Origin of the sequence: Micromonospora lutea, from assembly GCF_016863535.1 — a bacterium.
Taxonomy (GTDB): domain Bacteria; phylum Actinomycetota; class Actinomycetes; order Mycobacteriales; family Micromonosporaceae; genus Micromonospora; species Micromonospora lutea.
In genome coordinates this window covers 1-99,726 of the sequence record NZ_BOPB01000018.1, presented here as the reverse complement: position 1 = coordinate 99,726, position 99,726 = coordinate 1, and the positions used below count along the sequence as shown (strand labels likewise).

Genomic DNA, 99,726 nt, shown 5'->3' with positions numbered 1-99,726 from the left:
CACGCAACCGCCCCGCAAGCTGCATCGCCCGCACCGAGTCCCCGCCGAGCCCGAAGAAGGAGCTCTCCCGGCCCGTCACCGGGTGACCGAGCAGCGTCGCCACCTCTTCGGCGACGAGTTGCTCCGTCTCCCCCACCGGTGGCGCCGGCACTGCCGGTGCCGCGTCGGCCGGTATCAGCCCGGCCAGTCGGGATCGGACGAGCTTGCCCGAGCCGGCCCGGGGCAGGGCGTCGACCACGACGACGCGGTCCGGCACCAGGCCGGAGGCCGTCCGCTGCCCGAACCAGGCGGCGAGCGCGGCCGGGTCGATCCCGTCCCCGCCGGCCGGCACCACGCACGCGACCAGCGCGGCGTCCGGCCCGGTCCCGGTGACCAGCACACCGACGTCGGCCACCTGCGGATGGTCCCGCAGGGTAGCCTCCACCTCGGCCGGCTCGACCCGGATCCCCCGGATCTTGGCGGTCGTCGCCCGCCCGGCAAACTCCACCACCCCGTCCGGCCCGATCCGGCCCAGGTCTCCGGTGCGGAAGAGGCGGGTCCCGGACCCGTCGGGGTCGGGTCGGAAACGGTCGGCGGTGGCAGCCGGATCCCCGGCGTAGCCGAGGGAGAGGTGCCGGGTCCGCACCACGATCTCGCCCAGCTCACCGACGCCGCACGGCCGGCCGTGCCGGTCGTGCACCGACAGGCGCACACCGTCGACGCCGACCCCCACCGGCACCGGGTCACGCTGGTCCCGGCCGGTGTCGTGCCAGCTCATCACCTGGGGTGTCTCAGTGGCCCCGTAGACGTTCAGCAGGGCCGCGTCCGGGGCCACCCTCCGCAGTCGTGCCAGCACATCGCGGGTGAGCAGGTCGCCGCCGAGGAAAACCAGTCGTAGCGGCAGTCGCAGCCCGGCCGGTGCCGTGGCCGCCAGGATCGTGGCCAGCGCCGGGGTGATGTGCACGACGCTCACCGCGGACTCGTGCAGCCACCCGGCGAGGTCTGCGATCTCGGCAAGGTCGTCGCCAGGCGGCAGGCAGAGGGTGGCACCGACGGCCAGCGGGGCGAAGAGGTCCCGCAGCAGCGGGTCGTGGCCGAGCCCGGCGAGCAGCGCCGTCCGGTCCGCCACGGTGAGGGCGAAGCGCTCGCGTTGCCACCGGAGAAAGTGCCCCAGCGGCCCGTGTGTGCCCAGCACGGCCCGCGGCCGGGCGGTGGTGCCGGTGGTGAAGGCCAGGTACGCCGGGTCATCGGGGGCGACCACGACCTCCCGGTCTGCCGCCGGCTCGTCGGTCAGCAGCCATCGCGGACCGTCGGCGAGCCGGATCACCGGCAGACCGTCGCCCGGCAGGACCGTCGCGACCGTCCCGCAGCCGAGCGCGGCGACCGGTGCGGCGACGTCGACGCAGGCGGCCAGGGCCAGTTCCGGAGCACCAGCGTCGAGCACCACGCAGACGCCGCCGGCCCGCCAGGTGCCGAGCAGCGCCACCGGCAGTTCCGGGGTACGCCGCGCCAGCACGACCACCCGGTCGCCGGGCCGCAACCCGGCCCGGAGTAGCCGGTTGGCCACCTGGCCGGCCCGATGGTCGAGTTCACCGTAGGTCAGGTCGACGCCACGGCCGGAGACCGCGACGGCTTCGGGACGCGCGGTCACGGCGAGGGCCACCTGAGCCGGTACGGTGGGTGCGGGCGTCGCGGCCGGGACGGCCCGTTCGACCGACGGGCCGGCGGACACATCGCGCAGGTCGATCAGGTCGACCTGACGACGCGGATCGGCGACTCCCTGCCGCAGGACGGTCTGCCACTGTCGCATCAGCGCCGCGATCCGGTCAGCGTGAAACAGATCGGTGTTGTAGAGCACCGACAGCCGGTAGCCGGTGGGATGTTCCTGCACGTAGACCGTGAGGTCGAACTTCGCGCCGACGTTCTGCGGCTCGCCGAACTCCGCGACCACGCCCGGCATCTCGGCCACCGCCGCCGGCACGTTGACCATGTTCAGCAGTACCTCGAACAGGGGAGCGCGGTCCAGGTCGCCGGAGCGACCCAGTTCGGCCTGGACCCGCTCGAAGGGCACCTGCTGGTGTTCGAACGCGCGCAGCGTCTCCTGCCGAACCCGGTCGATGACGTCGCCGAAGCTGGGGTCATCGTGCAGATCACAGCGCAGCGCCACCAGGTTGAGGAAACAGCCGATCAGCGGCGCAGTGTCGGGGTGGTCACGGCCGGCCACCGGGGTGCCGATCAGCAGGTCACGTCGCCCGGTCTGGCGGCTCAGCAGTACGGCCAGTGCGGCGAGCAGCACCACGAACGGGCTGGCCCCGGCCCGTTGACCGAGCGCGCGGATGCCGGCTGCCGTCCCCTCGTCGAGGTGGAACTCCTGTTGTCCCCCGTTGAACGTCCGGGTGACCGGCCGGGCGGCGTCGTGTGGCAGGCCGAGCGGCGTGACGTCGGCCAGCCGCTCCCGCCAGTACGCCAGCGCGGGGTCGTGCGCGTTGCTGTCGAGTTGTCGGCGCTGCCAGAGTGCCCAGTCGGGATACTGCACCGGCAGGGGCACCAACCGGGGTTCCCGGTCCTCGACCACCGCGGTGTAGCACTCGGACAGTTCCCGTACCACGATCGCCACGGACCAGCCGTCGCCGACGATGTGGTGCATGGTGATCAGCAGGTCGTACCGGTCCTCGGCGAGCCGGACCAGACGGACCCGCAGCAGCGGACCGGTGCCGAGGTGGAAAGCGGCGGTCGCCTCCGCCGTGGCGATCTGTTCGGCCGCCCGGTCGCGTTCCGGCGGGTCGTGCCGGCCCAGGTCGTCGACGGTCAGCTCCACCGCGGGGTCGGCGACGACCCGCTGCCACGGAGTGCCATCGGCGGCGCCGAACACCGTCCGCAGCGCCTCGTGCCGCACGACCAGCATCCGCACCGCACGGTGCAGAGCCGCGACGTCGAGGTGTCCGCGCAGGCGGACCGGGACGGCCATGTGGTAGGCGGGGTTGCCCGGGTCGATCTGTTCGAGAAGCCAGAACCGCAGTTGCGCGTCGGTGAGCGGGAACCGCCGGCCGCGGTCCGGGTCGGCGGTCGGCCCGACCGACCGGACCGCAACTCCGGCGTCGCGCAGGCGGGCCTGGAAACGGGCACGCTGTTCGGGGGTCGGCGCGGCGCGTCGGCGCGTCGGCCCGGTCACGGCGCGCCCACCAGGTCCTCGTCGGTCAGCTCGTCCTGCACCTGCTGCCAGATCCGGGCAATTTGCTCGGTCTGACCCGGGCTGGCCTCCCTGGCGGTCAGTGCCGCCGCGAGGCCCTCGACGGTGGGCTGTTCGAAAAAGATCCGCAGCGGCACGTCCACCTGGAAGATCTCCCGTACTTCGGCGATGATCTGGGTGGCCAGCAGCGAGTGCCCGCCGAGGGCGAAGAAGTCGTCGTGCACCCCGAGGTCGTCGTCGTCGGCGAGCGCCGACTGCCAGACCTCGACCAGCACCTCCTCGACCGGGTCGCGGGGTGGCACGTACGGCACCTCCTCGCCGTCGGACCCGCCGTCGTCCACGGTGGAGCCGAGCCACTCCAGTCGTGCGTCGTCGCGGACCCGGGCGAGGACTCCGGTGGGTTCGCCGCCGTCGACCCGGTGCACCGTGCCCCTGCGGCGGGCACCGGCGGGCTGCCCGAACCGGTCCTGGACGATCAGGGAGCAGCCGGGCAGCGGATGTCCGAGCCACCGGCCGTCGGCGTCCCGGGTGAACGCGCTCGACGGCTCCCCGCTGCCGGGGTCCAGCGGGACGAAGAATGCCGTCGGCGTGGCCGGCGGCCGGTCTCCGGTGTGTACCACGCGGATGCCGGGAGCGGTCGGATCGGCGGCCCGGCCGAAAGCGACGGTCGGTTCGCCGGTGTCGCCGAGGAGCAGCGTCGCCCCCGCGCTCAGCGCGACGAGGGCGGTCCATACCGTCTCCGGTGCGTCCGTCGCGCCGTCGATCCGGAGCCGGTCGGCGGGGCCGACACCCAGTTCCGCGTGCAGGGCGGGAACGGCCCGCCGGAGCGCGGCGTACCGGAGAAGCTGGTGGCGGGTACCGGCGGTGGAGTAGCGCAGCCATGCCGCGCCGGGCTCCGGCTCCCCCACCGGTGCGGGCCCGGCGCGTACCCCGTCCGGGCCGCTCAGCGCGGTGGGTGCGGCGTCCCCGATGACCTGGTCGTGCCACCACCCCGGGCGCTCGGCGGGCATGGGTACCACGGTGGCGTCGAGGGCCAGCACCGCCAGCAGGGTCACCAGCCGCTCGAGGTCGGAGCCGTCGCACGAGCCGACTCTGCTGCCCGCGGTCACCCCTGTGCTGCGCAGCTCGGCGGCCCGCTTCCGCACCAGCCCTGCCAGGTCGGCGTAGCTGGTCCGGCCGGCGCCGGTAAGCACGGCGGTTGACCTCCCGCCGTGCCGGACGCCGTCGGCGAGCAACCCGTCGATCGTCCAGTCCGCGGTCCGTGCCGTCGCGCCGGCCACGGACGGTGCCGGATCCGCAGCACGGGTCAGCACGCTCGCCGGCAGAGTCGGGTCATCGGTGGCTCGGCGTAGCAGCGCGACCAGTTCCCCGCCGAGCCCGGCGACCGTGGACTCGTCAAAGAGATCCCGGTTGTACTCGACGGTGCCCCGGATCAGGTCGCCCTCCTCCCACAACGACACGGTCAGGTCGAACTTCGCCGTACCGGTGGTCACGTCGAGCAGCTCCAGGTCGAGGTCGCCCAGGCGCAGGTGCGGCCGGGGCGCGTTCTGCCAGGCGAACACCACCTGGAACAGCGGGTTGCGGCCCAGGTCCCGGTCCGGCTGCACCGACTCGACCAGCAGCTCGAACGGCACGTCCTGCCCCAGCGAGGCGTCCAGTACGGTCTCCCGGACCCGGCCGGTCAGCTCCGTGAAGGTGGGGTCGCCGGACAGGTCCAGCCGTAGCGGCAGCGTGTTGGCGAAGAACCCGATGAGCTGCTCGGTCTCGACCCGGTTGCGACCGGAGATCGGGGAGCCGACCACGACATCGTCGACGTCGCTGTGGCCGGCGAGGACCAGCCCGAAGGCGCTCAGCAGCACCATGAACACGGTGGCCCGGCCCTGCTGCGCGACCTCGCGCACCGCTGCGGTCGTCGCCGGGTCAAGCTGCCACGGCAGGACCGCCCCTGCGAAGCTCTGCACCGCCGGGCGGGGCCGGTCGGTGGGCAGCCGCTGCGGCGGCACGTCGGCCAGCACCCGGGTCCAGCGCTGCAGGTGTGGGCGCAGCGACTCCGGCGTCAGCGCGGCGCGCTGCCAGGCGGCGAAGTCGGGGTACTGCACCGGCGGAGTGGGCCCCGGGTCGGGTCGGCCGGCGCGCAGCTCCGGGTACGCGGTGGCCAGTTCGTCGGTCAGGACGGCCAACGACCAGCCGTCCGCGATGCTGTGATGCAGGACGATCGACAGCACGTGCTCGGTGCGGTCGAGCCGGAACAGCCGAGCCGTCCACAGGGGACCGGTCGCCAGGTCGAGGGGGGTACGCGCATGCGCCGCCAGTGCCTCGGCCAGTCGACCGGGCCGGTCGTCCGCCGGCACCTCGCTGACCGGCACCCGGATCGGCGCGGGCGGGTCGACCCACTGCACGGGTGTGGTTCCGACCAGCCGGAACGTGGTTCGCAGCGACTCGTGCCGGGCGGCGACACCGGTCAGCGCGGCGTTCAGGGCGGCGTGGTCGAGTTCGCCGCGGAGCCGGACCGCGACCGGGATGTGGTACGCCACGTTGCCGGGCAGCAGTTCGTTGAGGAACCACAGCCGCTGCTGGGTGTACGACAGGGGGGCCGGCTCCGAATCGACGCGGCGCACCGGTCCCGCGTCGGCCAGCACGTCGTCGGTCAGCCGTTGCCGCACCTCGGCGGCGAGGCCCGTGACGGTCGGGTCGGTGAAGACCGCACGGGGCTCGAGTTCCACCCCGAAGATCGCGCGCAGGCGGGCGGTGAGCCGGGTGACCAGCAACGAGTGCCCGCCGAGGGCGAAGAAATCGTCGTCGCGGCCCACCCGCTCCACCCCCAGGAGATCGGCGACGAGGGTGGCGACGAGGGTGGCGACCTGGTCGTCGGCCGGCGGGGGTGCCGAGGTGGGACGGGCCACGGTCACCGCCGGCAGGGCGGTGAGGTCGACCTTGCCGTGCCGGGTGAGCGGCAGTTCGTCGAGGTGCACGAAGACCGCCGGGACCATCGCCGGCAGAACACGGCCGCGCAGGAAGGACCGAAGTGTATGGTCGTCGGCCCGCTCGGCACCGTTGCGGTCGACCAGGTAGGCGACGAGGGCGTGGTTCCGGTCGAGGCCCTCGATCCCGCGTACCACGGCGGCGGCGACGGTCGGATGGTCGGTCAGCGCCGCCTCGATCTCGGCGGGCTCGATCCGGACCCCCCTGATCTTGAGTTGCATGTCGGCCCGGCCGACGAACTCGATGTTCCCGTCGGGCAGTCGCCGGCCCAGGTCCCCGGTGCGGTACATGCGGGCTCCGGGCACGTCGCCGAACGGGTCCGGGAGGAACCGCTCGGCGGTGGCGGCCGGCAGGTCGTGGTAGCCCCGGGCCACCCCCGCACCACCGATGTGGATCTCCCCGACGGTGCCGGCCGGCGCCGGGTGGCCGTACCCGTCCAGGAGGTAGATCCGGTAGTGCCCCACCGGTCGGCCGATCGGCAGTGTCGGCCGGGTCGAGGAGCCGTCCACCCGGTAGGCGGTGCACCACACGGTTGCCTCGGTCGGCCCGTACTCGTTGACCAGCCGGGCCTGCGGCAGCACCTCGCGGTGCCGGTCGGCGACGGTGGTCGGGCAGGATTCACCCGCGAGCACCACCGACCGCAGCTCGGACAGGTGACCGGCGGGAAGCAGGTCGAGCAGCTCGAGGTAGAGCGACGGCACGCTCTCGAAGTGCGACACCCGATGCCGGTGCAGCAGTTCCCGGTGGTGACTCGGGTCCTGGTCCCGCTCCGGGTCGGGAAGCACCAGCGTGCCGCCTTCGAGCAGGGTCCAGAAGAGACCGGCCACCGAACTGTCGAAGCCGAGCGAGGAGATGAGCAGGAAGCTGCGCACCCGGTCGGGGAAGTAGCCGACACGGGCGAACGTGGAGTGGAGCAGGTTGTCGTGGCTGACCTCGATGCCCTTCGGCCGGCCGGTGGAACCGGAGGTGTACATCACGTAGGCCAGGTCGTCGGGGCCCGGCCGGGGTCCGTCCCCGTCCGCGCCCCGCCCGTCCCCGTCCGGCCCGTCGGGCCGCAGCACGGTCGGGGCGGCCGGACCGCCGTCGGGCACCGGGAGGTCGGTGACCAGCACGGTGATGCCGGCGTCACCCAGAATGTGGCGTACGCGGGCCGTCGGGGCGGCCGGGTCGACGGCGACGTACGCGCCACCGGCGCGCAGCGTGGCCAGGATGGCGACGATCGCCTGCGGTGAGCGGGGCAGGTGGATGCCGACCCGGTGACCCGGCCCCACCCCGGCGGCCCGCAGCCGCCCGGCCAGCCCGGCGCTGCCCGCGTCCAGGGCGGCGTAGCTGAGGGCGGTGTCACCACAGCGGACCGCCACGGCCTGCGGGGTCCGGGTGGCGTGGGCGAGGATCAACTCGTGCAGTCGTACGTCGGTCGGGGGTGACAGCACCTCGGGCGCCGTCCACCTGGCGTTCTCCGGGCGGGTGGTCGCCGGCAGCGCGCCGATCGGCCGGTCGGGCCGTTCGGTCAGCGCGGTGAGCAGCAGTTCGTACCCGGCGGCTAGGTCGTCGACGGCGCTGGCCAGCACCGCCGTCGGCTCGTACTCCCAGGCGAGGAGCAGGCGGCCGGTGACCGGGGCGGCCCGGAGCACCAGGTCGGCGGTGGCGGCGTGGCGGGGCAGCGGCCGGGGGGTGAGGCGCAGCGCGCCGAGCGCCAGCGGGGTGGCCGGGTCCTCCATCGCCAGTGCGGCGACCGCCGCTCCGCCGGGCGCCTGCTCCAGCACGAACATCGCCTGGACCGGGAGGGCCGATCCGTTTCCACCGGCGGCCCGCAGATCGCGGACCACCTCCGCGTAAGGGTGGTCGCGGTGATCGAGGGCGGCGGCGACGCGGGCCGCGTTCGTCGCGAGCAGGTCGGTGAAGGTGGGGTTGCCGCTCAGGTCGGCCCGGTGCACCACGGTGTTGAGCAGGTGGCCGACGGTCGCCGCGGAGGCGGCGTCGCGGTGCAGCGCGGCCGGTGATCCCACCAGCAGGTCGGTCTGACCGGTGAATCGGTGCAGCAGCACCTGGAAGGCGGAGAGCAGCACCACGTAGGGGGTGGTGCGGGCGCTCACGGCCAGTGCGGTGACCCGGTCGACGACCGGCCCCGTCAGCACGCCCCGGATCGTCGTCGGCGTCGCCCGCTCGGTGCTGTCGCCGGTCGGGGCCGGCAGGGTGAGCGCGGCCGGGTCGCCGACGAGCGCGCCGGCCCAGTACCGCCGCGACTCGTCCCGGCGGGCCGGGGTGGCGACGATCCGGCGCACGGCCCGCCGGTGGTCACCCGGCTCTGGCAGGTCGACCGTCGCACCGGTCACCTCGGCCGGGTAGATCCGGCGTAGCTCGTCGAGGAGGACCGCCGCCGACCATAGGTCCATCGTGATGTGATGCGCGGCCAGCAACAGCACCTGAGGGCCGGCGGTCGGAGTGAACAGGCAGGCCCGCACCAGGGGGCCCCGGGCCAGGTCGAACGGTTCCCGGGCCCGGCTGGCGAGGACGGCGTCAAGGTCGGCGGGGGCGCAGGTCACCTCGTCGAGCAGCCGGGGCGGTAGTTCCGCCTCGGCAGCCACGGGAGCGCCGTCCCGCTCGGGGTAGCAGGTGCGTAGCGCCGGATGCCGGGTGAGCAACCGGCGCAGCGCCCGGTCGAGGGCGTCCGCGTCAGGTACTCCTCCGTCGATGGTGAACGCCCTCGACAGGTGGTAGGCGGTCGACGTGGGGTCGAGCCGGTGCAGATACCACAGCGCCTCCACGCCGGGGGAGATCGGAGTGACGCTGTCGTCGTCGGCCGGGCCGGCCTCCCGGTCGGTGAGCCGGCCGGCGAGCTGTTCCGCGAGGTCGGCGATCGACCGGGGCTGGAGCAGGCCGCGCAGGTCAAGGTGGACGCCGGTGAGACGTTCGAGGTCGTGCAGCAGTTGCGCCGAGGCGAGGGAGTCCAGTCCCAACGCGTCGAGCCGGTCCGCGGCGGTGATCTGCCCGGTGCCGCCGCCGGTGGCCCGGTCGATCAGCCCAATCAGGTGCTCGGCCAGTTCGGCGGCGGTGCGGGGCCGGAGGAGCGGCCCGGCGTCGCCCGCGGGCGGCTCGGTGACCGCCGGCCCGCCGGCGTCGCGGTGGACGACGTCGAGGGTGCCCGCACGGTACCGGGCGGCGGTCTCCCGGCGTTGCGTCTTCCCGCTCGAGGTCTTGGGAACGGTCCCCCGGGAGACGAAGACGATCTCGTGGACCGGAGCGTCGTGGACGGTGCCGACGAGTTGCCGGATCCGGTGGGCCGCCTCGGCGTCGGCCGGTACGGCATCCGCGTGCCGCTCGGCGACCACCACGACCCCTTCGGTCTCCTCGACGGTCACCGGGAAGGCGGCGACACAGCCCGGCCGGACCCCGACCGCCGCGGTGACGGCGGTCAGCTCGATGTCCTGCGGGTAGAGGTTGCGGCCCCGCACCACGATGACGTCGCTGGACCGACCGGTGACGAAGAGTTCCCCGTCGAGCAAAAAGCCGAGATCCCCGGTACGCAGGAAGCTGCGGCCGGCCCGCTCGACGAACCCCGCGTGTCCCGCAGGCGTACGCCAGTAGCCCGCACAGACGCTCGGCCCGTGGACCTGGATCTCGCCGACCTGCCCGTCGCCGCGTTCGGCGCCGGTGACCGGATCGACGATCGCGACGATCTGGTCGCCCAGCGGCCGGCCGGAACTGACCAGGGTGGTCGCCGGGTCGTCGTCGCGGGGTGACCGGGCCAGGCCCGCGGCGAGTGCCCGGGGGTCGACCTGGTGATGGACGGCGCCCTGCCCGGCGGGCGCGCCGGTCACGATGAGGGTGGCCTCCGCCAGCCCGTAGCAGGGCAGGAAGGCGGTCGGCCGGAAGCCGTAGGGCGCGAAGGTCGCCGCGAACCTTTCGAGCACTCCGGCGTGGATCGGCTCCGACCCGCTGAAGGCGACCTGCCAGCCGCTGAGGTCGAGATCCGCGCAGCGCTCCGGGTCGAAGCGGCGGACACAGAGGTCGTAGGCGAAGTTCGGGCCGCCGCTGGCGGTGATGCTCTGCGCGGTGATGGTGTCCAGCCAGCCCAACGGGTCGGTGAGGAATTCCAGCGGGGAGGCGAGGACCATGTCGAAGTCCACGTAGAGCGGTTGCAGGATGCCACCGATCAGTCCCATGTCGTGGTAGAGCGGCAGCCAGCTCATCCCTCGGGACCGGCGGTGGGTCCCGAACGACGAGCGGATCAACTCCAGGTTGTGGCAGAGGTTGGCGTGGCTGACGACAACGCCTCGGGGGGTGGTCGTCGACCCGGAGGTGTACTGGAGGAAGGCGGTCGTAGCGGGGGTGATCGGCGGTCGGCGCCAGTCGGCGGCGGCCGAGTCGGGCAGCGCATCGGTGGCGATCCAGGTCAGTGCCGGGACCTCGGCCAGGGTGGCCAGACCGGTGCCGAGGTCCACCAGGTCCTCGGTGGTCAGGGCGGCGGCGGGGGCAGCGTCGACGGCGACGGCGATCAGCCGGGGCAGGCTGCGTTCCAGCCTGGCCGGGTCCGGCGGAAAGACCGGAACCGCCACCACGCCCGCGTACAGGCAGCCGAAGAACGCCGAGACGTACTCCAGACCGGGCGGGTAGACCAACAGCACCCGCTCACCGCGCAGACCCCGGGCGAGCAGTTCCGCACCGATCGCCCGGGCCCGAAGGTCGAGGTCCGCGAAACCGAGCCGGTGGCGGTCGGCCCCGGACAGGTAGGTGTAGCCCCGGTCGCTGCCGGTACGGGACGTCAACAGGTCGACAAGCGTGTCGCCGACCTCGGTACCACCGTGGGGTGCCATGCCGCTCCTCGCGTCCGCGTGCTGTCCGGCCGACTACTCGCCGCCCTGCGCCGCGAGCCGGCGGCGCAGGCTCAACGGGCGCATGTCGGTCCACACCTCGGCGATGTACGCCAGGCAGTCCGCCTTCGGCCCGGTCCGTCCGGCGTCCCGCCACCCCGGGGGGAGATCCCGGTCGGCCGGCCAGATGGAGTACTGCTCCTCGTCGTTGACCACCGCGCGGTAAATCGTGCGGTCCTCATCGGGTTCCATGCGCTGCTGTCCTCTCGCTCGGCTTTCGCTGCGGGTCGGGTCTCGTCGTCAGCCGCGCGCCGCGGCGTCCGCCGCCGGATCGTCGCGGCCGGCTAGGTCTACGATCACGGTGCGGAACTCACTGGTGTACGGCTGCCCGTCGCCGTCGCGTAGCCAGTTCTGCGAGGCGGTGGGCAACATCTCGGTGAACGTCGCGGAGCCATCGGCCGGCCCGTGCTCGAGGGCGCGGCGCAGCCCCTTGACCATGACGTTGACCAGGATCGGGCTGGTGAAGTCGAGGTAGAGCGGCTTCTGCTCGGTGGGCAGCTTGACGAAGACCTGCTCCGGCAGGTCGTGGTCCCGGGCGAACCCGCGCGACGCGACGAACCGGTTCACCTCGCCGTCACCGGCGAGGTGACGTAGTTCAGCCAGCGGAAAGCGCCAGGATTCGCGCTGCGCCACCAACCGACCGATCTGTACGCGGGGGGTGTGTGACCGGCCGATGGTCAGGCCGAACACGTCGACGACGTTCGTGGAGAGCAGTTCGCCGACCAGTTCCACCGCCGGCAGGTCGATCCGCCGGTCGAAGGTACGGGCCCGCAACACGCCGTCGACTTCCTCGATGACCAGGTCACTGATCGCGACCTGGTTCTCCACCGGCACCGACGGATCGGCGAACTCGTGTGACATCAGTAGCTGGAGGTCGGTCGGGCGGCGCAGGGCGTCGCGCGTGCTCGAGGTGATGCCGGGCCACCCCCGGGGTGCCACGGTGGCCACCACCTGGGTGGGCAGGTCCCAGGCGGTGTACCCGGACAGCTCGCCCGGGTCGGGGTGGTTGTCGGCGAACCCGGCGGCGGCGAGGGTGTTGTTGACCGCGTGCATCTCGCCAAGCACGAGGGTGTACTCGCCGCGTTCAACGGCTGCGACGTCGGCTGCGGCGACAAGTACGTCCGGGCTGTGGTAGCGCGCGTAGCCCCAGCCTGGCCGTTCGGCGGGGAAGACCCGCGCCACGGCCTCCCGGACCGAGGCGGCGTCGCGATGGACGACCCGCTCCCCCGAGTCGAGGTCGAGCAGCTGTTCCCAGCGACGCTGGAACTCGTCCCGCAGGTTCGTGATGAAGGGGGCAGGTTGTTGCCGGTCGCTGCCGAGGCCGGGGAAGAGCCGTGGCAGCACCTGCCACAACCGGGCGGCGGGCACGTAGCTCTCCGGCCTGCCCGCCCGCAGCTCGTGGAAAAGGTCGAGCAGTCCGGTGTGCGCCAGTTGGGCGGCCCGCACGCTGAACCATCGCAGGCTCTGGAGCAGGGGCACGAGGGCAACGCCCAGTTCGGTGCGGATCTCCGGGCCGAGGTCGACGTCGAGGTCGCGTGTGCAGTCCTCGTAGACGATTGCCCGGGCGGCGTACATCTGCCCGTGTCCACGTACGGCGGGTTGGCCGGTGAGCCGGGTGAAGATTCGTTCCGCTGTCTCCAGGCTGCGGTAGAGCGGCTCGACCGTGCCGGCACTGGCGGCGACCGCGCCGATCGCGCTCTGGTAGACCTGGAGCATCCGCCGGGCGACCGGCTGGAGACGGTCGTCGTCGATCCCGTCCAGCAGGGCGGACAGTTCACGCTCGGGGGTGGCGACGAAGGGCACCTCCAGATGCCATTCCGTGATCCCCCGGTTGGTCAGATCGGCGAGGAGGGCGTACACCTCCTCCTCGTCCCGCAAAGCCTGGTCACCGGCGGCCAAGGCCAGAGCGGCCACGTCGCGGGCCGACCGCTGGCCGTCGCAGGCGGCGAGGACGGCGACCTGCCCCGGCGACAGGTGGATCGGGGGTGACCCGGAGGCCTGCACGACGTCCTCGGTGCGGTGCGCGAAGGGCAGCACACGGGGGCGGGCCCACCGCCGGGCGTTCGGGAGCGCCCCAATCGCCTCGGCCAGCGCGTCGATCCCCCACTGCTCGCAGTTGACCCGGCGGTCCCGGATCAGTCCCGGACCGGACACGGCGGTCAGCGCCGGCCCCGTGTCGAGAAAACGCGCCCAACTGATCGGGCCGAAGAAGCCGATGCTGTCGTTCTTGGCGCAGTAACGCTGCGCGTAGCGGGCGATGAGTTCCTCACGCCGCCGTCGGGTCTGGTTGTACGACCCGCCGGCTCCGTCGCGCCGCAGCGGGACGACGACGGTCTGGAACGCCTCCCGGTTCTGCCAGACGATCGCCTCGGCGATCCGGTCGTCGGCCACCAGATCGGCGGTGGCGGCGGAGGTCCGGGCCTGCGCCTCGCCCCAGGTGCGGTCGAGTTCGGCACTGGCCTGGCTGGTGGCCCGCCGGGCGGCATCGAGGACGTCGACCGCGGCGACGACCTCCGGCGGCAGACCTTCCGGCAGTGGCTTGCCGCGGTGCAGTGCCTTGATGGCGTTCAACAGCGGGCGGCGCAGCGGTGAATCCCAGTCGTCGGACTCACGCAGGTCGTCGAGGCAACCCCGGACGACAGCCAACGCCCGGCTGCGGGCCTGTCGTTCGTCGTCGCGTGCGCCGTTGAGCCGGTCGGCGGCGGCCGCCGCCGCAGCGTCGGAGAGGGGGGCCAGCCGGGTCAGCGGGAAGCCGGCCGAGCGGAGGCAGGACCAGCGCCAGATCGCCCACTCGTCCGAGGCCAGGTCGGCCAGGTGCGGAGGTAGCCCGGTGATCCTCACGATGCCTCCTGACGTGCCGACCGTGTGCGCCACAGCGGGGTGCCGAGACCGGCCAGCGCCACCAGGAGGTTGAGCAGCCCGACCACGACGAAGACCGTGGTCGTGGCGAACCGGTCGGCCGCGGCGCTGACCAGGACGATGCCCAGCGCCTCGGTGGCGAGGAAGACGGTCAGCACGGCGGCCGACACCCGTCCCAGCAGCGGGTCGGGGGTCACCTCCTGCCGCAGTGTGGTGCCAAGGATCGCGGCCACCACCTGCCCGTACGCGAAGACGACGGCGAGCGGGGCCACCATCCAGATCGAACCGCCGAGGCTGACGGTGGCCAGCGCGACCCCCTGCACGGCCACACTCAGCAGCCACGCCCGTCCGACGCCGAGGAGTCGCCGCAGCGCGCCGGTGCTGACCGCCGCCAGGATCGCACCGACGCTGGCCAGGCTCAGCAACAGGCCGATCTGACCACTGCCGACACCGAGATCGGTACGCAGGTAGTAGATGAACAGCATGGTGGTGCCGGCGATGAGCATGCCGTTGACCAGTTCGAGGGCGACCAGGTGCCGCAGGAAGGGGTGGGCCAGGATGAACCGGAGGCCGGCGAGGCGCCCGGCCAGGGGTACCGGGGTGGACTCGTCGACGGCGCCGGCAGTGATCCGGGCGGCGATACGCGGCCGGACGAAGGCCCAGGCGAGCGCCGACACCCCGAAGGTCAGGGCGTTGATGCCGATCGCGTCGGCCTCACTGGTCGCCGCGATGACGACTCCGGCGAGCGCGGGCCCGATACCGTACGCCACCTCACCGAGGGTGATCAGTTGCCCGTTGGCACGCACCAGGCGGTCCCGGCCGACGATCTGCGGCATGATCGCTCGCAGGCCGACCGTGGAGAGGCTCACCGCGATGCTGCTGGCCACCACCACGGCGTAGATGAGCCAGATGCCGTACCGGTCCCAGACGGACGCCGGGGCGAACCACCAGACCAGCGGAACCGAGCCGGCGAGGGCGAACTGCGCCCAGTCGCAGGCCATCAACAGCCGTCGCCGGTCGACCTGGTCGACGATCGGTCCGGCCAGGACACCACCGACCAACTGCGCCACCATGGAAAGCCCGGCGACCACACCCATCTGGGTGGCCGATCCGGTGCTGGCCAGAACGAGCAGCGGCATGGCCACGTTGGCGAACGCGTCACCGAGGGCCGAGACGGACTGCCCGGCGAGCAGGAAGCCGAAGCCCCGGCCGCGAGACGAGGGCGCGTCGGCGGACGGCCCGGTGCCCACCTTGTCCGCGGTGGCTCCTGCCGGGGCTATGACTTTCCTCCTCGGACCGGATGATTCGGGGCCTGCGCGCCGCGGGTGCCCAGGAATGGTTCCCGCCGGAATTCGGGTGTCCGTAGTCGCAGCCTGGACAAAAAGATCATTAGCTGCGCGACGGGCGGAGCGGAGAAGGCCACGTCGCGGTCGGCAGATTGCCCGCAACCGTTAACTGGATTCAAATTGGCACATTTATGCCAATCTTTGGGAGTCCGCTCCTCATGGCCCGCGGTCGCCACTTCAGGCACCGGCGCGACGACGACAGCGAGCCACCCCGAAGGGCGACGGGGTAGCCATGCTACCTGCACATAAGACGAAAAACGGCGCAGCGTCGAGCGGGGTCCCAGCAGCGACATTGGCGTAGAGTAGCCCCACCGGATGGGTCTGGCAACGCACCATCGGCGTTAAGTTTGCCCCCCTCCCAAATTTCTGCCCGGAGCGGCGAAATCACACCACGGGGTCGATTGCTCACGGTACGCTACGACGGCTCGCGGGGCCGCAGGAATATCTCACTCTTCAATGAAAGTCAATGCGGAACGCCGTTTCCGAGAAGCGTTCCGAGACCATTGCGCGGCCTAAATTGTTCTGCTAGACAATGTGACCACACGGCGATCCGGCAGGCTGGGTGTCGGCGCGCTCAGCGAGGAGGTGGTCGTGCTGAAGGTGTCGCGGGGCGCCCCCGTGGTGGGTGCCGGTCTGCTGCTGGCCGCCGCTTGGTCCGCGTTGGCGTCCGTGGCGACCCCGGGGCCGATGCCGCCCTCGGCGCCCAACGACCAGTTCTCCGCCGAGCGCGCGATGGCCCACATCCGAGCCGTCGCCACCGCCCCCCGTCCCACCGGCAGCCCCGGCGCCGAGGCGGCCCGCGATTACCTGGCCCATACTCTCACCGGCCTCGGCGTCAGCCCGACCAGACACGTCGCCGACGTCTGCCGTCCCGGTCCCGTCGAACCTGCTTGTGGACGGGTACAGAACCTGTCCGCCACGATTCCCGGCCGGGACGCGCGGGGAACCGTCGTGCTCGTCGCGCACTACGACTCGGTGCCCGGTGGCCCCGGCGCCTCGGACAACGGCCTGGGTCTCGCCACCGCCCTGGAGATCGCGCGAGCCCTCCTCGCCGGCCCGCCCCCGGCCAACGACGTCCGCCTGATATTCACCGACGGTGAGGAGGCGGGGCTGCTCGGCGCCGCAGCGGCACTCGACACGGGGCTGCTGCCGGACCCGGCCTCAACCGCGATCGTCAACCTGGAGTCACGCGGGCAGTCCGGCCCGGTCGTGATGTTCGAAAGTGGTGACGACAACCTCGCGATGGCCCGGGCGCTTGACGGCAACTCCGCCGTGGCCACCTCTCTCGCGGAGCTCGTCTACCGGCTCCTCCCCCACGAGACTGATTTCAGCGTGTTCCGGGCCGCCGGCTACACCGGCATGAACGTCGCTCCCGTAAGGGGTTCAGCCCGCTACGACACCGCTCGCGACGATCTGTCCGCCGTCGACCCGGCGACCCTGCAGGACATGGGAGACTCCGTGCTGCCGGCGGTACGCCGACTCGCGCGCACCGATCTGCCCGCCGTACTCGGTGCTGGTCCTTCAACCTACTTCCCGGTCTTCGACCGGCTCGTCGTGCTGCCCACCACGGCGGCGTACGGTCTGGGGCTGCTGGCAGCAGGTCTCGTGGCGTCGGCCGTCGTCGTCGCCGCCCGGCGCGGACAGCTCCGGGCCAGCCGGGTGGCGCTCGCCGCCGCCGGTTTGATCGGCGTGCCGCTGGCCGCCGGTCTGGCCGGGACCGCCGGCTGGTGGACGGCGATACGCCTGCGGCCCGACCTGGTCGGTTTCGTACTCGGTGACCCCTACACGCCCCTCCTGGCGTACACCGGCTTCGCGGTCGCCGCCGCCGCGATCGCCCTCGCCGTCACCAGCCTGGTGCGCCGCGCAGCGCGCGGACCCGAACTACTCGCCGCCGGGCTCGTCCTCGCCACCGTGGTCGGTGCCACCGCCCTCATCGTCGCCCCCGGCGCCGCTTACCTTTTCCTGCTACCCGCCGGCGCGGGGACCGTCGCCCTCGCGGTCGACCACCGGGGCGGCGTCCACCGGCGGTGGCTCGCCGGGGCGGCTGCGGCGGCCGTGACGCTCGCGACCTGGCTGCCGCCGACGCTGCTGCTCTTTCCGACGACCGGGCTCTCCCTGGTCGCCGTACCGATGGCCGTGCTCGGCCTCCTGGTGGCAGCGGTCACCGTCCTGCTCGATCCGCGCGCCGGTCCGGGGCAGGCACCGGTCGGGCGGGCCGACGGTGGTGAGGCACCGAAGCGGCGCGCCGTACGTCGGCTGCGCGTCGCGGCGGTCGCGCTGCTGGCGGGGTCGGGACTGGTCGTCGGCGTCGGTGACGCGGTCACCGACCCCGTCGACGACCGGCACCCCCGGCAGGTGTCGCTCATCTACTCCTGGGATGCCGATGCCGGCATCGCTACCTGGCTGAGCCCCTACCCCGCACCGAACACCTTCGTCGACCGCTACGTCGGCGGCCGACCGACCGCCCCCGACGGATCGCTGCCGCTGCTCTACTCGCCGGCCTACCGCAGTGGCCCAGCCCGGGTCGTTCCGGTGGTCGAGCCGTGGTCCACCGTCGTCGCGGACCGCACCGCCGGCACCACCCGGACGGTCACAGTCCGCGTGGGTAGCACCGACGCCGCCGCCAACCGCATCGGCGTGTACGTCGACGGCGAGGTCCGCGCCGCCCGGGTCGCCGGGCGACCGCTCGCCGGCGGCGTCAACCGCCCGTCTGACGTCGGCTGGCAGTGGGGGTTCACCGTCGTCGGCGCGCCCGTCGAGGGCACCGAGGTCCAGCTCGACGTCCCGACCGATTCCCCGCTGCGGGTACGGCTGCTGGCCCAGAGCGCGCAGTTGCCGTCGGCTGCCCTCGACGCACCGATGCCCGACGACGTCACCGGTGCCATCGGGCCGGCCGTCCAGACCCTGGCCGCGGTGACCCGGCAATGGTGACCCGGCATCCGTCCCCCGCCTGCCCCTCGCCGACACTCTGCCCGGTGCCCCACGACCCCTTGGCGGTGAATCGTGACCAGCTTGCTTCCCCAGCCCGTCCGGCCTGATCTGCGGACGACCATCACGCAGCTCGTCGCGCACTGGGTGCACGTCGCCCCCGACGCGCCCGCGATCCGCTACGGGGCGGACGAGATGCGCTACGGCGAACTGTCCGCCCGCGCCGACCAGCTCGCCGCGCTGCTGGCCGAGCACGGGGTACGCCCCGAGACGGCGGTGGCGGTCGTGCTGCCCCGGGGCCCGGAGCTGGTCGTGACGATGCTCGCGGTGCTGCGGGCCGGCGGGTACTACGTGCCGCTGGATCCGGCCTACCCCGTCGAGCGGCAACGGTTCATCCTCACCGACTCCCACGCCGCCCTGGTGGTCACCGACGCCGCCCACGCCGACAAGCTGCCCGCCGACTCGCCACCCGTGCTCCGCATCGATGACCAGGACTCGTACGACCCAGCCGACGGCGTGCGCACGCCTCCGGTCGACGCGACGCCGGACGGCACCGCGTACCTGATCTACACCTCCGGGTCCACCGGCCGCCCCAAGGGGGTGGTGGTCGACCACGCCAGCGTCACCGAGCTGGTCACCGCCGAACCACGGATCGCCGTCGCGCCGGGCGATGTGGTGGCCCAGCTCGCGCCGACCTCATTCGATGCCTCGACCTTTGAGATCTGGGGAGCGCTGTGCCGGGGCGGGACGCTGGTGCTGTTCGACACGACCGTCGTGGGTATCGCCGAGCTCGCCGCCCAGATACGCCGTTGGCGGCCCGACTGGCTCTTCCTGACCACCGGCCTGTTCCACCTGATCGTCCGCTACGACCCGGCCGCCCTGGACAGCGTCGGATGCCTGATCACCGGTGGTGACGTGCTGTCGCCGGAGTACGTGGCCGAGGCCACTGGCCGGACCCGGCTCTACGCCGCCTACGGACCGACCGAGACGACCGTCTTCGCCTCCCTGCACGCCGTCACCGCGCCCCCAGGCGACCGGGTGCCGATCGGGACCCCCCTGGCCGGCATGCACTGGCGGGTGCTCGACCCGCAGCTGCGGCCGGTCCCCGACGGCGAGATCGGCGAGATCTTCCTCGGCGGCGTCGGGGTCGCCCGCGGTTACCACGGTCGGCCGGAGCTGACCGCCGAGCATTTCCTGCCGGATCCGTTCAGCCCCGAGCCCGGCCGGCGCATGTACCGCACCGGTGACCGGGGCGCCCGCCGTCCCGACGGTGCCCTCGACTTCCACGGACGGCTCGACCGGCAGGTCAAGATCCGCGGCTTCCGGGTCGAGCTGGGCGAGATCGAGGCGGTGCTGCGGCGCCACCCGGACCTGGCCGATGCTCTCTCGGTGGCGGTCAGCACCAGTGCCGAGGAGAAGCGGATCGCCGCCTACGCGGTGCCCCACCCGGGCCGGCAGGTCAACACCTTCGCCCTGCGGGCCTGGCTCGGCGAGCGGCTGCCCGGCTACCTGATGCCGGCGACCCTGGTTCTCCTCGACGACCCGCCGCTGGACCCCAACGGCAAGCCGGACCGGTCCCGGCTGCCCGCGCCCTGGACCGCCCGTGCCGACCTGGCCAACCTGCCGGACTACTGCGCGCCCGCCACCGACCTGCAACGGCTGCTCTGCGAGGTCTGCGCCGAGGTTCTCGAACTCGATCAGGTCGGCGTCGACGACGACTTCTTCGAACTCGGGGGTGACTCGCTGCGCAGCGTCTGGCTCCTCGAGCGCCTCCGGAGCGTCGGCGTGGAGATCAGCGCGGGGGAGTTCTTCGGCGGCCCGACCCCACGCGACCTGGCCGACCTGGTCGGCACCCGGTCGGCACGGACACCGGAGGCGGCACGATGGAGCTGAGCGCCACCCCCCGGGCGCTTGTCGAGCTCGGTGACATCGAGCTGTACGACCCGGCCGCCTACCAGACGGCCGACCAGCACGCGACCTGGCGGACCCTGCGGCAGAACGCCCCGGTGTGGTTCCACGACCGCCCGGGGGCGACCGGCTTCTGGTGCGTCACCCGGCACGCGGACTGCGAGACCGTCATCAAGGACCATCAGACCTTCAGCTCGCAGGAGGGGACGATCCTCGCCTCGGTCGGCGTCGGCGACGCGGCGGGCGGGCAGACCATCACCCTGATGGACCCGCCGCGGCACGGGACGGTCCGTGGCCCGACGATGCGGGCGCTCGGCCACGCTGTCGTACGGGATCGCGCCCCTCGGATCCGGGAGCGGGTACGCGACCTCATCGCCCCCTGTCACGACGGTGAGCAGGACTTCGCGCGGTTGATGCGGCGACTGCCGATGATCATCGCCGGGGAGCTGATGGGCGTTCCCGAGCGTTACTGGGACGACATCGCCATCTGGGCGGCGGCCTGCATCGCGCCCGACGACCCGGAGTACGCGCTCGCGTCGACACCGGCCCGGACCCTGCGAATCGCCCACCACGAGTTGTTCGCGTGCTTCCGCGAGCTAATCCAGGACCGGCGACGGTCTCCGCGACAGGACCTGATCTCCGTACTGATCTCGCTCGACGCCCTCGACGACCGGGAGGCGCCGGTGCAGGACTGGCGGATCCTGCTCAACTGCTACAGCTTCATCCTGGGCGCCAACACCACCACGCCCCACGTGGCCAGCCACACCCTGCTCGCGCTCGTCGACCGGCCCGACGTGTGGGCGCAGCTCACCACCGACCCCGCCGCCGTCGCGGGACTGGTCGAGGAGGGCGTCCGGTGGACCTCGCCGACGCACCACCTGGTCCGTCGGGTCACCGCGGATACCAGCATCGGTGGCGTGTCGATCCCCAAGGGCGACTGGGTGGTCGCATGGATCGCGTCAGCCAACCGGGACTCGGCGGTCTTCACCGACCCGTTCACCTTCGACATCCACCGCTCGCCGAACCGTCACCTCGGCTTCGGTGGCGGCCCGCACTACTGCATCGGAGCACCGTCGTCGCGGTTGGCCCTGTCCATCCTCTTCGAGGAACTGGCCGCCGCATACACCCGGTTCGACCGGGTCGGACCGCTGGTCCACCTTCAGTCGAACTGGATAAACGGACTCGTCTCGATGCCCGTGCAGGGCATCCCACGGCACTGAGGAAGGCGCTGGCCATGCGGATGGCGGAACCGGCGAGCACCCCGCCGCCCACACTCGACACCATCGACCTGTACGACCCCCAACGCTACGTCGACTCCTCGCAGCACGGGGCCTGGCGGCTGTTGCGCGACCAGGCGCCGATGTGGGCGCAGCAGACCCCCGACGGCAGCACCTTCTGGTCGGTCACCCGATACGACGACGTCACGGCGGTGCTCCTCGACGACGAGAACTACGGCTCCGAGCACGGCACCATCCTCGCCGTCACCGGCGGCGACCCGGCCGGGGGCCGCACCATCAACCTGATGGACCGACCCCGCCACACCCGGGTCCGCCAACCCACCATCCCGCTGATGTCCATGCACGCGGCCCGTCGCCACGCGCCCCGGGTCCGCGACCGTATCCGCCGGATCGTCCGCGACCGGCTCGCGGGCGGCGGGGTGACCGACTGGACCGAGCTGACCTTGGCCCTGCCGATGGCAGCCGCCGGCGATATCATCGGCATTCCCGAGTCGGCCTGGTCCGACGTGTCCCGGTGGGCGATGGCCGGGGTCGCGCCGGACGACCCGGCGTACGCGACGGGTTCGGCGAGCGCGACCCTGCACCGCGCCCACCTGGAGCTCTTCACCGTCCTGAACGAGGTGATCCGCGACCGTCGACGCCGCCCGCAGGACGATGTCGTCTCCGAGCTGCTCCGCCTCGACGTGGGCGGGCGCCGGCTCGACCAGCAGGAGGTGCTGCTGAACTGCTACAGCTTTGTCATGGGGGCGGTCACCACGACCCCACAGGTCGCCGCCCACCTGGTGCTGGCGCTGGCCGAACGGCCCGAGGCATGGCACACGGTGCGCGCCCGGCCCGACCTGGTCCCGCGCGCCGTCGAGGAAGCCCTGCGGTGGGCCTCGCCGACCAACCACCTGCTCCGCCGGACTCTCGCCCCGGTCCGGCTCGGTGAGGTCGACCTGGGGCCGGGAGAACTCGTCGCCGCCTGGATCGGCGCGGCCAACCGCGACGAACGGATCTTCACCGATCCCTACCGGTTCGACCCGGCCCGCGCCGTCAACCCCCATCTCGCGTTCGGCGTGGGCGTGCACCGCTGCATCGGCGCACCGCCGGCCCAGTCCGTGCTGCGGATCCTCCTGGAGGAGATGATCGGGCAGCTCGACGGCTTCGAGGTGGCCGGGCCGGTGGTCCACCTCCGCTCCAACTTCATCAACGGCGTCACCCAGCTGCCGATCAGCTGTCGACCGGTGCCGGCCCGGCAGGCCGGAGTGCTGGTATGACCGGCCCGGTGGGTGCGGGCGTGACCCCTCCTGTCGTACGCCCACGTGACCCCGACCTGTCCAGCGAGTACCGCGCCCCCACGACCGAATTGGAGGGACAACTCGCCGAGTTGTGGCAGGTCCGCCTGGGCCTGGACCGGATTGGGGTCGACGACGACTTCTTCGAGCTGGGCGGGCACTCGCTGCTCGCGGCTGAGCTGCTCGTCGAGATCGAGCAGACGTTCGGGGTGACGGTACCCGCCACCGTCCTCTACCTTGATCCGACCGTGGCCGACCTGGCCGCCGCGATCGACGAAAGTCGTGCCGGGAGCGGCGCGTGCGACTGATCCCCGCCCCGCCCGGCCCCGACCGACCGGCTCCGCTCGATCTCGCCGACCCGGCCATCCACGCGACCGACGACCCGCACGCCGTCTGGCGCTGGGCCCGGGCCCACGCTCCGGTCTCCTGGCAGCCCACCGGGGAACTCGGATTCTGGTCGGTCACCCGGCACGCTGACGTCCGGATCGTGCTGCGTGACCACCAGACGTTCACCTCGGAGCGGGGGACTCTGCTGACCCTGCTGGGCAAGCCGGACCCGGCCAGCGGCCGGCAACTCGCCGCGACCGATCCACCCCGGCACACCCGGATGCGGGCACCGTTGCACGGGCAACTTGACACCGCCGCCGTCGCCCGGCACGCGCCGATGATCCGCGCGCGAGTCACCGCCCTGCTGTCGGACCTGCCCGAGGAGGGCGTCGTCGACCTCGCGGGGATCTTCAACCGGTTGCCGGTCGCGGTGCTGAGCACGCTCATGGGATTGCCGGACGCCGACTGGGACCGGCTGACCCGGCTGACGATGATGGCGATCGCACCCGACGACGAGACGTGGCAGTTGCCCCGTGGACCCGTCGCCACGTTGCAGCGGGCCCACCGGGAGCTGTTCGCCTACTTCCAAGACCAGGTCCGGCAACGACAGCGGCGGGGTGGGGACGACCTGATCGGTACCCTGCTGGCCTTACAGGTCGATGGTGCCGCCCTCGATCCCGGTGCCGTGCTGTCCAACTGCTACAGCCTGCTGCTCGGGGCGGCCGTGACCGTGCCGAACGTGCCGACGGCCGCCCTGCTCGAACTGGCCCGCTCGGGTGACTACGGCCGGTTGTCGGCCGCTGGTCCACGCCTCGACCTGCTGGTGGAGGAGGCGCTGCGCTGGGCATCACCGGCGAACCACTTCCTGCGCCACACCACTCGCGAGACCGTGCTCGGCGGGGTCCAGCTGCCGGCTGGCGCACCCGTCGTCGTCTGGCTCGGCTCCGCCAACCGCGACGAGAGCGTCTTCGCCGACCCGTACGTCTTCGTACCCGACCGGCAGCCGAACCGGCACGTCGCGCTGGGCGGCGGGGCGCACTACTGCATCGGGCACGCGCTGGCCCGGCTGATGCTCACCACCGTCTTCGACGAGTTCTTCGCCCGGGTGGCGGAGGTGCGACCGGTGGACGGGGTGCGGCACATCCGGTCGACCTTCGCGGCCGGTTTCACTCACGCGCCGGTTCGGGTGACCCGCCGGACTTCCGCCTGCGCCGGGGGGGCGCGGTGACGTCGCCCACCCGACGCCGCCGGGCGCCTCGCTGGCTGCTGCGAGATCCGTCTCCGGACTCGGCTGCCCGGCTGTTTTGCCTGCCGTACTCCGGCTGCGGAGCGAGCATGTTCCACCGGTGGCCCCGGTTTATCGGTGATCTGGAGATTTGCCCGGTGCAGCCGCCCGGGCGGGAGAATCGGATCCGGGAACCTGCGCCCGCCACGTACCAGGACCTCGCCGGGGCACTGATCCCCACACTGCGTCCACACCTGGACCGCCCGTTCGGCTTCTTCGGTCACTGTGGCTCGGCGCTCGCCGCATACGAGGTGGCCGCCCAACTGGTCGCCGCCGGCGGCCCGATACCGCGGTGCGTGGTCGTCTCGTCCGAGGTCGCTCCCCAGGACGGACCCTATGGTCGGTTCCTGAGCATGAATCGGGCCGAACTCACCGTCGAGATGGCTGCGATCGTGCGGCACCTCGGCGGTACGCCGGTCCCAGACCTACTCGATCTCGCCGTCACCACGCTGGCGACCGACGTCGCTGCCAACGCGGCGTACGTCGTACCGGATCCGACGCGGCTGCCTGGTCGCGTGCTCGCGCTCTCCTGGACCAACGACACGGACGTCCGGCCGGAGCAGATGGGGGGCTGGGACCGGTGCGGTGACACCCGGTTCGTCACGCTGCCCGGCGGGCATTTCACCTTCCTCGATCCACCCGACGACCTGCGCGATGTGCTCCTCACGGAACTGCTGACGCCGTCGTGATCGGGCGAGGTGGGACACCGAGGCCGCGTGGAACGGCGCGGCGGATCCGGCCGTCCCAGCCTCCAGGAGACTCCCAGTCGCGGGAGGAATCCGGCCCAGGTCCGGAGATCCCGTCGGTGAGTTTTTGAAGATCCAGTAGTGGCATGACAACCTGCCCGAGTCAAGGAGTCCGACAGCGGCGTGCTAGACCAGGCATCCATGCCGAGCAATGAAAAGAGGGCTCCCGCAAGTCTCTGACCTGCGGAAACCCTCTCGCTGTCGGGACGGCCGGATTCGAACCGACGACCCCTTGACCCCCAGTAGTCCGGTGGTCCAGCGGCGTGCTCAGGCACGTTCTCCCAGGTCGCGTGAAGTGTAAACCAGCCGAGTAAAGGAGTCATCGCACCACTCCCCCGCCGCCATCGACTTCCTTGCCGCCACGGCCCGACCGCCGCCGACCTGCCGACCCCGAGCCACCACGGAGACACCGCGCACCCGGCGCGAACACCCGGGCTATCGGGCATACCCACACACGACAAGCAACTACCCGCATCGCGGCCTTCCGCGCCCGGGCGAATCTGCCACCGTCGAGCACGGCAGCGGCTCGTTGGCGTGTCCCGACGGGTTGATCGCATCAGCTAAAATACTGTGTGGACTGCGAGTTCTCCGAGTTTTCTTACGGCTACGCTTCGATCCGCGAAGCCGAGTCGGTCCTGGCAGAGATCTACCGGTCCCTCAAGGCGCCGGTTTTGCCGTCTCTGCTGCAAGAGGAGAAGTTGGGTTGGGATGCCCACTTGTCGTTTGTTGAATACGCCCTATTTTTCCAGTTCAAGCGGGCGCAGTTCATCAGCCGCCGTCACCCGAAGTCACATACCTGGGTGCACGTCAACAAGCGCCACTACCGCTTCAGCATCGACACCGACGGACACCAGCACAGGGCGCTACTGCGGCTTCAAGAGCGTCTGCAAACCAATGGCGCCGGAGACGTCTACTACGCAGCACCAATTTTCCACCGGCAAGCGGAGTTCGACCGTCACTACGCCTTCGGCCAGGTCCTCCACCGCTCAGCGCTCGTGCCGCCAGGTGAATTCGGCGAAGGCGATGGACGCCACTCCTACGTCACCACCGAGGACGGCAACAGCCGAGTCTTGTCCGACCCTCGGCCCCCACGTTTCCGCGTCTCTTGGGATGGCATCGTGGGCCGCGCCGCCGATCGAGCGGGGAATGCCGGACAACAACAAGATCGTCAACGCGTCAGCTTGGGCGCGCTGGAGGAAGCGATGCTAGAGAGTGCGTGGCAGATGGGACGCGGTCGCGAACGGGACGTTGACGCCCCACCCCTGCGACGCATCCACCGGCTCGCCGCGCAGCTGGACTGCGGCCTTGTCCTGTTCACCCTCGCTGACGAGCGTTAGAGCCCTCGCCGGCGGTAGTGAGATGATGATCGACTATCGCTGTTAGCTGCCCGACCTTACCGAGATTGCTCGTTGCCATGTTCGGTCGCGAGCATCCCCGACAATCCGCACTCGGCGTGACGCAAGGCGCGTTCACTTGAACCATCGGTTGTGCTGGTAGGCGTAAGCCTCGGGCCCATCGATCTCCTGCGTCGTGTTGTTGAGCCGCACGAGGAAGACTGCACCTTTCGTCCCGGTCTTCGTTCGAAGTGTGTACACCGGCTCTGAGGCAGGCGCGACATCGACCCGGGCGACCGTCCGGTCCTCGATGGTGCCGAACCTGACGGTCACGTTGGCCGTCGGGGCCTTGCCGAAATCTTGGATGAGCAGATGAGTGAGCCACTGTTCCCAGGCGTCAGTATTCTTCTTCGTGAAAATTGTGAGGTCTTCCTCCAAGCCGATGACCTTCCCGTCGTCCTCAATGCCGACGAGCAGCGTCCCGCCGTGACCGTTCATGAAGCCAGCGATCGTCTTGGTGACCGCCCACTCGATCTCGCGGTCCTTCTGGCCGGTAGACAGGTTCTTCCGTCCGGTCGACTTGAACTCGACGATCTTGCTCTCTCCGGCCTTGATGAGCGCCTGGATGCTACGGGCGAGCGCTGCTCCGCCCTGGTGCGTGGCGAAGGGGCTGCCGTGGCTGTCTCCTCGGTTCACCGGCCGGCCCGTCGCGTCCTCGATCTGTCGGATTAACCGCTCGTAGCGGGCGTCGAAGACAGCGCGGAAGTCGTCCTGCCGAAGTGCGAGCGGGTCGATGTCGTGACTGGCGATGATCGCGTCCAGGTCCTGCGAGCTCACCGGTAGGTCAGCTTCGATCGCGGCCAGGTACTGGCTTGGCGCGTTGTTGCCGATGTACCCCCAGGTCTGTCCGTCGATGGCGGTCTTGTTGACGATGCAGTTGGCGTAGCTGCTGTCGATGCCGTGCGCCGCGCACCACTTCTGCGGGAAGACGTGACGGATGTCGATTGAGTCGGCCGCGTAGGCCTTGGCGTCGATCGTGTCGCCGGTTCGGAAATCGCGGCCGCCGCGCTTCATGGCGAGTGCGTAGAGGCCCTTGTAGGCGGCACTGTTCCGGGTCCGGAGACCCAGCAGTCGTTCGGCCTGGAACTGAGACTCGCGGACGGTGCGGGGCTCTTCGCCGTCGTCCTGGATCCAGCTGAGCACGTCTTGGATGTCGTTGGCAAACCGGGTGTCGGTGGTGCCGCCATACAGCTCTCCGAACACCCCGCACCAGTACCACTGCCGCAGCTTCGCGCGGGGCCCTGGCGTGAAGGCGTCCTCGCCGAGTAACGTGAGGATCGCGGTCAACGGGACCAGTTGGGTGCTGTACGGCAGATCACGGGCACGGAAGATGCGCTCGCCGTGCAGAAAACGCACCACCCGCTGCAGCGTGCCGGTGACGGCGTCAGCCCAGTCCCGGTATCCGTTCAGGGGCAGCGACAGCATTTCCCGCCGTTTGGCGGAAACTGCCGGCACCCGGTCACCACGAACACGTTCCCGCGTGCGCTGCTCCCAGCGACTCCGCGTCCAGAGCAGCGTCACGATCTGCAGGAAGGTCGTGGCGTCCAGGTCGGCAAGTAGCGGTTCGTCAGCCCAGGTCGCCTGTCGCCCTTCCCAGTCGTCGCGCAACCGGAAGTTCTCCGCCGCGAACGTCGCCGTCAGCAGCTCGAAGACTGTCAGCTCGACACCACCGGTGTTCACCTTCTCAAAGACCTGACAGACAGCCTCCTTGGACGTCTTCTGGTCGAGAGCGATCCGGGGGACGCTGTAATGCAGGAAAGGCGAGATCAGCGCCTCCTGGAACTGCTTCCAGATATGGAGCTGCTGATCCATCGACGGGCCCGCCTTCAGGTAGGCGTACTGCCAGTCGAGGGTGGCATTCGGATCGAGGACGATGTCGAGCGGGAAGAGACCCGCCTTGCCGGCTCGCACCTGCGCGTCGGTCGTGGACGCATCGAGCAGCACCTCGCCCCGGGAGGTCGTCCGTCGTTTGTCAGCCGGGAGCGACAGGATGGCCTCGGTCCGGTCGGCGTCCGGGTCGATGCAGGCGTCGATGTCGGCGAAGTACCACCGCTCCACCTCCTTCTTCCTGGTATCCCGGGTGCGGACCGGAGCCCCGGAGCGCAGTGCCAGGTAGAGCGAGGTGGTCCGTTGCTGGCCATCGAGCAGTAGGTACTTCGGGTTGGTGGTCGCCGTGGCGCTCGGGACTCCCTCGAGCGGCCGGGGTCGGAAACGAACCTCGGCGTTGCCGGTCTCCAGCGTCATCACGGCGCCGATGGGAAACGAGCGGGAGACCGAGGCGAGCAGGCTCAGGATGTGCTCATCGTCCCAGACCCATCCCCGTTGGAAGTCGGGAAGCTGGAGTACACCCTGGCGTGCTTGATTCAGCAGGTCTGCCAGCGGAACATCGCCACTCTCGAACGTCTTCGCCATTCCAGCCCTCCCCGAGGCACGCCCATGCGCCACAGTAGACGAGGGCGAGTCCGCCAGGGACTACCCCGAACGGGTGGGTCGGCGCCGTCGGCGGATCGGGGCAAGATCTCGAATGCGGTCCCGCATCCGGTCATGTCGTAGATCAGGCCAGCGCTGGCCGGCTCAAGCCACGCCCTAAAGACGTAGAGCCTGCTCAGGCGGCAGAGCCGGGTGCCCAAATTCGGACGGTGTCGGCGCATACGGGCGATTTACGGACGTCGACTGCGGAGCGGTGCGTGTCCGAATCCAGTGCCGTGCGCCTCAGCACATCCGCGAAGGGCCTACCGCGCGAGCGCGGCTGGACCGGCATGGTCCAGCGGCTCGCGGGCGACTCAGGCTGCGGACACGAAATCTCAGGACCGGTCGGGCGAGGAAGTGAGGAACGCCGCAATCGCCAGCAGGAGGAGCACGGTGCCGGTGAAGCCGGCGGCCCCGGTGAAGATCCCGGCGACCGGATCTCGCGAGCTCATCCCCGTCAGCAGTCCGGCGGCCGCGCCCACCATGAGGCTGAAGACGATGATCACCGCGAGCCAGAGGGGGCGCGTCGGAGGAGTCATTGCCGATCCGTCCTTTCGTGACCTCCGGCTGTTTCCGGATGCTTGTCGGGCACCGGTGCACGTCCGTGCCTGTTGAAGGTCAGTGGCGTGCGACGGAGGGGAAGCTGTGGGGGTAGAGTAGCAGTGTTCTAACACGTCTAGAAAATTCAGGAGGCGAGTCTCAACGTGTCGACCGCGGAGCTATCCACCCAACTGCGCCGGCTCGTGCGGCTTGTCCAAGAGGACCTACGCACCTCCCGGGCCGACGACGTCTCGGACGCGCAGGTCGCCCAAGCAGCGGTCGGGTGGGTGCTGGGCACCCTGTTCGTGCGGTTCGCGGAAGACAACCGCCTCATCGATCGACAGTCGGCTCCTGCGGCGCCGGACCAGCAGCTGCCCTGGCTCCTCTCCCGGTTCGAGTCCTTCGCGGCGGTCGATCCGGGGACCGGGCTGTTCGACCGCAGTCAGAACGCGATCTTCGACCTGCCGGTCTCGGACCAGATGGCCGGCAACCTGGTTGCCTTCTGGAACCGCCCCGACACGAACGGCGGAATGGCCCACGACCTCGCCACCGCGGACTTGGACACCCGCTTCCTAGGCGACCTTTACCAGGTCATCGACGAGAAGGCCAGCAAGCAGTACGCCCTACTGCAGACGCCTGCCTTCGTCACCGAGTTCATCTTGGATCTCACGCTTGAACCTGCACTTCAGGAGCGTGGGCATGAGGCCCTTCGCCTGATGGATCCGGTCTGCGGGTCGGGGCATTTTGTCCTGGAGGCATTCACGCGGCTGTTTTCCGTCTGGCAGCAGGCCGCTCCCACGGTTGCCGTCGAGGATCTGGTCGGTCGTGCGCTGCGCTCCGTGCACGGGGTAGATCTCAACCCTTTCGCCGTGGCTATCACCCGGTTCCGCCTGCTCATGGCTGCAGTGCGCGCGTCTGGTGCCACGAAGCTCAGCGAGGTTGCCCGGTTCGACTGGAGATTCTCGGTAGCCGTCGCCGATTCGCTGGTCGAGGACCCCTTCGGTGGCGGCTACGACGTGGTGGTAGGCAATCCGCCCTACACCACGGTGCGGGACAAGGTCCTCAACGAGGTCTACCGTGCCCGGTACGACGCATGCGTCGGCAGGTACGCCCTCACGATCCCCTTCTCACAGAGGCTTTTCCAGTTGGCGCGGCCCGGCGGCCATGTCGGTCAACTGACGTCCAACTCGTTCATGAAGCGCGAGTTCGGTCGAAGGCTCGTCGAGGAGTTCTTCGGGCACCGGGTCGCGCTCACTCACATCATCGACACTTCGGGCGCGTTCATCCCAGGCCACGGCACGCCCACAGTGATACTGATCGGCCGCAATGAGCCGCCTCGTGATGCGGTGCCGGTGCTCACCGTGGCCGGTCTGCGCGGCGAGCCGGCCGTCCCGTCCGATCCCGCTCGGGCGCCGGTCTGGCGATCGTTGCTGCGACAGACAGCGCGTCCTGGTCGCGCCGACACGTGGTCGGCGTCTCGCTACGTCAGCCGAGAGCAACTCCGTTCGTTTCCGCTGACGATTGCGACAAGCGAGGCGGACGAGGTCCTCGCGGAGATTGCCGCTGCGCCACGTCGGCTGAACGACTACGTGGTGCGAATTGGATACTTCGCTAACACGGGATCGGACGACATCTTCACCGCACCACGTCACACGTTCGCGACGCTCGGAATTCCTGCTGACGACGCCCTCGTGGGCGTTATCTCCGGCTCCAAAGTCCGGGACTGGAACGCCCAGGCCGACCGCTACGCTTTTTGCCCGTACGATTCATCGGGCGATATCATCTCGATCGACCAGCATCCCGCGCATCTACGACGGCTGTGGCCGTACGGTCTGGTGCTGCGGAACCGCCCATCCGGTTTCGACGGATCTGCCAACAAGAGCGGAAGACCTTGGTACGACTGGCATCAGTTCGTTGGTCGGAGGGGCACCCACGCCCGGCTGATCACGTACTCCTGGGTTGCCACCCACAACCACTTCGCCGCCCTGCACAGGGATGAGGTGCCACTGCACTCCGCACCGATCATCGAGCTCTCCCCCGACGCGGCACAGCGCCGCACCGACCTGACCGCATGGCTCAACAGTTCCTCGGTCTGCTTCTGGCTAAAGCAGGGCAGCAACAGCAAGGGCAGGCCTGGCGTCGACCAGACTGGTACCGGCGAACCCTGGGACGCCTTCTACGAGATCGCCGCCACCCGGCTGCGCGAGCTCCCATTGCCCGAGAAGCTGCGCACCACGTACGCCGATGAGTTGGATCGGCTCGCCCTGGAGCTGTCTGAGGCCACTCCCGCAGCGGTCCTCAGCCACCAGTCCCCGAGCCGCGAAGGGTTCTCCACGGCTCGTTCCCGGTGGGAAGCTATCCGCGCCCGCATGGTGGCCCTGCAGGAGGAACTGGACTGGGAGGTCTATCTCCGGTATGGCTTGACCGAGGAAGCGGGCCTAGTGGCCGCCGCCTCTGCCGTTCCATCATTGGCCTTCGGCCAGCGAGCATTCGAGATCGTCATGGCCCGACAGATGGTCGCCGGCGAGCTGGACACTGCTTGGTTTGTGCGGCACGGCGCGCTCCCGACCACCGACCTCCCCGCCCACTGGCCAGCGTCCTACCGTGAGGTGGTCGAGCGGCGCATCGACGCGATGCAGCGGGACAGTCGGCTGCGGACTCTCGAACGGCCGGAGTTCAAACGACGATGGGCCTCCCCTGGCTGGGACGCCATGGCGGCCGGAGCGCTGCGCACCTGGTTGCTCGACAGGTGTGAGACGGCCGAGCTCTGGTACGACATCGCAGACGGCGCAAGACGTGCACGACCGCGAACGATCGTGGAGCTAGCCGAGCTGCTGGGCGAGGACCCGGCGTTCATCCAGGCCGCTGAACTGTACGCACCAGGCCAACCGCTGGTCGACGTCGTAAGAGACCTGTTCGCGGACGAGGTCGTCCCCCACCTCGCCGCCCTACGTTATCGAGACTCGGGCATCGTAAAGCGCGCTGAGTGGGAGGAGACGTGGCGGCTACAACGGGAACAGGACTTGGGTCTTACTGGGCCGACCCCGATGCCACCGAAGTACAGCAGCGCCGACTTCCTAAAGGTGAGCTACTGGCGACACCGTGGCAAGTACGACGTGCCTGGCGAACGGTTCGTGTCCTATGCACGCTCGGGAGGCGCCATCAAGGACGCCATGGTGGGGTGGGCCGGCTGGCCCGTCGAGGACCGTGCGATGGTGCTATCCAACCTCGCGTCGGCCGCGCCGACTCGCGAGGACGGCGTACCGCTGCTCGCCGGCCTGCTCGAGTTGCTGCCGTGGGTAAAGCAATGGTGTAGCGACCAGCAGTACGAGAGCCACCGCACACTGCTAGACGACTTGATGGTCCGGTGGGATGTCACCGAGAAGGATCTACGCGCTTGGCGTCCACTGAAATCGAAGCGCGGGCGTCCCCGCAAGCACAGCTGATCGATGTAGCTCAGTCAGGCCATCTGACCACCAGAACCATCCACATGATGATCCTTCCGGCTCCACCAGATCGGTCAGTCACACGCACCTGAACGTCTTCCAACCCCCGTCGATCAAGCCCTTTCCTGCCGCCCGAGGCGCACCTAGCCTCGATGATTCGCGCCTGACGCCGGCTCTTTCCGCCCGGTAGATCTGTTCGCTGTTGATCGATGTGTTGTTGGTTCCGGGCGTGGTGGCGGGCCGTCTGTCGCGGCGGCGGGCGTGGTCTCCTGGGGGTCCTCCGGTTGTTGGGACAGCGGCTGAGCTGGTCAGCCGGGGGCGGGGATGGCCGCGATCCGGTTGAACGCGGCGGTGATGTGTTCGGCCCAGGGCCAGGTGGCGGGATGCGCAGCCAGCGGCGGCGTTGGCCGCGCACGAGTCGGGCGGCGGTGTGCAGGATCCGGTAGCGCAGCCGTTTCGGTTCAGCCTTGGCCAGGTCGCCGTCGAGGCCGATGAGCTGCAGCCACGCGATCAGGTCGACGGCCATCGCCGCTGCAGTGCACCAGGCGGCGTTGATGGCGAACTCGCGGGAGGGTAACCGGCGAAGGCCGGTGTCCTTGGCGCATCTGATCCGGTCCTCGACGCGGGCGTGGGCCCGGTGGCGGGCCTCCAGCCACTGCAAGGCGCCGGTGGTGGTGTTGGTGACGAAGGCGGTGTAGCGCCAGCCGTCGCGTTCCTCGAACAGCGTCAGCTGGGCGCCGGGGTGGGGGCGTTCCCGCCGGACGATGACCCGCATCCCGGCCGGCCAGCCGGGCAGGTGCAGCAGGCCGGTCAGTTCGGCCACGGCGGCGCCTTCGCGCACACCGCCGTCGGCGTCGATCGCCGGCGACCAGGCCGAGGCGGGCAGGCCGGTGATGGCGGCGCGTTCGGTCTCGCCGATCGACCAACCGAGGGAGTACTCCACCCGCCGGCCGCGCTTGCTGTCCTGTTCGGTGAGCCAGTCGAGCACGGCGTGGGTGGCTGCCGCGGAGTCGCCCCGGATGAGCAGGTGCGGGCGGTGCGGTGCGGGGACCTGCGCGACCGCTTGGGCGAGCACGTCGAGGTGATCGGCGGCCGTGTTCGCGCCGGCGTTGCCCGGCCACAGCGTGATGGCGAGCAGTTCCCCGGTGTTGTCGCAGGTCACCAGGATCGGATGGAACCCGAAGCTGTGCTTGTAGGTGGCCGCAGCGCCTTCCTTGTCGCTGTGCGCGATCACGATCGTCGAGTCCACGTCCAGCACCACCACACCGGCGCCGACGCCCCGGCCCGCCGCCCGCGCCGCTGGCGGACCGCCGAACAGCTGCCACATCCCGGCGCGCACCTTCGCCCTGGCCTCGGCGATGCGCCGCAACTGGACCACGCCGATCTCGTCCAGGGCCCGCCACACCGTGGTGTCCGAGGCCACCGGCCCGAACACCTCCCGCTGGTGACGCAGCACGTCGATGTCCGCGATCGCTTCCCCACCGTCAGCGATCATCACCGCTAGGTCGACCAGCACCCGACCCCGATCATGCACCGGCCACCGGCCGGCCCGGGCCAGCCCCGCCGACAACGCCACGGTCAACCCGGCCCGATCCGCCAGCAACCGCAACAACGCCGCACCGACATGCGACACCACACCCGACCCGCCCGCGGTGACCCGCAGATCCCTCGACCACGCCGTAAGCTGCACCTCGGAAGTGCCTCCCTCGAAGAGAAACCTGTAGATGTCGCAATCACAAGTTTCCCTTGCAGGGCAGGTACTTCCGCTTATCTACACGCCGACGAACGGCCATGATCGACGATCAACGTGAATCACCGAGGCTAGCGTCGTGTACCGACTCGTCGTGCCCTCCCCGCCACCATCGATTCCCCCAGCCTCGAGCCACCGACGCGGCCGCCCGCGATCGTCGGCCGTCGGCACCGACTCGCAAAGGGTGCCCTGCCCGGGCTTTCGTAGACGTCGCCGCATCAATCGGCAGGTAGTACCCGCATGGTTCGTTCCTCCATGTTGATCTCCAGCGTGCCGCCGTTCTGCGCCGTCAGGGTGCGCCAGCATCGGTATCCGGTCAGGATGGCCTGCTCCCAGTCGGCGGGCCTGCAGTTGCTGACCTCGAGATGGGCGGTCATGGTCGTGATGGTTTGAAGCAGTTCGTTGTCCACGTGCTGCAGGTGGTCGAAGAAGCCGTGTCGGGAGGCGTAGGAGAACACGAGCGCGGAGATGCCTTCCTCGATGGCGATGGCACGACCGCCGTCCTCTGCCTCGTCGATGGCCGGAGCACTCTTTCGCTTGACCCTTAGCAGCGATCGCATGACCGGTGACCACCCGAGTACCGCAACGTGGGCCAGGTGGAAGGCGTCGTGGTACCGGTAGTCGTCATCGACGGCGGAGGCATCGGTGAGAGGATCACCGACCGGTACTCCGTCGCGGCTAAGCATGACCACAGTACGCCCGTCGGACTCTCGGACGGTGGGGGTGAAGGTGAAGACGGCCCGGCGGGGCAGCTGCTCGCCCGGTGGGAAGTGCTCGTCCAGCAGCGGCTCTTCCAGATCGGACGGGCGCCACCGCTGCTTGGCCTTCTCCAAGCTGGCTGCGGCGACGTCGTCGAGGTCAAGGTCGAAGCTGTCGGCCAGCGTGGCGGCGTACCAGAGGACGTCGCCCAGCTCTTCGCGGATCTGTTGCTTGCCGAGCGGACGGCCGGGACCGTCGCGCAGGTGCTTCTTGTATGCGGTGGCGACCGAGCCTGCCTCGCCGAGCAGGCCGAGCAGGGGAACGACGACCGAGTCCTGCTCGTTCCCGGAGCCCTGCAATGTCTTGACCGCCGCTTTCTGATACCGACCGAACTCCACGAGCGCTCCTGCCTGATGAACCGACACGCCGTCTGGCTTCCCGACGGCATCTGTCGTATGATGCCACAAGGGGTCGGATTTGCCGACAGCAAGAGGGGTGAGGACAACGAGCACTGACAGGGTGACGGTGAGCGACGTGATGTCCGCGATCATTGACGCGCTTGCCGTTCACTTCAAGGAACCCGCCCGAGATCTTGAGGCGAGACTCGCTGCCGAAGGTCACGAGTTGCCCATCGACTCCATCTTCATCGCAGAAATCCTCACTGACATCGAGGCGAAGTATCAGATAAAGGTTTCGGCGAATGCCGAGGTCGCGAGGTCCGCCCGCTCGGTGCTGACCTTCGCCCACACTGTTCACTGCATCATCACAGAAAGCTCATAGCCATGGACCAGCACGACACCCGCACGACCGACCCTGAACTCCGCCGGTTGGGCGAACGCCTGAAGGCAACCAGAGAGTACCTCGGCATGTCCCAGCAGTATGTGTCCCAGAACACCGGCATCGCACGGAGCGCGGTAAGCGACATCGAGCGCGGAATGCGGCGGGTCGATAGCCTGGAACTCAAGAAGATCGCTCGGCTGTACAGCCTGCCGACCACCTACTTTCTCGACGAGAACGCCGACGCCGATGTCGGCGAGCACGCGCTGGCCGGTCTTCCGCGCGCACTCGCCGGGTTGACCGAAGGCGACGTCGCCGAGGTCATGGAGTACGCCAAGTACCTGCGTTTCAAACGCATCGCCGAGAAGAGCGCCGGTGACGACGGCGGCGAGTCGTAGGCAACCATGAATTGGCAGACCGCAAACGCGACCGCGATGCTACGCGCTCCCCAGGTGCATCGTGACCTGGGCATCGACCGAACCGGCTACGTCGATGTGTTCGCCGCGCTGCGCGCTGCGGGGGTCGACTGCCTGACGCGTCCTATGCCGAAGCTTTTCGGCTTCTACTTCGGACCCGACGACAGCGGCCCCGCCGTGCTGCTCAACGCATCACTCGACGAGATCGGTCTACGCCACACCGCAGCCCACGAGCTCGGTCATCACGCCTTCGACCACGGGAGCCGAGCCGATGCGGATCTAGACATCGCCGGCCTGCACCCACGGCGGATGTGGACGGCGGTCGAGATGCAGGCGGAGAGCTTCGCGGCCTGGTTCCTCATGCCCCCACCGGCGGTCGACGCCGCGCTGCGGCGCATCGGGATCGAGCAGGTGCAGCAACCGGAAGAGGCGTATGAGGTTGCCCGATGGCTCGGAACATCCTATGCCGGAACGGTGCGTCACCTAGGCCGGCTGAAAAAGATCCATGCGAGGGCCGCCGCCTCGTGGCCCCGCGTCCCACCGCAGCGCCTGCGGGCACGCCTGCACCGGCCCACGCTGGAAAAGCCGGCGTCGCACCTTTTCCTGGTCCGGCCGCCGGCCCGAGGAGCGGTGCTCCACGTCGCCGCTGGCGACCTGCTGCTGTTACCGCCCGGAGCCCGCATCACACACCTGCCGGACGGGCTGGTTGCTGCGGACTCGGATGCTCGCCCCGCAGAGAACGCCGTGAACGGCGTGCCTGAGTCAGACGGGCGCGCCGGTCTGACTGTGGAAGTCACCGAGCGCTTCCGCCGCTCGTCCGCGATCTCCTTCCTTGTGCCCGGCCATGACCTGATCTCCGTCACCGTGGTCGCACCGGTGCGCCGGCTTGGTGCTGCCGATGCCTGGGGCTGCGCCAATGAGCCAGATCGCCCTCGAACTGCCCACCAGGAGTAAGGAGCCGGCATGGAAACCTTCACCGTCCAAGCGCTAGACGTCTCCACTGCGTGGGTCCGGACCTGCCGAGCGCTGCTCGACGTCCCCACACACCGCGCCTTCCACACGGTCGTGCGCATCCTCGATCCGCAGCGTGACGATCCGGTGGTCCGGGCCGAGCTTGACCGGATCCTCGCGGTCAAGGGCATGCAGCCGGTGCGCACCGTCGCTAACACCATCTTCCCGGCTGCCCTCGCGGCCAACACGGCTACGCACGAGGATCTCGTCAGCCGGTACAGGAATCTCTATCCGGCGCTGAAGCGGATGCACAGCAGCAACCGGCTGGGGACCTACTTCCACCGGCTAATCGACTACCCCGGCAAGGACGGCGGCGTGGACCAGATCGGTGGCATCATCCGCCAGCTGCGCCTGCAGGGTAAGATCAACCCCAAGTCGGCCTGCTACGAAGCCAACCTTGCCGACCCGTCCAAGGACGGCAAGTCCTGGACCGCCTCCGCGCCCATTCGGGTACCTGGACGAGACAACGGCATCATGCAGTTTCCGTGCCTGAGCCACTGTTCCTTCCAGCTCGACAACCGTACCCGCCGGCTTCACCTCGCCGCCCTGTACCGCAGCCACTACATGGTGGAAAAGGCGTACGGCAACTACCTCGGCCTGGGAAACCTGCTCGCCTATGTGGCGCGGCAGAGTGACCTGGAACCGGGCACGCTGACTGTTACCGCCGGCTACGCCCAGCTCGATGGCGATGCCATCAGGCTGTTGCGACCGCTACTGACCGAGACCACGCCGATGTTGGCGGCATAGCGCCGCCCACTTTCACCGCCGGACCCGGCCACCATGGTCAGGGTTCAAGCCGGGCGGGGCCGTTGATGCCCCACTTAGGCGGAAACCAGGCCGGGATCGCGTCAGCGACGGCCTGGAAGCGCTGCTTGATCCGGGTTCGGCCGCTGACGCCGGCGACGTCCGGGTGCGCGACGCGCGCATATTTGTCGACTTCGCAGAACAGGTTTTGGCAGTCGATGAGCTGCAGCGGCCGCCCGTGCAGCCCGCGGAACCGCAGTCCCAGCCGCTGAAAGTGTTCGTCCTGGTGGTCCGCCATGTAGTGGATGATGTCGGCTTCGATACCGATCGCCGCGGACCCGAAGCATTTGCGGATGCCGTCGCGTGCTCCTGGTCCGGGCACGACGAACTCCATCTCGCCGTAGCCGTAGGACGCTGAGTAGTTCAGGTCGATCAGATACTGGTAGGCCAGGAAATCGCCGATAGCCGGGTAACCACGCAGGAGGTTGAAAGCGGCTCGCATGGAGCCGGCGTCCCGCACCCGATGGGGCGCTCCCGTGCTCATCAGCATCTCGATCAGACGCAGATGGTTGCCGTGTTTGCGCACTTCGCCCAGCGACGGCGGCGGCACCACGTAGGCGGCTGAGTACAAGCGCTGTTTGCGGGCGAACGCCTCGGTGAGCACAGTGTTGTACCCGTCGAAGGTGTAGGTCTTCCAGGTAGGCGTGCCGACCGCTGCAGTGAGCAGCTCCCATGTCGAGATCTTGTTGAAGGTCTTGAACAGCAGTGTCCGAAAGAACACCTCATCGATGTCCTGCTCGCCGGCGTAGGACACGCGGGAGATCAGGTACTGGCTTACCCGGTCAGCGGCCCGGTAACAGTTCGTGAAACGGTGCTGGCTCAAGATCGGATCGTTCGTCCACGGCCCTGGCCGGCCAGCGATGCGCGCCTCGTAGATCGCCTGCCTCGTGGCCGCAAATCTCCAGTAGGTGTCAAACACCACTGTTGGGGACAGCCGCCGGCCCGCGATGGTCACCTGCGGCGGCGGTTCGCCGTCGCCGACCTGCTCCCTTCCGGGAGTACAGCGGAGCGGTTCCTCGTGCCGAGGCCGGGCCGACGCCGTCGCGGTAGTCATCTTGCCGCCTCTCGTGACGCGATACGCGTTACGTGTTGCACCATACTCGTATGCAGATCGAGGCAGCGGATGACCGGCGGTCGCTTTCAGCTGCGATCTTCGGTAACCGTGCCGCTGCGGACGTCATCCGCGCGATCGTGGAGCTGACCCAGATGGACAACCAGGGGGTCACCACCCGTATGGTCGCCCGGCACGCCGGCCTGGGCGACAGCATCGTGCGCCCGGTGATGCTGCGTCTGCAGTCGGCCGGAACGCTCACAGCCCGGCCCCGCGACAGCGGGCCTCGATCCGCGCTGCACTACGACGTCAAGCCCGGCGTCCTTTGGGACGCCTTGCGGCGTGTTACTGAGGCTATGCCCGGATAGGAGCGACTCGCTGCCGACGCGCCCTTGCGCTTCAGAATCAGGATCAAGTAGTTGCCCGCAGCACTCACACGGCCTTTAGCGGCGCACGGCCAGTCCGCGCGCGACCAGCTCGTCGGTGATGAAGCTGTGCACCTGTTGCACACTGAGATCAGGGACAGCAACCGCGACGCCGGGGTGCTGACGCATCAAGGCCCGGTAGCCGGAAGCAACGGCATCGGAGTTGTTGTTGTCGTCCTCGTGGGGCTCTAGGAACACGAAGACGACGGCTGCGGTGATCGGGGCCCACACGGCTTGGATCAGTCGGCGAAAGTCCGCCTCCGGCAGGCCGGATTGCCGCACCGGTCCGCCGTACCAGCCGTACGCCATGGTCGACCACCACCAGCGATCCAACACCAGCGCTCTGGCCTCGGTGGCGGCGACGAGCGCACGGTGGTTCTCGGCGTGGCAGGCCAGGTGTGCCAACTGCCGAGCGAACCCTGATACGGGTCCGTCCTGCTCGAGCAGCGAGTAGACGCCCCGCGTGAACGGTGTCGTGCCAGATGGCATGTGAATCAGATCGACAGAGGACGGCTCGACAACCCGTGTCAGCATGGCCAACTGGGTGCTCTTGCCGGCACGGTCGAGTCCTTCGAAGACGACGACCGATCCTGGTGCCAACCGCAGCGCGAAATCTTCCACATCATTAACTGTGGATCGGCCGCAGTCTCCGACAGAAGGCCGCAATCTCCTATCCGACATCGCCTCTCGGCCGCACCGCAGCCGTGGTTACGCCGCAGCAGTTCAGCCTCAACACCATCCAGCGGTATCCGCCCCGGCCGTGCGACCACTCGTGGATCTTCGCCGGCCGGCTCTGCGGCAATGCAATCAGCTCGTCCGAGCACTCCCCTGACCTCGGCGCCTCCTTGCTGCTGCTGATCGCTCAGCCAGCTGCAGCATGTACGCCTTCCGCGCGTGTTGGGCCATGGTGTTGCGGACCTCAACGGGAAGAGTGCCGTCGGGATCGACCTGGCGTTCGAACCGGTCAAGGAAGGCTCTGGTGCCGGCTGCGGTCCGGGCGGCGCGGTCGGCGGTGTTGGCCCAGGAGACGTGCGCGGCGATGCGCGCTCGACGGCGACGTTGCTCTGGCGTCAGGCCAGCAGGCCGCTGCCCTCCCCCGGCTCCGGGCTGCCGGACGTCATCGCGGTCAGACACGTTCACCGATCCCCATCCGCGCCTGCACGTGCTGAGCCGGCGTAGCCTTCTGCCCATACTCGTCGGCGCCCCATTCGCGCATGTTGCGATCCTCGCCCGACGCGGTGGCCGGGCGCAGCCGCCATCTGGACCGTGTAGTCGGCCTCCGCGCCCTCGTTGCGATCCTCGCCCGGCGCGGTGGCCGGGCGCAGCTCGGGTGCAGGTTGCACCGACCGCGGACCGTTCTGCAGTTGCGATCCTCGCCCGGCACGGTGGCCGGGCGCAGCCGGCCGGAGCACGGTCACGTCGTCGGCCGCCTCCACGTTGCGATCCTCGCCCGGCGCGGTGGCCGGGCGCAGCTGCGACTCCCGCCGACGCCGGTCCGGGTTCAGCATGTTGCGATCCTCGCCCGGCGCGGTGGCCGGGCGCAGCGCCTGGTGTACGGGGTCCAGGGCGTGGGGGTCTTTGTAGTTGCGATCCTCGCCCGGCGCGGTGGCCGGGCGCAGCGGTTCGTGAACAGCAAAGATAGCGATTTGATGATGCTTGCTCCAGCCGCAGATGGTCCGATTTGCCAATCCAATCCGCATTTCATAGTTCGGAATCTCCCAGGGATTCCGCAGTCACTCCGGGTTCCTAGATCAACAAGTGCTCTCGTGTCCCTTACGGTTGAGCGGCTTCAGCGAGGCAGTGGAGCAAAGTTCGCGTAGGCAAACCGACCCGGGGACCGCAGCTCCGGCGGTCACCCCCACCCCTAGTACGAGTACCCACGCAGGGGACGGTAGTTCGTCCCCGGCCGCCTAATCGAGTAACCCGCGCAGGGAGCCCGTAAGGCTGGCGAGTCTTTCGTCGGCTCGGCGGCGGCGGTGTTTGATCCATTCTTTGCCTTCGGCGGCGACGCCTTCAAGCACGTGGAGGGTGTGATTGAGCCCGGCGGCGTCGAGCGACAGCTCTGCGATCTTGGTTGCATTTTCGTCGTGCTGGAGCGCTTCGTGATCGGGTTCGCTTACTCGGATGGAGATGGGGTCACCGTTGAAGAGCGTCAGCTCGAAGGTTGGCTGTCCGGTGGCGATGCCGTCGATCCGGACGGCGGCGACGGCGTCGAAGCGGTAGTTGAGTCGCTGGGCGGTGTGACTCGTGGCGGTCTCAAAGTCGAGGTCGATGTTGGCTTGCCGTACGCCGTCGTCGGTGAGCAGGAACAGCAGGAGCCGGTAGCGGGAGTATCGCCATGGCCCCTGCGGATATCGGGCCCGCTTGCATGATGGTGCTGGCGCCTCGATGAAGGCGTGGGCGATAACGTGGCTGGGTTGGAGTCGGTACTGTCGCATGGCCCGGTCGACCAGGACTTTACGGTCGCTCTCTAGCCAGGCGGCCATCTCGGTGTCTGACGGCTTGTCGGACAACTTGTGGCACCACCTGTGGTACGCCTCCCAGCGGGCCGCGTCCTTGTCGTCTCGCTCTGCCTGATCGTCGGTGACTCTGCGCCACTCGGCGATGATCCGGAACGAGGAGCGCACAGCTGGCACCGCGGATACGGCGGCGAGCAGCAGCCACCCGGTGCCGGGCAAGGGGGCGCTGGCCATGACGCCTGGTGCGGTCGAAAGGATCCCGGCGATGAGGAGGACCAGCCCTCCAACGTGGAGGATTCTGGTTCTGGTGGAGATTCGCAGTCGCTGGCGGAATGCGGTCAGTGTGTCTTCTTCCCACTGCCTCCGGACGTCGCCCACCAGGTAGCGGACGAGCCAGGCGACTCGGTCGGCGCCTATGCGCTGTTCGCGGTAGAGCTCGACCACCTCGTCGCGGAGGTGCCGCTGGATCCCTGCGGTCTGAGCCCGCCAGTAGACCCGGTCGGTGTCCTGCGGGACGTACCGGCTGAAGTAGCGGTCGAAAAGCCGGTCGACCTTACGAGCGAAGCCCCTCGGTGTCCCTTCTCTCCGCCGCTGCTGGGGTGGCCGAATCTGCGCCTCCTTCGCGCGCAGCCGCGCCCGGCGATAGTGGCGGTCCGCACCGCCGACGCAGAAGGCGCCGAGCCCGATCAGACCGACGAGCAAACCGAGCAGCGGGCCGAGCATGCCGCGTGCCGCTACCAGGATGAGCAGCTGCACCACGGCGAGGACGAACACGGCAGCGCCAGCGCCAGCGCGCAGCCAGTCGCGTAGCGCAACAGCAGCCGGTTGGACCGGCAGGGTCCGAGGCTGCGCGGGTTTGGGATGGAAGAACTTCCAAATCCGGTTGAACCGGTCGCCCTCCGTACGCCGCGAAGCAGCTAAGGCGACGGACTTCCGCCATAGCTCTTCTTGCATCGCTCCTTCGAGCAGCGCCTCAAGGTGGCCGTATATCGTGTCGCGTTGACGCCGGCTCAGCGCGTCGATTTCCTTGACCACGAGATCCGTCTCGGCGGCGCGGACCGGCTCCAGCAGGCGGCGGATCACCCTCACCCCCGCCGCCCACTGGTCATGGTCGTCGAGGTGGGGCAGGCTGGCGCAGATAGCGATGAGGCGGTCAACCTCCTCGGGGGCTAGCTGACGCAGGGTACGTCCGCTCAACAGGGCGATGAGCCGGTAGAACTGGACCTCGGTGGTGGCATACCCACCGGCGACCGCCTTCTCGATGAGCTTGCGTGCCTGATCACGAACTCGCGCGTCGAGATACTTCAACGCGAAGGCGAACTGCTCCTGTGGACTAGGGTCAGGCGGCAGCCGGTAGAAGTTGATGTCACCGTGTACGACGCCTGCCTGCACGTCAACGTGCGCATCTCCTAGAGCGACGTTCGTTGTCGTCGAGGTCGTCACGACATGCCCCGCACCACGGCGATGATCGCCGCGATCCGCGCCGCCAGCTCAGAAACGTCGGCAACCAGACCGCGTAGCCGCTTGAGCGCGACCATCAGGCCACTGTTCTTGCGGGATGCGTCCGCCGCAACACAGTCCGTTGCCTTCTCCAGTTCCGACTCCGCAGCGGCGTAGGTTTCTTCGTCCAATCTTCCGTCGAGATGGGCCTGCTTGAGATGAGTTCGTAGCTCCGCGATGCTCGCTGCCAGGTCGACCGGTTGCTGCACGTCATCGCGGACGGTGACGTTGCCGTAGATCTGCCCGGCCTGCACCCCAACACGGGCGTTCCCGCTGGCGACGTTGCGGTTGGTCATCGGCATCGTGTGGCTCCCGTCCCGGTCCGCGCCGCCTCGGCTGGCCGGCCCGTCGATGATGAGTTCTCGCGCCAAGGCGACGGCGAACGCCGCAGCGTGACGTACGGCCTTCGGTTGCCAGTTCTGTCCGTCGGTTGCTGCCTTGCTGCCATCGGCGTGGTCGCTGATGCCTCGTACGATCACGACAGGCAGGGCACGGTTGAGATGCCCCGCCTGGGCCACACCGGCAGCTTCCATCTCGATCGCCACGGCATCGTTGTAGTGCTGACGGATCCAGCCGGCCTGCTCGGAAATCCCCGAGTCCTGGACCACCTCACCCGCAGCAATCGGCCCGAAATGGACGCGAGGCGCCGCATCCGTGGGAAGACCGCGACGCCACGCAGTGGACCTGGCGACGTGCTGAGCGATCTGGTCAGCATCGTGCGGGATCTCCCACGCCTTCGGCCGGGCCTTCAGGCCGTCGTCCTCGCTGGTGCCACCGTGGTACGCGTAGATCTTGCTGGCGACGACGACATCGCCGAGGCGAATGTTGGGCCACAGGCCACCGGCGACTCCCACAAACAGCACTGCGGCCGGAGAGAACTCGGCCATGGCCCGCTCTGCGAGTACCGCAGCCGGATGGTTGCCTTTGCCGACCAGCCCCAGCGCGACCCGGCAGTGACTCTGCCCGAGCCGGCCGACCTCGAACCGGGTGCCGGCGGGGTGCCGGCGCACCCGAACGTCGATCAGGTGTTCGTGAACCGCCTCGTACTCGAGGTTCAGCGCCGTGAGGATCACGACGAGACCACCGTTCGTGCTCACGCTGTCTCCTTGTCTGCCTGGCCGCGGGGTCGGATCATCGGAGGGTGCAAAGTCGCGCGGGGGCCGGGGCGGAACAATCGGGCGGGACGCCCCCCTTCGGTCTTGCGAGTCGGGCCAGCAGGGACGATGAACCCCTCCACGCTCTGCACTTTCCGGTAGAAGTTCCGCGGATCCAGCCGCATGCCCCACACTGCTTCGTAGACGTCCTGAAGCTCCGCGATCGTGAAAGTCGGACCACAAAAGGCGGTAGCGAGCGCCGAGCGCTCCAACTTCTCCCGCGCCCGGTCGACACCATCGGACAGGATCTGCTCGTGATCGAAGGCGAGTTGCGCGTCACCGGCTAACGCCTGCGTCACCGGGATCCAACAAGCCCCGGAGGCGTCGGTGCCGGCAACCGGCTCGGGTAGCCGAGGGGCGATGGCCAGGTACGCCGCGGAGACAACCCGACCTCGGGGGTCACGATCGGGCGCTCCGTAGAAACCAAGTTGTTCGAGGTGCAATTGATCCGGCCCCAAACCAGCCTCCTCGGCAAGCTCTCGATGGGCGGCTGCCACCAGGTCCTCCTTCTCGTGGCTAAGGAAACCGCCGGGCAGAGCCAAAGCACCCTGAAAGGGCTCGATACCGCGCTCGATCAACAACACATACAGGCGGGAGCTCCGCAACGTGAGGATGACGAGATCCACCGCAACAAGAACGGTCGGCGGGACCCAGCGATCGTCAGACACGAATCGACCATAGGCTTACTGTCACAGTGACAGGAAGTTATCCGTGTGTCGGATTTCAGCAGCCTACGTGCGTAAGCTGAAGTCCTTCGACGCCTGATCATGCCGAATCTGCGATCCAGGCCCAGCGCACTGGCCGGGCGTAGCGACAGGCTGCGTCGCATGAGAATCAGTGGCGCGAGGGGGTTGCGATCCTCGCCCGGCGCGGTGGCCGGGCGCAGCCAGTGCAGGGCATCCGCATCTGCCTGCGCATGGACGAGGTTGCGTTCCTCGCCCGGCGCGGTGGTCGGGCGCAGCTCGCCGCGTGCCAGGCCAACAACAACACCGTCGCGCAGATGTTGCGATCCTCGCCCGGCGCGGTGGCCGGGCGCAGCGCCAGGTGCCGGGTGCGCCGTCCGGGTCGTACGGTACGTCGTTGCGATCCTCGCCCGGCGCGTTGGCCGGGCGCAGCTTCGGCTTGAGGGTGTACCGCGATCCGTTGTTGGGGTTGCGATCCTCGCCCGGCGCGGTGGCCGGGCGCAGCGACGGTGAGACGCTCGGGATAGCGGTAGGCGAGGGACTTGTTGCGATCCTCGCCCGGCGCGGTGGCCGGGCGCAGCCCCCGCCGACGATCCAGATGTAGGCCGTCTGCCCGCAGTTGCGATCCTCGCCCGGCGCGGTGGCCGGGCGCAGCGCCACGGCGAAGCTCCAAGCCGTCACCGGGTTGGGCTGGTTGCGATCCTCGCCCGGCGCGGTGGCCGGGCGCAGTTGGCGTGGCTCGACCGCGAGACGATCGAGCGGTGCCTCGTTGCGATCCTCGCCCGGCGCGGTGGCCGGGCGCAGCCGCAAGCCGAGACTCGGCCTTGCCCTGGACCACCGCGTTGCGATCCTCGCCCGGCGCGGTGGCCGGGCGCAGCGCCGTCACCTGCACCACCTCGCCGCCGACCTGCGCGTAGTTGCGATCCTCGCCCGGCGCGGTGGCCGGGCGCAGCCCGGAGGCGGCCCCGTCGTGACATGCCTGCCCCGCGTTGCGATCCTCGCCCGGCGCGGTGGCCGGGCGCAGCCTGACCCCGGGAAGTAGTTCGGGCCGGGCAGGTGGGCGTTGCGATCCTCGCCCGGCGCGGTGGCCGGGCGCAGCTCGGATCCTCCGACCGCAAATACGCGGTGGTGTGGTGGGAAGTTGCGATCCTCGCCCGGCGCGGTGGCCGGGCGCAGCACGATACCGCCCGAGCACGGCTGGTGCGGCATGGACCGTTGCGATCCTCGCCCGGCGCGGTGGCCGGGCGCAGCGCCGAGGTGGTGCCGACGTACGCCACGGTGTACTCGGGGTTGCGATCCTCGCCCGGCGCGGTGGCCGGGCGCAGCCCAGGAGGCCCATCGAGTTTGACCACTGCGCGACGTGGTTGCGATCCTCGCCCGGCGCGGTGGCCGGGCGCAGCTCGTTCCACTCGACGTCGCCGTCTTCCGGGTCAAGCGAGTTGCGATCCTCGCCCGGCGCGGTGGCCGGGCGCAGCGGTGGTCGCGTAGCAGCGGCGCGGGCAGGGTGTAGTTGCGATCCTCGCCCGGCGCGGTGGCCGGGCGCAGCGGTTCGTGAACAGCGAAAATAGCGATTCGATGACGCCTCGTACAACCATAGGCGGTCCGATTCACCCATCTCATCCATATTTTGCGGTTCGGAACCTCCCGGGGATTCCGAGGTCACTCCAGGTTCCTAGATCAACAGGTGCTCGCGCGGACTTCACGCCTCAGCGGCTGACGTAAGAGGCCCGACCAGAGTCACCAGGGGCGACCTGGCCTCGGGCTTACTGCTCCATTGGTAGCGCCCAACCGTACAGTTGCCTCGAACACTAATCCTCCGTGACCGGGCGACCCGAGTCGAGGCCCTCGTTGTCCTGCTCGAGCCTGTAACCGAGTCTGCGATCGAGCTCTTCCCGGGCATCACCTCCTCTCTCCCGTCGCTGGTGCGTCATCGTCGGCCTGACCAGTTCGGATCGGGGACGCCGAAGATGGCTTGCTGGGCCGCATGGGCGAGGGTGGCCTGGGTGGTGGCAGGTAGTCCGAGCCTGTTCCAGTGGAAGATCACGTGCAACGCGATCACCGCTCGTAGGCCACGGGTGAGGCTGCCCCTCTGCCGTTGGCGATGTAGGGCTGCGCCGGCGTCTCCGAATGCGGTGTGCCAGTCGCCGGTGGTGCGAGGCGTGCCGAGTAGCAGGCGCCGGACGTCTCCCGTAAAGATCCCCCATCTGGGGACCTCGGTTGCGAGGTTGAGGTGTACTGCGCGGTGCTCGACGACTTGTGCCCATACGTCGCCTTGTTCGTTGAGGTCCAGTGCTGCTGCCCGCATCAGGGCGGTGCACAAGATGAGGGAGTGTTCGCGTCGGGTGGTGGGGTGCTGGTGGAGGTAGGTGAGGAGGTGGCGGGTGTCGTGGTGGAACAGCGTGTGGGCGGTGGTCATGGCGTCGTGGCCGCCGAATGCGTGGGTTTCGGGTTCGTAGATGTCGCTGGTCCAGGTGACTCCTTCGGTGAGTAGCCGGCGGGCTTGGTCTCCGCTGTCTGGCCTGAGTGTGGGGAGGTAGCGGATTCGCCAGGCGCCTTTGCGGATGAACCACCAGGAGGTGATCAGGCCGGCGGTCTCGGCGGCGGGAAGCACTCGGCTGAGGTGGGCGACGGCCTGTTTCTCGCGCTCCCGGGCGGTCTGGCCGGGGTAGGTGATGTTGAGTTGGTGCCAGGTGGTGTGGTCCACGGATGGCTCTTTCAGGTGAGGAGGAGACAGGCGTCCCAGGCGGTAGCGGCGGCGGTGACGAGGTCGGCGCCTGTCTTCCCGTCGAGAAGCCCTTCGGGCTCGTGGGGGGTGGGGGTGGCCTGCCGGTGGAGATCGTCGACGATGTCGAGGGGTATGGGGGTGACGGCGTCGGAGGTGATGCGGCGGGCGGTGGCCAGCAGTCCTGCGGTGCCGTGGCACAGGCCTCGGTCGGTGAGTCTCCGGAGTTGTCCGGGGTCGGTGACGCAGGTGGTGAATGCGGTCTCGGCGAGGTGCTGGCGGGTGGTGTCGTGCAGGGCTTGTCCGGTGAGTTGCTGGGCGCGGGCGATGCCGGGGGTGCCGTAGCACCAGGACGGTCGCAGCGGGGTTTGTTGGGCTGGGGTTGCGCGGTGCAGGTCGGTGAGGGTGATGGTTTGCGGCCACCAGATCGTGCCGTCGGTGTGCTGTTGCCAGGTGTCCAGCCATCGGCTGATGCGGTTGATCGCCGTGGTGTGTCCGGCGACGGTGATGCCGTCGCGGAGGGTGAGGGCGAGCAGTGATAGTGGGCCGGTGATGCCGTGGGCCATGCCGAAGTTCGCGTGGCCGCCGGCGGGAGGTGGCTGGCGGTGTTCGGGTGCGTTCCAGCACCACCAGCCGGGTAGCTCGTCTCGCGGTTCGGTGAGTCGGACGAGGTAGTCCAGGACCTGGCGGAGCAGGTCGTGATTGCCGAGCCGGCGTAGAACGACGCCGAGTCCGGTCAGGCCGCGGATGAGGTCGTACTCGGCGTAGTGCGGTTGCTGGTGTTGGTCGAGGCGGTGGTGGGCGGCGTCGAGCCGTCGGAGGGTCACGGTGGCGGTGCCGTGGGCGGTGGCCGCTCGTGCCTGGGCGAGCCCCGGGTGGTCGGTGGTGGCGAGGACGAAGGCGAGCGCGGGAGCGCCGTAGAAGAGGCTGGCTCCCTCGGCGATGCTCAGGCCACCGGCGGTGGCGTGGCGCAGTGCCTCGTACGCTGCTGGCCTGTTGCCGGTTTCCAGGTGCAGCAGGGCGATGCCGGCCGCGCCTTCGGCGAGGGACTGTCCTGCGGTCACGGCTTACGTCCCGCGAGGATGGTGCGGGCGATGGTTCGGGCCAGCCGCAGGCAGTGTCGTTCGGAGGTGGGGTCGACGCCGATCATGCGGGCGTGGTGAAGGTGCAGCAGGTCGCCCAGCACCTCGTCGGGGTCGAGTCCGTCATCGACGACCGACGACCGGTAGGCGGCCAGCGCTGCCGCGAGTCGCTCGTCATGTACCGGCAGCCGGGCATGTTCGAGCTGGGCGGGGTCGAGGCGGGGACCGGTCCGGTGGGCGACGTGGGTGGCGAGCCAGTGCGGTCCGTCGCCTGTGAAGTCGTCGGCGATGGCGATCATCCCGGCGGCGGTGGCGGCTTGTCGGTCGCCGGTGAGCCTGTGCAGGGCGGCGCGGGAGTCGGCGGCGAACACCTGCTCGGCGGCGGCGAGGGTCGCTGCGGCACCGTGGCGGGTTTCGGGGCGGTACGGGTGCAGGCTGTAGTCGTGCACGACGGCGTCGTCGTGTAGGTGCTGTACCCAGCCGGCGAGATGGTGGGCGGTCTCGGCGAACCGGCTGGTGTTCGGAAGTGGGATGCGTAGCCGCAGGTGCGGCTCGGGGCGGGGATACCGCAGGAACCACCAGCCGGCTGGGAGGTGGTCGGCGGGGCGGCGGGCGAGGTCGGTCAGGATGTCGTCGAGCCGACCGTGGAGGTGTGCCTCCAGCCACCGTGACCGTCCAGGCCAGTGCTGAACAGTGGTGGCGGTTCGGGCTGTTCGGGCTTTCCGGGCGGCCGGTGTGGGGTGGGTGAGGGTGAGCAGGAGTTCGGCGGGACGGTCGTCGATCCAGCCCGCGGGCCCTGGAGCCTCGGTGATCACGGTGCGGGGATGCCGGTCGAAATGGTCGCGTAGGACCGTCAGGTGGGCCTGGTCGTCCAGGTCAAGGCGTAGGCGTACGTCGTCGTCGCCGACCAGGATCTGCTGCGGGATGTGCCGCTGGTGGCGGTGCCGCTGCCAGGCGTCACGCCACTGCGGCCACGTGGTGCCCTGAGCGGGAAGCGCGGTGTGGTCGATGGTCCAGCGGGCGGGGTGCACGACGGTGCGTCCACGCCGCAGTCGGGGTAGGAATGGCAGGCCGCTGGCGTGTCCCCAGTCGAACCGGCTGCACGGTGCCGTCCACGCGGTCCAGATCTCGGTCAGGAATCGCATCAGCGGCTGCTGCAGCGTGGGCAGCAGCACGCTGTTGAACAGCAGCGGTTCGACAGGCTGACCGGTGGCCAGTGACACCAGCCACAGGCGGCGTCCGTCGCCGGTCACCGCCAGGTCCTCGAGCGTGTACGGCGGTGTCGGGTGGAAGTCGCCGACAGGAAGGACGGGCAGCAGCTCGGGCGTCCGAGCCACTGCGGTGAGCCCGGCGTCCAGCGGAGGTCCGGAAAGTTGCAGCGGGGCCGCGCCGGACAGGGCGGTCGGCAAATGCCGGTAGACCTGTTGGAATCCAGCGATCTCGGCGGGGGTGAGCAGGTGCAGGAACCGGGCGGCGGCGACGCCGGCATGGCGGGATCCGCTGAGTACCGTCAGGGTGAACGCGCCGCGGTCCAGATCGTGCGGGGTGTCGGCAGCGAGGGTGAACCGCAGTTCGGTGTGCGGGATCGGCGGTCGGTCGTCATTCCCGCGCAGCCGGTCTATCAGTGCGTCGTCGAGCACCACTTCGGCGCAGCCGTCGAGTGCGGCCTGCTGCGCGAGCTGTCCGAGCAGCCGGTCGCGGCTAGTGAACAGCGCTGGGGCGCGGCGAGTGGATGCCCTGTAGCCGGCCGGAAACCCCAGCATGTTCAATACCTCACGGATGGGAACGGCCGCTCCTGGGCCCCATCGCTCGATGAACGCGTTGTGGTACTCGGTCCATCCAGCGGCGTGAGGCGGCGCTACCGCCATGAGCGTGGACGCGGCCTGCTCCGCTTCGTGCAGTACCGGCGGGGGGAGGGTCACGGCGATGTCGGCGCGTAGATCGACAGCGGTCCGGCTGCCCGGATCCGAAATGACGTAGTGGCGGGCGACGTGGGAGGCCGGTTCAGTGGCGGTCATGGGTGGGCGTAGGGCCGACAGCAGCACCCCGGTGTGTACCAGTTCGGCTAGCAGCCGCTCGGCGTCGGCGATGCTGGCGGGTCCGGCGACCGTCGCGGCGAGGTCGGCGAACCTGACCGGAGACCGAGCAACCTGGATCGCCGCCAGGATCGGGCCGGTCAGGCGGACCTCGATGTCCCACCGCCGATCGGCGCTGGCGTGGGCACAGGGCAGCACCCACCTGTCGCCGCGCCGGTATCCCAACGAGTTTGTCACGACGGGGACGGTGCGTAGGGTGGCCAGGTCGTGTTCGGCCCGCGCGGTCTGCTCGGCGATGAACTGGCCGTCGGGGCGGGAGACCGCGCGATGAGCCTCGCCCAGGACGACCATCGCCCGAGTGCCGAACTGGACCGGGGCGACGCCGGCGAATGTGCCGAACGGGGTCGCACGGGTGGTCCAGCGAAGCAGGTATCGGACCGTTGACTGCACCAGGCGCCGCAGTCGCTGCTGAGGCATCGGCTCCCCGCTCAGAGCGTTTTGGATCTGGTCGGCCAGCTGCGGCGCCGCGCAGGAGACGGCAGCCGCGAAGCCGGGCAGCGTCCACGTCTCGTCCAGCCACTCGCGCCACTGATCCGGATGACCGTGGACTATGTCGGGCCAGGCAGGCAGAACGAGGCCCTTGGGGTAGGCGGCGATTCTGATCAGCGCCGCACCAGCTGCGGGAACCATGAGCACCACCGAATCGACGGGCCCGGCGCGCTCGACGCCGGGCCCGATCGTAAGAGGAACGGATGGGTCAGTTGTCGCCGTCGGACTTCGTGGTGCAGGCGTTGGAGCCGGTGTTGCCGGAGCCGCACCCGTCGTTGGTGGAGGTGGCGTAACCGGTCGCGGTCGGGCCGACGTCCACCAGGCTGACGTCCAGGGCGAACTCCGAGTCGTCGGTTTCGTTCACGTGCGTTCCCTTCTATGCGGGGGTGAAGGTGAGGACGAGGCGGCTGTGCCGCTTGTCCAGCACCGTCCCGGCCGGCAGGTCGCCGTCGGGAGTGCCAGCGGGCAGGACGTTCAGCACCGGTGAAGGGCTGCCCGCATACAGCCACGCGCGCATGTGTCCGACCATCCGACCGGCCGCCGCCGTGGCATCGGGTCCGTGCGCACGGGCACCAAGGTCGAACATGTCGTCGTCGGTCCAGCGCAGCGTCGAGCGGTAGCAGAACGCATCGTTGTGGAGGGCGGCCGGTGTACCGAAACGCCATGCCGGAGCGACGACGCCCGCGTCGACGGCCTCCTGCTGAGCTGTGAGAACAACAAACTGCTGTCCCGCATCGATGATGCGGCTCGCCAGCCACATGTCGAGGTCAGCCAAGACGGTACGAGGGGGCAGGCTCACCCCAGCCCATGCCTGTACCGGTGGCTGCGCCAACAGCTCGCCGACCGCGTCTTGGTTGACCTGCTGGTCCTCGTCCAGCCGCAGATGGACACCGTCAGCGATGTCGACGTACCGCACCTCATGCGCGCCGGCACCCTGCATCGACACGAACCCGCACAACCGCTGACTGTGGCTGACCAGCCGATCCCCCGTCCGACGCATCGCCCACGAGCGGGTCATCCCGAACGTCCGCAGCGGTACGACCAGCGTGCCGTTCTCGGCGAGTTGCGCGGTCCAGGCGGGGGAAATGTCCCACGCCCCGACCGTGACGATGATCAGATCGTATGAGCGGCCCGGGTCGAGCGGCCGCTCGGCGTCCGCGCACACCACGGCCACATCGTCGTAACCCGCCGCGGCGAGGCAGGCGGTGGCGCGGTCGGTCACCTCGCGATCGATGTCCACGGTCGTGACCGAACCTGACGGGCCTACCAGCTCCCGCAGCAGCGCGGCGTTGTACCCGCCGGAGCCGATCTCCAGGACGTGCCGGCCCGCCAATCCTCCGTCGATGGCATCGGCTGCCTGCCCGAGCATCTCCGCGATGAGCCACGGCGCCGACACCGAACTGACCGCCTCATCGCCCACACGCTTGGTCACCACAGCCTGGTCGGCCCGATATGCCTCCCGCAGCGCGCTATCCGGTGTGAACAGATGGCGTGGCACGGACCGTAGCACCGCCTCCACCTCAGGCCGCATGATCAGCCCTTTGTCTGCCTGATCAGCGACGAGCTGATCGACCATCGCGGCATGGAGGTCCTCGCCGCTCGCCGTGTCGACACTCATTCGGGTGCTCTCCCTTCCTTGAGGGCCTCCCGATCGGAGGTCCGCCGTTGCACTCTTCTCGGCTCAACACGACGTCAAGCCGCTGGACTCGCCAGTCCCATGGAGGTCAGAAATCGATGTGGTGCCGGTCAGAGTCAGGGCGGATCTGACGAGTAGGCAGCGCCCTGCCTCCACACTGACCCGTTGAGGCGGTGGGGTGAATGCACAACATGCGGACGATGCGGTTGTCCGCATCGGCGACGCGGATGAGCTTGTGCCGCATCTACGCATCTCGCGTGTTCTTGGTTGCGCCGCGCTGAACAACGAGTGACCCTATGTGCGCGACATCCACACTGCTCATCACCGTGGTGGCGTGAGCAGCCTGAGGAGGCGGTGCATGGGTCAAACCCCGCGAATGCTGCAGCCGTCCCTGTCCGAGCGCCACTTCTTCGGCGCCGAGCTGCGTCGGCTGCGGGAGCGGGCCAACCTCTCTCAAGCGCGACTCGGCGCGATGATCCGGTTCAGCGCTGATCTGGTACGCCGAGTCGAGACAGCGGACCGCTTTCCGTCCCGGGAATTCGTGGAAGCCTGCGACAGGACGTTGGCGGCCGAAGGGGCCTTGACTCGTCTGCTACCGCTTCTCGAGGGCAGCCGTGACCGCGCGGGTATACGGACAGATTCCCCGAACGGTCCTACCAACACCGGCACCCTGCTGCCCGCCCAACCGGCACAGGTACCCGGGGTGGCGGACATGGTCGTTCGTGTTCCCTTCCAGCCCGGCGTTCTTGACCGCGCCGCATTGGACTGGCTGAACGCCCCAGCGGGACCCCGTCTGTCCGTGGCCGGCCGAGCCGATTCGCCTGATCAGGTACACGAAGAGGATCTCGACGCCGCTGAGACCGCCCTGGCAATGTTCCGGCAGTTGGATCACACACACGGCGCCGGACAACTCCACGCCCAGGTGCAACGGTACGTCGAACGCGAACTGAACCGGCTACTGACCAGCCCACCCGCCTCGCAAGCGATCGGTCGGCACCTCTACACCCTGGCGGCGGGATTCTTCGAGCTGTGCGGGTACCAGGCGGTCGACACGGGCGCACACGGTCTCGCGCAGCGTCGCTACCTACGCGCACTACGGCTGACACAAGCCGGCGATGACCGTGTCTTCGGCAGCTACCTGCTCGCCGTGAACATCGGCCACCTGGCCTTGCATTGTGGTCACCCCGAGCCAGCGCTACGGATGGCGCTCACGGCAGTGCGAGGAAGTGAGCCGCAGGCGACGCCACGCGTCACCGCCGCCCTGCACGCCGTGGTGGCGCGGGCCTACGCCCGCCTCGGACATGAGAGCGACTGCCTGACCCACCTCGACATCGCAGACAGGCATCTCGCCCGCAGCAAACCCGAGAACGAGCCGTCGTGGATCCGGTACTTCACCCCTGCTTATCTCGCCGACGAGATCGCCCACTGCTTCCACGACCTGGGCCGACCGCAGCAGACCCAGCGGCATCTACAAGAAGCCCTCACCGAGTTGAGCCCCACACACGTCCGGCGACTCGCCATCGACACCGCACTCCTGGCCTCGTCACTGGCTGCCGCCGGCAAGATCGACGAAGCGTGCGCCGCCGCCCGAACGGCGGTGGACCACGCCGCGCGGACCACCTCGCACCGCTGCTTGCAGCGCATTGTTGAGGTACAAGCCGACCTTGAGCCCTACCGATGCGAACCGGAGGTTCGCGAACTCGGCGACTACGTCCGCCAGCAGCTACCGCTGGCAGTCCTGTGAGTCCGGCTGCACAGACGCTGCCGCCGCCATCACCGATCGGTAGTGCGCCAGCTCTGCCTCCAACGCGGTACCCGCCTGGCTGGACGTCGCCACGTAATGGCCGACATCGGGAAGCAGCAGCAACTCATGCCCCACACCGAGAGCTAACAACTCGTCAGCGAGCTTCCGCACGTCCTCGACCACGGCTACCTCGTCAGCCGTGCCATGAATGATCAGAACAGGACGCTGAACAGTGGCGGCACGGACCCGGCCCGCGCCGCCGCGCAGCCGCAGAGCGTGCGCCCGCTGGAACCGAGGCACGGTCTGCGCCCACCGATCTGGATCGACGATCGCAGACACCGCGGTGGCCGCCGCAAACGGACCGTCCTTCGACACCGCGTGTAGTGCCGTGTATCCCCCCGCGCTGGCACCACGGATGAAGACCTGGCCGGGCACCGCCCGCCCCATCTTGAGCAGATGGTTCGCGACAGCCGCGCAGTCATCCACGTCGTAGAAGCCCCACCGGCCGTACAGCGACTCCCGGAAGCTGCGGCCGTACCCCGTGCTGCCCAGATAGTCGACATCGACCACGGCGAAGCCGCGGCTGGTGAAGAACTGCGCCTGCCAGTCCAGACGCAGGAGGCAGGAGGCGGTGGGCCCAGGATGCGCCCGAACGATCAGCGGTGCACGCCAGTCCGCCGCCGAACCCGTCGGGGGATAAACCAGGGCAACGACCTCACGGTCACCGTGGACACCGATCCGTAGTTCCGTCGGTACGGACACCCGCGCCGTGGACAGTTCGGCGTGCTCCGACCTGGCGAGCACTTCCAACCGGGGCTCGTCATCGAGGTGCACCAGCGCGACCTGCGGAGCGGCGGTCGGTGTTGATCCGATCAGCGCCGCTGTCGTACCGTGCGCCGCCAGGTAGGGCTTGATCGACGTGTAGGGAAGATCGACCGGGTGAATGGAGCCGTCAGGTTCGATGACGACGAGGCGGTGCCGCGGCCCTTCCTGCACCACCATGACGATCCGACCATCGGCAAGGAACTCGTACGACGCGTAGCCCAGCTCCCACGGCTCGGCAGCGCACTCGCCCGCGATCGGTGCCACCGCCTCGACCTTGCTGTCGTTCCACCGGTATAAGTTCCACCAACCACTGCGGTCGGATACGAAGTACAAGGCCCCGTCGGGTCCCCACTTCGGCTCCACCGCCGACTCATCCGGACCGCCGGCGAGCCGTACCGGGTTCTCTGGCCTACCGTGCGGTGAGTAGGAAGCGAGCCACACCTCACATGCGTCCCAGGGCATGTTTTGCTCGCCCCAAGCGGTCCAGGCCAACAAACCCTGACCGGGTCGCAGCGCGCCGAAAAACCCGCGGGATTCGGCGAGAGTCCGCATCTGCGGAGCACCGGTAAGCGACACCGCAATGAGCTCGTCACCATGTTCCGATTCCCGCATCGCCAGTAACTCACCGTCGCCGACCGTCAGATCGCCGAAGGCTCCCCGACTGACCAACTCGAGATCGCCACCATTACGGCGGCTCCGGTAAAGCCCGTCTCGGCCGACACACCACAACATGCCGTCGACAACAGCGAACGACCCGCCTCCGTACGCGTGAACGCCGCTGGAGACGTCGAAGTCTTGTGGGCTGACGTCACGCCTGCCGTCGGCGGGCCGCCAGCATGTCACCGTCGTAACCCCGCCAGCGTCGGGGCGAGTCTCCAACCAATAGAACGCACCATCCGCAGCACGCAGCTGGTCATAGCTCACCGAGGCCTTGACCGCGTCCTTCGTCGAGACCTCAGCGATTCTGTCTGCCAGCTTCACGACTCTCCTTGAGCAACTTCCGCGCGTGACAGGGTGACTACGGCTCGCCAACCAGTCTCCGCGACACCACCCCGGCACAGCGGACGCTGCCATGCCACTCTGCCGGCACGACGTCCTCTCAGACCCGGCCGACTCTACGCCTACGGATCTGTCGCTGGCGCTGGATGCGTTGGCCCTCCCCGTCGTGGAATTCACTCTTGGTGGCGATCACGTCGATGCGGACAACAGACGTGTCCGCATCTCTCATATCGACCGAGTCGTCCAAATCGAGCAACCTATTACCTCGGGACCGACAACCTCTACTTCCTATGGGGCCCGTCCCGTCAACACGAGAAGCGGGACGCGGCGCCCGCGCCCCCCAACCGTTCCAATGTGCGGCCGGTCTCCGGGGGACGCTCGAGCTGCGCGTATCTCGAATTGCTGAGAAAGGTGACGGTAGTGCGCGTCAAGTGGTTCCTCCCCGGCGATGAAGAGAGGCCGTTCACACCCTTCGGCATCGACTGCCAGGGGGCTGCAGTGCGCTTCTCCCACCGCGACGGATCCGCGGCCACCCGGTGCAGCGACGCCAACACCACATCGCACGCGGATCTCCCCAGGAACGACCACACGTTGGGAGCGAGACACGATCGGGGGTCCCCAGGCACCGTCCTGCGCCACCGTTCGGAGAGAGGAAGACCTCGGCCGTGAACCGAGTCCCTCCCCCACTCCCCGACGTCGCCCCGGGCACTTTGCTCCAACTTGAAGCCAACGACTGGTCCTACGGCCGTGACCTCACCCCCGGTACCCCCGTGGCCGTCGTCGTCACCGGAGTTCGGGACCTGCCGAACCGCAGCGACGAGTGGATCTGGATCCTCGGCCACCGTCCCGAGTGCGACTACCCGCACGTCGACCGGCACCCGCCATGCATGGAGGTGCGGGTCACCGTCACCGCGCTGCACCGCCAGATCCCCGGGCCATGACCAGCACCGACGACGGCGACCGCCCCGTCGATCGCTTCGAATCGGCGCGCAACACGGTGCTCCAGCACCGCGACGGCGGCACCTGCTTCCACTGCCAGACCGGCGGATGCGGGCAACACGCCTGGGCCATCGAGGAACTCGCCCACCACCCCGGCGGCCTAAAGCTCCTCCGGCAGCTCGGGCTTCCCATCCCCTCTGACGAATCGACCGAGGAAGGTCAGCCGCGGTGAACACCCCACCCTCCGGCGCATCCAACGACCACGCACCCCACCTGTACGAACACCCGGCACCAATAGAACCGGCCCGGCCGGTGCGCGCCGTTGGCAGCGCCGCCGCCCACACCACCACGCGTCTTGCCGACGAATTCTTCTACCTGGCCCACGACGACCAGACCGGACGTCCGCGTCTGTTCGAGTCGGCAACGGCGCACGGCCTGGCCGCCGCACTGCTGGCGGAGCTGTACCGGGAGGGTCGGGTCACCTTCGAAGGCAGCCATGTGCGGGTGATCAACACGGTCCCGCCGAAGGACTGGCTGCAACATCTCGTCCTGGATCGGCTGGTGGCCGAGCCACGTCACACCGCGACCCGAACGTGGTTGGCGTTCCTCGCCACCACCGCCTGCGAGCAGGTGATCACCCGCATGTGGCAGCTCGGGCTACTGCGGCCGGAGCAGGTCGGTCGGCTGTGGCGCCAGCGCACCGTCTACGTCCCCACCGACGTGAACACGGCCGCCTGGTCCTGGGCTCGCCTGTCCTTCCAACTGCGCAACTACCACCCGCTGACCGCCTTCGACCAAACCCTTGCGGGCCTGGCGCTGCATACGCAGCTTGATCCGATCCTGCTCGACGGCACACCCCTTGCTGTCCGTGCGTTCCTGCGTCACCAGGTCGACCAGGTGCACCCGCCGTTGCGCGATCTTCTCGCTGACCTCGGTGCCGTCGTCGGCGGTGCCGTGTTGAGCCACCGCACCTCCTGACTGCGGCCACGTCCCTATCGATCCCCGTCTTCCCTGAGAGAGAGCCGATGTTGCACTCGAAACCCGACACCGTGTCCGCCGTCCTCGCCAGGGGGCGGCTCGGTATCCCGTCGGTGGTGTTCTTCGTCATCGCCGCCGCCGCACCCCTCACCGTCATCGCCGGTGGCGCGACCACCGGGTACGCGGTCACCGGCGTCACCGGCATCCCCGTCGCCTACCTCCTAGTGGCGGCCGTGTTGGCGATGTTCGCGGTCGGATACGTGGCCATGTCCCGCCGCATCGTCAACGCGGGCGCCTTCTACACCTACGTCACCCGAGGACTCGGCCGCCCCGCCGGCGTCGGCGCCGCCATGGTCGCGCTGCTCGCGTACAACGCGATGCAGATCGGGTTGTACGGCGGGGCCGGCGCGGTCACCGCCGCATTCCTCAACGACCGGTACGGCTGGCAGCTCACCTGGTGGACCTGCGCCCTCGCCGTCTGGGCCATCGTCACGGTGCTCGGGGTCGCGCGGATCGACCTCAACGGCCGCGTCCTCGCCGTCGTCTTGGTCGCCGAATGCGTTGTCGCGTTGACCTTCGACGCCATCATGCTCACCCACCCCGCCGACGGGACCGTCAGCTTCGACACCCTCGCCCCGACGCACCTGGTCGCCGCCGGCATCGGCGCCGCCCTGGTCACCGCCATCACCGGGTTCGTCGGCTTCGAAGGCACCGTCGTGTTCTCCGAGGAGACCAAGGACCCGCACCGCACGATCGCACGCGCCACCTACATCGCCGTGGCCGTGACCGGTCTGCTGTACGGGCTGTCCGCGTGGGCGATGTCCGTGGCCACCGGCCCCGACCGCATCGTGGAGGCGGCCCGCACCGACGGCACTGACCTCATCTTCAACCTGGTGTCGCCGCACCTGAGCCAGAGTGTCATCACCGTCGCCCGGGTTCTGTTCATCACCAGCCTGTTCGCCGCCCTGCTGTCCTTTCACCACACCGTCGCCCGCTACCTGTTCGCCCTCGGCCGCGAACGGGTGCTGCCCGCCGTGTTCGGTCGCACCAGTCGGCGTACCGGCGCGCCCAAGGTCGGCTCCCTCGTCCAGAGCGGACTCGCCTTCGCCGTGCTGGTCGGCTACGCGCTCGCGGGGGCGGACCCGATCGTGCACCTGTTCTTCTGGATCACCGTCACCGGCGGACTCGGCGTCCTCATCCTCATGACCCTCACCTCCGCCGCCGTCATCGGCTTCTTCACCCGCACCACCCACACCGAAGGACCATGGCGGTCGGTGATCGCACCCGCAGCCGCCACGCTTGCCCTCGGCGGCATCCTCACCGTCACCCTGCGCGAGTTCGCCACCCTCCTCGGCGTAGCACCAGACTCGCCCCTGCGCTGGGCGTTTCCCACCGCCTACGCCGCCGCAGCAGTGCTTGGCATCGCCTGGGCGCTGATCCTGCGCACCACTAACCCCGATGTGTACGCGGCCATCGGCTTGGGCGCGGACAGCGACACCGGACCCCTACGCGCCTCCGCCCTCGCCCGCCAACCCGCCTGACCAGGGAGCTGCCGTGACGATCACCAACGAAAACCTGACTGTCCGCCCCGCCACCACGACGGATGCCGGCCCGTTGATCGCGGTCCTGGCTGAAGCGTTCCGGGAAGGACCCGTCGCCGACTGGCTCATCCCCGACCCCGACGATCGGGGTGCCGTCTACTACCGGTACTTCCGGGACGCGTTCCACCACGGCCTGGAGCACGGCGCGGTGTACACCACCGGCGACCAGTGCGCCGTCGCCATCTGGTATCCCCGCCTCGCACCCATCCCCGCTGACGCCCATCAGCGGCTGGAGACGCTGGAGCGCATCGCCGGGGCGTACGCACCGAAGTTCGTGCTGCTGGAAGAGATGTTCGACGCCTTCCACCCCGACGAGCCACACCACTACCTCGCCTACCTCGCCGTCGACCCCACCCGACAGAACCGCGGTCTCGGCACCGCGCTGCTCACCGACTACCACCGTCGCCTCGACGACCTTGGCCTGCCGGCGTACCTGGAAGCCACCACCATGCGTAACCGGCAGCTCTACCTACGACTCGGCTACACCGCCGGCCCCACCATGGTGCTTCCCGCACAGGGGCCGACGATCTGGCGCATGTGGCGCGGCGCACCCACCAGCGGCGGCCGGTCCCCGTTCCCACCAACCAAACCACGCCGAGGGCTGTCGTGAAGACCACCGCAGCGACCGCACCACCCATCCGACCCGCGCAGCCCGGCGACGTGGCCACCATCGCCGCGCTACTCATCGACGCCGTCGTATCCGACCCGGTCGCCGCATGGCTCGTGCCGGACCCGAGGCAACGGCAGAACATCTTCCACCGGCTGCTGGCGATGGAGGTCGACCACGCCGTCGAGTTCGGGACCGTCGACGTCACGCTTGGAGGCACCGTACGCAGCGGCCAGCGGCAACTGCATGACGGCCATCCGCGAGCTGAGCATGACGATCCGGCCACCAGAGGCGACCAGCGCGTCCACACATGCGGCGGTGACCCGCCAGGTGCCCAGCAGGTTGATGTCGAGCTGGCGGCGTACTTCCGCGCCCGGCGCCAGTTCGGCCGGGGCGGGCCCACCGATCCCGGCGTTGTTGATCAGCAGGTCGAGCCCACCGAGCTGGTCAATTGCTTCACGTACCACCGCCGGCACCGCGTCGTCGTCGGTGATGTCGCAGGCCAGGAGCCGGACCGGGTCATCGGCACGGGGGGCCAGGTCCAACCCGACGACCTGGGCCCCGAGTTCGTCCAGCCGGGCACAGATGGCCCGGCCGAACGTGCCGGAGGCACCGGTGACGAGGACACGCAATCCGCGGGGGTCTCGGGCGCTCAAACCACTGTCTCCTCGGCGGTGAAGGTGTGTCCGCCCCGGGCGAGGCGATTCCGGCCAGCCGCGATCTCTCTGGGCAGGTCGGCGACGTACCGGTCGAACATCGATAAGCCAGCACGGATCCGCTTCCCGGGCGCCGGGACACGGCACTGCTGCGGCGGCTGCTCCAGGGCGGTTCGGCGGCCACGCTGGCAGCCGCCGAGGCCGGCCTTCCGGTCACCGACGGCCTGTGGGTGCTCGTCGCCCGGCCCGGGGAGACCGCCGCCGGCATCGAACGAGCCGTGCGCGAGCACCCGCCGGCGCTGTACGCAACCGTGGACGACCTGATGGTCGGAGTTCTGACCCGGGCTCCGTCCGCCCGCCTGAAGGGAACCGGGGCCGTGGCAGGGCTCGCCGGTCCAGCCGAACCGGAGAAACTCGCACCGGTGCAACGGCTCGCCACCGCGGCCCTGACCGCCGCCGAGTCCACCGACCGCACCGGACTGATCCACATTGCCGACGTGGCCTGGCTGGCGGCATTGACCGAGCGGGCAGACCTGGCAACGGTGCTACTCGACCGCTACGCGCCCGCTTGGGCGACACTCGAACCGACTGCCGAATCGGTGGCGCACGCCGTGCTCGCCTGGCTGGAGAGCGACCGCGATGTCGACCTCGCCGCGGCGAGACTCTTCGTGCACCCCAACACGGTTCGCAATCGGGTCCGGCGCTTCGCCGCCGTCACCGGCATCGACCCGACTTCTGATCCGTAGTGCGGGTTGTGGTTGCGTCGCCCGAGCCCGGCGGGCCTGTCCACACGTCGATGGTCAGGCGCCACGGTTCGGTCGGTAGTGCACTGCCTCTCCGGTCGCGTGAGTATCGCCGCCGCCCGCCCAATACCCGATGATGAGCCACAGCTCGTAGTACAAGAGCCATTCGGTGGTCCAGGGCAGGATCGTGGTCACCAGGAGCATGTGGTGTTTCCACTCACCTGGGTAGTACAAGCACAGCTCATCGCCGGCGTAGACGTGCGGGAGCGCCTCCGCGTCTGGGTGTAACTCGAGCACGGGAGGGTCGATGACGGTGACCTTGGGACGGAGTCCGTGCCGGTAGGTCAGGTGCACGGTGTAGGTGCGGCTGGCCGGCGACGGCTGGAGCCGGACGGTGCAGGTGAGCTCGCCGCCGCGGACGGCGCCTTCGGCGTCAGGTAGCACGGTGGTGATCGCGACGAGCTGCCGGGTGAGGTTAACCGCGCGGGTGGGGATGCTGACCATGGAATGTGTGTCGTGGGACGCGCGGTCCGGACGCGGCCGTGGTGAGCAGGCCGCCGGTGGCCATGTGCAACTTGCCGGTCTTGACCTCGGTGGTCCGGCGCTCGGCGAGCCGCTGGAAGGAGCGTTGCACGGCGTCGGCGGTGAAGCTTTCCGACATCCGGGCGGCGAGGGCCGGGAGTCCCTTGTGCTGCAGATGCACGAGTTCGTCGAGCAGCACGGCGAGGTCGTTGTGCCAGCGGAGGAAGGCTTTGCGCCGCTCAGGATATTCGTTCCACTTGTCGGCGAAGTTCTCGTTCTCGTGCGCCGGGTTGGGCACCCAGAACTGGCCGTGGCGGTTCTCGACGTACGCGTTCATCCGGTCTATGACGGCGCGGGTGGCGGTGAAGAGGTCGGACTCGCCGAGGTAGGCGCGGGCGGCGAGGGTGGTGATGAGGATCGACGGGGGCCGATGGTCGGTGTCGTCGGCGAAGTACAGCATGGCGTGCCACTTGAGGATCTGCACGGCCCGCTGCAGGGTGCTGCGCACCTGCCAGTCGGGCACGTCGGCGACGTTCGCGTGCCGCTTCGCCTCGACGAGGCGGCGATCGAGCTGCGACTGCTGCTGGAACCAGGTGGCGTAGCCGATCGGGTTGGAGTGTTGCCACAGCCGCAGTTGCTTGTCGGTGAGCAGGATGCCGGTGGGCGGCAGGTCGGCGTCCGGGATGGTGGGCAGGACGTCGAGGTGGAAGCCGTCGTCGGGGTAGCTCAGGGTCCAGCAGCGGCGGGTCGACTCGCAGCTGGCGGGGCCGTCACCGTGGCCTTGGCGGTGCTTGAACCGCACGAAGGCGTGCAGCATGCGCCCGACGCGCTCTTTGAGTTCGGCCTGGGTGGTGGACTCCTTGGCGATCGGCAGCCAGCACACCAGGTCGATGTCGTACTCCCCGGTCGGGGTGTTCGGCCGCACGACGGTACCGAGCCGGAACGAGCCCTGCGGGTAGATCCGCCAGTCCGGGGTGCCGTGTTCGGCCAGCCAGGTGCCGACCTCCTCGTACTTGTCGACGGCGAGCTGGTACAGGTGCGGGGAGATGTCGAGGGTTTCGACGGCGCCGTCGAGCAGCATCGACAGCATCTCCTCCATGGTGTCCATCTGTTCCACGGTGTGCACGGGTCAGTCCTTCCGGGCCGGGTAGTGCGGGACGTACGCCGGCGCGGTGTGGTCGGCGAAGCAGCGGGTGAAGGCCGGTGACGCGTCGCGGCTGTGGTGCCCGGCGAGGCCGATCAGGGCGTCGGCGTCGACCTTGTCCAGGGCGAGCGCGCCGGTCGGCACGGTCGGGTTGAGCCGCAGGACGTTGTCCTTGCCCAGGAAGTGGCGGACCTGCTTGGCAGCGCTCTCGCTCTGGGCGCGCATGAGGACTTCGACCGCGTCGCGCGCCCAGGGGAACAGGCCGCCCCGGTCGAGGCGGCGGCTGCGGTGCCGCCGGTCAGTCGTGGTGCCGAGGCTGAACACCCGGATCTGCTCCAGCGGCACGCCGAGCGGGCCGACCGCTTCGGTCAGCGCGACCATCGCCGGGTTGTTAGCCCAGATACCACCGTCGACAAGCCGGGCACCGCCCAGCGGCATGCCGGGCAGGTAGGTCGGCGCGGCGGCGGTGGCCATGGCCACGTCGACCGCGCGCTCACGCCAGTCCCGCTTCAGCGTCGGCAGGTGCGGGGTGCGGAACAGGTAGACGTCGTCCGCGCCGATGTTGTACGAGGTGATCAGCAGCCGCTTGGCGCTCTGCCCGAAGGTGCGCTCGCCGAGGACCTCGGTCAGCGCGGTGCGCAGCGGCTCGGCGGCGTACTTGGCGCGCAGGAGGTGCCGCACGCCGCGCAACCGGCTGCGGTCGCGGAAGATGCGCGAGCCGTGGTCGGTGTAGAACTGCAGGATCTCCCGCGGGGTGAGGCCCAACCCCAAGCCCAGCGCGATGATCCCGCCGGTCGACGTTCCGGCGATCAGGTCGAAGTGGTCGACGGTGCGGATGTCGAGGTCTTCCTCGAGACGCGCCAGCACCGCGGCCGAGAACATCCCTCGCAGCCCGCCCCCGTCCAGCGACAGGATCTGGAACCGATCGCCGCTCACTGGCCGTACCCGCTCCGCCACCTGCGTGCCTCCGTCTCGGGCCGAGCCTGTTGTCGACCTTGCCCTCACGATACTTCACCGCCAGACCGTTTCATGCACCGGATAGGTCTACGAAACAGTTGCGTAGAGGCAACCCGTGCATGAAACGCTAGAGTCCGGGGTAATGGACATCTGGTTCGGCGACGACGAGACCGCCGAGTTGTGCAGCCGGGCAGCCAATCTGACGGCGCGCTGGGGGGCGGCGGGCGGGATGGCGGTCGGCCGCCGGCTCTTGCAGATCGAGGCCGCTCCGACCGTCGAGGCGCTGCGGGCGCTCCCGGGCGGCCTGTGCCGCGACGCGACGGACGACACGTGGATGATCAACGTTGGCAACGTGGCAGTCATCCGGTTCGCCCTCGACGACCGGACGTACGGCGCTGGCACCGTTCGGGTGCTCTCCGTCAGCGATCAACCAGCGGTAAGGATTCGCCGATGACAAACACCGGTAACACCCGGCGGTTCCGGCCCGACTACGCGGTCCCGCCCGGCGAGACGCTGGTCGAGGTCCTCACCGAACGCGGCATGAGCCAGGCCGACCTGGCGCGGCGGACCGGGTTGTCCACCAAGCACATCAACCAGATCGTGCTCGGCACGGCGACGCTGAGCGCCGAGACGGCCGTGAGGCTTGAACTGGTCACCGGCGTGGCCGCGCAGGTGTGGACCGGGCTGGAGGCGGCCTACCAGGTGGCGCAGACCCGGCTGGAGGAAACCACCCGGCTGCAGGCGCACGTCGACTGGCTGAACCAGCTCCCGGTCGCGGAACTCATCCGCAGAGGCTTCGTCCGCAGCGACACGTCGCCGGTCGAACGGCTGCGCGAGGTCCTTGCCTTCTTCAAGGTCGCCTCACCGGACGCGTGGCACCAGGTCTGGGCGGTACCGACCGCCTATCGGCAGTCCCGCGCCTTCGACGTCGACTACGGCGCGCTCGCCGCGTGGCTGCGCATCGGCGAGATCCGGGCCGACCGAGCCGACCTACCACCATTCGACCGCAGCCGGTTCCGTGACCACCTCCCCCGCATACGCGCCCTCACAAACATCGAGGACCCCCAGATCTGGCTGGCGCAACTCGAATCCCTGTGCGCTGACGCCGGCGTCGCACTCGTCGTCGAACGCGAGATCGTGGGCGCCCGCATCAACGGCGCCGTTCGCTGGCTTCCCAGCGAACGACCACTCATCCAGCTCAGCGTCCGGCACCGCTGGGCGGACATCTTCTGGTTTACGTTCTTCCACGAGGCAGCACACGTCCTTCTGCATGACCGCAGAAGGTTCACCATCGTTGACGGCATCGACCGCCCCGACACCGACAACGCCATGGAACTCGAAGCAGACGACTTCGCTGGCCGGGTCCTGCTACCTCGATCGTTCGACAGCCGCCTGGCCACCGTCCGTTCCCAAGCGCAGGCCGTCGCTCTAGCGAAGGAAGCCGGTGTCCATCCCGGCATCGTCGTCGGCCGCCTCCAGCACGACAAGACCATCCCGTACAGCCACTTCAACCGCCTCCGCACCCGGCTCGCGTTCACCGACGAGTAGTCCGCTCCATCGGCGCTTCCTCGACTCACCCCAAAATTCTCACCGAGCCGCCGGCCGTGGAAGGCCTCCACCGACCCGGACTTCGCCGCCGCCGGTGCCGACCGGACGTCTATCGAAATGCGCCCTGCGGGGCTTCGAACAGGTCCAAGCCCTGCACTCGCGACTCTGCCGCCACGGCGGCAGAGTCGGTGTCGCTCTTTCGGGTGATGAGCCGCTGTTCCGAACATCGCCATGCTGAGCCGCAGGACGGATCGACGAAAGGCGGCGGTCATGCGGTCGAGCAATGGTGTGATTTTCAAGCGGTGCGGGTGCCGCGACGCCAGCCGGCGACGGCTCGAGCAGTCATGCCCCGACTCGTTGAGCGCGGGCACGGATCCTGGTACTTCCAGTGCTCGGCGCCGAACCTGTTCGGCCGCTCCGAGCGGATCCGCCGAGGCGGATTCACCTCGCAGGCCGCCGCCCGCGCCGCGCGGGAGGACTGCCTGGCCGACAGTGCCGCCCGCCGCTCAGGTGACGGCTGGACGGTCGAGCGGTGGCTGCACCACTGACTCGACACCCGCACCCGGATCCGGCCGACGACTCGGCTCCCCTACACCCGCGACGTCGAACTCGTCCTGATTCCCCGACTCGGCCACTACCGACTCTCCGATCTCGACGGACCGTTGCTGCGAGCAGTGTTCGCCGAGATCGCACACACCACGAACGCGAAAGGTCGACCGCAGTCGCCGTCGGCGCTCAACCATCTGCGGACCACGCTGCGCGCAGCGTTGAAGCTGGCCGTACGCGAGGACCTGATCGAATCGAACCCGGCCCGCCAAATCGAGATCCACGACTACCGACGCCGCACGCGCTGCACTCGCCGACGACCAGCCAAATGGCGACAAAGCTTACACCCATCGGCGCGCTCGCTGCCGCTCCGCCAGCAGACTGTAGTATCAGCGCATGCGCACTCAAAGTGCGCACCGATGCGGAAAATCTGTGTCCGAGGGGGGACTTGAACCCCACGCGCCGCATCCATGCACCGAATGGGTGCTCATGCACTCAATTCACCAGTTCATGAGCTGCGCCAACTGTCCCGTCGCATCGATTCGCGATGATGGTGAAATGGCTCCTGGATTCAGTCTGCCGAGAGTCTGGCGCCGGAGGCGCCGGGGCTCGCTGACGGCACTGACGGTCGTGGCACTGCTGGTGATGATCGTGTGGTGGCTCGCTTCGAGCTGGCTGCGGCAGCATCCCGGCTGGGTGGCGGTGGAACAGGCTGGATGGGTGGCTGGGATCGTCAGCGCTGCGCTAGGCGTGGTCAGCGCGGCGGCCGCCGTTATGGCGTTGCGTGCAAGCCGGCTGACCGACCGTCCGCAACCTAGGCTCAAGAAGCTCGTACAGGTGGGACGGTTGCCGCCAGCGGCGTCCTGGCGGCAAGACCGGCGCCTGTTCGTCGACCTGCGGACGGCGGCGAAGTCGGACACTACCGAGGTCGGGGTGCGGGTTCTAGCGGGAATGGGCGGGGTGGGCAAAACCCAGCTGGCTGCCCAGCTCGTGCCCCATCTGGTTGAGCGCCGGCGGTTGCATGTCCTGGTGTGGGTGACGGCGACGAGCCAGGACGCGATCGTGACCCGATACGCCGAAGCCGCGAGCGTTCTTGGCCTTGCTGAAGCCGGGGTCTCTCCTAACGATGCGGCCATCCGCTTGTTGGCATGGTTGGCGCACACCGACCGACGGTGGCTGATCGTGTTGGACAACCTCGACAACCCGGCCGACGCCACCGGTTGGTGGCCGCCGGCGTCCGCCACCGGCTACACCGTGGTTACCAGCCGGGTCCACGAGGATGTTTGGGGCAGTGACATCCGAGCGGTGACCCCGGTCGGTCTCTTCCATCCGGACGAGGCGATCGCCTATCTGCGCAGCGCGGTCGTCGATCCCGGGAGCCGCGAAGGTGCAGCAGAGCTTGCGACTGACCTCGGCTACCTACCGATCGCCCTGGCGCAGGCTGCCGCCTACATCCGAGAACGAGGGCTCAGCTGTGCAAGCTACAGGCAAGAACTCGCCGACAGACGCATCCGCCTACGGGAGCTGCTGCCCGACTCGACGGCGCTACCGGACGAGCATGCCGCCCGCCTCGACGCAACGTGGTCGCTTTCCATCGAAGCCGTCGACCGTCTAGTGCCGGCCGGGCTTGCCACACCGATCCTGCATCTGGCCGCGCTCCTCGACCCCCACGCCATCCCCATGGATCTTTTCACCAGCAACGCGACCCTTGCCTACTTGACCAGCGCTGCTGCTCGTAGCGAGATGGTGACGCCGAACCAGGTCAGGCGGACGCTGCAACATCTGCACCGCTACCACCTCATCGAGTTTGACGTCGTCGCCGGCCTGATCAGAATGCACGCCCTGGTTCAACGTGCTACCCGCGACAACATCGACGCGGACCGTATTCAGGGAGCCGGAAACGCCGCAGCAGACGCGCTGCTTCAGACATGGCCGGATTCGGAACGCGAAAGCGATACCACAGCCGCGCTGCGCGCCAACGTCACGGCCCTCCATCACCATACGGACAGCCTGCTTTACACCTCTCGCATCCACCCCGTACTCGTGCACGCAGGCATCAGCCTCGGCGGTACGGGACTTGTTGCTGCAGCCACTGACTACTTCCGCAGCCTGTACCAGCTCGCCAGCGACCACCTCGACGGCGATCACGTCGACACTTTCACTTTGCGTCGAGAGGCGGCCCGCTGGTTGGGCCGGGCTGGCGATGCAGCCGGCGCCGCCGACGCCTATGCGGCCCTGCTCGCCGACCAACTGCGAGTGCTTGGACCTGACGATCCACTCACCCTCGTAACCCGCAACAACCTCGCTGTCTGGAGGGGCGCTGCAGGGGATGCGACGGGCGCAGCGACCGCTTTCAGTGAGCTACTCGCCGACCATGCGCGGCTTCTCGGGGATGACCACTCGCAGACCCTGACCACCCGCAACAACCTCGCCTACCAACGCGGTCAGACCGGAGACACCGTCGGCGCCGTTCAAGCCTTCGCCGAGTTGCTCGCCGATTTCCTGCGGGTTCTCGGCCCTGACCATCCCAAGACGCTGATCGCCCGCAGCAACCTCGCTCGCTTTCAAGGTCTGAGCGGTGACGTAAGCGGTGCCGTCGACGGCTTCACGCGGCTGTTGCCAGATGTGCGGCGCATCCTGGGCCCAGCTCATACCGACACTTTGGCCACGCGCGAGCAGCTCGCCTACTACCAGAGCCGGGCGGGAAATCCGACTGGCGCGACGAGTGCCCTCGCCGAAGTACTCGACGACCGGATGAGAATTCTCGGAGCGGACCACCCGCACACCCTCACCAACCGGCTCCACTTCGCCAACTGCCGAGGTGCGACCGGGGATCCTGCTGGCGCCTTCGCCGATCTCGCGGAGCTGCTGCGCGATCAGCTACGGGTCGTTGGACCCGATCATCCGGACACCCTGGTCACTCGCCGCGAAATGGCCTGTTGGCGAGAACGCGCCGGAGAGACGCGCGAAGCGGTCCGCGATCTTCAAGAGGTGGTCCAGGACATGCTGCGCGTTCTCGGGCCCTGCCACATCGAGACAGCGTCCACGCGCCGCGAGCTCACCAGGGTCCAGGCCAGAGTGGAGGATCGAGCTGGCGCTCCGGACATTCTTCCTGAGACTGACACTCACTTTGATGATGTGCATGCCGGCGGCGCTGGTGATGACTGACGACGCAGACGACGGCTGCGGCTGGTGTCATCGAGCTTCTCACGCGCCCCATAGCCGGTTTCCCAGGTCGCCATCAATTCGCTACGGCTCTCGTCGACCGCGTACCACGTCATCGCCGCCCCTTCGTCGAAAGCTCGCCGCAGCCTACCGGTGACGGCGCGGTCACCCACGGCCCCGCGTGGGTGACCGCGCCTGCCGACCCGGCCTATACGCGCTCGCCGATACCCAGTCGCGCCTGCGTCTCCTGTGCCCGCTCGGCGGCGGCGCTGGCGCCGTAGTGGCGAGGCATGTCCTCTGAGGTCCATCCGAGCAGCAGCATCAGGTCACCGGTGTCGCCGCCGGCGCGTTTCCACTCGTGGGCGAAGCTGTGCCGCCACCGGTGCGCGTGCACGTCCGCCACCCCGGCCGCGGTGCCCAACCGTTTGAGCAGGATCTTGATGCCGTTCGGAGTCAGCGCCGCGGCGCCTCGTTCGGCCAGCCACAGGTTCGGCAGGGCGGCGCCCTTGTGCTTGTCCCGGGCCCGCAGATACCGCGACAACGCCCGGGCCGTCTTGGGCCCGAACCGCACTCGCCGGTCCTTGGCGCCCTTGCCGTGGAAACGCACCGATTCCGTGTTCAGGTCGACGTCGTCGACTAGCAGGTTGCCGACCTCCGACAGGCGTGCGCCGGTGTTGCAGTACACCCGGATCAACGCCTCGTCGCGCAGGTTCGCGAAGCCTTTGCCCTTGCAGGCGTCGAGAAGCTTGCTGGTGTCCTCGTCGCGCATGACCGGGATCAGCTTGCGGGGTGTCTTCGGCTGCCGCACCCGCTGCATCGGTGACCGGTCGATGGCCTCTTCGTCGAGGAGCAGCCACTTGAAGAACTGCTGCAGTCCCTTGTGCTTGTTCACCGCCGTCGACGCGGACCTGGTCTCGATCATCCAACCCTGGAACGCCTCCACATGCGCCCGCGTCACCGCACACGGATCCTCGGCCGCGTCCCCGGCGTCCGGATCCGGCGACTGCTCCCCCAGATATCTGCCTAGCTGCGCGGCGGCGAGGAGGTAGTTGTAGCGGGTGGTCTCCGGATAGTTCCCGGCCCGCAGGGACCGGTCCCAGTCGCGGAGGAACCCGGCCCAGGTCCGGGAGAGCCCGACGGTGAGTTTCTGAAGATCCAGTAGTGGCATGACAACCTGCCCGAGTCAAGGAGTCCAACAGCGGCGTGCTAGACCAGGCATCCATGCCGAGCAATGAAAAGAGGGCTCCCGCAAGTCTCTGACCTGCGGAAACCCTCTCGCTGTCGGGACGGCCGGATTCGAACCGACGACCCCTTGACCCCCAGTCAAGTGCGCTACCAAGCTGCGCCACGTCCCGATGCCACCGCAGGGTCTCCCCGCGACAGCCGGTACAGCTTAGCGCAGGGTCTGTTCCGCTCGCACCGACCCCTCCTGACGCTCCCGGCTCGGCCGAAGTCGTCCGTCGGGCATGATCGGGGAATGTCCGGTGACGCTGGCGGCGGGCGGCGACGATGTCGACCGCCGCTGTAATCCCGTCGAGGCCCACGGCGGCGGTAGGGAGCCTGGTAATGGGACCACCCACCATCCCTAAAGCATCCTAGGAGGATGGGTGGTGGAGCTGGTGAGGGAGGATGGTGCGGGTCGGGTCAGCCGTGGGCCTTACCGCGGCCGCCGGGGCCGAGCTTCTTGCGTGGGCGTACCGAAATCTCGATCGGGCTGCCCTCGAAGCCGAACTCCTCGCGCAGCTTGCGCTCGACGAAGCGCTGGTAGCCGGCGTCCAGCGGACCGGTGGTGAAGAGCACGAAGCGTGGCGGGGCCACCCCCGCCTGGGTGGCGAACAGGACCCGTGGTGCCCGACCGCCCCGCACCGGGTGCGGGGTGGCCTGGACCAGGGCGGTCAGCCACGCGTTGAGCTGGGCGGTGGGGATCCGCGTCTCCCAGCTGGTCAGCGCCCGATGCAGGGCGGCGGCGAGCTTGTCGACCGCCCGGCCGGTCTTCGCCGACAGGTTCAGCCGGATCGCCCACGGGATGCGGCGCAGCTCCCGTTCGATCTCCTTGTCCAGGTAGTACCGGCGGTCGTCATCGACCAGGTCCCACTTGTTGAAGGCGATCACCAGGGCCCGACCGGACTCGGTGACCATGGACAGGATCCGCTGGTCCTGCTCACTGATCGGCTCGCTGGAGTCGAGCAGCACCACCGCCACCTCGGCCGCTTCGATGGCCGAGGCGGTACGCAGACTGGCGTAGTACTCGGTGCCGCTGGCCCTGCCGACCCGCTTGCGCAACCCGGCCGTGTCCACCAGATGCCAGGTGTCACCACCGATGGTGACCAGGCTGTCCACCGGGTCGACGGTGGTACCGGCGACCGCGTCGACCACTGCCCGTTCCTCGCCGGAGAAGCGGTTCAGCAGGCTGGACTTGCCGACGTTCGGTCGTCCCACCAACGCCACCCGACGCGGCCCTCGGGGGCGGTACTCCGCCACCTTCGGTGCTTCCGGCAGCGCCGCCAGGATGGCGTCGAGCAGGTCACCGGAACCTCGCCCGTGCAGTGCCGACACCGGGTGCGGTTCACCGAGGCCGAGTGACCACAGCGAGGTGGCCTCCAGCTCGATGTTGGTGTTGTCGGCCTTGTTGGCCACCAGGATCACCGGCTTGGCGCTGCGGCGCAGCATCTTCACCGCCGCCTCGTCGACGTCGGTGGCACCCACCATCGCGTCGACCACGAAGACCACCACGTCGGCGGTCGACACGGCGGTCTCGGCCTGGGCCGCGATCGCCGCGGCGCGGTCCTTGGCGTCCGGTTCCCAGCCGCCGGTGTCCACCACGGTGAACGCCCGCCCGGACCACTGCGCATCGTAGGGCACCCGGTCGCGGGTCACCCCCGGCACATCCTCCACGACCGCCTGCCGACGGCCGATGATGCGGTTCACCAGCGTGGACTTGCCCACGTTGGGGCGGCCGACCACCGCCACCACCGGCTGCGGGCCGGTCTGCTCTTCAATGTCCAGGTCCGGCTCGCGCAGTTCCATCCAGCCGTCGTCACTCACGCCACGCCTCGCTTCACTGGTCGGCGGGCGACATCGCGCGCACGAACGTTCACGCCACTGACCGTTCGGCCAGCAGGGCCCGCAGACGCGCCACGACCTCGTCGATGCCCAGCCCGGTGGTGTCGAGCACCACCGCGTCGGGCGCCTGGGCCAACGGGTCGGCCTTGCGGGTGGAGTCCAGTTGGTCACGCCGGGCCAGGTCGGCGGCGGTGGCCGTCACGTCGGAGGCGTTCTCGGCGCTGCGCCGCGCGGCGCGCGCCGCCGCCGAGGCGGTCAGGTACACCTTCAGGTCGGCGTCGGGCGCCACCACGGAACCGATGTCACGTCCCTCGACCACGATCCGGTCCGCCTTGGCGATCATGTCTCGCTGGCGAGCCACCAGCAGCGCACGGACCGCCGGCACGGCAGCCACCGCCGAGACGGCGGCGGTCACCTCCGGGCCACGGATGTCGGTCTCGACGTTCACCCCGTCGACCGTCACGCCGTACCCGGCGGGGTCGGTGCCGATGAGCAGATCCACCTCGCCGGCGACCTTCGCCACCGCCTGCGCGTCGGTCAGGTCGACGCCGGAGCGCAGCACCGCCCAGGTGATCGCCCGGTACATGGCGCCGGTGTCGAGATAACGCCCGCGCAGACTCGTGGCGAGCCGCCGGGAGACGGTGGACTTACCCGAACCGGACGGCCCGTCCACAGCGACCACGCAGCGTCCGGCCGGCACGTTTTCCTCCACCGTTGTCCTCCTCAGCCCGTACCTCACGATCCGTCAACGCAGACCGCGAGCGGTTGACCCACCCAAGTCCAATCATGCCCGGCGTCGTGGAGCACCGCCGGCCGGGCCGTCAGGCAGCCTACCCTCAGCCGTACCCGCCGCTGCCGCCTCAGTCACCCACGGCCTTGAACAGGGCGGCGACCTCCGCGTTGGTCAGCCTCCGGGTCCGCCCGGCGCGCAGGTCGCCGAGCCGGATCGGCCCGATGGAGGTACGCACCAGCCGGCTCACCGGGTGGCCGACCTCCGCGAGCAGCCGGCGTACGATGTGTTTGCGACCTTCGTGCAGGGTCAGCTCGACCTGGGCGGTACGCCCCAGACTGTCCACCACCCGGAAAGCGTTGACGGTCACCGGGCCGTCCTCCAACTCCACCCCGGCCGCCAACCGCTTGCCGAGATTGCGCGGGATCGGGCCGGACACCTCACACAGGTAGGTTTTCGGCACCCCGAAGGAGGGGTGCATCAGCCGGTGCGCGAGGTTGCCGTCGTTGGTGAGCAGCAGCAGGCCCTCGCTGTCCGCATCGAGCCGCCCGACGTGGTAGACGCGCTGCTCGACCCGGTTGCCGAGGAAGTCGGCCAGTGCGGTACGCCCCTTCTCGTCCGCCATGGTGGACACCACTCCGCGTGGCTTGTTCATCGCCAGATACACCAGCCGGGTGTCGGCTGCCAGCCGCTCGCCGTCGACGTGGATGACCGCCGTGGTCGGGTCGACCTTGTCGCCGAGCTGCGCCACCCGCCCGTTGACCGTCACCCGCCGCCGGAAGATCAGGTCCTCGCAGGCACGCCGGGAGCCGACACCGGCGGCGGCGAGCACCTTCTGGAGGCGTTCCGGGCCGGTGTAGACGGGGGCGTCGGGGCGGGGGGTGCGATTATCGCGCGGCATCGGCAAGCTCTTCTACGTCGTCGGGGAGGAATGGGGCCAGGGGCGGCAGGTCGTCGAGGCTGTTCAGGCCGAGTTTCTCCAGGAACATGATGCTCGTTCGGTACAGGTAGGCCCCGCTGTCGGACTCGGTGCCGCACTCTTCGATCAGGCCGCGAGAAACCAGGGTACGGATCACGCCGTCACAGTTGACACCACGGATGGCGGAGATACGCGACCGGGTCACCGGCTGCTTGTACGCCACCACGGCCAAGGTCTCCAGCGCAGCCTGGGTCAGCCGGACCGACTGCCCGTCGAGAACGAACCGTTCGACGTAGCTGGCGTATTCCGGGCGGGTGTACAGCCGCCACCCGCCCGCCGCCCGGCGCAGTTCGAAGCCGTGGCCGGCCGAGGTGAACCCGGCGGCGATCTCGTCCAGCATCGGGCCGATCCGCTCGGCGGGCTGCTCCAGCACCTGGGCGAGGACCAACTCGCTCACCGGTTCGTCGACCACCAGCAGGATCGCCTCCAGCGCGCCGCGCAACTCCGCGTCGTCGAGTTCCGGCGGCGGCTGCGGAGCCACCCGCCCCCGCCCACCACCCCGCCCCCGCCCCGCTCCCGCGCCCTCCCCCGCTCCCGCTCCCGCTCCCGCTCCCGCGACGTTTTCCCCCGCAACGCCCTCCCCCGCAACCTTCTCCCCCGCCCCGGCCCCCGCCCCCGCTTCCGCTTCCGCTTCCGCCTCCGCCTCGATCTTGGACGGAAGCGGCCCCTGGAGGGGCACTCGCGCACCAAGATCTGCGGAGTCGGTTGAGGAGTCAGCGGGGATGGTCGGGGTGGGGGTGAGGGCGGTGGGGTCGGTCGGGTTGGGATCGGTGGAGTCGGTCGGGGTGGGGGTGTGGGCGGTGGGGTCGGTCGGGTTGGGGGCGGTGGTGTCTGTGGAGTCGGTGGGGGTGGGGACGGGGCGTTGCCATGGGGGGACCCAGGCGGCGGCCTGCTCGGCCAGGGACTCCGCCCGCTCGTCGTTGCTCATCCAGCTTGCTCCTCGATCGTTCCCGTCGGGTCAGCCTCGTCGACACCCGCACCGGCACCGACCGCGTCAGCCTCGACACCGACACCGACACCGGCACCAGCACCAGCACCGACGGGCACCGCAGCGCCACCGCCGGCACCCTCGGCCGCAGCGCCAGCGCCGGCCGCAGCGCCAGCGTCGGCACCGACGGGCACCGCAGCGCCACCGCCGGCAGCGTCGGCCGCAGCGCCACCGCCGGCACCCTCGGCCGCAGCGCCACCGCCGGCACCGACGGCACCGTCGGCCGTAGCGGCGTCGGTACCGGTGCCGGCACTGCCGGGACTCCTCTGCGTCGAACTGCCGTCCGCCGGCGGCTCGGGCGGTGTGCCGGCGTACTCGTCGATGGTCAGGGCCGGACCGGCGTCGGCCGGGCCGGTCCAGCGGACGGTCAGCTCCTCCAACGCCTGTTCCTGGACGAATGCCACCACACCCTGCCGGTACAGCTCCAGCAGGGCGAGGAACCGGGCGACCACCTCCAGGGTGGCCTCGCAGTCGGCGCAGAGCAGCGTGAAGCTGGCGGTGCCGGCCCGACGCAGCCGTTCGGCGATGATGCCGGCGTGTTCCCGGACACTGACCCGGACCATGTGCACGTGGGCGACGGACACCTCGGGCACCGGCTTCGGGGTCATCGCCCGAACCGCCAGCTTCAGCAGCCGTTGCGGACCGATGCCGAGTACCAGGTCGGGCAGTGCCTCGGCGTAGCGGGGTTCGAGTGTCACCGCGCGCGGGTAGCGCCGCCCGCCGACCTCCTCCAGTGCGGCGATGTGCGCCGCCGCCTCCTTGTACGCCTTGTACTGCAGCAGTCGGGCGAAGAGCAGGTCCCGCGCCTCCAGCAGGGCCAGATCCTCCGGGTTCTCGACCTCGGCGGCGGGCAGCAGCCGGGCGGCCTTCAGGTCGAGCAGGGTCGCGGCGATCAGCAGGAACTCACTGGCCTCGTCCAGGTCCCAGTCGTCGCCCATGGCCCGGATGTAGGCGATGAACTCGTCGGTCACCTGGTGCAGGGCGACCTCGGTGACGTCGAGCTTGTGCTTGCCGATCAACTGCAGCAGCAGATCGAACGGGCCGGTGAAGTTGGCCAGCCGCACGGTGAAGCCGGTGCCGTCCGTCGGCTCGGCCGCCTCCGCCGACACGACGTCGGCCACCGGATCCGCGCTGCCCGTCGGCTCGACAGCGGAGACCGACGCGGAGGGGTCAGCCACCACGGGCGGCGGATCCGCCGCGGCGGTCGGGTCGAGGGGCGGGGCGCTCACGCCGACGACGGTAGTCCACGGTCGGGACACCTCGCTTCAGCGCCTCCTACCGCTCGGCCTGCGCGGCGATCACCTCGCGGGCCAGCTGACGATAGTTGCGGGCACCCGAGGAGGCCGGGTCGAGCGTGGTGATGGGCGAGCCGGCGACGGTGGACTCGGGGAACTTCACCGTCTTGGTGATCACCGTCTGGTAGACCTTGTCGCCGAACGCCTCCACCACCCGCTGGAGCACCTGACGGCAGTGCGTGGTGCGGCTGTCGTACATGGTGGCGAGAATGCCCTCGAGTTCCAGGTCGAAGTTCAGCCGCTCGCGCACCTTGTCGATGGTGTCCAGCAGCAGTGCCACGCCACGCAGACTGAAGAACTCGCACTCCAGCGGGATGAGCACTCCGTGCGCAACGGTCAACGCGTTGATCGCCAGCAGACCCAGCGACGGCTGGCAGTCGATCAGGACGTAGTCGTACTCCTTGCGGACGCTCTTGAGCACCCGGGCCAGGGCCATCTCACGGGCGACCTCGTTGACCAGCTGAATCTCGGCGGCGGAGAGGTCGATGTTGGCCGGCAGCAGGTGCAGCCCCGCCACGTCGGTCTTGATGAGCACGTCCTCGGCGGTGACATCGTCCTGCATCAGCAGGTTGTAGACCGACAGGTCGAGGTTGTGCGGGTTGACCCCCAGCCCGACGGAGAGGGCACCCTGCGGGTCGAAGTCGACCAGCAGCACCTTGCGACCGTACTCGGCGAGCGCGGCACCGAGGTTGATGGTCGTGGTCGTCTTACCGACCCCGCCTTTCTGGTTGGCCATCGCGATGATGCGGGCCGGACCGTGCCGGTCGGTCGGCATCGGCTCGGGGATCGGCTTACGCATGGTGTAGGCAGCCGGATCGGCCGGGCCCAGATCCGAGCCGAGGGCGTTCTGCTGCTCGCGGAGCTCCGACGTCCAGGTCTCGGCACGGTCACCGTTGCCAGCCATGTCCTTCGTTGCCCCCTTCCGACGACCATCCGGCGTCGGAGCCGCCGGCGTCCTTGCGGCGCCGCTGGCACCCCGGCGATTCCTCCGCGAGGACGCGCCGATGCCGACTGTACGCCACCGGCCAGCAGGCCGTTCGGACCCGCTCGGCGTGTCGGCCGGCGGCAACGGCCACTGCCAGGTCATGCCGCCATCCCACCGGCCGGATCAGGTTGTCACCGAACCGTCACCCGGCGGGTCAGGTACGGCCGGTGACGGTCGACGGTCAGTTCCGGGCGCGCGGATGCGCGGTGGCGTAGATCTCGCGCAGTCGTTCGACGGTGACCAGGGTGTAGACCTGGGTGGTGGTCACCGAGGCGTGCCCGAGCAGTTCCTGCACCACCCGCACGTCGGCCCCGCCGTCGAGCAGGTGGGTGGCGTACGAGTGACGCAACGTGTGCGGGGACACGGCCTGTGGGCCATCGACGGTCAGCCCGGCCCGTTCGGCGGCGCGACGCAGGATCGTCCAGGCGCCCTGCCGGGTCAGCGGGCCACCCCGGGCGTTGAGGAAGATCGCCGGGGTGCCCCGGCCGGCGGCGGCCAGCCCCGGACGGGCGCGCACCAGGTACGCACCGAGTGCCCGCAGCGCGTACCCGCCGATCGGCACCAGGCGGGTCCGACCGCCCTTGCCGCGCAGCACCGCCACCCCGTCGTCGAGGTCCACGTCGTCCACGGCGGTGCCGACGGCCTCGGAGATGCGTGCCCCGGTGCCGTACAGGAATTCCAGCAGCGCCCGGTTGCGCAGCGTCAACGGCGCGGCGTCTCCGGCCGCGTCGACCGCTCCGGCGGTCTCCAACAGGGCGACCACGTCGTCGACCGGCAGCGCCCGGGGCAACCGTCGGGGCGCGGCGGGGGGCCGCACGTCGCGGCTCGGGTCGGCAGCGGCCAGGCCCTCGCGCAGCGCGAACCGGTGCAGTCCGCGTACCGCGCTGGCGGCGCGGGCGGCCGAGGAGACCGCGAGGGGCGGGTGCCCGTCGGCGCCGGCACGCAGCCGGGCCAGGTGGCGTTCGATCTCGCCGGCGGACACCGCCGACAGGTCGCTCACCCCGGCGTCGGCCAACGAACCGAGGTAGCGGTCCAGGTCCCGGCGGTAGGAGGCCAGCGTGTTCGCGGCGAGTCCACGTTCGACGGTGAGGTGGTCCAGATAGCCGCGGACGGCACGGCGCAGGGCCGGCGCGGGCTGGTCGCCCCCGCCGGCCTCGTCCGGGTTCAGCCGTTCGTCGGTCAGGCCAGCACCTCGGCCAACGGCTGGGTGGACAGGCCGTGCGCGTCGGCGACCGGACCATAGACGACCTGGCCGTCGTGGGTGTTCAGACCCAACGCCAGCGCCGGGTCGCGGCGCGACGCCTCGCGCCAGCCGTGGTTGGCCAGTTCGAGGGCGTACGGCAGGGTGACGTTGGTCAGCGCGTAGGTGCTGGTGTTCGGCACCGCGCCGGGCATGTTCGCCACGCAGTAGAAGATCGAGTCGTGCACCCGGTAGACCGGGTCGGCGTGGGTGGTGGGCCGCGAGTCCTCGAAACAGCCGCCCTGGTCGATGGCGATGTCGACGAGCACGCTGCCCGGCTTCATCCGGGAGACCAGCTCGTTCGAGATCAGCTTCGGTGCCTTCGCACCCGGCACCAGCACCGCGCCGATGACCAGGTCGGCGTCCAGGACCGCCCGCTCGATCTCGTACGCGTTGGAGACGACGGTCTGCAGGTGCCCCCGGTAGATGGCGTCGGCCTGCCGCAACCGGCCGACGTTCATGTCCAGCAGCAGCACCTCGGACTGCAGGCCGAGGGCGATCGCGGCGGCGTTCATGCCGGAGACGCCCGCGCCGATGACCACGGTCTTGGCCGCGTAGACGCCGGAGACGCCGCCGGGCAGCACCCCCCGGCCACCACCGGTACGCATCAGGTGGAAGGCGCCGACCTGCGGGGCGAGTCGACCGGCCACCTCGGACATCGGGGCGAGCAGCGGCAGCGACCGGTCCGGCAGCTCGACGGTCTCGTAGGCGATGCCGGTCACCTTCCGGTCGAGCAGCGCCTGGGTGCAGTCCCGGGAGGCGGCCAGGTGCAGGTAGGTGAAGAGCACCTGCCCCTCGCGCATCCGGTGGTACTCCTCGGCCACCGGCTCCTTGACCTTGAGAACCAGGTCGGCGGCGTCCCAGACCTCGTCGGCGCTCTCCAGGATCTTGGCTCCGGCGGCGGCGAACTCCTCGTCGGTGATGCTCGACCCGATCCCGGCGCCGGCCTCAATGAAGACCTGGTGTCCACTGCGGGTGAACTCGTTGACGCCTGCGGGCGTGATCGCCACCCGGTACTCGTGGTTCTTGACCTCGCGTGGGATGCCGACCTTCACGATGCAGACCTCTCTCCGCCGGACCGCTGCCCCGACCATGCGGAGTGTGGTGGCCCCTTTGCCGCCACAGACAACCGTCCCGTGGGCGGCAGTTTAAGCGGGCCGATCCGGCACCGGAGCTTGCACTGTGACACCTGCTGGTCGTGGACGTTGACGAAGTGTCAGGTGTAGGCGCGCCCCTCGGTGGAGTGTCACCTCAGCCGTCAGGACAGGGTTCGGCGTCATCGTCCCACTTCGGGCATGCCGGTAACGCAGGCCATCGCGTGGATCACTATTGTGTCGCCTCATGACCTATCCCCCTCAGCCCGGGTATCCCCAGGGCGTTTCCGACAAGAGCAAGATCGTCGCGGGTGTGCTGCAGATCCTGCTGGGCGGCTTCGGCGTCGGCCGGTTCTACATGGGCGACACCAAGACGGGCGTCATCCAGCTCATCGTCACCCTGGTGACCTGCGGTATCGGCAGCCTCTGGGGCCTCATCGACGGCATCCTGATCCTGGTCAACGGTGGCGTCGACGCACATGGGCGACCGTTGCGCGACTGATCACTGACATCACGCAGGGGCCGGGCGATTTTCGCCCGGCCCCTGCGTGTCGCGTGCTCCGTCTCAGCTCGGCAGCGGTGCGTCCGCCCGGCGCAGCGCCGACCAGCCGGCGTTGCGGGCCCGGGCGGTGGCGAGCAGCCCGGCCACACAGGACGCGTTGGTGATCTCACCGGCCAGCGCCATACCGACCGCCTCGTCCAGGTCGATCCGGACGATCTGCAGGTCGGCCTCCTCGTCGTGCCGGTCGTGGCGTTCCTCCGCCGGCACGTCGGCCAGGTCGCGAGCCAGGAAGACCCGGACCAGTTCATCGGTGAACCCGGGCGAGCTGTGCAGATCGACCAGGACGTCGAAGCGACCGGCGACCAGGTCCACCTCCTCGGCCAGCTCCCGGGCCGCGGTGACCGCCGGGTCCTCCCCGGTCACATCGGTCAGCCCGGCCGGCAGTTCCCACAGCCGCCGCCCCACCGGTTGGCGGTACTGCCGGATCAACACCACCTGACCGGCGTCGTCGAGCGCCACCACCGCCACCGCACCGACATGCCGCACCAGGTCCCGGGTGGCGGTGCCACCACCGGGCATGGTCACCTCCTCGGAGACCACCTCGAAGATCCGGCCGCGATAGCGCAGCTCCCGCGAGCGCACCTCGTAGCGGTGCTCGACCGCGCTCACGACGCCGACGTCGCCGGTGCGGTGGCACCGTTGTGGTGGGCCCGCTCGGCGGCGCTGTCCAGGTCGACCGGAAGCTGGTCGGCCTGTGAGTACGTCACCGCGGCGTGGACGAAGGCGGCGAACAGCGGGTGCGGTCGGGTGGGACGGCTCTTGAGTTCCGGATGCGCCTGGGTGGCCACGAAGAACGGGTGCAGGTCACGGTCCAGCTCGACGAACTCGACCAGCCGACCGTCCGGTGAGGTGCCCGAGATGTGCAGCCCCGCCTTGACGAGCTGGTCACGGTAGGCGTTGTTCACCTCGTACCGGTGCCGGTGCCGTTCACTGACCTCGGTGCTGCCGTACGCCTCGGCGACGATCGACCCCTCGGTGAGCGTGGCCGGGTACGCGCCCAGCCGCATCGTGCCGCCCAGGTCGCCCTTGCCGGCGACGATGTCCTGCTGGTCGGCCATGGTGGCGATCACGGGGTGCACCGCCTCGGCGTCGAACTCCAGGGAGTTGGCGCCGTCCAGACCGGCCAGGTGCCGGGCCACCTCGATGGTCATGCACTGCAGGCCCAGGCAGAGCCCGAGCAGCGGGATGCCGTTCTCCCGGGCGTACCGGGCGGTGCCGATCTTGCCTTCGATGCCGCGCACGCCGAACCCGCCGGGGATGACGATGCCGTCCACCCCGGCCAGAGCCGCCGCCGCGCCGGTCGGCGTGACGCAGTCGTCGCTGGGCACCCACCGCAGCTGTACCCGGGCCCGGTGGCCGAAGCCGGCCGCCCGGATCGCCTCGCTGACCGACAGATACGCGTCGGGCAGGTCGACGTACTTGCCGACCAGGGCGACGGTGATGGTGTGCCGCGGCTGGTGCACCCGCTGCAGCAGGTCGTCCCAGCCGTCCCAGTCCACGTCGCGGAAGGAGAGGCCGAGCCGACGCACCACGTACGCGTCGAGCCCTTCCCGGTGCAGCACCTTCGGGATGTCGTAGATGCTGGGCGCGTCCGGCGCGGCGATCACCGCCTCGGCGTCGACGTCGCAGTAGAGGGACAGTTTGTGCTTGAGCTTGTCCGGGATGTCCCGGTCGGAGCGACAGACGATGGCGTCGGGCTGTATACCGATGCTGCGCAGCTGGGCCACCGAGTGCTGGGTGGGCTTCGTCTTCAGCTCCCCGGATGGGGCGAGGTAGGGCACCAGCGAGACGTGCAGGTAGAAGCAGTTGTCCCGGCCCAGGTCGTGGCGCACCTGACGGATCGCCTCCAGAAACGGCAGCGACTCGATGTCGCCGACCGTGCCGCCGACCTCGGTGATCACCACGTCCGGGGTACGACCGTCGTCGTCCAGGTCGGCCATGGCCAGGATCCGGGACTTGATCTCGTTGGTGATGTGCGGGATCACCTGGACCGTGTCGCCCAGGTACTCGCCGCGCCGCTCCTTGGCGATCACGTCCGAGTAGATCTGGCCGGTGGTGACGTTGGCCTTGCCGGAGAGCGCCCGGTCCAGGAAACGCTCGTAGTGGCCGACGTCGAGATCCGTCTCCGCGCCGTCCTCGGTCACGAAGACCTCACCGTGCTGGAACGGGTTCATCGTGCCCGGGTCGACGTTGAGGTACGGGTCGAGCTTCTGCATCACCACGCGCAGTCCGCGCGCGGTGAGCAGGTTGCCGAGGCTGGAGGCGGTCAGCCCCTTACCCAGCGAGGAGGCGACGCCCCCGGTGACGAATATGTGCCTGGTCGTCCGTGCTGAAGGGGCCAAGGCCTGCTCCCGTGTCGTCCGTCGCGGTCGTGCAGACCGCCGAGCCGATCAGCGAAGTGATCACGCGATCCACGGGACTCCACGGTAACACCTCCCCGATGGCACGCCGGTGCCGCACCCAGGTAGCACCACCGGGTCACCCGCTCGCGACCTCGGCCGACGACCGTGTGTCCGGCCCACCGTCGGTCGGCCCACCGGCAGTCGACCCCCCGTCGGTCGGCCCGGACCCGGTCGGTCCGCCGCCTATCGGCCCGCCATCGGTCGGCCCGGACCCGGTCGATCCGGACCCGGTCGGCCCGCCGTCGGTCGACCCGTCGGCGGGACGGTCCGCTGCCGGCCGGGTCCGGTCCGCCGAATGGTCGAGCACCCGCAGCGCGGACAGCGCCGCCATCGGCACCACCACGGCAGCCGCGGCACCGACCACATCCAGCGCGGCGGCACCCAGCAGCCCACCGATCACCGCCGCCACCGCGGTGCCCGTCATCGCCGCCCGGATGGCCGGATAGATGCCGAACAGTCGCATGAGCCCGCCCCAGGGTTGCAGCAGCGCGAACCAGACCAACAGCGCACCGGCCAACGCCAACACCGTCAACGGACTGTTGACCAGCGTCTCGAAGCTGGCGGCACCGGAGCGCTGCACGGTCAGCCCGGCGGTGCCGTCGCCGAGCGCGGCCAGGAACCGGCCGAGGCTGCCCCGCTCCGCCGGGGCCCGGCCCAGATCCACCACCGCGAACCCGACCGTCACGGCCAGCCCGGCCATGGTCGCCCAGGCGAGCCGGGTCAACGTCAACCAGCCACCCGCGCTGATCGCCGCCGCCACGCTGACTCCGGCGGTCAGGGCGATCGCGCCGATCGAGTCGGCACCCAGGTAAGGGCTGCCGACCACCACCACGGCGGCCCCGCCCACGACCACCATGACGATCGGTCGCCAACCCCGGCGTACCCGCTGGGCGAGCCAGCCGGCGGTGAGCAGCGCGGCGGCGACGAACACGCCGAGCCCGACGGTACCGAGCCCGGCGTAGCGACCACCCTCCAGCGCGGAATAGCCCACCACCCCGTTGAGCTGCAACCGGGCACCGGTGACGACGTCCAGGCCGACGGCCAACGTGGTCAACCCGGCCACCGCGCCGAGCGGTCCCAGGGTGGTGCGGTAACCGGGAGCGAGCCGCACCAGCAGCGTCGTGGCGGCCAGCAGCACGGCCGTCAGCCCGGCGAACGACGCCGCCGGATGCGCGAAGCGCCACCACGGCGCGGCTTCGGCGAGCAACGCCGCCGGTATCGCGAGCGCGGCGGCGATCAGCAGCACCTCCACCGTCGCCACCATCGGACGCGGCACCGGTTTCGGCCCGTACGGACCGGCGTGCCGACGGGCCCGGCGCAGCAGCGGCAGCACCGCCACGGCGAGCGCCACCTGCACCACCGCGAGCAGGACGAAGAACCCGCCGGCCACCTCCCGTTGGGCGGCAGCCTCCCGGTCCGCGTCCGCGGGTTCGGCGATCGCGGCGGACAGGTCGGCCGGCCGGCCACCGACGGACTCGGTGGGTCGGCCCAGGAACGCCCGGTCCGGCATCGGACGTCCCAACGCCACCAGCGCGGTCGGCGCCAGATCGATCAGTTGCAGGTAGCCCCGGCGACCGGTGCTGGGCGAGGTCAGCCAGCCCTCCTCCCAGCCCGGTCCGTGCGCGACCGCCACGTGCAGTCGGGAAGGCCGCTCGGTGTCGGAAACCCCGGCGACGATCACCAGCGAGCGCGGGGGGCGAGCGTCGAGCACCCGGGCCAGTTGGGCGTCCACGGCTGCTGCCGCCGCCGCCCGCACCGCCGGATCGGCACCCTCCACCGCGCCGAGGTCGACGATGCTGAGCACACAGGAACCGAGCAGCCCGGCCGGCTCCGCGGGCAGGGTCGGCGCGTACCGGTCGACCCGACCGAACGGTCGGGCGGCGGCCACCGCCGCGCCCGGTCCGACCGCCACCGAACACCGCACCGACTCCGACAGCGCACCGGGCACCGTCCCCCACGGCAACCGTTCCTGGTTGTGCAGGGCCACGCTCTCCTGCTCCGGCAGGTTCGCCCCGATACCGTCCGGCTGCTCCAGCGTCACGTCGACAGGCGGACACTGCCCGTCCACGCCACGGCTACCCGGCCAGGCGGCGAAGCTCCCCGCGCCGAGGGTCAGCCACCCGTCGACCGGGCAGGTGGGGCGGTGCGCGGACCGCACCGACAGCGACCCGATCGAACCTTCACGGGCCAGCCGCCACAGCGTCGGCGTACGCTGCGCGTCCACGTCGTCCCAGCGCAACCCGGCCACCCCGACGAGGACCACGTAGTCGGCGCTCTGTCGGGCCGGTGGGCTCTGCGGGCGGGCCGCCAGCGCGGTGACCGCGAGCGCCACCACCACCAGGGTGAGCAGGATCGGAGTGATACGGCGCAGCATCACCGGCGTCCCGTCGACGGTGCGTCGGCGTCCGGCGTGGCCGGTCCGGCCGGACCGGGGGCCAACTCGGCGTAGAGCGTGTGCAGGTGGGCCAGGGTCTGCGCCTCGGTCGGCCAGGTCAACGCCCGCGCCGCGCCGCGCCGCGCCAGCTCGGCGCGACCGGTCTCGTCGTCCAGCAGGGCACGTACCGCCGCGTCGACCGCGTCCACATCACCTGGTGACACCAGCACCGCCGCGTCACCGACCAGGTCCGGCAGCCCACCCACCGCGGTCGCCACCAGGGGTACGCCGGCCCGCAGCGCCTCCTGCGCGAACAGTTGACGCGCCTCCCAGTCGCTGGTGACCACCGCGAGGTCGGCGCCGGTGAGCAGGTCGGCCACATCGGTGCGGTGCCCCAGCAGGATGACCGGTGCCCGGGCAGCACTGACCCGGGCGGCCAACGGCAGGTACGCCGGCCCACTGCCGGCGATGACGACAACCGGCGACGGAGTGCGCTCCCGCCACCGGGCGGCGGCATCCACCAGCACGTCGTACCGCTTCTGCGGATGCAGCCGACCCACCGACAGGATCAGCGGCTGGTCGGCGGCGACCGCGAACTCGGCGCGCACGGCGGCCCGGCGGCGGCGCGGCGCGGGGAGTTCGGGAGCGGCGACCGGGGCGAGCCGGGCATCCGCCGCACCCAGCGCGACGGCGCGCGCCACCAGGTCGGCGGAGGCGCCGAGAGTGACCCGGGCGCCCCGCGCCACGACCCGCTCCACCAGCCGGGACAGGCTGCCACGCAACCCGCCGGCCAGCACCGCGTTGTGCCAGGTCACCACGAGCGGGGCGGCCGGCCGGGCCAGCACCGCCACCAGCCCGGCGCGCAGCCCGTGCGCGTGCACCACGCTGACCTGCTCGGCCACGAGCAGCCGGCGCAGCACGCTGACCGCGCGGGCGTCGGCGGGAGTGGGGTTCGCCGGGATCTCCACCGGCTGGAACCGGGCGCCGGCGGCCACGAAGTCGAACTGGTCCTGGGTCGCCGCCGGCCCGCAGACCAGCACCGGCTGCCCGGCCGCGGCCAGCCCTCGCGCCACCGACCGGACGTGTTGACCGACCCCGCCGGTGCTGGAGGCCAGGAGCAGCAGCACCGTGCCCGGCCGGCCCGCAACGGCCGCCGACCCATCAGTCGCACTCACCGGACCGACTCCTCCTTCCGGTCGTCTGGCCGGGCCCGGCGCAGGCGTCGACCCAGCCCGGTCAGCAGTGGCCGCAGGTCCTGCCGGTCCACCAGCCACACCACGGCGAGGAACACGGCAGTGACCAGGACTCCGGACAGCATGCCCTGCATCAGTGCCGTCCACCGCGCCGGGGGGTCGCCCCCGGCGTCCAGCAGCCGCAGCATCGCCACCGCGACGACGGCGGCCGTGCCACCGGCCAGCAGACCGGCACCGCCGGCCCGGCCGGCACCGGCGAGCGCTTCCCGTCCGGCCGAGCGGGCGACCGCGACCAGCAGCAACGCGCCGAGCAGCAGCATCCCCGCCGAGTTGGCCAAAGCCACCGCCAGCACCCGGTCGGCCACCGGAAGCACCGCCGACAGGGGAAGCAACACCAGCGGCACCGCCAGCCAGCCGGCGGTGATGGTGGCGGTCGCCGCCCGCGTCGCGCCGCGGGCGTACAAGGCGCGCGACAGCACCGCGAACAGCCCGTACCCGAGCAGCCCGGGAGCGTACCCGGCGATCGCCGCGGCGGTCGCGTCGCTGTCGAGCGGGAAGAACCGGCCGATCGGACCGGCCGCACCGACCAGTACCGCGGCACCGAGGAAGCTGCACAGCAGCACCCCCCGCAGCGTCTCCGACAGCACCTTCCGGTAGGTCCGCTCGTCCGCGCCCGCCGTCGCGGCCAGGGTGGGGTACGCGGCGGTGGCCAGCGGCACCGCCAGCACCGCCCAGGGCAGCAGGTAGAACGTCTGTGCCAGGGTGAACACCTGGAACGCCTCGGTGCGGCCGCTGGAGAGCCGGTAGAGGATCACCGCCAGCGCCACCTGCTGGGCGGTGACCGTCACCACGCCGGCCACCGCCAGCCCGCGCACCCGGGCCCGGGCGTCGGCCGGGAAGGCGTACCCGGGGCGCAGCGCCAGCCGCAGCCGACGCAGCGGGATCAGCAGCGACAGGGACAGCACCACCACGCCGAGGGTGGTACCGACCGACAGGATCAGCTCACCGCCGCGACCGGCCTGCGCCACGCTCGCTCCCGTGCCGGCCGCCCCGGCGAAGATCAGGTAGACGACGACCACGGTGAGGCTGGACAGCAGCGGGGCGATGACCGGCCAGGCGAACCGCCGGTGCGCCTGGAGCACGCCGGTGAGCACGATGCCGATGCCGTACAGCGGCAGTTGCGGTGCGAAGACCCGCAGCATCCGGGCCGCCGAGGCCAGTTCCTCGGCCGACCGGCCGTCGCCGAGCGCGGTGATGATCGGGCCGGCGGCCAGGGCCACCAGCAACGCCAACGGCACGAGCAGCGTCACCGTCCAGGTGAGCAGGGCACCGGTGGTCGCCGCGACCGTCCGCCGGTCACCCGCCGCGACCGCACCGGCGAGCAGCGGTACGACCAGACTGGCCAGCGCCCCACCCGCGACGATCTCGAAGATGATGTTCGGGATGGTGTTCGCGAGCAGGTACATCGCGCCCAGGTCGCTGTCCTGCACCACCCAGGTGAACACGGCGGTACGCCCGAACCCGGCCAGCCTGCTGACAACGGTGAGTACGGCGATGAGGGCCGCCGCTCCGGCCACCCGGCCGGCGCCGGCGAGGGGGGCCGGTCTGGTCACGTCAGTCGACGCGTCGGCCCAGCGCGTCGAGTTCACGCAGCCCCGGCGTGCTCGCGATGACCTTCGTGAAGCTCACCTTCTCGCTGGCGGCGGTGAGCCCGGCGAGGACGGCGAGCAGCCCGGCCCGCCCGACCGGGCCGGTGCGGGCGGCCATCGCCACCCCGAGCACCGCACCGAGGGCGTTTGCGCCGCTGTCGCCGAGCATCACGTCCTCGGCGAGGTCGGCGGAGAGCAACCCCGAGGCGGCACCGACGGCCCCCGAGGCGATCCCGCCGTGCCGGCCGACGCTCAGCGGCGCACCGAGCAGCAGACCAGACTTCAGTGCCCGCCCGGGGCGCAGGTCGAGCAGGTTGACCAGGTTGGCCGCACCGGCCACCACACCCGCGCCGAGCAGCACGTCGACGCCCCGTCCCAGCGTGGCCTGTCGCTGTCGGCGACGGTGCCCGGCCACCCGCGGATCGGCGGAGAGCAGGATCGCCGCGCCCAGACCGGCCGCACCCACCCCGACGATCTTGACGAGGCCGGCGGTGACCCGGCCCTGCCGCAGTGCGGCCAGATGCCCGGTGAAACCTTTGGCGGTTTTCTGCTCCGGGCGAGCGCCGACCACGTCGTCGTAGAGGCCCACGGCGCCGGCACCGAGCCCGGCCACCAGGGTCGCCGCCCCGGCCGGCACACTCGCCGCCGCGCACGCCGCCGCACCCGAGGCGCCCAGCGCCAGTGCCGGGCCGGCGGCCAGGGTCACGGTACGGCCCCGGAAGTTGGTGCGTTCCAGGGCCGGCGCGGCCGGTGAGGTACGGATCTGGCGCACCGCGTACCGGGAGGCGACCGCCCCTATGCCGGCCGCCAGGAGTCGACCGAGAACCGTCACGTCGCCGTCCCGCTCACTCGCGCCATCCCCTCCCGCCGGCCGGCGGAGATCGTCGGAAACGGGCACCGGGGGTGCCCCAGGCTCACTGGGGCAGTCTAGGCACCAGCGAACCGGCCTTGTCACCGACGCCGTACTGACCGGCCTTGCGCTCGCTGAGCTGCTGCACCAGCGCCAGGGTGGTGACCAGTTGGCCCTGCACGGTGTTGGCGTTGTCGATTGTCGAAATGGTCTGGGTCAGCACCGCGTCGCCCCGGACGAAGGCCACCAGGTTGCCGCCGGCCGAGCCGTTCCCGGCCACCACGACTCCCCCGGTCCGGTCGAACTGTTCGGCGATCTTGACCACGGACTCGTCCTTCTTGGCGGAGTCCTTGTCCACGTACGGCTGCCCGCTGACCACCACGACGGCCTCCGCCGCCTTGGTGACCCGCTCGGAGGTGGTCAGGTAGTTGGCGTTGCCGTACGCGGCCAGCACCGCCCGCCGGTCGGCCTCGGTGACCGGCTCGGTGCCGGCCGGCTGGTCCAGCAGCACGGTGGCCAGCAGGGCGCTGGACGTCTCGACGCCGTGGCCGTTGCCGGGCAGGCCCGCGGTCGGCGCGCTGGTGGGTCGGGCCGCGGTGACCGCCAGTTCGAGCAGGTCGTTGTTGTTCTCCGGGTTGATGAACTTGTCCTGCAGGTCGATCCGCCCGGTGATGTCGGCACCGGCCAGCTGGAGCATCTTGAGCACGCCCTCGGTGTGGTCACGGCCGGTGGGCAGGCTCAGCAGCAGCACCCGCTTGCCGCTGAGCGTGCCCGGCAGCATCACCTGGGCGATCTCGGCGGCGAATTCCTCCTCCAGCTCCAGCTCCCGTTGCATGCTCTGCACCGCCTGGCGCATCTGCTGGTTGTCCTTGCGCAGCTGGTTGACGGTCTCCCGGAGCGAGTCCGCGACCGGGCCGTTGAGTGCGGCTGTGCCGACGACCAGACCGATCGCCAGGGCGAGGAAGACCGCGGTCAGGGACACCACGTGGTACCGGAAGTTGATCACGCTTGAAGCCTCTTGATCGGTCGGGAGCTAGAAGAGCTGGCCGAGCTGGAACACGAAATTGTCCCACCACTCGGAGACCACACCCAGGTAAGCCTTGCCGATGGTGGAGACGGCCACCGCTGAGGCCATGGCGGCCAGCGCCGAGAGCACCAGCAGCAACAGCGACGACCCGGAGATGCTCTGCCGATACAACCGGCTGACGCCCTTGGCGTCCACCAGTTTGCCACCGACCTTGAGCCGGGTGAGGAACGTCGACGCCATGCCACCGCGCCCCTTGTCGAGGAACTCGACGAGCGTGGCGTGGGTACCCACCGCGACGATCAGCGAGGCGCCCTTCTCGTCGGCCAGCAGCATGGCGAGGTCCTCGCTGGTGGCGGCCGCGGGGAAGGTCACCGCCGGCACCCCGAGACCGTTGACCCGGGGCAGCCCCGGCGCCCGCCCGTCCGGGTACGCGTGCACGATCACCTCGGCGCCGCACCGCAGCACGTCGTCGGTGACCGAATCCATGTCGCCGATGATCATATCGGGGGTGTAGCCCGCCTCGACCAGGGCGTCAGCGCCCCCGTCGACGCCGATCAGCACCGGCTTGAACTCGCGGATGTACGGACGGAGCACGTCCAGGTCGGCCTTGTAGTCGTAGCCCCGGACCACGATCAGGCAGTGCCGGCCCTGCACCTCGGTGGCGATCTCCGGCACTCCGACGCCGTCGAGCAGCAGGTCGCGTTCCTGCTTGAGGTAGTCCATGGTGTTGGCGGCGAAGGCCTCCAACTGCACCGACAGACCCTCCCGGGCATCGGTCATCGCCTTGGCCACGCTCTCGGCGTCCTGCAGACTGCCGTGCGCCACCGGATCGTCGTCCAGGTAGACGGTGTTGCCCTCGATGCGCACCGTGTCGCCCTCACGGATCCGCTCGAAGATGCCCTCACCGAGGTCGTCGAGCAGCGGAATGCCCGCCGAGATCAGCACCTCCGGCCCGAGATTGGGGTACCGGCCGGAGACCGACGGCTTGGCGTTGAGCACCGCGCCGACACCGACCGCGACCAGCGAGTCGGCGGCGACCCGGTCCAGGTCGACGTGGTCGATGACCGCGATGTCACCGGGGCGGAGCCGGCCGACCAGCCTTTTCGTACGGCGGTCGAGGCGCGCGGTGCCGAGAATTCGTCCCGGTTCCGCGTTCCGGGCCCGGCGCAACGTGGGTAGACGCATCGTGACCATCCTGGCATGTGAGGCAGGCGAATCTGTCGCGACATGCCTGAGCAGGGCCGCCTACCCAGGGAAACACATCTGGGCGAAGGCCGGTGTGCCTCCGCTCACATCGCGGCCTCAGGGCCGCCGTTCTCTGGCCGCCACGGCCAGGAGTTCCTCCGCGTGAGCGATACCCAGATCCGAATCCGGCAAACCCGCCAGCATCCGGGCGAGTTCCCGGGCCCGCTCGGTGTCCTCCACCACCCGCACCCCACTGGTGGTGACCGCGCCACCGGTGTCCTTGGCCACCACCAGGTGCCGGTCGGCGAAGGCGGCGACCTGGGGCAGATGGGTCACCACCAGGACCTGGTGGCTGCGGGCCAGCCGGGCCAGCCGCCGGCCGATCTCCACTGCCGCCTGACCACCCACGCCCGCGTCGACCTCGTCGAAGACCAGCGTCGGCGGGCCGCCGGAACCGGCGAAGACCACCTCGATGGCGAGCATCACCCGGGACAGCTCACCGCCGGAGGCACCGCGTTGCAGCGGCAGGGACGGCGCACCGGGGTGCGCCAGCAGCCGCAACTCGACCTCGTCGCCGCCGTCGGGCCCGACGCCCACATCGACCCCGTTGACCGGCAGCGTCGGTTCGGCCCGGCCAGCGGGTCGGGGCAGCACCGCCACCTCGATCCGGGCGTGCGGCATCGCCAACCCGGCCAACTCGACGGTGACCTGCTCGGCGAAACGCGCCGCCGCCTCCTGCCGGGACACCGACACCCGGCCGGCCAGCTCGGCCACCTCGCCGGCCAGCCGGGACGCCTCCCGATCCAACTCGTCGAGCAGTTCGTCGGAGGTGTCCAGCTCGGACAGTCGGGTCCGCGCCCGCTCCGCCCAGGCGATCACTCCGTCGACGTCGTCGGCGTACTTGCGGGTCAACGCGCGCAGCGCGGCCCGCCGCTCGTACAGGGCCTGCAACCGGGCCGGGTCGGCGTCCAGGCCGGCGAGGTAGGTGGACAGCTCCACCGAGACGTCGGCGACCAGCGTGGCCGCCTCCTCCAGCCGGACGGCCAACTCGCCGAGCGCCGCGTCGGTGCCGGCCTGCGCCTCCAGCGTGCGCCGGGCGGTGCCCAGCAGCGTCGAGGCGTCCGGCGTGTCGTCGGTGGCCTCCAACCCGCCGGCCACACACTGATGAGCCAGCTGGGCCGCGGTACGCAGACCCTCCGCGTGCTCCAGCCGCTGCGCCTCCGCCTTCAACTCGTCGTCCTCGCCCGGCTGCGGATCCACCCGGGTGATCTCGTCAAGGCCCAGCCGCAACAGGTCGGTCTCCTGGTGACGTTCCCGCGCGTTACGCCGCCGGTCGGCCAGGTCGTCGACCACCCGACGCCAGCGGGTGAACGCGTCCCGCGTCGCGTCGAGCAGCTTCTCGTGCTCCGGGCCGGCAAACCGGTCCAGCGCGGCCCGCTGCTCGGCCGGGCGCAGCAGGCGCAACTGGTCGGACTGGCCGTGCACCGCCACCACCTGCTCACCGACCTCACCGAGCATCGACACCGGCATGCCGCGACCACCGAGGTGGGCTCGGGACCGACCCTCCACCGTGACGGTACGGCTCAACAGCACGCAACCGTCCTCGTCGGGCTCACCTCCGGCGTCGGTGATCCGGGCGTGCACCGTCTCGGCCACCCGACCACCGAGACGCAGCCGACCCTCGACCACCGCACGACCCGGTTCGGCGCGTACCCGACCGGCGTCGGCCCGGCCACCGAAGAGCAGGCCGAGCCCGGTCACCACCATCGTCTTACCGGCCCCGGTCTCCCCGGTGATGACGTTCATGCCGCCGGTCAGCGGCAACGTCGTGTCCTCGATGACGCCCAGTCCGGTGATGCGTAGCTCCTCCAGCACAGCAACCGACAGTAGACGCGTGGCCCGACACTTGACCAGCCGGCGCGACCGCCGACGTCAGCGACGGTTGCCCCGCCAGCCGTGCACCGGAAGGTCGAACTTGGCCACCAGACGCGCGGTGAACGATCGGTCCCGCAGCCGGACGATCCGCACCGGCAGGGTGCCTCGCCGCACGGTGACCCGGGCGCCCGGCGGCAGGTCGTAGACCCGTCGCCCATCGCAGCAGAGCACCGCCAGGGTGGTGAACGGGTCGACGGTTATCGAGATGGTGGAGGTGGGGGCCGTCACCAGCGGCCGGCTGAACAACGCGTGCGCGCTGATCGGCACCAGCAGCAACGCCTCCACCTCGGGCCAGACCACCGGCCCGCCGCCGGAGAACGCGTACGCCGTCGAACCGGTGGGGGTGGCACAGACCACGCCGTCGCAGCCGTACCGGGACAGTGGCCGCCCGTCGACGTCGACGAGCAGTTCCAGCATCTGGGCGCGCTCACCCTTCTCGACACTGATTTCGTTGAGTGCCCACGACTCGATGGTCGGTCCGCCGTCGAACTCCGCCGTCACGTCAAGGGTGAGCCGCTCGTGGACGCTGTAGTTGCGGCTCACCACGTCGCGGACCGCCACGTCGAGGTCGCCGATCTCCGCCTCGGCGAGGAAGCCCACCTTCCCGAGGTTGATGCCGAGCAGCGGCACCTTCGCCGGGCGGGCCAGTTCGGCGGCGCGCAGGAACGTGCCGTCCCCACCGAGCGCGAAGACGATCTCGGCTCCCTCGGCCGTCTCCGGCCCGGTCACCGGCACCACGCCCGGCAGGTCGAGGTCCTCGGCCTCCTCGGCCACCACCCGCACCTCGAACCCGGCGGCGATCAGATCCGCGGCGACCGTACGGGCGTGTTCGGTGCTGCGTCGACGGCCGGTGTGCGTCACCAGCAGGGCGGTACGGGTCACCCGGCCACCTCCCTCGTCGCCTCGTCCGACTCGCCGGACGTCACCGGGCCGCCCGGCCCGGCCGTCACCACGGCCCGCACCCGGTGCGGGTCGGCCGGTGGTGCGTCCCGGCGTAACCATACGAAGAACTCGACGTTGCCGCTCGGCCCCGGCAGCGGGCTGGCCGCGAGATCGGCCAGCCCCAGCCGCAGCGTCGCGGCCGCCGCAGCGACATCCAGCACCGCCTGGGCACGGAGTTCCAGGTCACGCACCACACCACCGGCACCGACGCGCTCCCGACCCACCTCGAACTGCGGCTTCACCATCAGCGCGAGATCACCGTCAGCCCGGGTGCAGGCCGCCAGGGCCGGCAGCACCAGTCGCAACGAGATGAACGACAGGTCGGCGACGGTCAGGTCGACCGGGCCGCCGATCACCTCGGGGGTCAGCGTCCGGACGTTGGTGCGTTCGAAGACCCGTACCCGGGCATCGGTGCGCAGCGACCAGGCCAACTGGCCGTAGCCGACGTCCACGGCGACCACCTCGGCGGCGTTGGCGCGCAGCAACACGTCGGTGAAGCCGCCGGTGGACGCGCCGGCGTCGAGGCAGCGTCGCCCCTGCACCATCAGCCCACCGGGGGTGAACGCGGCCAGCGCGCCGGCCAGCTTGTGCCCGCCCCGGGAGACGTACTCCGAGGAGGGGTCGGCACCGCTGACGAGCAGCGGATCGGCGGGATCGACCATCGCGGCGGCCTTGCGGGCCGGCACCCCACGCAGCTGTACGCGGCCGGCCTCCACCAACGCGACCGCCTGTTCGCGGGAGCGGGCCAGACCGCGACGGACGAGTTCGGCGTCCAACCGGTTACGCCGTGCCATGGACGGACGTGCCTCCTCAGGCCTGGTCGATGGTGGTCAGCGTCTCCCGCAGCGTCTGGTACGCGGCCTCGTACTGGGCGATCTGGTCGGCGGGATTGAGGCTCGCGGCGTTGGCGATCGCCTGCACTGCGGCGTCCACCGCCGGATGGCCGTCGTCCTCCCCGTCCGCGCCGGTCCAGCGCTGCGGCGGTGGACCGGGGCGCGGGCCCGGCGGCGGTCCAGGTCGTGGGGCGGTCATGCCGCCACGTCCCGTCGCCGGGTCACGCGTCACCGCCCGGGCGCGGCGGTGCGGCCTTCGCCGGACGTGGCCTCGGCGCAGCATCCTCGGTACGCGCCACGGTGCCGGGTGTCTTCCTGGCTACCGCTTTCTTCGCGACTGCCTTCTTGGCCACTGCTTTCTTGGCCACCGCCTTCTTGGCCACTGCCTTCTTCGCGACCGCCTTCGTCGGTGGAGTTGCGGCGGCGGTCGGTGGCGTGCCGACGGAGCCGGTGTCGACGGATTCCGCGGTCGTCACGGTGCCTGGCGCGGCCCCGCCGGTGGACATTCCGGCAGCGGACCGGAGCTGGCGTTCCAACTCGCGCACCCGGCGGTCCAGTTCGGCGACCTCCTCGGCGGTGGCCAGGCCGACCGCGCCGAGCGCCCGCTCGACCTCGAACCGCACCAACTTGGTCAGGGCCTCACGGTTCGCCGCGCCGGTCGACCGCAACTCCTCGGCGAGGGTCTGGAGTTGGGCCGCGGTCGCTCCCGTCGATCCCATCGCCCGGCGTACCGCCTCCTGCGCCTTCTTCCGGGGCGCCTCCGTCAGGCCCATGGCCAGTTCGAGGTAGGCGCGCCACGCGTCCTGCATGCCTGAGTCCTTTCGCCCGACGGCTGTGCAGGTGTCACGCTACCGGGCCGCCGGAACCGCCCTGTGCGGTACGGTGCCGGGAGACGACGTGGTGTGGCGAGGAGGCGATCGGTGGCCACGGTGGACGAGTGTCGGCAGGCGTTGCAGGATCTGGCCGCCCGGCTCGAACGCAACGCGGAGACCGTCCGTGACCGCGTGGATCTGGATCGCACCCTGGCCTGCCGGATCACCGATCTGGAGACCGCCTTCCACGGTCGGATCACCGGCGGACGGCTGGTGGAACTCGCCGACGGCGACGACCCGAAGGCGAAGATCGCCATCAGCACCACCAGCGACGACCTGCTCGCCCTGGTGCGCGGCGACCTCGACGTCACCCGCGCGGTCGCCAACCGCCGCGTATCGATCAAGGCGAACCCGTTCGACCTGATGAAGCTGCGCAAGCTGCTCTGACGGTCAGGCTGCCAGGCCGAGCTGCTCCAACGCCCGCACCGCCTCCGGCGACGTCGGTCGGACCGGGCCGGACGGGTGGCTACGCCACGCCACCGCGCAGAGCGCGGCGAGCGCGTCCAGCGCCCGCCCCGAGCCGGAGAGCTCCCAGCCGTCGCTCCCGGTGGTCACCTGCCAGCCGCCGTGCTCGGCGTCCGTCGCCGGCACCCGCACCACACCCTCGGGGTCGAAGAGCCCGGTCAGGTCCCACGAGACGTACGTCGGTCGTCGCTCGGCGGGCGTGGCGAGCAACTCGGCGGCGTCACTGACACCGGTGAGGACCAGCAGGCTGTCCAGGCCGGCCCGGTTGGCGCCCTCGATGTCGGTGTCCAGCCGATCGCCGACGACCACCGCACGACCACTGTCCGCCCGGCGGGCGGCGGTGGCGAACAGTTCCGGCGACGGCTTACCGACGATCTCATCCGGGTCCCGGCCGAGCGCGGTGGTCAGCGCGGCCACCAGTGCGCCATTGCCCGGCAACGGTCCCCGTCCGCTGGGCAGGGTCCGGTCGGTGTTCGTGGCCACCCAGGTCGCGCCGGCCCGTACCGCCACCGCCGCCTCGGCCAGATCGGCCCAGCCCACCTGCGGGCCGTATCCCTGAATCACCGCGACCGGAGCCTCGTCGGCCGTGGTGACCGGCTTGAGCCCGACCTCGCTGATCTCGGACCGGAGCGCCTCGGCTCCCACCACGAGCACCGGCGCACCGGCGGGTAGGCGCTCACCCAGCAGTTGTGCCGCTGCGGCGGCGCTGGTGAGCACCTCCTCCGGTCGCGCCGGCACGCCCATCCCGGTCAGCAGTTCGGCCACGTCGGCGGCACGGCGCGAGGCGTTGTTCGTCGCGTACGCGATCGCTCGGCCCTCGCCGTGCAGCCGGGCGACCGTCTCGACCGCGCCGGGGATCGGCTGGTCGATCAGGTAGATCACCCCGTCCAGGTCGAAGACGACCAGGGCGTAACCGTCCACCAGCCGGTCCCCGCTCATCGCTGCCGGGCCTCCGGCTCGTCGGTCCCGTTCGCCTCGCGACGATCCGCGTCGAGCTCGGCAAGCTCCGGGGCGGCCTCGCTGTCCGATGCCACAGCATCGGCCACGTCACCGTCGACCGCTACCTGCCCACCGTCAGCGGGCAGCGGGTGCTGGTCCGTGGGCTCCGCGACGCCCAGGTGATCGTCGGTGGACTGATCGTCGATCAGGTGCTCGTCCGCGACCGCCGCGTCGTCCTCCGCCGCGTCGTCCTCCGGCTCGTCGGATGCCGGCTCGTCGGATGCCGGCTCGTCGGATGCCGGCTCGCCGTCGGCCGGGTCGTCACCGTCGGCGGTGGTCGACGGGCCGGCGGCCAGTTCCTCGGTCGCCTCGTTCTCGTCGTCGCCCTCGATGACCACACCGTCGAGTTCGAGCAGCCGCTCGGCCGCGTCCGTCTCGGACTCGGTGTCCACCTCCGCCGCGCGGGAGAACCACTCCCGCGCCTCGGTGCGACGTCCCACGGCCAGCAGAGCGTCGGCGTACGCGTACCGCAGCCGTGCCGTCCACGGCTGCACGGCGTCGCTGGTCAGGTCGGGAACCTGGAGCATCGCCACGGCCGCGTCCCGCTGTCCGAGGTCGCCGCGTGCGCCAGCGGCCACGATCAGCAGTTCGATCGCGACAGCCGGGGCCAGCTTCTCCTGGTCGGCGCCCCGGAACAGGTCGATGGCACGCTCGGGTCGACCGAGTGCCCGCTCGCTGTCCGCGATCACCGCGAGGTGGCTCTGCGTACCGCTCATCCGGTGGTACGTCCGCAGCTCGGCGATGGCCGTCTGCCACTCCCCAGCGTGGTAGGCAGCCAAGCCGACAGCTTCCCGAACCGAGGAGATCCGCGACGCGAGCCGGCGAGCGGCCAGTGCGTGCGCCAGCGCCCCGGCGGGGTCCTCGTCGATCAGCTGCCCGGTCGCCACGAGATGCCGGGCAACGGTCTCCGCGACCGGCTTCGCCAGCGACAGCAGTTCGGCGCGGACCTCCTTGTCCAGGTCGGTCGCGACGATCTCGTCAGGAAGCGGCGGCGCCTCCGTACGCCGGTCCTCGGCCGAACCAGATCCGTCCCGGTCGTCACGCCGCTCGAAACGACGCTCGCCGCCCCGGTCGCCACGGAAGCCACCGTCCCGGCGCTCGCCGCCCCGGAAACCGCCCTCACGACGGTCGCCATCGCGGAACCCGCCCTCACGGCGCTCACCACCGGAGCCCTCACGACGGTCCCGGAACCCACCGTCCCGGCGCTCACCGTCGCGGAAGCCACCCTCACGACGGTCACCACCCCGGAAGCCACCGTCACGGCGCTCACCGCCGCTGTCGCGCCGATCGTTGCCGCGGAAGCCACCCTCACGACGGTCACCACCCCGGAAGCCACCGTCACGGCGCTCACCGCTGTCGCGGCGATCGTTGCCGCGGAAACCACCGTCCCGGCGGTCACCGCCCCGGAAACCGCCCTCACGGCGCTCACCGTCACGGAACCCGCCCTCACGACGGTCGCCACCCCGGAAGCCACCGTCACGGCGCTCACCGTCACGGAACCCGCCCTCACGGCGGTCACCACCCCGGAAGCCACCGTCACGGCGCTCA

The 99,726-nt window shown here is 70.1% G+C and carries 73 protein-coding genes, 1 tRNA gene, 2 pseudogenes and 2 CRISPR repeat arrays; of the genes and pseudogenes, 27 read left to right on the top strand and 49 right to left on the bottom strand.

Annotated features, from left to right (window positions below; genetic code table 11):
• From Vlu01_RS17570 to Vlu01_RS17550, 5 genes are all read right to left on the bottom strand, one after another.
• Window positions 1–3,151: non-ribosomal peptide synthetase (locus tag Vlu01_RS17570; protein WP_204000683.1), on the bottom strand; the 3,151-nt coding region annotated here is incomplete at its 3' end.
• Complete coding sequence (locus Vlu01_RS17565) at window positions 3,148–10,968, bottom strand: non-ribosomal peptide synthetase (RefSeq protein ID WP_204000681.1); 7,821 nt, start codon at window positions 10,966–10,968, stop codon at window positions 3,148–3,150. The genes Vlu01_RS17570 and Vlu01_RS17565, both read right to left, overlap by 4 nt.
• A gap of 33 nt (window positions 10,969–11,001) precedes the next feature.
• Window positions 11,002–11,217, bottom strand: coding sequence for an MbtH family protein (locus Vlu01_RS17560; RefSeq protein WP_204000679.1), 216 nt, complete (start codon window positions 11,215–11,217; stop codon window positions 11,002–11,004).
• 48 nt (window positions 11,218–11,265) lie between these two features.
• Window positions 11,266–13,866 (bottom strand): lantibiotic dehydratase, encoded by a 2,601-nt coding sequence (locus Vlu01_RS17555; protein ID WP_204000677.1) that lies wholly within the window; start codon window positions 13,864–13,866, stop codon window positions 11,266–11,268.
• Window positions 13,863–15,134, bottom strand: a complete 1,272-nt coding sequence (locus Vlu01_RS17550) for an MFS transporter (protein WP_204000674.1) — start codon at window positions 15,132–15,134, stop codon at window positions 13,863–13,865. The genes Vlu01_RS17555 and Vlu01_RS17550 overlap by 4 nt, the downstream gene beginning before the upstream one ends.
• Window positions 15,135–15,764: 630 nt before the next feature.
• Between Vlu01_RS17550 and Vlu01_RS17545 the strand changes: the two genes are divergently transcribed.
• The 8 genes from Vlu01_RS17545 (at window position 15,765) to Vlu01_RS17510 (ending at window position 26,276) form a co-directional block, all read left to right on the top strand.
• Window positions 15,765–18,161 (top strand): M20/M25/M40 family metallo-hydrolase, encoded by a 2,397-nt coding sequence (locus Vlu01_RS17545; RefSeq protein WP_204000671.1) that lies wholly within the window; start codon window positions 15,765–15,767, stop codon window positions 18,159–18,161.
• A gap of 72 nt (window positions 18,162–18,233) precedes the next feature.
• A complete protein-coding gene (locus tag Vlu01_RS17540; protein WP_204000667.1) occupies window positions 18,234–20,051 on the top strand; it encodes a non-ribosomal peptide synthetase in 1,818 nt (605 codons plus the stop codon).
• Window positions 20,042–21,286 carry a cytochrome P450 gene (locus tag Vlu01_RS17535; RefSeq protein ID WP_204000664.1) on the top strand — a complete coding sequence of 415 codons (1,245 nt, stop codon included), beginning with the start codon at window positions 20,042–20,044 and terminating at the stop codon, window positions 21,284–21,286. Before Vlu01_RS17540 ends, Vlu01_RS17535 begins: the two co-directional genes overlap by 10 nt.
• A 14-nt stretch (window positions 21,287–21,300) precedes the next feature.
• Window positions 21,301–22,563, top strand: a complete 1,263-nt coding sequence (locus tag Vlu01_RS17530) for a cytochrome P450 (protein ID WP_204000660.1) — start codon at window positions 21,301–21,303, stop codon at window positions 22,561–22,563.
• A 20-nt stretch (window positions 22,564–22,583) separates the two neighbouring features.
• On the top strand, window positions 22,584–22,889 hold the full coding sequence (locus Vlu01_RS17525) for a phosphopantetheine-binding protein (RefSeq protein ID WP_204000657.1): 306 nt from the start codon (window positions 22,584–22,586) through the stop codon (window positions 22,887–22,889).
• A complete protein-coding gene (locus Vlu01_RS17520; RefSeq protein WP_204000654.1) occupies window positions 22,880–24,136 on the top strand; it encodes a cytochrome P450 in 1,257 nt (418 codons plus the stop codon). The genes Vlu01_RS17525 and Vlu01_RS17520 overlap by 10 nt, the downstream gene beginning before the upstream one ends.
• Entirely contained in the window at window positions 24,133–24,882 is a 750-nt protein-coding gene (locus Vlu01_RS17515) for a thioesterase II family protein (protein ID WP_275409367.1), read from the top strand. Before Vlu01_RS17520 ends, Vlu01_RS17515 begins: the two co-directional genes overlap by 4 nt.
• 629 nt (window positions 24,883–25,511) lie before the next feature.
• Window positions 25,512–26,276 carry a hypothetical protein gene (locus tag Vlu01_RS17510; protein WP_204000649.1) on the top strand — a complete coding sequence of 255 codons (765 nt, stop codon included), beginning with the start codon at window positions 25,512–25,514 and terminating at the stop codon, window positions 26,274–26,276.
• 132 nt (window positions 26,277–26,408) lie between these two features.
• Here Vlu01_RS17510 and Vlu01_RS17505 read toward each other — a convergent pair whose 3' ends face one another.
• Both Vlu01_RS17505 and Vlu01_RS17500 read right to left on the bottom strand, forming a co-directional pair.
• On the bottom strand, window positions 26,409–28,745 hold the full coding sequence (locus Vlu01_RS17505) for a GmrSD restriction endonuclease domain-containing protein (protein ID WP_204000647.1): 2,337 nt from the start codon (window positions 28,743–28,745) through the stop codon (window positions 26,409–26,411).
• A 392-nt stretch (window positions 28,746–29,137) separates the two neighbouring features.
• The gene (locus Vlu01_RS17500; RefSeq protein ID WP_204000645.1) at window positions 29,138–29,341 is read right to left on the bottom strand and encodes a hypothetical protein; all 204 of its coding nucleotides are present in this window, start codon (window positions 29,339–29,341) and stop codon (window positions 29,138–29,140) included.
• Between the two features lie 165 nt (window positions 29,342–29,506).
• Here Vlu01_RS17500 and pglX point away from each other — a divergent pair, with 165 nt between their 5' ends.
• Window positions 29,507–32,788 (top strand): BREX-2 system adenine-specific DNA-methyltransferase PglX, encoded by a 3,282-nt coding sequence (gene pglX, locus Vlu01_RS17495; protein ID WP_204000643.1) that lies wholly within the window; start codon window positions 29,507–29,509, stop codon window positions 32,786–32,788.
• A 308-nt stretch (window positions 32,789–33,096) separates the two neighbouring features.
• Here pglX and Vlu01_RS17490 read toward each other — a convergent pair.
• Both Vlu01_RS17490 and Vlu01_RS17485 read right to left on the bottom strand, forming a co-directional pair.
• Window positions 33,097–34,478: pseudogene (locus Vlu01_RS17490) on the bottom strand (IS1380 family transposase).
• A gap of 278 nt (window positions 34,479–34,756) precedes the next feature.
• Window positions 34,757–35,788 (bottom strand): nucleoside triphosphate pyrophosphohydrolase family protein, encoded by a 1,032-nt coding sequence (locus Vlu01_RS17485; RefSeq protein WP_204000641.1) that lies wholly within the window; start codon window positions 35,786–35,788, stop codon window positions 34,757–34,759.
• Between Vlu01_RS17485 and Vlu01_RS17480 the strand changes: the two genes are divergently transcribed.
• Genes Vlu01_RS17480 through Vlu01_RS17465 form a run of 4 tightly spaced genes read left to right on the top strand, consistent with a single transcriptional unit; the run spans window position 35,763 to window position 38,188 of the window.
• Window positions 35,763–36,017, top strand: coding sequence for a hypothetical protein (locus tag Vlu01_RS17480; protein WP_204000639.1), 255 nt, complete (start codon window positions 35,763–35,765; stop codon window positions 36,015–36,017). The genes Vlu01_RS17485 and Vlu01_RS17480 overlap by 26 nt on opposite strands.
• A gap of 2 nt (window positions 36,018–36,019) precedes the next feature.
• Window positions 36,020–36,412: a helix-turn-helix domain-containing protein gene (locus tag Vlu01_RS17475; RefSeq protein WP_204000636.1), complete on the top strand. Its 393-nt coding sequence runs from the start codon at window positions 36,020–36,022 to the stop codon at window positions 36,410–36,412.
• A gap of 6 nt (window positions 36,413–36,418) precedes the next feature.
• Window positions 36,419–37,384: an ImmA/IrrE family metallo-endopeptidase gene (locus tag Vlu01_RS17470; protein WP_204000633.1), complete on the top strand. Its 966-nt coding sequence runs from the start codon at window positions 36,419–36,421 to the stop codon at window positions 37,382–37,384.
• A gap of 9 nt (window positions 37,385–37,393) precedes the next feature.
• A complete protein-coding gene (locus tag Vlu01_RS17465; RefSeq protein ID WP_204000621.1) occupies window positions 37,394–38,188 on the top strand; it encodes a thymidylate synthase family protein in 795 nt (264 codons plus the stop codon).
• A 37-nt stretch (window positions 38,189–38,225) separates the two neighbouring features.
• Here Vlu01_RS17465 and Vlu01_RS17460 read toward each other — a convergent pair whose 3' ends face one another.
• On the bottom strand, window positions 38,226–39,299 hold the full coding sequence (locus Vlu01_RS17460) for a nucleotide kinase domain-containing protein (protein WP_239095958.1): 1,074 nt from the start codon (window positions 39,297–39,299) through the stop codon (window positions 38,226–38,228).
• Between the two features lie 50 nt (window positions 39,300–39,349).
• Here Vlu01_RS17460 and Vlu01_RS17455 point away from each other — a divergent pair, with 50 nt between their 5' ends.
• Window positions 39,350–39,664: a hypothetical protein gene (locus Vlu01_RS17455; protein ID WP_204000618.1), complete on the top strand. Its 315-nt coding sequence runs from the start codon at window positions 39,350–39,352 to the stop codon at window positions 39,662–39,664.
• Between the two features lie 75 nt (window positions 39,665–39,739).
• Here Vlu01_RS17455 and Vlu01_RS17450 read toward each other — a convergent pair whose 3' ends face one another.
• From Vlu01_RS17450 to fxlM, 9 genes are all read right to left on the bottom strand, one after another.
• A complete protein-coding gene (locus Vlu01_RS17450) occupies window positions 39,740–40,342 on the bottom strand; it encodes a hypothetical protein (protein WP_204000616.1) in 603 nt (200 codons plus the stop codon).
• Window positions 40,343–40,937: 595 nt separating this feature from the next.
• Window positions 40,938–41,341: a CRISPR direct-repeat array (repeat unit 37 nt; unit sequence GTTGCGATCCTCGCCCGGCGCGGTGGCCGGGCGCAGC).
• Between the two features lie 290 nt (window positions 41,342–41,631).
• Entirely contained in the window at window positions 41,632–43,623 is a 1,992-nt protein-coding gene (locus Vlu01_RS17445) for a hypothetical protein (protein WP_204000613.1), read from the bottom strand.
• A complete protein-coding gene (locus tag Vlu01_RS17440; RefSeq protein WP_204000611.1) occupies window positions 43,620–44,777 on the bottom strand; it encodes a 5'-methylthioadenosine/S-adenosylhomocysteine nucleosidase family protein in 1,158 nt (385 codons plus the stop codon). Before Vlu01_RS17440 ends, Vlu01_RS17445 begins: the two co-directional genes overlap by 4 nt.
• Window positions 44,774–45,502, bottom strand: coding sequence for an NUDIX hydrolase (locus Vlu01_RS17435; RefSeq protein ID WP_204000608.1), 729 nt, complete (start codon window positions 45,500–45,502; stop codon window positions 44,774–44,776). The genes Vlu01_RS17440 and Vlu01_RS17435 overlap by 4 nt, the downstream gene beginning before the upstream one ends.
• Before the next feature lie 182 nt (window positions 45,503–45,684).
• Window positions 45,685–47,063: a CRISPR direct-repeat array (repeat unit 37 nt; unit sequence GTTGCGATCCTCGCCCGGCGCGGTGGCCGGGCGCAGC).
• Between the two features lie 381 nt (window positions 47,064–47,444).
• The gene (locus tag Vlu01_RS17430) at window positions 47,445–48,221 is read right to left on the bottom strand and encodes a thiopeptide-type bacteriocin biosynthesis protein (RefSeq protein ID WP_204000603.1); all 777 of its coding nucleotides are present in this window, start codon (window positions 48,219–48,221) and stop codon (window positions 47,445–47,447) included.
• A gap of 11 nt (window positions 48,222–48,232) precedes the next feature.
• The gene (locus Vlu01_RS17425) at window positions 48,233–49,303 is read right to left on the bottom strand and encodes a lanthionine synthetase C family protein (RefSeq protein ID WP_204000599.1); all 1,071 of its coding nucleotides are present in this window, start codon (window positions 49,301–49,303) and stop codon (window positions 48,233–48,235) included.
• Window positions 49,300–52,047: a lantibiotic dehydratase gene (locus Vlu01_RS17420; protein WP_204000596.1), complete on the bottom strand. Its 2,748-nt coding sequence runs from the start codon at window positions 52,045–52,047 to the stop codon at window positions 49,300–49,302. Before Vlu01_RS17420 ends, Vlu01_RS17425 begins: the two co-directional genes overlap by 4 nt.
• A gap of 67 nt (window positions 52,048–52,114) precedes the next feature.
• A complete protein-coding gene (gene fxlA, locus Vlu01_RS17415; RefSeq protein ID WP_204000593.1) occupies window positions 52,115–52,270 on the bottom strand; it encodes an FxLD family lanthipeptide in 156 nt (51 codons plus the stop codon).
• A gap of 12 nt (window positions 52,271–52,282) precedes the next feature.
• A complete protein-coding gene (gene fxlM / locus Vlu01_RS17410; protein WP_204000590.1) occupies window positions 52,283–53,524 on the bottom strand; it encodes a methyltransferase, FxLD system in 1,242 nt (413 codons plus the stop codon).
• 376 nt (window positions 53,525–53,900) lie between these two features.
• Here fxlM and Vlu01_RS17405 point away from each other — a divergent pair, with 376 nt between their 5' ends.
• On the top strand, window positions 53,901–55,286 hold the full coding sequence (locus Vlu01_RS17405; protein ID WP_204000587.1) for a helix-turn-helix domain-containing protein: 1,386 nt from the start codon (window positions 53,901–53,903) through the stop codon (window positions 55,284–55,286).
• On the opposite strand, the gene Vlu01_RS27605 is transcribed toward Vlu01_RS17405, so the two are convergent.
• Window positions 55,266–57,092: a S9 family peptidase gene (locus Vlu01_RS27605; RefSeq protein WP_239095957.1), complete on the bottom strand. Its 1,827-nt coding sequence runs from the start codon at window positions 57,090–57,092 to the stop codon at window positions 55,266–55,268. The genes Vlu01_RS17405 and Vlu01_RS27605 overlap by 21 nt on opposite strands.
• A gap of 683 nt (window positions 57,093–57,775) precedes the next feature.
• Between Vlu01_RS27605 and Vlu01_RS17395 the strand changes: the two genes are divergently transcribed.
• The 5 genes from Vlu01_RS17395 to Vlu01_RS17375 are packed head-to-tail and all read left to right on the top strand — an operon-like array spanning window position 57,776 to window position 61,238.
• Window positions 57,776–58,051 (top strand): hypothetical protein, encoded by a 276-nt coding sequence (locus tag Vlu01_RS17395; protein ID WP_204000584.1) that lies wholly within the window; start codon window positions 57,776–57,778, stop codon window positions 58,049–58,051.
• Window positions 58,048–58,281 carry a hypothetical protein gene (locus Vlu01_RS17390; RefSeq protein ID WP_204000581.1) on the top strand — a complete coding sequence of 78 codons (234 nt, stop codon included), beginning with the start codon at window positions 58,048–58,050 and terminating at the stop codon, window positions 58,279–58,281. Before Vlu01_RS17395 ends, Vlu01_RS17390 begins: the two co-directional genes overlap by 4 nt.
• Window positions 58,278–59,027 (top strand): GOLPH3/VPS74 family protein, encoded by a 750-nt coding sequence (locus tag Vlu01_RS17385; protein ID WP_204000578.1) that lies wholly within the window; start codon window positions 58,278–58,280, stop codon window positions 59,025–59,027. The genes Vlu01_RS17390 and Vlu01_RS17385 overlap by 4 nt, the downstream gene beginning before the upstream one ends.
• Before the next feature lie 47 nt (window positions 59,028–59,074).
• A complete protein-coding gene (locus tag Vlu01_RS17380) occupies window positions 59,075–60,568 on the top strand; it encodes an APC family permease (RefSeq protein WP_204000575.1) in 1,494 nt (497 codons plus the stop codon).
• A gap of 13 nt (window positions 60,569–60,581) precedes the next feature.
• Window positions 60,582–61,238 carry a GNAT family N-acetyltransferase gene (locus tag Vlu01_RS17375; protein ID WP_204000571.1) on the top strand — a complete coding sequence of 219 codons (657 nt, stop codon included), beginning with the start codon at window positions 60,582–60,584 and terminating at the stop codon, window positions 61,236–61,238.
• A 68-nt stretch (window positions 61,239–61,306) separates the two neighbouring features.
• Here Vlu01_RS17375 and Vlu01_RS17370 read toward each other — a convergent pair whose 3' ends face one another.
• Window positions 61,307–61,891, bottom strand: a complete 585-nt coding sequence (locus Vlu01_RS17370) for an SDR family NAD(P)-dependent oxidoreductase (protein WP_239095956.1) — start codon at window positions 61,889–61,891, stop codon at window positions 61,307–61,309.
• 230 nt (window positions 61,892–62,121) lie between these two features.
• Between Vlu01_RS17370 and Vlu01_RS17365 the strand changes: the two genes are divergently transcribed.
• On the top strand, window positions 62,122–62,637 hold the full coding sequence (locus Vlu01_RS17365; protein WP_239095955.1) for a helix-turn-helix domain-containing protein: 516 nt from the start codon (window positions 62,122–62,124) through the stop codon (window positions 62,635–62,637).
• Window positions 62,638–62,691: 54 nt separating this feature from the next.
• On the opposite strand, the gene Vlu01_RS17360 is transcribed toward Vlu01_RS17365, so the two are convergent.
• From Vlu01_RS17360 to Vlu01_RS17350, 3 genes are read right to left on the bottom strand one after another with little or no spacing between them, the layout of a single operon-like run.
• Entirely contained in the window at window positions 62,692–63,138 is a 447-nt protein-coding gene (locus Vlu01_RS17360; protein WP_204000561.1) for a type II CBASS E2 protein, read from the bottom strand.
• Window positions 63,110–64,282 carry a nucleotidyltransferase domain-containing protein gene (locus Vlu01_RS17355; RefSeq protein WP_204000557.1) on the bottom strand — a complete coding sequence of 391 codons (1,173 nt, stop codon included), beginning with the start codon at window positions 64,280–64,282 and terminating at the stop codon, window positions 63,110–63,112. The genes Vlu01_RS17360 and Vlu01_RS17355 overlap by 29 nt, the downstream gene beginning before the upstream one ends.
• A 3-nt stretch (window positions 64,283–64,285) precedes the next feature.
• Window positions 64,286–65,236 carry a CBASS cGAMP-activated phospholipase gene (locus Vlu01_RS17350; protein WP_204000555.1) on the bottom strand — a complete coding sequence of 317 codons (951 nt, stop codon included), beginning with the start codon at window positions 65,234–65,236 and terminating at the stop codon, window positions 64,286–64,288.
• 163 nt (window positions 65,237–65,399) lie between these two features.
• Here Vlu01_RS17350 and Vlu01_RS17345 point away from each other — a divergent pair, with 163 nt between their 5' ends.
• The 4 genes from Vlu01_RS17345 (at window position 65,400) to fxsT (ending at window position 70,519) form a co-directional block, all read left to right on the top strand.
• Entirely contained in the window at window positions 65,400–65,711 is a 312-nt protein-coding gene (locus Vlu01_RS17345) for a hypothetical protein (protein WP_204000553.1), read from the top strand.
• Window positions 65,708–66,805 (top strand): HigA family addiction module antitoxin, encoded by a 1,098-nt coding sequence (locus Vlu01_RS17340; protein WP_204000551.1) that lies wholly within the window; start codon window positions 65,708–65,710, stop codon window positions 66,803–66,805. The genes Vlu01_RS17345 and Vlu01_RS17340 overlap by 4 nt, the downstream gene beginning before the upstream one ends.
• 344 nt (window positions 66,806–67,149) lie before the next feature.
• Window positions 67,150–67,353 (top strand): hypothetical protein, encoded by a 204-nt coding sequence (locus tag Vlu01_RS17335; protein WP_204000549.1) that lies wholly within the window; start codon window positions 67,150–67,152, stop codon window positions 67,351–67,353.
• A 628-nt stretch (window positions 67,354–67,981) separates the two neighbouring features.
• Window positions 67,982–70,519: an FxSxx-COOH system tetratricopeptide repeat protein gene (gene fxsT / locus Vlu01_RS17330; protein WP_204000547.1), complete on the top strand. Its 2,538-nt coding sequence runs from the start codon at window positions 67,982–67,984 to the stop codon at window positions 70,517–70,519.
• 205 nt (window positions 70,520–70,724) lie between these two features.
• Here fxsT and Vlu01_RS17325 read toward each other — a convergent pair whose 3' ends face one another.
• The 10 genes and pseudogenes from Vlu01_RS17325 to ald all read right to left on the bottom strand — a co-directional run bounded on the left by Vlu01_RS17325 (window position 70,725) and on the right by ald (window position 80,851).
• Complete coding sequence (locus tag Vlu01_RS17325; protein WP_204000544.1) at window positions 70,725–71,684, bottom strand: tyrosine-type recombinase/integrase; 960 nt, start codon at window positions 71,682–71,684, stop codon at window positions 70,725–70,727.
• Window positions 71,685–71,797: 113 nt separating this feature from the next.
• Window positions 71,798–71,871 (bottom strand) — tRNA-Pro (locus Vlu01_RS17320).
• A 289-nt stretch (window positions 71,872–72,160) separates the two neighbouring features.
• Complete coding sequence (der, locus tag Vlu01_RS17315; RefSeq protein ID WP_373307423.1) at window positions 72,161–73,543, bottom strand: ribosome biogenesis GTPase Der; 1,383 nt, start codon at window positions 73,541–73,543, stop codon at window positions 72,161–72,163.
• 67 nt (window positions 73,544–73,610) lie between these two features.
• Window positions 73,611–74,291: a (d)CMP kinase gene (gene cmk, locus Vlu01_RS17310; RefSeq protein WP_204000539.1), complete on the bottom strand. Its 681-nt coding sequence runs from the start codon at window positions 74,289–74,291 to the stop codon at window positions 73,611–73,613.
• Between the two features lie 148 nt (window positions 74,292–74,439).
• Window positions 74,440–75,210, bottom strand: a complete 771-nt coding sequence (locus tag Vlu01_RS17305) for a pseudouridine synthase (RefSeq protein ID WP_204000536.1) — start codon at window positions 75,208–75,210, stop codon at window positions 74,440–74,442.
• On the bottom strand, window positions 75,197–76,216 hold the full coding sequence (gene scpB, locus Vlu01_RS17300; protein ID WP_204000532.1) for an SMC-Scp complex subunit ScpB: 1,020 nt from the start codon (window positions 76,214–76,216) through the stop codon (window positions 75,197–75,199). The genes Vlu01_RS17305 and scpB overlap by 14 nt, the downstream gene beginning before the upstream one ends.
• A 361-nt stretch (window positions 76,217–76,577) precedes the next feature.
• Window positions 76,578–77,397, bottom strand: a pseudogene (locus Vlu01_RS17295) (segregation and condensation protein A); the annotation flags it as partial.
• Between the two features lie 154 nt (window positions 77,398–77,551).
• Window positions 77,552–78,475: a ParA family protein gene (locus Vlu01_RS17290; RefSeq protein WP_204000529.1), complete on the bottom strand. Its 924-nt coding sequence runs from the start codon at window positions 78,473–78,475 to the stop codon at window positions 77,552–77,554.
• Between the two features lie 262 nt (window positions 78,476–78,737).
• Window positions 78,738–79,724, bottom strand: coding sequence for a site-specific tyrosine recombinase XerD (locus Vlu01_RS17285; RefSeq protein ID WP_204000692.1), 987 nt, complete (start codon window positions 79,722–79,724; stop codon window positions 78,738–78,740).
• An 11-nt stretch (window positions 79,725–79,735) separates the two neighbouring features.
• Complete coding sequence (gene ald / locus Vlu01_RS17280) at window positions 79,736–80,851, bottom strand: alanine dehydrogenase (protein WP_204000527.1); 1,116 nt, start codon at window positions 80,849–80,851, stop codon at window positions 79,736–79,738.
• A 286-nt stretch (window positions 80,852–81,137) separates the two neighbouring features.
• On the opposite strand from ald, the gene Vlu01_RS17275 reads away from it, so the two are divergent.
• Complete coding sequence (locus Vlu01_RS17275; RefSeq protein ID WP_204000524.1) at window positions 81,138–81,392, top strand: TM2 domain-containing protein; 255 nt, start codon at window positions 81,138–81,140, stop codon at window positions 81,390–81,392.
• Window positions 81,393–81,455: 63 nt separating this feature from the next.
• On the opposite strand, the gene Vlu01_RS17270 is transcribed toward Vlu01_RS17275, so the two are convergent.
• The 13 genes from Vlu01_RS17270 to Vlu01_RS17210 all read right to left on the bottom strand — a co-directional run bounded on the left by Vlu01_RS17270 (window position 81,456) and on the right by Vlu01_RS17210 (window position 96,651).
• Window positions 81,456–82,061 (bottom strand): NUDIX domain-containing protein, encoded by a 606-nt coding sequence (locus Vlu01_RS17270; protein WP_204000521.1) that lies wholly within the window; start codon window positions 82,059–82,061, stop codon window positions 81,456–81,458.
• Window positions 82,058–83,794: a CTP synthase gene (gene pyrG / locus Vlu01_RS17265; RefSeq protein ID WP_204000518.1), complete on the bottom strand. Its 1,737-nt coding sequence runs from the start codon at window positions 83,792–83,794 to the stop codon at window positions 82,058–82,060. Before pyrG ends, Vlu01_RS17270 begins: the two co-directional genes overlap by 4 nt.
• Window positions 83,795–83,930: 136 nt before the next feature.
• Window positions 83,931–86,228, bottom strand: a complete 2,298-nt coding sequence (locus tag Vlu01_RS17260; RefSeq protein WP_204000689.1) for a hypothetical protein — start codon at window positions 86,226–86,228, stop codon at window positions 83,931–83,933.
• On the bottom strand, window positions 86,228–87,403 hold the full coding sequence (locus Vlu01_RS17255) for a glycosyltransferase family 4 protein (RefSeq protein WP_204000512.1): 1,176 nt from the start codon (window positions 87,401–87,403) through the stop codon (window positions 86,228–86,230). Before Vlu01_RS17255 ends, Vlu01_RS17260 begins: the two co-directional genes overlap by 1 nt.
• Window positions 87,400–89,034: a murein biosynthesis integral membrane protein MurJ gene (gene murJ, locus Vlu01_RS17250; RefSeq protein WP_204000510.1), complete on the bottom strand. Its 1,635-nt coding sequence runs from the start codon at window positions 89,032–89,034 to the stop codon at window positions 87,400–87,402. The genes Vlu01_RS17255 and murJ overlap by 4 nt, the downstream gene beginning before the upstream one ends.
• Window position 89,035: 1 nt before the next feature.
• The gene (locus tag Vlu01_RS17245) at window positions 89,036–89,902 is read right to left on the bottom strand and encodes a hypothetical protein (protein WP_204000507.1); all 867 of its coding nucleotides are present in this window, start codon (window positions 89,900–89,902) and stop codon (window positions 89,036–89,038) included.
• Between the two features lie 82 nt (window positions 89,903–89,984).
• The gene (locus Vlu01_RS17240) at window positions 89,985–90,926 is read right to left on the bottom strand and encodes a copper transporter (protein ID WP_204000504.1); all 942 of its coding nucleotides are present in this window, start codon (window positions 90,924–90,926) and stop codon (window positions 89,985–89,987) included.
• 27 nt (window positions 90,927–90,953) lie between these two features.
• Window positions 90,954–92,132, bottom strand: a complete 1,179-nt coding sequence (gene steA, locus Vlu01_RS17235) for a putative cytokinetic ring protein SteA (RefSeq protein ID WP_204000501.1) — start codon at window positions 92,130–92,132, stop codon at window positions 90,954–90,956.
• 117 nt (window positions 92,133–92,249) lie between these two features.
• Entirely contained in the window at window positions 92,250–94,007 is a 1,758-nt protein-coding gene (recN, locus tag Vlu01_RS17230; RefSeq protein ID WP_204000497.1) for a DNA repair protein RecN, read from the bottom strand.
• A gap of 57 nt (window positions 94,008–94,064) precedes the next feature.
• Window positions 94,065–94,949: an NAD kinase gene (locus Vlu01_RS17225; protein ID WP_204000494.1), complete on the bottom strand. Its 885-nt coding sequence runs from the start codon at window positions 94,947–94,949 to the stop codon at window positions 94,065–94,067.
• Window positions 94,946–95,803 (bottom strand): TlyA family RNA methyltransferase, encoded by an 858-nt coding sequence (locus tag Vlu01_RS17220; RefSeq protein ID WP_204000491.1) that lies wholly within the window; start codon window positions 95,801–95,803, stop codon window positions 94,946–94,948. Before Vlu01_RS17220 ends, Vlu01_RS17225 begins: the two co-directional genes overlap by 4 nt.
• Before the next feature lie 16 nt (window positions 95,804–95,819).
• The gene (locus Vlu01_RS17215; protein ID WP_204000488.1) at window positions 95,820–96,041 is read right to left on the bottom strand and encodes a hypothetical protein; all 222 of its coding nucleotides are present in this window, start codon (window positions 96,039–96,041) and stop codon (window positions 95,820–95,822) included.
• 22 nt (window positions 96,042–96,063) lie between these two features.
• Window positions 96,064–96,651 carry a phasin family protein gene (locus Vlu01_RS17210; RefSeq protein WP_204000485.1) on the bottom strand — a complete coding sequence of 196 codons (588 nt, stop codon included), beginning with the start codon at window positions 96,649–96,651 and terminating at the stop codon, window positions 96,064–96,066.
• 111 nt (window positions 96,652–96,762) lie between these two features.
• On the opposite strand from Vlu01_RS17210, the gene Vlu01_RS17205 reads away from it, so the two are divergent.
• On the top strand, window positions 96,763–97,101 hold the full coding sequence (locus Vlu01_RS17205; RefSeq protein ID WP_204000482.1) for an SCP2 sterol-binding domain-containing protein: 339 nt from the start codon (window positions 96,763–96,765) through the stop codon (window positions 97,099–97,101).
• 3 nt (window positions 97,102–97,104) lie between these two features.
• Here Vlu01_RS17205 and Vlu01_RS17200 read toward each other — a convergent pair whose 3' ends face one another.
• Together Vlu01_RS17200 and Vlu01_RS17195 are read right to left on the bottom strand one after the other, a co-directional pair.
• Window positions 97,105–98,118, bottom strand: a complete 1,014-nt coding sequence (locus tag Vlu01_RS17200) for an HAD-IIA family hydrolase (RefSeq protein ID WP_204000479.1) — start codon at window positions 98,116–98,118, stop codon at window positions 97,105–97,107.
• Complete coding sequence (locus Vlu01_RS17195; RefSeq protein WP_239095959.1) at window positions 98,115–99,110, bottom strand: tetratricopeptide repeat protein; 996 nt, start codon at window positions 99,108–99,110, stop codon at window positions 98,115–98,117. The genes Vlu01_RS17200 and Vlu01_RS17195 overlap by 4 nt, the downstream gene beginning before the upstream one ends.
• Window positions 99,111–99,726 lie beyond the last annotated feature (616 nt).

Excerpts from the sequence above, each read along its gene's own strand:
- Vlu01_RS17565 (WP_204000681.1), bottom strand. The coding sequence starts at position 10,968 with ATGGCACCCCACGGTGGTACCGAGGTCGGCGACACGCTTGTCGACCTG.
- Vlu01_RS17560 (WP_204000679.1), bottom strand. The coding sequence starts at position 11,217 with ATGGAACCCGATGAGGACCGCACGATTTACCGCGCGGTGGTCAACGAC.
- Vlu01_RS17535 (WP_204000664.1), top strand. The coding sequence starts at position 20,042 with ATGGAGCTGAGCGCCACCCCCCGGGCGCTTGTCGAGCTCGGTGACATC.
- Vlu01_RS17530 (WP_204000660.1), top strand. The coding sequence starts at position 21,301 with ATGCGGATGGCGGAACCGGCGAGCACCCCGCCGCCCACACTCGACACC.
- Vlu01_RS17505 (WP_204000647.1), bottom strand. The coding sequence starts at position 28,745 with ATGGCGAAGACGTTCGAGAGTGGCGATGTTCCGCTGGCAGACCTGCTG.
- Vlu01_RS17500 (WP_204000645.1), bottom strand. The coding sequence starts at position 29,341 with ATGACTCCTCCGACGCGCCCCCTCTGGCTCGCGGTGATCATCGTCTTC.
- Vlu01_RS17485 (WP_204000641.1), bottom strand. The coding sequence starts at position 35,788 with ATGATCGCGGACATCACGTCGCTCACCGTCACCCTGTCAGTGCTCGTT.
- Vlu01_RS17475 (WP_204000636.1), top strand. The coding sequence starts at position 36,020 with ATGGACCAGCACGACACCCGCACGACCGACCCTGAACTCCGCCGGTTG.
- Vlu01_RS17470 (WP_204000633.1), top strand. The coding sequence starts at position 36,419 with ATGAATTGGCAGACCGCAAACGCGACCGCGATGCTACGCGCTCCCCAG.
- Vlu01_RS17465 (WP_204000621.1), top strand. The coding sequence starts at position 37,394 with ATGGAAACCTTCACCGTCCAAGCGCTAGACGTCTCCACTGCGTGGGTC.
- Vlu01_RS17460 (WP_239095958.1), bottom strand. The coding sequence starts at position 39,299 with ATGACTACCGCGACGGCGTCGGCCCGGCCTCGGCACGAGGAACCGCTC.
- Vlu01_RS17455 (WP_204000618.1), top strand. The coding sequence starts at position 39,350 with ATGCAGATCGAGGCAGCGGATGACCGGCGGTCGCTTTCAGCTGCGATC.
- Vlu01_RS17420 (WP_204000596.1), bottom strand. The coding sequence starts at position 52,047 with ATGGTTCCCGCAGCTGGTGCGGCGCTGATCAGAATCGCCGCCTACCCC.
- fxlM (WP_204000590.1), bottom strand. The coding sequence starts at position 53,524 with ATGAGTGTCGACACGGCGAGCGGCGAGGACCTCCATGCCGCGATGGTC.
- Vlu01_RS17405 (WP_204000587.1), top strand. The coding sequence starts at position 53,901 with ATGGGTCAAACCCCGCGAATGCTGCAGCCGTCCCTGTCCGAGCGCCAC.
- Vlu01_RS17390 (WP_204000581.1), top strand. The coding sequence starts at position 58,048 with ATGACCAGCACCGACGACGGCGACCGCCCCGTCGATCGCTTCGAATCG.
- Vlu01_RS17380 (WP_204000575.1), top strand. The coding sequence starts at position 59,075 with ATGTTGCACTCGAAACCCGACACCGTGTCCGCCGTCCTCGCCAGGGGG.
- Vlu01_RS17360 (WP_204000561.1), bottom strand. The coding sequence starts at position 63,138 with ATGGTCAGCATCCCCACCCGCGCGGTTAACCTCACCCGGCAGCTCGTC.
- Vlu01_RS17345 (WP_204000553.1), top strand. The coding sequence starts at position 65,400 with ATGGACATCTGGTTCGGCGACGACGAGACCGCCGAGTTGTGCAGCCGG.
- Vlu01_RS17340 (WP_204000551.1), top strand. The coding sequence starts at position 65,708 with ATGACAAACACCGGTAACACCCGGCGGTTCCGGCCCGACTACGCGGTC.
- Vlu01_RS17335 (WP_204000549.1), top strand. The coding sequence starts at position 67,150 with ATGCCCCGACTCGTTGAGCGCGGGCACGGATCCTGGTACTTCCAGTGC.
- Vlu01_RS17325 (WP_204000544.1), bottom strand. The coding sequence starts at position 71,684 with ATGCCACTACTGGATCTTCAGAAACTCACCGTCGGGCTCTCCCGGACC.
- der (WP_373307423.1), bottom strand. The coding sequence starts at position 73,543 with ATGGAACTGCGCGAGCCGGACCTGGACATTGAAGAGCAGACCGGCCCG.
- Vlu01_RS17305 (WP_204000536.1), bottom strand. The coding sequence starts at position 75,210 with ATGCCGCGCGATAATCGCACCCCCCGCCCCGACGCCCCCGTCTACACC.
- scpB (WP_204000532.1), bottom strand. The coding sequence starts at position 76,216 with ATGAGCAACGACGAGCGGGCGGAGTCCCTGGCCGAGCAGGCCGCCGCC.
- Vlu01_RS17290 (WP_204000529.1), bottom strand. The coding sequence starts at position 78,475 with ATGGCTGGCAACGGTGACCGTGCCGAGACCTGGACGTCGGAGCTCCGC.
- Vlu01_RS17275 (WP_204000524.1), top strand. The coding sequence starts at position 81,138 with ATGACCTATCCCCCTCAGCCCGGGTATCCCCAGGGCGTTTCCGACAAG.
- Vlu01_RS17260 (WP_204000689.1), bottom strand. The coding sequence starts at position 86,228 with ATGCTGCGCCGTATCACTCCGATCCTGCTCACCCTGGTGGTGGTGGCG.
- steA (WP_204000501.1), bottom strand. The coding sequence starts at position 92,132 with ATGCGTCTACCCACGTTGCGCCGGGCCCGGAACGCGGAACCGGGACGA.
- Vlu01_RS17220 (WP_204000491.1), bottom strand. The coding sequence starts at position 95,803 with ATGGCACGGCGTAACCGGTTGGACGCCGAACTCGTCCGTCGCGGTCTG.
- Vlu01_RS17215 (WP_204000488.1), bottom strand. The coding sequence starts at position 96,041 with ATGACCGCCCCACGACCTGGACCGCCGCCGGGCCCGCGCCCCGGTCCA.
- Vlu01_RS17210 (WP_204000485.1), bottom strand. The coding sequence starts at position 96,651 with ATGCAGGACGCGTGGCGCGCCTACCTCGAACTGGCCATGGGCCTGACG.
- Vlu01_RS17200 (WP_204000479.1), bottom strand. The coding sequence starts at position 98,118 with ATGAGCGGGGACCGGCTGGTGGACGGTTACGCCCTGGTCGTCTTCGAC.